The sequence below is a fragment of the Thiomicrorhabdus sp. 6S3-12 genome (assembly GCF_017571475.1).
GTDB lineage: Bacteria > Pseudomonadota > Gammaproteobacteria > Thiomicrospirales > Thiomicrospiraceae > Thiomicrorhabdus.
On the sequence record NZ_JAGETW010000001.1, the window covers coordinates 57,672 to 173,014 of the forward strand.

Below are 115,343 nucleotides of genomic sequence, written 5' to 3' on the forward strand. Positions count from 1 at the left end.
TGGATGAAGAAAATAAGGCGATGAAAGTTCGACTGAACGAGGTCGAAAGCCAGAATGCGATTATGCGCGAACAGATCGACCAATCCGAAGATGCTATTAAGCGCCAATGGTTCCTGACTGGTGGAGGCGTTCTCCTACTCGGTTTGCTTCTTGGACGCTTCTTCCGCATGCCTACCAAACGTAAACGCTGGGGGGAAATTTAAGGTTTAACACCTTATACTTTCCTTAGGAAATAAAAAATCCCGCCATGGCGGGATTTTTTTATTTACAGCACAACAAGAGCGCTGATCGTTTTATGGTGCAGGTGCAGGCTCTGGAGCGGGTTCCGGAGCCGGCTCGACAGGAGCTTCAAGAGTGACTGTCGTTGTTTGACCTGCGACAACAGCGGCATTAACTTGCGAGTTAAACTCGATTGTCTCAGCACTCTCAACCAAATCCTGATCGGCATTACAGGTAAAGGCGACTGTATAAGGTCCTTCAGACAAGTAGCCTACTTCAAACTCATAAGCTTGCGTATCAGGGTTATAGGCGACCAGAGCCGTTGTGACCGGATCATCTACACTGCCACTGATATCAACAGGAGTGACATCTGTACCGGCATAAACATAAGCCGAGTTATAAGTATCAGGATCTTCATCGGAACAGGTCCAGCTGGCACCACTGGTCAATAACTCTGGCGCTACCGTACCTGAAATATGTCCGATCGTATTATCCTGCTCGATACGCAAAACCGGTTTAAGTTTATAGTCACCATTTCCTTGGGCAACGATCGACTTGCGCACATCAAAATCGATGGTGAAAGCCGCATCGCCACTTTCCGGTACGACAAGGGTTCCTTTAACTTTCAAACCCGAAGTAGAACCACTCGGAACATCTAACTGATCCGTAGTGTCCTGACCATCATTAAGAACAATATAAGAGTTGGCTTCGTTGATATCCAAACGAATTTCCGAATAAGTCCCTGCCGGAAGATCTTCACCCGTCAGCAATGAGACTCTTTGAGAACCTTGCAGGTCCAGAAGGTTGATGCTCTGCTCTTGTGCAAAATCAAATTCAATCCACGAAGACTCGTCATCTAAATCCTGTCGAATAGCAACACCGGTAAAGGCGACTGTTACTTCTTTCGCATCATCTATAGGTGCATCCGTCAGGCTTAATGAAAGGGTACCCGTTCCAGAGCTTGAATCCCCGCCTCCGCAGCCCGTTAGCATCATAGCCGGCAGCAGACTGGCTAGCAGTAATTTTTTCGCCGTCTTAATATGAGATATATTTGTCATTGTTTTCCTCCTCGGCCTTTTTCAGGCACTGTACTTAAGGGCAAGTTAATTTTTCTAACTGGCTTTAAAAAAGAATAACAAATCCTTTGTTACCCGCGATAGAGTAAATATTAGTTATCATTTTTATTATACCCTTACCGGAAGTCAGTCTATTATCTCAACTCAATAACGGCAATACGCACCTTTTCTAAGAACAAAAAAAGCACCTGAAAAGGTGCTTTAATTATTGAAAGCGCATACAAACAAGGCGCGACGGTTATTTTGTAAAAATTTCTTTAATCAGCTCTTTGGCCGGAACATAGCCGGGAATCAGCCGGCCGTCGTCCACCAAGATATTCGGGGTTCCGTTCACCTGAAAGAACTGGGCCAGCTGCATATGTTGCTTGATCGGATTATCGCACTGCTTTTCAGCTACTTTCTGCCCCTTCATCACCTGATCCAACGCCTCCAGCGGTTTATCCGCACACCAGACGGAAACCGCATCCGTGTAGGATTGCGAGGCAGCCCCCGCTCGCGGATAAGCCAGATAACGAACGGTCACACCAGCCTTATTCAACTCAGGCACCTCCAAATGCAATTTCCGGCAGTAAGGACAGTGAATATCGGTAAACACAGTAATCGTCGCTTTGCGCTGAGCCTTTTCGTCACCCGGATAAATCCACATTGACGCTTCGGGAATTCCCGCCAAAGCCTTAATCCGCTGCTGCATGCTAACCTGTCGTGTCAGGTTTACCTTATTTTGCAGATCAATCAGATCTCCCTGCACCAGAAATTGGCCGTCCTCGCTCATATAAACAACATCTACACCCAAAATCACCTGATAAAGCCCCTTGATGCCGGTCGGCTGGATATCAAAATGATCCAACCCCGGAATCATCGTTTGCAGCTGTTTCTGAATAGCCGAGAAATCATGTGCCTGATCCGGCTGATCAGCCGGCGTTTGAGCATAAGCCGAAAGCATTACAGAGCCAAGAACAAGCCCACCCAAAAGTTTTTTCGCAAAATTCACTGTGTTGCATCCCTGAGGTTGATAAATTCACTTGGGCCGGTCAAACGAGAACGCCCGAAAAAGTGCACATCAATATACCACGCTCAAATCAATTTTTAAGTTAAAGAGTCGCGCAAAACCTTTAAAAACCGTTAAATTATTAAGGAGTTATCAGGGATAATATTGCCATGCTACGGATCGTTTTCACTTTAACCCTTTCTTTATTGCTGACCGCCTGTCAACAAGGCTCGAATGCACCGGCTTCCAATTCAAAACCGGAACTGCTCATCTACAGCGGAATCACCATGGTTCGACCGCTGCAACAGCTTGCGACCGAATTCGAAAACCAAAAAGGCGTTAAAATCACGATCATTCAAGGCGCTTCTGGCTTTATTCTCAAAACCCTGAAAAACCAGCAGATCGGAGACATTTACTTCCCCGGCTCGACCATCTTCCGCTCCAGACCCGAGAACCAAAAAATTTTCGACCGCTATGTACTGGTCGGCTATAACCGTCTGGCCTTAATCGTTCCCAAAGACAACCCAAAGCACTTAAACTCGGATTTAAACCAGTTAACCGACCCCGAGCTCTCGATTGTACTTTCTTCTCCCGGAAGCAGCTCTGTTGGCAAAGCGACTGAAACACTGTTGAACAAACAAAATCTGAAAGATCGCGTTTTCGAAAATGTCACCTATTTCACCACCGACTCGCATCGACTTTTCAAGTCGATCCAGAACGGAGATGCCGATCTGGCCGTCAACTGGTTTGCCACCACCAAATGGCCGGAAACAGAATCTTATATGGATGCCATTCTGATTGATCAGGCGCTCGCCCCAAAACGCTCACTGGAGTTAATCCTGCTTAAATACTCGAAAAACAAAGCGCTCGCACTGGAATTCATGGCCTATGCCAGTTCTGTTCATGGCCTGGAAACCTTTGCACGATACGGCTTCCTGAACGAAGAGGAACTTAAAACTCTGTCAGCCTCTCCGCAGCAGATCAAAGTATTGGAGCCGACTAAATGACGAAACCTATCACTGTGAAAAAACCTTCCATCGTCACTCGAACCGGCATCAACCTGTTTCTTCTGCTGGTCATTTTCATTCTCGGGCTCGGAGCCCAGGCCATCTTAAATTTCAGCATTACCAACTACACCCATGAGCTGGATAAAAAAATCCGTAATGCCGAAGTGGAGAACAATCTCGGGCTGGAAGTTATTCTGGAAATTTACAAGACCGAAGCCAGTTTCTTTCAGATAACCGCATTCCCGAATAAGCATATGCGAAAAATTATCGAACATGAAATTGAAGAGAGTCAGGAAGAGATTACTCACGTCCTGCAAGTATTGAATCAGGGCGGAACCTATAAACACAATCTCGACCTGAACTTGCCCAATACCGAAGAACAATTCGAGATCATGTTCTACAAGCCGATAACCAGCAATCAATTTACGTTTGCCGAGGCCGACGTCCTTCCGAAACTGGAACTCATTACTCATAAAATAAAAGAGCTTAATCAACTGCTCAAACAAATCGACCACTATCGGTTAACCCAAGATCCGCGTCTCGGAAAAAGCATTTCGACACTAAAACTTGAGGTTAAGCTGTTTGAACCGGTCTTCCATCGCCTCAAAGAAGACGCCAATCAGATTTTCTACACCCACCGTCAGAACTTTACCCAGATCCGCAAAGAAGTTGAAGATCAAAAGCGCTTCTATAAAAGTCTGCAAATATTCCTGACGCTGTTCTTATTGATTGTTGGTCTCTATGCTTTCTGGCGCTTGAGTTTAAACATCCACCGCACATCGCAAGAAATTGAAAAAACGCATGATTACACTCGCGACATCCTGAATTCGCAAGACAACATTATCATTGTCAACGACGGGGAAAAAATCATTGACGTCAGTGGCGGGTTCTTTAAATTCTTCTACGAATACCCCGATCTCAAAGCATTTTCCGCAGACTATAACTGCGTCTGTGATCTTTTTGTCAAAGAAGAAGGACTGGTCTATAAATTCGAAGATAAAAGCTGGATCGAATATGTCGTCGAAAACCCGGACAAGACGCATAAAGCCAAACTGCGTTATCACGGCACCGAGCATGTTTATAAAATCTACGGACAAAAATCCAAAAAATATCAGCGCTATATCATCTCGCTGCTGGACATTACCGAATTTGAAAAGATTAACCGCGATCTCCAGGAACAGAAAAACCGCGCGCTCGAAGCAACCCGTTCGAAAGGCGAATTTCTGGCCAATATGTCACACGAAATTCGTACTCCATTGAATGCGATACTCGGTTTCATTGACCTGCTCAAAGAAAAGCCCTTGGACCAGGAAGGGAAAAAATACCTCGAAACGGTTACCCAATCGAGTCACACCCTGCTCGGCATTATCAATGACATTCTCGATCTGACCAAAATTGAAAGCGGTAAACTGGATATCGATATCAGCGAGTTTTCACCGAAAGACGAACTGACCGGCGTTGCCGATCTGTTTAGAGCGCGTTGCAGCGAGAAAAACATCAATTTCGTCACCCACTTCTCGGAAAATCTTCCAAGCGGCATCAAATCCGACGCCCTGCGCATTAAGCAGGTTATCTCAAACCTGCTGTCCAATGCGGTCAAATTCACCGATTCCGGAAAAACCATCACCCTCGATATCAGCTATAACCCCGGATGGCTGCGAATTTCGGTCGAGGACGAAGGGATCGGCATGACCCGGGAAGCGCAGGAGAAAATCTTCGAGGCTTTCTCCCAGGCGGAAACCTCGACAACCCGCAAATACGGCGGCACCGGTCTTGGCCTGACCATCAGCTCTCGCCTGATTAAAATGCTGGGCGGCAGCCTGAAGGTGACATCACGTCTCGGCGAGGGCAGTAAATTCTATTTCAGCATTCCGGTTCAAGCGGTAGAACTCGCGCCTAAAACCCGAGCTCCTGCCGAAGGAAAAGAAATTGTCCGTTACCACGGCGATATTCTTCTGGTGGAAGACAATACAACCAATCAGATGCTGATGGTTGCGATTCTGAAAAAATTCGGCTTGAGCTGTCTGATTGCCAATGACGGTCTGGAAGCGCTGGAACAAGCCAAAAGCCGTCGTTTTGACCTGATACTGATGGATGAAAACATGCCAAACCTCAACGGAATCGAGGCCACCAGACAGATCCGCGAACACGAAAAACAAACCGGCGCGCACAGACAACACATTGTTGCCCTGACGGCAAACGCCATGACGGGAGACCGGGAACGCTTTATCGAAGCGGGTATGGACGAATACCTGACCAAACCGGTGAACATCGGCGAATTGACCAAGGTATTCGAGAAGTTTTTACCTAAAAAGTAATCGCCGCCATCACCCTCGAGGGTGATGGTGCTGATGCAGGCTTTGCAGACGCTGCTTAGCGACATGCGTATAAATCTGCGTGGTCGACAGATCACTATGTCCGAGCAAAAGCTGGACACTGCGCAGATCCGCGCCATGATTGATCAGGTGGGTGGCAAAAGCGTGCCTTAAGCCGTGCGGCGACAACTTATTGAAGATTCCGACCGATTCCGCCAGCTTGCGCACCCGATGCCAAAGCGTCTGACGCGTCATTGGACGACCGAGACGGGAAACAAACAGCGTCGACACTCTTTTCTTTCCGACCAGTTCGCCACGCGCGCCCTGCAAATAACGTTGCAACCATTCAGAGGCAACTTCACCAATTGGCACGATGCGCTCCTTGGCCCCCTTACCGGTTACCTGAACCACTCCGGCGGATAAATTGAGCTGCTCGAACGGCAGGCCAACCACTTCGGAAACCCGTAGTCCCGATGCATACATCAACTCCAGAATTGCCCGATCTCGGATTCCCAATGCCGTAGTCAGATCCGGTGCCTCAAGCAGCGCTTCTATCTGCACTTCACTCAACACCTTGGGAATCTTACGCTCGGCTTTCGGCGCCTTAAGCTGCTGAACAGGATTGTTTTCAATCGGGTACTGCTGATTGGCCCACTGATAGAAACGCTTGATACTGCTTAGCATACGCGCGTTCGAACTCGCTTTACGCTGTGCCATCAGCTGCAATACAAAGTCCTGCAGATTTTCAGAGCTCAGCGTTTCCCACGACTGGCGCCCTTCCAGCAACCAGTCGCGGAATTTCTGCAGGTCGGTCCGATAAGCCGCAACCGTATTGGCGCTCAAACCCTGATTAAATTGCAGATATTCCAAAAACTCTAGCAGCGGCATCGCGGCGGACATAAATCACTCCGAATTCAACTCTTGAGCCAAAGTATAGCGGAAAGCGTTTGTTAAAAAACAGTAGGCAATAAAAAAACCCCGCCAGTAGACCTGACGGGGTTTTTCTTAAAGAAAAGTTTTCAGCCCACGCGGGGCGGAAATTATACTTTTTCTTTGATACGAGCCGCTTTACCGGATAGGTTACGCAGATAGTAAAGTTTCGCACGACGAACGTCACCGCGACGCTTAACAGTAATGCTGTCAACTAGCGGGCTGAAAGTCTGGAAAGTACGCTCAACACCTACACCGTGAGAGATTTTACGAACGATGAAGTTAGAGTTGATACCACGGTTTTTCTTCGCGATAACAACACCTTCATACGCCTGTAGACGTTCGTTTTTACCTTCAACAACTTTAACTTGAACAACAACTGTATCACCTGGCGCGAAAGCCGGGATTTCTTTAGTCATTTGTTCTGCTTCAATCTTTTTAATGATATCGCTCATTTTAAGCTTCTCCATTAGTGGCTCTTTAATTTATAGCGAGCCTCAGGGGTTTTGCCCCTGTGAACTTTATCCAACAATACACGCGACAAGGCGTCAGAGGTTGAATCCTAATTGTAGACTCCGGTATCGGAGTGTAACCTACTCGCCGTCCTGATATCGGGCCAGTAGATCCGGGCGTCGCTGCTCAGTGCGCAGCAACTTTTGTTGGTGACGCCAAGCGTCGATTTTGGCGTGATTCCCTTGCAACAGAACCTCCGGCACCTGCATTCCATTAACCTCTTCCGGTCGTGTGTAATGCGGACAGTCCAGAAGACCGTCGGAAAAAGAGTCCTGCTCCGCCGACTGATCATGCCCCAAGGCACCCGGCAGCAAGCGAATCAAGGAGTCCATCAGCATCATAGCCGGCAGCTCCCCGCCACTGACGACAAAGTCGCCAATACAAATTTCTTCATCCACCTCGGTTTGCAGCAGGCGCTCGTCAATGCCTTCATATCGACCGCAAAGAAGCGTAATCGAATCCAGCTGAGCGAGCTGTGCCACCTTCTCTTGAGTCAGCGGCTGCCCCTGCGGGGAAAGATAGATGACATGAGGTTTTGCTGTCTGCGCCTGGCGAATCGCATCAACGCTGTCTTTAAGCGGTTGATACATCATCACCATGCCCGGCCCCCCGCCATAAGGACGATCATCGACCGTTTTATGGCGATCATGGGTAAACTCGCGGGGATTCCAGGTGTTCAGGCTATATAGCTGCTTTTGCAGAGCCCGACGACTGACGCCGGATTCCGTTAAAGCCCCGAACATCTCCGGAAAGAGGGTGATGACATCAAATCTCACTCGGTCTCTTCCGCCTGCCAATCCACCTTGATTCGTTTGCCCTGGACATCGATCTCGATAATGAACTCATCCATTACAAACGGAATCAGCTCCTCGGTCTCGCCCTTGACACGCAAAACATCATGCGCACCGGTTTCGATCAAATCGGCCACTTCGCCGAGGTTTTCACCCTGCAGGTTTACCACCTGACAGCCGATCAGATCGATCCAGTAAAATTCGTTCTCATCCTGTTTCAGTTGCGCGCGATCGATTGCGATCTCGCACCCCATATATTCACGCGCCAAATCGCGATCACCAATGAGATCAAGTTTGGCAACCAGCGCTTTACCGCCCTGCTGCCCTTTGAAGTCTTCAACTTTGACTTCCAACCATTCGCCTTTGTGTTTAATCCACCAAGGCGAATAGCTAAAAATATTTTCGCGGGGTTCGGTATCGGAGAAAATCTTCACCCATCCATGAACCCCGAAAACGCCGTTAATCTGGCCGACAGGCAAAAGATTTTCGGGTAATTCCGCCATAAAACTTACCTGCTAGCCAAAGAGTCGATTAAGCGTTTTTAAGGATGCTCTTAACGCGGTCGCTCATTTGCGCACCTTCAGCAACCCAGTGGTCAACACGCGCCTGATCAACACGTAGTTTTTCTTCTTGACCACGTGCGATAGGGTTGTAGAAACCTACCTGCTCAATGAAACGGCCGGTCGCGCTGAAACGCTGATCAGCAACAACTAGCTTGTAAAAAGGACGCTTTTTAGAACCACCACGGGCCAAACGAATAACTACCATAACATTTTCCTTTATGTTGTCAGGCGATGAGAGGAAACCCTCTCAACAATTTCTTCTAGTTTAGAACTATCTGTATTTCCGCTTTCGATAAGCCAAAAACAGGAAAGCCGCGATTATAAAGAAACCGCGGCCTATTATCAAGCCTTTATTCGAGCAAAAGGCATTTTATTTATACTGCAAAAACAACTGCTTAGATCAGGGTCAACGCATTCCCGGCGGCATCCCGCCCCCCATACCCGGAGGAAGCTTGCCGGCCAGACCGCGCATCATGTTTTTCATGCCGCCGCCTTTCATCTTCTTCATCATTTTCTGCATCTGCGTAAACTGCTTAAGCAATTTGTTGACGTCCTGCACGGAAGTACCGGAACCGGTGGCAATACGGCGCTTGCGCGAGCCTTTAATAACGGCCGGAAAACGTCGTTCCTGCGGCGTCATGGAATGGATAATGGCCGCCAGACGACGGAACTCTTTTTCCGCCATGTCATTATCGACCTGACCTTTCAGCTGACCCATGCCCGGCAACTTGCCAAGCATACCGCCGATACCGCCCATTTTGTTGATCTGTTGCAGCTGCTCCAGAAAGTCCTCCAGGTCGAACTGACCGGACTTCTGAATTTTCTGAGCAAATTTTTCCGCCTTCTTTTTATCGATTTTGCTTTCGGCTTCTTCGATCAGACTCAGAACATCGCCCATCCCGAGAATTCGACCGGCCATACGTTCCGGATGGAACGGTTCCAGCGCATCGGTCTTCTCACCTGCCCCCAGGAACTTAATCGGCTTCCCGGTAATTTCGCGGATCGACAGAGCCGCACCGCCGCGAGCATCACCGTCGGTCTTGGTCAAAATGACCCCGGTAAGCGGCAAAGCATCGTTAAACGCTTTGGCGGTATTAGCCGCATCCTGACCGGTCATGGCGTCGACCACAAACAGTGTTTCCGCCGGTGTAATCGAATCATGCAGACGCTTGATCTCGCCCATCATATCTTCGTCGATATGCAGACGGCCGGCGGTATCCAGAATCAGGACGTCGGCAAACTTCTTACGCGCCTCGGCATGCGCGTTACGCGCGATCTCGACAGGATCCTGATCGGCCGTAGACGGGAAAAAATCAACTCCGACCTGCTCGGCCAGAGTCTCAAGCTGTTTAATCGCGGCAGGACGGTAAACATCGGCCGAAACCACCATTACCTTTTTCTTTTCCCGCTCGGTCAACCACTTGGCCAGCTTCCCGACCGAGGTCGTTTTACCCGCCCCCTGAAGACCGGCCATCATAATGACCGCCGGCGGCTCCACATTAAAGTTAAGCGGGCTCGCCTCTTCCCCCATAACCGTGGTCAGCTCGTCTTTAACGATCTTGATAAACGCCTGCCCCGGATTCAGGCTGGTTGAAACCTCCTGACCGACGGCGCGCTCCTGCACCTTGGTGATAAACGATTTAACAACCGGCAGCGCGACATCGGCTTCAAGCAGTGCTCGACGCACATCACGCAAGGCGTCTTTAATATTCGATTCGGTTAGACGCCCCTGACCTTTCAGGGTTTTTAATGTTCGGTTTAAGCGATCGGATAAATTATCAAACATCTCTTTCTCCACTTTGCGCAAAGGCCTTAGTACTCACACCCGACAAGGCGATGCTTTACGCTCTAGCGCTCTTCTATTCAAAAATTAATTCCGCTATTATAAACAATTCATTCACTAATTTATGTACCGATCAGAACAAGCGGTGCAGATTTCGTTCACAAGACAACACGTTCGGACTCGTAATAGAGCCAGGCCGAGCAACTTTCAGCAAAGGACATCTATGATACTCAGTGGATTCAGCGCACTTATCGCTAGCATTCTTTATTTGTTTGTTAGTCTGTTGATCTGGCGAAAAATCCGGTTTGTTGAAAAAGTCGATCCCGGCTACCAGCGCAAGCACATTCTGCTTTCCGCCTCTTTAGCCGCTGTTCTGCATCTGTTCTCGCTAAGCCAGACCCTGTGGCAGGGTTATTTCGTCTTCAACTTTGCCAATGCGCTCTCCATGATCACTCTGCTGGCGACCTTGATTCTGCTGTACCTTAACCGCAAGATGGTCGTTGAAACCCTGGGGATTTTCGTCTTCCCTCTGGCCGCGCTGAGCACTTTGCTTCCGATCGGGTTTAACGAACACACACGTCTGCCGCTCGAACTCGGCAGCCATGTACTGATCTCAATCGCGGCATACAGTACGCTCGGCATCGCGACCGCTCAAGCGATTCTGTATTCCATTCAAGAGAAACGCTTCCGCAAGAAGCAACTTTCCAACCTGATGCGTGCACTGCCGCCGTTACAGGAAATGGAAAACCTGATGCTAAAACTGCTTCTCATCGGTTTTACCATGCTCAGTTTCGCGCTCTTAAGCGGCATCTTCTTTGTTGAAGACCTTTTTGCGCAGCATCTGATTCACAAAACCTTTTTCGCCATTCTCTCCTGGCTGGTATACGGTTGGTTCATTATCGGTCATTACCGCTATGGCTGGCGTGGTCAGAAAGCGGTTCGTTACGTAATCTGGGCCTATCTTCTGTTGATCGTAAGCTTTATCGGTACCGAACTGATTCTGCACGCCCTGTACGACTAAGCTCGTTCCTTACCACAGTTCTGTGCCGACATTCTGGAAAAGAGGAAACTCTTTTCCCAAAGTCTTTTTATAAGCCGAATAAAAAAGTATAATTGAGCTCCGATTCATAACCTGTTTGAAAGACTTTGAACTCACTTGATGTCTCAATCCTGTTTGGGATTCTTATACTGCTGATTATTCTCTCAGCTCTGTTTTCCAGTTCAGAAACCAGCATGATGGCTTTGAACCGCTATCGCTTGAAGCACAAGGTCAAATCCGGCCATAAAGGTGCCATTCTTGCACAGCGCCTGCTGGAAAAGCCGGACCGTCTTCTGGGCGTAATTCTGCTTGGAAACAATTTCGTCAATATTTTCGCCTCCTCGATCGCGACCATTATCGCCATGAAGCTGATCGGAGAAGCGGGCATCGCTCTGGCCGCCGGTCTGCTGACACTGGTAATCCTGGTCTTCGCCGAAGTCGCACCAAAAACCGTTGCCGCCCTTTATCCGGAAAAAATCGCCTATCCGGCAGCTTACGTCTTAACGCCGTTACTTAAACTTCTGTCGCCTCTGGTATGGTTGGTTAACTTTTTCGCCAACGGTTTTTTACGCAGCCTCGGCATCAAGGTAAAACATCATGACGACGATCACGCTCTGACCCATGAAGAGTTACAGACCTTAATCAACGAAGCGACCAGTCAGCTTCCGGCACATTACCGCTCCATGCTTAGTAGCGTTCTGCAGCTGGAGAGCGTTACGGTTGAAGATGTGATGATTCCTAAACAGGATGTGTATGCAATCGATGTCGATCAGCCGATCGAAGAGATTCTTAAGGATCTGCAAAAGTCGCCTTACACCCGAGTACCCATCTATCGCGGCTCTCTCGACGAAGACCTGATCGGTATTCTTAATCTGCGCCGAGCGCTGCCGGTACTGATGCGCGGAGATGTTACTTTAAAAGATCTGATCAAAATAAGTCGCCAGGCGTATTTCATCCCGGAAACCACTTCCTTGAGCGTGCAACTGGGTAAATTCAATCAGAAAAAACGCCGCATGGCGCTGATTGTCGATGAATACGGTGACCTGCAGGGACTATTGACCGTCGAAGACCTTCTGGAAGAGATCGTCGGCAAATTGTCTACAGACGCCAAAGCGAAACCGAACACCGATACCGTGGAAATGAACGAAGACGGCAGCATGGCAATCGATGCTTCCGAATTTATCCGCGACCTTAACAAGGATTATGAACTGGATCTTCCGACCGACGGGCCAAAAACCATTAACGGCCTGATTCAGGAAACCATGGAATCAATCCCGCCAGTCGGCACCTGTATCAAGGTGGACGACTATGTATTTGAGGTCACGAAAATTTCCCAAAACGCGATTGAGACGGTCAAACTCTCTTTCTATACCAATCAGAGAACAAGACACAGTACCCATGACTAGACATCCATTCAACGCCGCGGAAGAGTGGCAGAAGCTTAAAAACGGCATCCGCCAGCTGGCCAAACAAGAAATTTTGCCGCGCTTTGAAAAAGTCGGATTTGAAGAAAAACAGGACGGCTCTCTGCTGACCGAAGCCGATCTCGAGATGCAGAAAGCAACACAGAGTTTTCTGCTTAAGAACTGGCCGCAGTTCGCATTTCTTGGCGAAGAGATGTCGCAACAGGAACAGGAAGACGCGTTGAAAAGTGCGCAAGGGTGCTGGATTCTGGATCCGATCGACGGCACCAGCAATTTTGCCAGCGGCATTCCGGTCTACGCCGTCTCTCTGGCACTGATGATCGAAGGCCGACTGGTCGCCGGCCTGGTTTACGATCCGGATCGTGATGAAATGTTTGCCGCGCGCCACACCCAGGGAGCAGAACTGAACGATAAGCCGCTGCTAGCCAAAACCGCTAAAACCGAGCTGAAACAGACCAGCGGCATTATCGACTTTAAACGCCTGACCCCGGAACTGGCGTGTCGCATTATTCACGACAATCCATATTCATCGCAGCGCAGCTTCGGCTCGGTCGCTCTGGACTGGTGCTGGATCGCCGCCGGGCGCGGCCACATCTATCTGCACGGCGCGCAGAACATCTGGGATTACGCAGCCGGCTACCTGATCCTGCACGAAGCCGGAGGCCAAAGCTGTACTCTGGATGGCGAAGACGTATTACTGCCTAAGGTGCAAAAACGCGCTGCCGTCGCCGCAACCACTCCGGAACTTTTCCAGCAGTGGCATGACTACCTGCAGATATAAGCACTTCAGGAATACTTCTAAAAAACAAAACCCCGGCATTCAACCGGGGTTTTGTTCATTTCGCTAAAGATAAGGCGGCGAATTAGAAATTCCACACCAACTGCGCACTCAAGATATCGACAGCGGATTCATAATAACCGCGCAAGTCATATGACCCGAGCGAAGTCGTTACGTTGTAATCAACATCCGAACGATCGGCAAACAGGTGGCTGTAGCCGACATCCAGGTTCATACTTTTACTGAACTGATAACCCAGGCCGACAGAAACCCATTTACGATCCGAATCCGGCGTGCGTGGAGAGCGGCTGTATTTATCTGGCACCGGCGTATAGTCAATAGCCAGACCGCCTCTCAGACGCAGCTGTCGATTAATCTGATGAATCATCCCGACTGCATAGCGCATACTGTCTTCAAAATTCTGATTAGACTCCGAACTCGAACCGTCCTCTAGCTCGATTATCAGCTCGTCATAGCCGGACCAGCCGGTCCAGGTCGCACTCGCCAATAACTGGGTTTGAGCAGAAAAACGATAGTTGACAGCCAGACTTGCAGATGCCGGCAAAACCACATCCGAGGAGGCGTCCATATCATACAAAACACCCCCCAATGCAGCATTGATATCGGAATAATCAATCTTGCCTTCTACGTCATGCTGCATTTTAGAACGATAAGACAGGCCGATATCCAAATCACTATTCGCTTGATAGAGCAAACCAAGATTATAGCCAAACGCCCAGCTGTTACCGGTCACCTTGGCGTTTCCATCAGGTGCACCTTCAATCAGTACTGACTGTTCGACTTTCTGCTCCAAAATGACATCCACATACTGGGCATTCAGGCCGAAACCGAAGCTCAGTTTGTCGTTGAGCTTTCGTGCAATTGCCGGATTGAGATTCAGCGTCTTTAGATCCGTTTCCGTCGCATGATAGCGACCGACCCAATCTTCGTCATAAGAAATATGTTGACCGAAAGGGACATTAACCCCAAAACCAACGTCATACTCCCCCAAACGACTTTTCCAATAGACATTGGGAACAAAACCGACGGTAGCCCCATTATCACCTTCACCGCCAATCGGCGTTGCGCCGTTCTTGACGGATGCCTGCTCGGTAAAATCCGCCTTAGGCGAAATAATGTGCCCGCCGACAATGAATTGATCGCCTTCAAGTCGCGTCAGACCAGCCGGATTAAACCACATCACACTGGCATCTTCGACACTCGCTGCAGCCCCGGCGTAGGACAATCCCTGTCCGCTTGCGCTCTGCTCGATCAATGCAAATCCCGATGCCATCGCCGATACCGGGGCAAGCCCCATGGCGACCAACAACGCTCTGCTTGAAAAAACGTTCATATTCACTCCTCAGCTAGTTCACAGTGCCGTTCACGCCGACGGCGTGTCGTCGCGAAAGCATCTGCATTCAAATTATCGATGCCGCTTATTCCATTTGCTGCGGCTATTCTTCGCTTCTAAAACTCGATTCTTCTGTCCGCGTCGGGACAGACACAACTCTACAACGCATCCAAAGCCTGCTGCAAGGTTTTCACTCCGATAATCTCCATATCCGGAATTCCGCCCTTGGGCACATTACTGAACGGCACGATTGCCCGGGTAAAACCGTGCTTGGCCGCCTCAAACAGACGTTCCTGCCCGCTTGGAACCGGACGGATTTCTCCGGCCAGCCCGACTTCACCAAAAATAATCATCTCCTGCGGCAAGGCGCGATTGCGCATACTGGAAAGAATCGCGCACAGCAGAGCCAGATCGGCACTGGTTTCGAACACCTTAACCCCGCCGACGACATTCACATACACGTCCTGATCTCCGGCCTGCACACCGCCATGGCGATGCATCACCGCCAACAGCATGGCCAGCCGGTTCTGCTCCAGACCGACCGTCACCCGCTTCGGCGCCCCATAAGGCGACTCGTCAACCAGCGCCTGTATTTCCACCAGCAAAGGACGTGACCCTTCCCAGATAACCATCACCACCGAGCCCGGTGCCGACTCTTCCCCGCGGCTTAAGAAAATTGCCGACGGATTCTTAATCTGGCGCATCCCCTTCTCGGTCATGGCAAAGACCCCGAGTTCATTAACAGCCCCGAAACGGTTTTTTATCGCGCGCAAAGTACGGAAACGGCTGTCCGACTGACCCTCAAGAAACAACACAGTATCGACGATATGTTCCAAAACACGCGGCCCGGCGACTTCACCGGACTTGGTGACATGACCGACCAGAAAAATCGCAACATTATTCTGTTTGGCAAAACGGGTTAAGTAAGCAGCACTCTCCCTGACCTGGGAAACGCCACCGGCCGCACTGCCGATCTCCGCCAGTTGCATGGTCTGAATCGAATCGACAACCATTACCTTTGGCGATTCTTTCTGCGCCGCGACACTGATCTCTTCGACATCGGTCTGAGTCAACAGACGCAGATTATCGTCCGGTAACTCCATGCGTTTAGCACGCGAAGCGACCTGCTGCAAAGACTCTTCCCCGGTCACATAGAGCACCGACATGCGCGTACTCAGCGCACACATGACCTGCAATAGAATCGAGGATTTACCGACACCGGGATCGCCGCCGATTAAAACAACCGAACCGGGGACAATCCCTCCGCCGAGAACGCGATCCAGCTCGGACATGTCGCTGCTGATTCGCGGCACTTCGCTCAGGTCGACATCCTTGATTGACTGAACCGAACTGGCGGATGCCCCCGAATAGCTTGCACTCCCGCTTTTGGTCGTTTTTTTGCCGCTACCGAGCTTGATCTCTTTGAGAGTATTCCAAGCCTTACAGGCCTGACATTGACCGGCCCATTGGGCATATTCCGCACCGCACTCGGTGCATACATAAGCTGTCTTCGCTTTTGCCATTTTTCTCTATCGATTAATTTTCAAGAAGGGTCATTATAACGGTGTTGCACTGCAATCCCTTTAAATGTGCCATCACCGTCGGCGACAACATCCGGATACAGCTCGGCGAAACTTTCCGAGACGCCATGCCGCATCATTTTTCTTACATGAGCCCGACTTAAGAGCCGAGGTTCGGCGACGCCGCAGGAGTGTGCGATCGATTCCACTTCGCGCATAAGATTGCGGTGGTAATGGGCAACTCTTTGCGACTTTTTCTGCGGCACCAGTCCGCGCTGCAAACGAGGATTATGCGTGGTTATGCCCGTAGGACAACTATCCAGATGACACTGCATCGACTGAATACACCCCAAAGAGAACATAAAACCGCGCGCCGAATTAACAAAATCCGCGCCCACCGCAATCGCCCAGGCAACCATTGTCGGATTAATCAACTTGCCGGAAGCGATCACTTTAATCCGTGAACGCAAACCGTAGCGGTTCAAAGTGTCAATCAACAGCGGCAGTGATTCGTTAATCGACATACCGACGTCATCCATCAGAGCCACCGGCGCCGAACCGGTTCCTCCCTCGGCACCGTCCAAAGTAATAAAGTCCGGTGCAAACACCTCACCCTCGATCAGGATATCCCGGCATAAAGCGTCAATCCAATCCTGAGAACCCATCACAAATTTGAAGCCGACCGGCTTTCCGGTGACCTCGCGAATATGCTGAATCATTTGCAACAGATCCGCATTGCTGGCAATATCCGGATGACGATTGGGGCTGATCGAATCTTCGCCGATGCGGATGCCGCGGATGTCCGCAACTTCATCCGTCACCTTAGCCGCCGGAAGAATCCCCCCTTTTCCCGGCTTGGCCCCTTGGGAGAGTTTGATTTCAAACATTCTGACCTGCTCATAAGCGGCCACTTCCCTGAGCTTTTCATTACTCAGATTGCCGTTTTTGTCGCGGAAACCGTACTTCGCCGTGCCGATCTGCGCCACCAGATCACAACCGCTCTCCAAATGATAGGGCGAAACGCCACCCTCACCGGTATTGAGCCAGCAGCAGGCCAGTTTAGCCCCCTGACTCAAGGCTCTGACCGCCGGACGGGAAAGCGCGCCATAGCTCATTCCGGAGATATTGAACAGCGATTCCGCCCGGTATGGCATTTTGCAGCCTTCACCGATCACCATCGGCGGAGAGGTGACGGCATCTTTCTCCAACATCGGAAAAGCACAATTAACAAAAGCGATCTTACCCGGATGGGCAACATCACGGGTCGAACCGAAACTCTGTACCGTAGACAATCCTTTGGCGGCACGGTAGACCCAGGAACGCTGTGCACGATTGAAAGGTTTTTCATCCTGATCGGCCGCAAACATATACTGGCGGAAAAATTTCCCCAGAGACTCCAGTAAATAGCGAAAACGCCCGATTAGAGGATAATTGCGGCGGATGGCGTGCTCCGTCTGCAGACGATCCTGCAGATACATGGTCAGCAACCAAAGAACAATGACCCCGATAACCAGAATAAACAGCAACGACATCCAATGCAGTACCTGCTGCACTGCGTCCATAAGCGCACTCATAAAACTCTCCTCAAAATGGGAAATCTTGGGCTCCACGCTAGAATGCCATCTTTTCAGATATAAAAAAAGCCCGCAATAAATCGATTATTGCGGGCTTATGCGCTAAAGCGTGTTGTGCTTAGTGCTTGATATCGCGCCAGTACTCACGCTTCAACAGATAGGTAAGAAGCAGTAGAACCAGCAGGAAAGCGATCACTTTCCAACCAAGATCGAATCGATCAAGCTTGCCCGGCTCTCCGGCATACTCAAGGAAGTTGGTGATATCACGAGCGGCCTGCTCATAATCTTCCGGAGCATAATGACGCTGCATTCCTTCCAGAACATTCGGCATGGACGTTCCTTTCAGTGCACTATTATCCCAATTGCCGTTCTCATCCAGATGATACGCTCGCAGGAAAGTATAGATATAATCCGGCCCTTTTAAACGCGCCATCAAAGACAGATCCGGCGGTTCGGTTCCCAATACATCCATCGCGACACCCTCAAGCATACGCGTTTGAACATCATCAACGACCTTGGCCTGGTTATAAGCCATCTTCGCTACGACTTCATCATCGCTCCAACCGATATCGCGGGCAATACGGTTATAACGCATGTATTTGACCGAGTGACACGCCATACAGTAGTTGCTGAACAAAATCGCACCACGTTGCAATGAGTCCTGATCACGCAGATTATTATTGGCTTTTTCCAGTTCGATAGCCGGCCCCCCTGCCGCCTGTGCGACAGAAGAAACGCTCAAAATCAGAAAGCTGATTAGTAGAAATACGTTTTTCATCTATTTCACCCTCTCCGGTACTGGTTTAGTCTTTTCCCGGGCCGATGTGTACGGCAGAATCAGGAAGAACAGGAAGTAAGTCGTAGTAAAGATCTGCGCCAATACTGTCAGAGTCGGCGTTGCCGGCTGAGTCCCGAGATACCCCAGAATAATGAATGAGATGACAAACATCGCCAGCAGCAGCTTGAAAGACAAACCACGGTAACGAATCGATTTCACCTTACAACGGTCCAGCCAAGGCATGGCGAACAGGAACATAATCGCGGCACCCATCGCTACAACCCCCAGGAATTTATCCGGTACCGCACGCAGAACCGCATAGAAAGGCGTAAAGTACCATACAGGTGCGATATGCTCCGGCGTCTTCAGCGGGTTAGCCGGCTCGAAGTTAGGCGGCTCGATAAAGAAGCCACCGCCTTCCGGCCAGTAGAAGACCACAAAGGCAAATAGAATCGCAAAGAAGACCGCACCCATTGAATCTTTCACCGAGTAGTAAGGGTGGAAAGGAATTCCGTCGAGAGGAAGTCCCTGCTCGTTCTTGACCTTTTTGATTTCAATGCCGTCAGGGTTGTTCGAACCGACACGGTGCAGAGCAACAATGTGCATAAAGACCAGAATCAATAGAACCAGCGGCAAGGCAATAACATGTAGAGCGAAGAAACGGTTCAAGGTTGCATCGGAGATAATGAAGTCACCACGTACCCATAGCGCCAGATCCGGTCCGATCAAAGGGATAGCACCGAACAGCGAGATAATAACCTGAGCACCCCAGTAAGACATCTGTCCCCATGGCAGCAGATAACCCATAAAGGCTTCGGCCATCAATACCAGGAACAACATCATACCGATCAGCCACACCAGTTCACGCGGCTCTTTATAGGAGCCGTACAGCAGGCCACGCATCATGTGCAGGTAGATGACAATAAAGAAAGCCGATGCACCCGTTGAATGCATATAACGAATCAGCCAGCCCCACTCGACATCGCGCATGATGTACTCGACGGAGTTAAAGGCTTCAGCCGCACTCGGCTTGTAGCTCATTGTCAGCCAGATACCGGTAACGAACTGGTTGACCAGCACCAATAGCGCCAGCGAACCGAAGAAGTACCAGAAGTTGAAATTTTTCGGCGCATAGTACTCGCCAACATGCTCATTCCAGGTACTGACCAGCGGATAACGCTTATCCAGCCATCCCAGGACAGTTCCCTGCTTTGCTTCAAATTTAGTATTTTGGTTATCAGCCATTATGCCGTCCCTCCTTCGGTTGGACCTTCACCGATGCGCACAATGCTGTCGCTGACAAAGCGGTATGGCGGAATCTCCAGATTCGTTGGTGCCGGTACCGCTTTGAATACACGTCCTGCCAGATCGAATCGTGAACCGTGGCACGGACAGAAGAAACCACCCTGCCAATCGTCGCCGACATCCGGCGAACCGATTGCCGGACGATACAGTGGTGCGCACCCAAGGTGCGTACAGACACCGACCACAACCAAGAATTCATCTTTAACAGCACGGGTTGGATTTTTACAGTATTCCGGCTGATCCGATTCATTTGAAGCAGGATCACGCAACTCGCCATCCATATTCGGCAAATTGGCCAACATATCCGGAGTACGTCTGACAATCCAAACAGGTTTCCCACGCCAAGCGACGGTCAACATCTGACCCGGCTGCAATTTGCTGATATCAGCATTTACCGGAGCACCGGCGGCTTTGGCCTTTTCACTAGGTTGCCATGAGCTAACAAACGGAACCGCCAAGAAGGTGGCTCCCGCAGCCCCGACAACACCCGTTGCGCCTGTAAGGATTCTACGGCGCTGTAGGTTTACACTAGAATCATTATTGTTTTTTATCGACATAGCTGTCTTCCTAGTTAGGGAACTCGCAAAATAAACGCTTGCGAACTCCTTTTGTCTACAAGCAAATCGGCCCTATTCTACAGAAGGGCTTGCTAAACTTAAATCAGTATCTACTTATAGAGTTATTAATAAATTTTTTCTATAGCACAAAATAAATTTATCGAATAATTTTGCATTTGTCCAAAAATCAGGCACTCTACACCGGATTAGGGATATCAATAAAAGTCACATCCAGGCCAAATTTATCCTGCAAATGTTCGCCCAAAACCTGAATTCCCAGGCGCTCGGTTGCATGATGACCGGCGGCAAAATAATGAATTCCGCACTCTGCTGCCAGATGAGTCGTCTGCTCGGACACTTCGCCGCTGATAAACAGATCCGCTCCCATGGCGATCGCTTTATCAATATAGTTTTGCGCTCCGCCGCTGCACCAGGCAATCGTTTGCAGCTGCTCTGGGCCGCCTTTTAGCCATAAAGGTTCACGGCCCAGAGTCTGTTTAACGGTCTGATAAAAGGCTTCTACCGCGATCGGAGTCTCAAGCCGCGAACAGAAAACCAATCCGTCCTGATCCGTGACCGGCAAATCCCATAATTGACCCAGCTGCGCGTTATTGCCCAATTCAATATGCCCATCTAACGGCAAATGATAACCAAAGAGATTGATATCATGGGTGAGCAGCGACTTGATCCGTTTCTGTTTGAAACCGACGATCTGCTGCGGCTCGCTTTTCCAGAAATAGCCATGATGTACCATTATCGTATCCGCGCCACATTCAATCGCCCTGTCAATCAAAGCCTGACAGGCGGTCACACCGGTAACGATCTTTTTGACCTCTTTCTGCCCTTCAACCTGCAAACCGTTAGGCGCATAATCTTTATACAAACTCACTTCCAAGAGTTCGTCCAAATAAGACGCCAATTCATCTCTATGCATAGCTCTCTCCCTGTTTTCAGACATTAAAAAAGCCACATGGTGCAACACCAGTGGCTTTCTTTAGCAAGCAGACAATCTTAAAAGATTAATCTTTTACTCGGTAACGCGCCGAAGCAGCGTGCGCTTGCAGACCTTCACCGTCGGCCAACTCACCGGCGATCTTACCAAGGGTATTGGCACCGTCTTCAGAAACCATAATCAAACTTGAACGTTTCTGGAAGTCGTACACACCCAAAGGTGACGAGAAACGCGCAGTACGCGAAGTCGGCAGAACGTGGTTCGGACCGGCACAGTAGTCACCCAGCGCTTCAGCAGTATAACGACCCATAAAGATCGCACCCGCGTGACGGATCTTAGGCAACAACGCCTTCGGATCGTCAACCGACAACTCCAAGTGCTCAGGCGCGATGATATTAATCATCTCGATCGCCTGATCTTCGTTGTCGACAACGATAATCGCACCACGGTCATCCAACGCTTTCTGAATAATTTCTTTACGCGGCATGGTCGGCAACAGCTTGTTCATGCTGTCGTAAACCTGAGCAGCGAAGTCGGCATCCTGAGTCACCAGAATCGCCTGCGCATCTTCATCGTGCTCGGCTTGTGAGAACAGATCAACCGCGATCCAGTCAGGATTGGTTTTACCATCGCAGTACACAAGAATTTCCGAAGGCCCGGCGATCATATCGATACCGACGGTACCGAATACCAGACGCTTGGCCGTTGCAACGAAGATGTTCCCCGGACCAACGATTTTATCTACCGCAGGAACCGTCTCGGTTCCGTATGCCAGAGCCGCAACCGCTTGTGCGCCACCCAGCGTGAAGACGGCATCGACTTCGCAGATTGCCGCAGCCGCCAGCACCATTTCATTCACTTCACCGTCCGGAGTCGGTACAACCATAATCAGTTTTTCAACACCGGCCACTTTGGCCGGAATCGCATTCATGATTACCGAAGACGGATACGCCGCCTTCCCGCCCGGAACATACAAACCTACGGAATCAAGCGGAGTAACCTGCTGACCCAACATAGTGCCGTCGGCTTCTTCGTAAGTCCAGGAATCCTGAACCTGACGCTCATGATAGTCGCGAACACGCTTCGCGGAAATTTCCAACGCTTCACGCTGTGCTGCCGGGATGTTCTGCAACGCTTGCTGCAGACGATCCTTGGAGATTTCCAACTCGGCACCGCTTTGCAGTTCAAGACGGTCAAATTTAGCGGTATATTCCAACAACGCCGCATCACCTTCCTGACGTACGCGGGCACAAACTTCGTTAACGATATCATTGACCGATTGGTTCGATACCGTTTCCCACGCCAATAGTTGATCTAACTCTTCTCTAAATCCTGCCGCATTGGCAGATAAACGACGAATATTTAACATCTTACTTCTCGATCACTGATTTAAACTGTTGAACAATGTGGTTAATCTGGTTGAATTTGGTTTTGTAAGCGTGCTGATTTACGATCAGACGCGAACTGATATCGGCAATATGCTCCATCGGCACCAGACCGTTGGCACGCAATGTATTCCCGGTATCCACTAAATCCACAATACGGTCGGCAAGATCGATCAGAGGTGCGATCTCCATGGAACCGTAAAGTTTAATCAGATCAACCTGCTCACCTTTTTGCGCATAATAAGCCTGCGCAGATTTAATATATTTTGTCGCAATTTTAAGACGATGACCATGAGGCTTCTCAACTTCCGGACCGGCCACCATCAATTTACATTTGGCAATCTGCAAATCCAGCAGTTCGTAGATATTATCCGTAGGCGCTTCCATCAGAACATCTTTACCCGCGACGCCGATATCGGCGGCGCCGTGCGCAACATAAGTCGGCGCATCGGTCGCACGGACAATCAACAGACGGATATTGTCGTGATTGGTCGGGATAATCAGTTTACGGCTTTTGCTCGGATCTTCCAGCGGCTCAATCCCAGCCGCTTCCAGCAACGGCAAGGTATCCTTATAAATACGCCCTTTGGACAAGGCGATCGTCAATTGTTCACTCATAATTATCTAATCTGTAAATCGTTTTAAATTGGTTGCAAGACCGGCAATTCCGTCGAATCAACGACGGTAGATGTGTGCACCGATCTTATGAAATTTTTCTTCAATCAACTCGTAACCACGGTCGATATGATAAACGCGGTCAATCACGGTTTCGCCCTGTGCCATCAAACCGGCCAGCACCAGACAGGCGGAAGCGCGCAAATCGGTCGCCATCACATTCGCGCCTTTGAGCTTTTCGACACCGCTAATACGAGCAGTATTGCCATCAATATCGATTTTCGCGCCCATTCGAGCCAACTCGGAAACATGCATGAAACGGTTTTCAAAAATCGTCTCTTCAATCACCGAGTCGCCATCGGCAACCGCATTCATCACCATAAACTGCGCCTGCATATCGGTTGGAAACAACGGATAAGGTTCTGTGACGATGTTCACCGGCTTAAGGCGCTTGCCGCGCATATCCAATGTAATGGTATCAGCGGTTGTCGTGACGTCAGCCCCGGCCTCGATAAATTTATCCAGAACGGCACTCAAATGCTGCGGATTGACCTTACTCACCGTCAGCTTGCTTTGTGTTACCGCCGCTGCAGCCAGATAGGTTCCCGCCTCAATACGGTCAGGGATAACCGAATATTCAACACCTTTAAGGGATTTAACGCCTTCGATAACCAGTGTATCGGTTCCGATACCGGTAATTTTAGCGCCCATCTTAACAAGGAATTGCGCCAGATCGGTTACTTCCGGCTCACGCGCCGAATTACGCAAGGTCGTGGTTCCTTCCGCCAGCACGGCTGCCATAATCAGGTTTTCCGTTCCGGTTACGGTAACAATCGGCATCTCAATATCGGCACCGTGCAAACGGCCATTGCTTTTGGCAACGATATAGCCGTTTTCGACTTCGATTTCAGCGCCCATTTTACGCATACCGTCAATATGCACATTCACCGGGCGCGACCCGATTGCACAACCGCCCGGCAGGGAAACCTTCGCTTCGCCGAAACGCGCCAGAAGCGGGCCGAGAACCAGAATTGAAGCGCGCATGGTTTTAACCAACTCGTATGTCGCTTCTCTTTGAGACACGGAACTGGCATCAATTTCGATACAGCGGTTTTCGTCAAATAACAGGCCGACACCCATTGCGCCAAGCAGGTGCAGGGTTGTGGTCACATCCATCAAATGTGGAACATTTGCCAGCTTGACCGGTGTCTCGGCCAGCAAACAGCCCATTAAAATCGGTAAAGCGGCATTTTTAGAGCCGGAAATTTCCACTTTGCCAGAGAGTTCACCCTGACTGTTATCGATAATGAGTTTATCCATGTTTGTTTAATTCCGCCCTAAAAGAAGACGCCCTGTTATTTGTTTTAAAGGTTTGTTTTTAGGCGTAAATTTACGCCGGCGTTTGGGTTTTGATCGACAAAGCGTGCAGAGCACCGCTCTCGATATCCGCCTTAAAGATCTCGTTGACAATTCTATGACGTTGCAGCGGGCTCTTGCCCTCAAACGCATCGCTGGTAACCACGACAGCAAAATTGCAGTCTGCACCGCTGGTTTCAACCTGGCTTCCTGGCAGAACTTCTTGAATTTTCTGACGAATCGTTTCCGGTGACATAGTGACTCCTGAATAAAATTATTGGCGTATTTTAACGCCTTTGTTTAATAAAATCAGATTTATCACCGAAACCGCCAGCAGGAACAGCAGCGTAACCGAAAGGCTCAACCAGATCGAAACATCCGCCTTTTCAAAAAAGCCGTAGCGGAACCCATCGACCATATAGAAAAACGGATTGAAATGTGACAGCTGTTGCCAGAAATCCGGCAATGCCTTAATCGAATAGAAAACACCGCTTAAAAAGGTGAGCGGCATGATAATGAAGTTTTGAAATGCCGCCAGGTGATCGTACTTATCGGAAACGATCCCCGCCAGCATACCTAGTCCGCCCATCATCGCAGCGCTGAGTATCGCAAAGATCAAAATCCAGTGCGGCGCCTGCCAGCTCAAATCGAACCCGATCGCACCGACAACCAGAATCCCGGCTCCGACAGCCAAACCACGAACAATCGCCGCCGCGGTAAAGGCAATATAAAACTCCAGAGGCGAAATCGGACTCAACAGAACAAAGGTCAGATTTCCGTGCATCTTGGACTGTATCAAACTCGAAGAACTGTTGGAGAAGGCGTTCTGCAAAATCGCCATCATAACCAAACCGGGAATCAGAAACTGGCTGTAAGCCAAGCCGCTGAATACATCCAGCTGCGAATCGATGACCTGACCGAATACCAGCAAATACAACAGCGTCGCGACAACCGGTGCAAAAATCGTCTGCACGGCCACCGAATAGAAACGACGTACTTCTTTAACAAAAAGCGCCCAGCACCCTGCCCAGTTCAACATGCCGCTTCTCCTGTTTCAGCAGAATGATCCGCCGTTAAATCGATAAACACCTCTTCCAGAGTTGCGTCGCGGCTGATAATGTCTTCAACCGGCACGCCTGCCTGGCTCAAATGCCCCAAAACATCCGCCAAAGCGACATCTTTATCAACACGGAAAACCAGTGCATTGGCTTCCGTTTCCACAAGAATTTCCTGTAACGGCTGCGGCAGTTGCGGAGTTTGCTGTAAATAGGATTTAGGAACGACGACTTTCAGGTAACGATAGGCATGTTTCGACAACAGAGCCGAAGTCTGATCCAACGCTTTGATCTGCCCCTTCTGCATAATCGCGACGCGGTCGCAAAGCGTTTCCGCCTCTTCCAAATAGTGGGTGGTCAGAATGATGGTATGCCCTTTTTTGTGCAATTCGCGGGTAAAGTCCCACAAAGTACGACGCAGATCGACATCAACCCCGGCCGTCGGCTCATCCAGAACCAGTACCTGCGGTTTATGCACCAGAGCCATCGCAATCAGCGCACGACGCTTCATGCCGCCGGAAAGCTGGTGCGTCAGAGAATCCGCCTTATCGGCCAGCGCCAGACGCTCCAGCAGTTCATCGACCCAGGCCCGCTGCTCGCGCCCTTTAAGACCGAAGTAGCCGGATTGCAGCAGAAGCATTTCACGGATATTGAAAAATGGGTCGGCAATCAACTCCTGCGGCACCAGTCCCAAAGCGCGACGGGTCTGGCGATAATCGGCAACGACATCCTGCCCCATGACGCGAATCGTTCCCGACGAAGGAACGACCAAGCCGGACATGGCATTGATAAGCGTCGATTTACCGGCACCATTTGGCCCGAGAAGACCGAAAAACGCCCCCTCTTCGACATTGAAACTTACGCCCTTAAGAGCCTGTAAGTCCCCATACTGTTTTTTTACATTGCAAAATTCAACGGCAGACATAAATAAAAAATAATCGAGTTATATTGAAAGAAGAGACAATTAAGAGAGAACGACAACCAACTCTTCAAGGTCATAAAGATCAAGCAGTGTTTCCACCTGATCACCGGCATTAATCAGCTCAATCGGCTGTTCAGCCTTAACCGCCCAGTACGCGATCAACGCCAAAACCGAGCTGTCCACCTTGCGGCTGGAGGTAAAATCCACTTTACGTACCGGCAAAGTAAGGACGCGGTTTTTTTTCAACCACTTATCCAGATTGGAAACAGTCAGATCTTCCGGGAGGATCAAGGTCGCCTGATCCTGTTGCCAATTCATTTCTAAGGGCTTTGCCATAAAATTCGCCTAATTTACAGCCGGTTCGGACTGGATCGGCGCAGAGTCGTTCTTTTTCAACTCGTCAATTACCGCATCTACCCCTTTCTGGTCGATCATCGCACCGTAAACGTTACGGAAGCTGACCAGAGTACTGATATTGTTGAAAGTAAAATCGTACAACAGCCACTTCTGGCTTTCCTTATCCTGGAAAGCGCGATAAATGACTTCGACAACCTGACCGTCTTTCATGGTAATCGTCGAGGTAATTTCCGCACGACGCGGTTTCGGTTCCTTAACCTGATTGACCGAAGCGGAAACCACTTCCAGTTTCAGAAAGTTGCTGGAATAGCTGCGAATCAGATTCTTGGTAAAAGCCTCGATAAATTCCTGGCGTTGCTTATCGCTCGCAGAACGCCAGTGAATTCCCATAACAAAACGGGCCATTTTCTCCTGAGCAACATATGGCAATACATACTCTTCTGCGAACTTAACCACTTCTTCGGTACTGCTCTGCAGCTTCTCGCGGTTTTCATCAACTTTGACAATCAGCAACTCGGAAAGTTCCTGAACCATTTTCCCCGGATCGTCCTGAGTTACCGCCTGTGCTTTCAGGCTCATCATGCCCAGGATAAATACCAATCCTAATGACAACCAGAATCCGACAGTGCGAACATTTGCGTTCATATTAGTCTCCGCTTTCCGTAAACTTAACTAAAAATTGCCCAATCAGCTCTTCCAGAACCAACGCCGATTGGGTGTATTCAATCTCGGAGCCGTCTTCCAGATACTCCATATCACCGCCCGGCGTAATACCGATATACTGATCCCCCAGAAGCCCGGAAGTCAAAATTGAAGCAGAAGAATCAAGCGACAGTTCATTATACTGGCGATCAACATCCATCCACACACGCGCCTTAAAGGTCTTCTGATCAATGGTAATATTGGTCACGCGACCGATGACGACACCACTGAGTTTGACCGGCGCACGAACCTTAAGGCCGCCGATATTGTTGAACAGTGCGCTGATCTGATAGCTTGGCGTCTCTTTCAAAGCCGAAAAATTACTGACCTGCAAAGCGATCATCAGCAAGGCACCGAAGGTCATTACAACCAGAGCACCCACCCACATTTCAAATTTTGTCTTTTGTTTCATCCTGACTCCTGATCAGCTCAAACGCTGTCAAACAACTGTTGCGCTAATCAAACATGATTGCGGTTAAGATAAAGTCCAGCCCGAGCACCCCTAAGGAAGCATGCACGACTGTTCGGGTCGTCGCCAGACTGACGCCTTCCGAAGTCGGCACGGCATTGACCCCTTGAAAAAGAGACACGATCGCGATTAATACCGCGAAGGCGACCGATTTAATAATTCCGTTGATCACATCATCGTTCCAGTCGACCGAGGTGTTCATCTGCGACCAAAAGGCCCCATTATCGACACCAAGCCAACCGACCGCAACCAGATAACCGCCGATAATCCCCATAGCGGTGAATAGCAACGCCAGCATCGGCAGCGCCAGAATCGCCGCCATAAAACGCGGCGCATAGATATATTTGAGCGGATCGACGGCCATCATTTCCAACGCCGAAACCTGCTCGGTAGAACGCATAAGACCGATCTCCGCCGTCAGTGCAGAACCGGCTCTACCGGCAAAAAGCAATGCCGCTACGACCGGCCCTAGTTCGCGTAACAGCGACAAAGCGGTCATAGTTCCGACCGCCTCTTCGGAGTTGTAGTCAACCAGCACATTATACCCCTGCAGACTCAACACCATGCCGACGAAAAGCCCGGCGGTCAGAATGATCGGTAATGACAGTACGCCGGCGATATAGACCTGTTTAACCCACAGGTCAAAGCGCAGAAACGCTGCCGGCATTGCCGGCAGCATCGACAGGACAAACAGAGCGCCCCGCCCGATCAAAGCCAAGCCGGAAAGAAAGCTGGCTCCGATCGATCCCAGAAATTCACTGATTGAAAAACGACCCTGCATTTAAGTGCCCTAAATTAGTTAACTAAACCTGATAAACAGTAATTCAAAAATTTATTTTGCATCCCGCAAAGCGTTCAGGCTTTGCTGATAGGAATCTTTACTGAAATGGAATGGAACCGGTCCGTCGGCCAAACCATGCACAAACTGATTCACGAAAGGATTCGATTCCGACAAGATCGTCTCCTTATCGCCCTGCGCAATGATTTTTCCTTCCGAAATAACGCAAACGTAATCGGCGATCGAAAGCACTTCATCCACATCGTGCGATACGACAACCGAGGTTAATCCCAAGGCCCCGTTCAGCTTGCCGATCAGTTCGATCAGCACGCCCATGGTGATGGGATCCTGTCCGACAAACGGTTCGTCGTAAAAGATCATGTCCGGATCGAGCGTAATCGCTCTCGCCAGAGCTACGCGGCGAGACATACCGCCGGAAAGTTGTGCCGGCATCAGATGACGGGCGCCTCTAAGACCGACAGCCTGAAGCTTCATCTGCACCAAAGGCTCGATAATGTCATCCGGCAATTTGGTATGCTCGCGTAATGGAAAAGCAACATTTTCGAACACGTTTAAATCACCAAGAAGCGCTCCGCTCTGGAATAACATGCCCATTCGGCGGCGCAGTGAATACAATTTTGACCGCGACAGTTTATGCACATCCTGCCCGTCGACCAGAATCCGTCCTTTATCAGGCTGCAACTGACCCGCGATCAATTTCAGCAAGGTTGTCTTACCGGTTCCGCTCGGCCCCATAATCGCGGTCACCTTCCCTCGGGGAATCTGCAAACTGATGTCATCAAAAATGATCCGTTCGTCGCGCGAAAAACTGACACCTTCAATCTGAATTAAACTATCCGCCATGGCTCTCTACATTTATTTTTAGTTTTTCCAACTTGGGAAAGACGCAGTTTTAAGTACCGCGTTTAGTTTAACGTTTCCTAATAAGCACGCAAATAATTAAATTGTGAATATATTATTGCTGCCAAAGAACAGGGATCATGCCCGTTTAAATCAATACCCCAACAGTTCCGCCACTGTTTTAAGGTTCTGCACCGAGCTGATCGACATTTCAGGATTGGCTACGCAGACAGGCACCGCCGAATCCTGTTGCGGAATAGAGGAGACAAGATCTTTCAGCAGATCGGCCTGCTGCTTGCCGTCCTGCGGCAAATCATTAATCCACGCCATCGGCTGGCCGGAGACAACAATACCGTCATTGCGCCATGACCAACCCGGAAACGTCAAACGGGACGAAACAAGCGTTACAGGTAGCCCCCGTATTTCGCTTGGCGGCAACAGCGTTTCCGCTAAAACCGCACAACCGATCAAACGTTCGGCAAAGTCGCTCCCCTGCGTCAACTCAAGCAATTTTTCCAGATGCGCCAATTGCTCTTCGGCCACAATTAACAGCAGCAGTGTATTCTCGTTCAGGCAATCGACAAAATCGTCAAACGGTTCTTCGTCCAAGCCGTCTTCAAGCAACCAAGCCAGCCATACATGCTGCGGAACTGCCGCCAGACGGAAGTGATTCAGGTAAAAATCCAAACGCCACTCTTCCGGCAAATCATCCGGATAAAAAGTATCCTGCCATTGCGAATACTGCCACCCTAGAGTGGTCACTTCCAAATTATCCAGTTTAAGATTTTCCATAAGGTCCCGTCACCCGCGATCACTCATATAACTCGAGCTAAAATGGTTACTCAAAATAAAAAGCCCGCCTATTTTAGGAGCTAATGCACAGAATTGCCAAAATATCTAAACACAGAAACCGTACTGAGATTGTGACAAACTGTTGCAAAGCCTGCCAGAGTCTTTGCAAACGGAGACTGCACGGACATCATGGGCGAAAAAACAAGCGACACCCAAACCGCCAACACCATAGATTGAATAGCATGAGTTATAAATATGTTTTATATTGTTAAACAATTTCCGCTATAATCTCAGCCCGAAAAAAGATAACTTACTGAATTCATACGCCTATGACAACAACACTTATCCTCCCAAGCTTGCTGCTCATAATCGGCCTGGCGCTTCTGGTTTGGAGTTCCGATGTCTTTATTGACGGCGCAGCCAGTACCGCGACGCATATGAAGATATCCCCCCTGATTATCGGTGTCGTCGTTCTTGGCTTTGGTACCTCTATGCCGGAAATCATTGTGGCGATTCTGGCAGCCTTGGAAGGCAGCCCTAGCTTGGCAATCGGTAACGCCATAGGCTCTAACATCGCCAATATCGGCCTGGTTCTCGGGATTACCGCACTAATCACCCCCGTCATCGTAAAATCATCCATCCTCAAGCGTGAACTTCCGGTTCTTCTGGCGATTTCGATCGGCGTTTACCTATTGGTTCTGGACGGAACCTTAGGTATCTGGGACGGCGTAATTCTGCTGATTGTTCTGGTAACCGTCATGACCTGGATGATTAAAAGCAATAAAGCGCTTGATCCATCCGATCCTCTGGCGCAGGAAACCGCTCATGAGATGGAAGAAATCGCAGACCTCTCGCAGAAAAAAGCCCTGATTTATCTGATCGGCGGCCTGATCATTCTGATGATCAGTGCGCGCATGATGGTCTCCGGCGCCGTGGAAATCGCCCAGTTTTTCGAAGTACCCGAAGTGGTGATCGGTCTGACCATCATCGCTATCGGTACCAGCCTGCCTGAACTGGCCGCCGCCATTGCCGCCGCTCGAAAAAACGAAGCCGACCTGATTATCGGTAATATCGTCGGCTCCAACCTATTCAACATTCTCGCGGTTCTCGCGGTGCCGGCCCTCCTGGCACCCTCGATTCTGGAACCGGAAATTCTGAATATCGACATGCCGTTCATGCTTGTCTTAACGGTCGCCATGTTGTTGCTGGCTCTATCCAGAGACGGCAAAGCAAAAATCAACCGTCTACGCGGCTTTTTGCTAAGCCTTGCCTTCTTGAGTTATTTGTATATGCTTTATCTGCGTTCCACCGGTTCGCTGTAAAACCGACCAACATAAACCTGGGAAACTGAACGATTATGCAGATCGCCGCTGACATTGCCGCCAAAGCCCAAAAGATCAAATTTCTGATTTTGGACGTTGACGGCGTCATGACCGATAACCGCCTGTACTACACCGACGACGGGCAGGAAATAAAATCCTTTTATACTCGTGACGGACACGGCATGGTGCTTTTGAAAAAAAGCGGTGTGGATATCGGCATAATCACCGGACGCAAATCCAACTTGGTCGCCAAGCGGTGCCAGGACCTGAAAATCGAGCATCTTTATCAAGGCGTGCCGGACAAGTTGCCGAGCTTCCTTGAACTGGTTGAAAAGCTTGGTCTCGAACTGGAACAAATCGCCTACATCGGTGACGACATTCTCGACCTGCCGATTCTGATGCGCGTCGGTTTGAGCGTCACGCCGGCAGACGGCGAAGAGGAAGTTAAAACGCGCGTCGACTACACCTCCCGCTACATCGGCGGAAAAGGCGTTGTCCGCGAAGTGTGTGAAATCATTATGCGCTCCCAGGACAGCTGGCAGCAGCACATGGACTTCTATATGCGAGGCCTTACAGAATAAGCTCACCATAAACTTCCTGCATTTTATGTTTTATAATAGGCGCTTCAAAATGGTTAAACAAAAACACCTATGCGCCTGACTCCTTCAAAACTGCTGATTTCCACACTTACTCTGGCCGCTGTCGCGATCTGGACCAACGTATGGCTTGAATCCAACCAGAAAGAGCAGACCAGTGGCGTTGCCGCAACCTTGAAGGAAGCAACCTGGCAGTTCAGCGGGACGCAAATCTGGCGTCCGGGCATAGAAAACGAGAGCAACGCCCTCAACTTTACCGCCGGACAGATACGTTATCAGCAAAACCGGCAGCTTAGTCATATCGAACAGCTGCTTCTGGTCGACTTCAGACAAAACAATCTCAACCTGATCAGCAGTCAAATCGCCGTTCTTGACCCTCAATTCAATATCACTCTTTCGCAGAATGTTCGTTTCAGCCACTATCAACAACAGGACGACCTTCCCGTATGGCAGCAACAAATTCAGCTCACCGGGGAACAATTTACCTATAATAATCCGCAGCGCCGCCTGACAAGTTCTCAGTCCGTCACGATTACCCAGCCGAATGCCGTCACCGAAGCCGGAAGCCTTAGCGCCGACTTAACCAATGGCGAATGGTTGTTTTCCGACGGCGTCAGAGGAACTATACAGCCACAGACAATGGCGCAAGACGACAGAAAAAGCCAGGAATAATCATGTCAAATGCTTCTCATACTATTCGGCACACATTGAACAAGCTTCTCTTTGGTGGCGTTCTATGCCTCTTTACTCTAGCGCCCCTGCATGCCGAAGAACGTCCGTCTGAAAGTCAGGAGCCGATTAAAATCAGCGCCGATCGCTTGATGGTCAACGAAAAGCAAGGCGTCAGCCGTTACCAGGGGAATGTTCTGGTAAACCAAGGTTCCCTTCAACTTCAAGGCGAGCAGATCGAAATCGTTCATCCGGGCAATCAACTGAAGAAGATCGAAATTCTCGGTAAGCCGGCACGTTTTCAGCGCATGGACATCAGCACGCAAAGCCTGACTCGAGGTGAAGCCGATAAAATCATCTATCAGGCGGAAAAAGACATCCTGACCTTTATCGGCAATGCTCGGGTCGAAGAAAACGGCAAACACCAGATTAGCGGCTCCAAACTGGTTTACGATCTGCAGAAGCAGACCTTGCAAGCTCAGAGCGATAGTCAAAAACAGAACCGGGTCGAAGTCATTCTGGTTCCCGAGCAGAAAAAACAATAACCCATCAACCCAAAAGACTGAATCAAACCCATGGCTCATTTCTACGCGCGCAATCTGGCAAAAAGTTATAAAAAACGACAAGTCGTGACCCAGGTCGATCTGGACGTACACAGTGGTGAGGTCGTCGGCCTTCTCGGGCCGAATGGTGCCGGTAAGACCACAACCTTCTATATGATGACCGGGCTGATCAAAAACGATGGCGGGCAGATCTTTCTCGACAACCACGACTTAACGAATATGCCGATTCACGAACGTGCCCATTTGGGAATCGGTTATCTCCCGCAGGAAAGCTCCATCTTTCGCCAACTGAGCGTTGCCGACAACATTAAGGCGATACTGGAAATGCGCAAGGAACTCGATCGAGACCAAAGAGCGCAGCTTTTCGAGAACCTGGTTGACGACCTGCAAATCGGCCATATCCTTGAGCAACCCGGCCAGGCGCTTTCCGGCGGCGAACGCCGCCGTGTTGAAATTGCCCGCGCTCTGGCGATGGAGCCGAAATTCATTCTGCTCGACGAACCCTTTGCAGGGGTTGACCCGATCTCCGTCAAGGATATTCAGAATATTGTGATTCACCTTAAAGAACGCGACATCGGCGTCCTGATCACCGATCACAATGTCCGCGAAACCCTTGGTGTCTGCGACCACGCCTATATCCTGCACGCAGGAACGATTCTTGCCAAAGGGCCTCCGCAAGAAGTACTCGAACACCCGGAAGTCAGAAGAGTCTATCTCGGTGAAAACTTCGCATAAAGAAAGAAAATTTATCAAAAATTCAGCATTTCTTGAGCAGAGTCATATTAAATTTTTCTTGTAAAAATTTGCACCGATTCTGATCTTTCATTTAAGAAAACAACTGCTATACTGAAATTGAAGACAGGAAAAAGAGCCTAAAAAAATAAAAGAGAGTTTATAATCCCTTCTTTTTAAAATGACTCTCACTTGTCAAATCGCAATCAGATAACTAAAGGAGCGATTGTATGCAAATCAACATCACAGGCCACCACATCGACGTAACCGATGCCCTTCGTAGCTATGTTTCTGAAAAACTAGAAAAACTAGAGCGCCACTTTGATCACGTAACCAATGTTCACGTCATCCTGACTGTAAACAAGCAGGCTCAGATTGCTGAAGCGACGGTACATGTTTCAGGTGCAGATCTTTTCGCTCAAGAAGAAACAGAAAATATGTACGCATCAATTGACGGCTTGGTTGACAAACTTGATCGCCAAATCATCAAACACAAAGAAAAAATCGGCAGCCACAAGCAGAAGTCCGGCGGCGTTAAAAACATGGCAGCAGAAGCCTAAGAGTTTAACGCTGAAGCTGGTTACCCAAAAAACCGGCACAAAACGTCAAAACGCCTCGAAGTATCGGGGCGTTTTTTTATGTTTATGAAACTTTCTTGATACAGATATAAAAACCCCAGCCCGGCATTCTCACAGCCTGTTAGAATAACGCTTACAAGGCGCGCCAAACGGGTCTTTCCAAGCGAATTATCCCTGTCTGCGCATCCTGACGACCATACGGTGCAAAAAAGCCAAAAACCAACCTGGCTTAAAATTTGTTTGCCCAAAAAGCATAATCGACCAAATATCAAAGGCCGCCCGTGAGTAATAGCAATATCGACAAAAAGACCATTACCGATCAGCTTCTCAATGCCGTCAAGGACCAAAACCTTGAATTGATCTCCTCTTTGAGCAACCAGTTTGTTGCCGAAGAACTCGCTGAACTGTTGGAATCCACACCACCGAAAGAACGTTCTGTCCTTTGGAGTGCCATAGCGGCAGAAATTCAGGGGGAAATTCTTACCCACCTGAACGAAGAGGTGCGAGCCAACCTGCTCGGCGAACTGGAAACGCATGAAATTGTCGAAATCACCGAAGAGCTGGCTGTCGACGATATCGTGGATATCGCCCAGTCTCTGGAGCAAAAAGAGCAGATCGAGTTTGTCGAATCCCTTGGCGAAGAAAACCGCGAAGCAGTGCAGATGGTACTGGCCTTCGAGGAGAATACCGCCGGTGGTTTAATGAGTACGGATTTCATCTCGGTTCGTGCCGACGTAACCCTCGGAGTCGTACTACGTTACCTTCGTCAGCTTGGAGACCTGCCACCGTCAACAACCGCCCTGCTGGTTCGAGACCGCGATGACCACTATGTCGGCTCTTTACAGCTGCGTTACCTGCTGACTCATGATGAGGACAGCGAAGTACATGAATTCGTTGATCAATTGGTACCGGCAATCAACGTTTATACCTCGGCCAAAGAAGTCGCACACCTGTTCGAAAAACAGGATTTGATTTTCGCACCAGTGGTCGACGACCAGAACCGAATTCTCGGCCGTATTACCATCGATGACGTGGTCGATATCATCCGTGACGAAGCGGAACACGAACGTATGGCCAGCGCGGGTCTGGACGAGGACGAAGATATCTTCTCGCCGCCGAGCCGTTCGGCCAAACGCCGCACTTTCTGGCTTGGTATCAATCTGCTGACGGCGATTTTCGCCTCGATCGTGATCGGTCTGTTTGACGCTTCAATTGAAAAAGTCGTTGCGCTGGCGGTGCTGATGCCGATTATTGCCAGTATGGGGGGAATTGCCGGAACTCAGACGGCGACGATTGTCATTCGCGCTCTGGCGACCGGAAAGCTCGGGAAATCTAACAGCCGTTCATTGCTGATTAAAGAATCGACGGTCGGTCTGTATAACGGTTTAATCTGGGCGGTTCTGACTGGCGCGGCGGTGATGCTCTGGTTCCAGGACTGGCAACTAAGCGCTATTTTCGCTACCGCCATGATGGTCAACCTGCTGGCTGCGGCCTTTGCCGGCGCAATGATTCCGCTGATTTTGCAGCGCATGCGTATCGACCCGGCTCTGGCTTCCGGCCTCATGCTGACAACCGTTACCGATTCGCTGGGGTTCTTCGTATTCCTCGGTTTGGCGACGATCGTCCTGCTGTAAGCGGAAATTATTCGAAAACGCGATAATAACTTTTATCGGCCAGCGCCAACATCGGTTTATCACCGGACGAGTCGCCATAGGCATGGACAAAATCAAACTGATCAAGGGCATAACGCTGCTTGATGCGGCGTACCTTCTCTTGTCCATAACAGTTATTGCCGTCAAATTTACCGCTCAAGACACCATTGTCGGCAGCAAATTCTGTTGCGATCAGCTCGAAACCTTTTTGCTCGCACCAAGGCTCGAGCCAATTGCGCAGGGAAGCTGAAATAACAACGATTGTCGCGCCCTGCTGCTGATAGTTTTCAATCGCCTGTTGCGCTTTCGGGCGCAACAGCAGCTCAATCCGGCTTAAAGAATACTCCCTGGCAAGCGTATTAAAACGCGCCACATCCCAGCCTCGAAAAAAATGGCCGAGAAGCTTTTCTTTCGCCTTATCGTTCGGCATCAGCTTCATGACATACAAGCTTAACCAGGGTGACAGACACAGAAGCCCCCAATAATAGCGCCAGCGCCCGCAGGCGAACTGAATAAAATCCGGAAGGCTGTCTTTTTTGGTCAGAGTACCGTCAAAATCGAACAGCACCAAGCCCTTGCAGCCCTTGGAAAGGTCGGCAGCCGACGGAGAGATTTCTTGCGGCATGCTCAGATGCTCATCTTTTTAAAAATCACTTCTGGAATATGGCGAATAATCAGCATCACCAGCCACCAGATCGGTTTGACATAAATAACATTGCGCCCTTTCTGCTGAGCTTTTACAACCATTTTGGCAACCTGTTCCGGCTGCGCGGTCAGTTTCTCCGGCAGATCCATACCGGCAGTCATCTTGGTGGCGACAAATCCCGGTTTTACCGTCAATACCTGAACATCTGCTTCCGCAAGACGATTGCGCAGTCCGGACAGATAGGCACTAAACCCGGCTTTGGCAGAACCGTAGATATAGTTCGCCTTACGCCCGCGATCGCCGGCCACCGAACTGATTCCGACAATAAATCCGCTCTGCTTTTGTTCGAAATCGGCTGCAATCGGCTCCAGGACCGCCACCAGCGCATTAAAATTGCTCTGCAAAATCTTTTGTGCCAAAGCGGCATCCTGCTGCGCCTGAGTTTGATCGCCCAGAAATCCTAAAGCCGTCACCACTCCGACCGGCGCCGGAGCAAGACCTTGATAAAAATTCGACTGCTCTTCCAGCTTTAGGGCATCCCATTCCAACAGGCGCACCTCGACTTGATGACGAATCTGCAGATCGCTTTGCAGACTTTCCAGGTCGGCTACATTGCGTGCAGCCAGATACAGATTAAATCCCAAACCGGCATATTCGCGGGCAATTGACTGGGCCATATCGCTTTTGGCGCCCAGAATCAGAACAAACCCTTTATCACTCATAATCATCCTTAAATTTTATAACCCCAATCGTACAGACTGCCGGGAATTCAATGTCTTATCCAGTCCATGCTGTCTGCGAAAAGCCCGGAACTGTTCGATCTGCGGATAGCCTTGCTCGAAAACCGCTTTCGGCACGCGCGCATCCTTGGCCAGATAGAAACGTCCACCACACTTCACAACCACTTCATCGAGACGTTCCAAAAGCCCCCAAAGAGAAGGCTCAACCTTAAAGTCCAGCGCCAGGCTATAGCCTTCCATCGGAAAAGAGAGCCAGTTGGCATTATGCTTTCCATACAACTTCAGCACTGCCAGAAAAGAGCCTTTCCCGCTTGCGGCTATGATCTGCAAGATTTCCTGCAAGCCTTGATAACTGTGCTCTTTCGGCAGGATAAACTGATATTGAACAAAACCGTCTTTACCGTAAATACGGTTCCAATTGGATAACGCATCCAGCGGATAGAAAAACTGATCGATCGACACCATCTGCTGAGAGATTTTCTTGCGGACCTTGTGATAGTACAGCCAGTTAAACGCGGACAGGGTCAAGCGGTTAAGCGCAAATTTCGGAAAGTTAAAAGGGATTGCAGGCCCGCGCGGAGAACGATAGTCCAGATCGCCATCAGTGGCAAAATCTCCGACCATCAGCAGACTGCGCCCGAGGTTTTTGCCTTTGGCCAGACAATCGATCCAGGCAACCGAATACGGCGATGCCTGATAGTCTTCAAACGCCGCGAAAGTCTCTTGCAGACTGGCCGACTTAATGGTCGTTTGTTCGATATTCTGCGATTTGATCGGTTTTAACTGCAACCTTGCCTCAAGAATCACCCCAGTTAACCCCTGCCCGCCACAGGTTGAATGAAACCAGTCGCGGTTTTCATTCTCGGAGCAATCGATGATTTCGCCGTTCGGCAGCATCAGTTTCAGATCCAAAACGCTTTGACTAAAACTGCCGAAATGATGATGGTTTTTACCGTGCACATCGGAGGCAATGGCACCACCGACGGTAATCAGTTTCGTCCCCGGGGTTACCGCCAGAAACCAGCCGTGCGGAACCGCGACTTGCAATATTTCGGACAACAGAATACCGGACTGCGCCCGGAGTATGCCACTTTCCTTATCAAACTGTAAAAAGTGATTCAGTTTCCGGGTCACTATCTGCTTATCGGCAATTGCGCTGTCGCCGTAGCTGCGCCCGTTACCGTAGGCAATGACGTCACCCTCTTCATCCAGAAAGCCGGCAATTTCCTGGGCACTCTGTACCGAACACGCCTTACTTGTGCTGCGCGGAAAACGCCCCCAGCCAGCAAGATTCTTTTGCGGACAAGACATCATCAGTGCGAATCCTGAAACTGGATAGCAGCGGAATTAAAAACAAAACGCCGGTCGAGAAAATATTTAATCACATAACCGATCGCCAAGCCGACGACTGCGCCGACGTAGAGCGCGCCCGGCCATGCAAAGAGCCAGTCGAACAGCCACTCGGTACCCCAAAAAATAAAGGTTGTACCGACACCGGTCAGAGTGTATTTGGCGAATTTCTTACCGTGATCGCGAATATGTTCCGACTTGTCGTAAAAAATAAACCATTTATCAAGCAGATATTTCATGATCAGACCGGCAGCGGTCCCCCAGAACATAGCGACAAACAGGTAACCGACGCCCTGATACAAAGCAAGACTCGCGGCTTGAAACATCAGGTTCAACAAGGTCGCAATCACAGCAAACAGAATATAGCGTTGCGCCAGCTTCATAAGCGATCCTTAGTAGAGAATCCAGACAAAAGTTAAAATCCATCCCAGAAGGCTCAACTGAACAAAACGGTCATGCTGAACCACTTTAGTCGGCGAACCGCTGTCCTGATAAACAAACGCAATTTGCAGATAGCGCAGAACACCAAGAATAACGAAAAATGCCGTTAAATAAAGATATTCGCTGTGCAAGCGGGCGATGACTTCCGCGGAGGTGGTATAGAGGATATAGGCCATAATCACCACCGAAGCCATAATCGCCATGGCGATATCGAGCAGTTGCAGGTTATAACCGTCAATCACCTTGCGCATTTTCTGCCCGGTTTCCATAAAGGTCAGTACGTCATCACGCCGTTTTGCCAGCGCAAGAAACAACGCCAGCAGGAATGTCATCACAACAATCCACATTGAAAGCGCCATGCCCGAAGCCAAAGCCCCAATAAACAGGCGCAGAACAAAACCGATGGCAATCGTTGTCACATCCAGCAAAGCGATATGCTTGAGTTTAAAACTGTAGGCAATATTCAAGACAAGGTAGAGCAATAGAACCCATAGAGCCTCAAGCGACAGACTCCCCATAATCGCGATGGCAATAACAGCCAGCCCTATCATCAGAGCAAAACCCTGTTGCGGTTTTACAGCACCTGATGCCAGCGGGCGAGTACATTTTTTAGGGTGCTGGCGATCATCTGCAATATCGCGATAATCGTTAAGAATATAGATTGCGCTGGCACCCAGAGAGAAAGCGATAAAAGCCCAAAACACCTGAATCAGCAATTCCAGATTAGTAATCTGCAACCCAAAAAACAGCGGCAGAAACAGAAACAGGTTTTTAACATATTGATGCGGGCGCATCAGGGCTATTAACGCTTTAATCGGCATAGTTCAATCGCAACAGTGATAAAAAATTCCCGCCTTCTGAGCAGACAAGATAGATAATTTCAAGAAGGCTAATATTAACGGATTTAAAGGTTAAATGCGCCCCCACTGCTAACCTTTTCAAAAAATCGCCTGAATTATTGAGCGCAGAAAGGATTTCGCCACACTTTTCTGTTCAAATTTCATTAAAATGAAAAACATTCATACTCTCCAAGAGAGCCAAAAAACCTTTCTATATCAAGAAAAACCTGAGGAGTTTTCAATGAAAAAACAGATCTTTACCAGCCTCGCACTTGTCGCAGCAGTCGGCTTAAGTGGTTGTAGCCAAAACCCGAATAAAACTAAAGAAGAAAAAGAGACTGAAGCCAATGTTGCGACAGTACTAGGGGCAATCGGCGGCGCCGTTCTGGCACGACAAATGGGCGTAGATAGCCGTACCGGTACCGTCATTGGCGGCGTTATCGGTGGTGTCACCGCGCGTAAAATTTACCAGGACGTCAATAAAGACACGGCCAACGATCCAAACACAAATGTAGAAGCGGTTAATATTGATGGGCAGGAATACATCAAAGTCGATGTACGAGACGTTAACTTCCGCTCCGGATCTGCGCACCTTGACCCTGAAATGCTGGACCGTTTAGGGCCTGTATTGAATGCTCTGCGCAACTACCCTAATACCCGCGTTCATATCGAAGGGCATACGGACAGTGACGGCAGCCGAGCTTTCAATCAGCAGCTTTCAGAAAACCGTTCTAAAAACGTCGCTTTCTACCTGATGGATAACGGTATCAGCCGCGATCGCATTATCACTTACGGTTACGGTGAAGATCGTCCGATTGCCAGCAACGATACACCACAAGGCAAGCGTATGAACCGTCGTGTCACCTTCCTGATCAGCGAGTACTAAACTTAGAAACCTAGAAACCTTTTTAGCCCTTTCATTCCAAAGTTATTTGGAGTGAAAGGCAAATCCCTCGGATTCCAAGCCTAATCTAATATCTCGCACCCGTTTAGCAACGCACGAAACAATCTGAAAGCAACTGTATCTCTAATCGACTGATTCGATATTAAACAGCTCCGCAGCGTTCTGATAGGCGATCTTATGCGCCACTTCCGGCGGCAGATCCCCCAGCCAATCGCGTATATTGCTCACAACCTTATCGAAATTTTCCCAACGTTGTACACTGTATGTGTCCACCGCCGCCATAAAGCGGTCCTGATGGGTAATAAACAGGTCTCGCCACTCTTTGTTCAGCTTGCCGTTACTCAATAGCATGCCGTCTCGAACGGACGTATCGATATAAAGCCCTTGCGGGTACTTCTGTAACATCGCATTCAAAAAATCCACTTCTGGCCGCGTTCCCAGATGCGCCCATAACACAGTCGCCTGCGGATAAAGTTCGAATACCTTATCAACGACTTCGGCATCACCATGCACCTGAAGCGGTAACCGGTGTTGTTTCGCCAGCAGTACGACCTGCTGGAAAACGGGGCTATTAACCTTATCCTTAAACAGGTGCAACTCGCCGACACCTCGGTAAAATCCGCTCTTTAAAGCTTTCTCGGTTGCCGGAACAACAGCTGGATCGTCCATCCATTTAGCCTTGTCATGGAATCCGTGATAGAAACTGTAGAAAGGTATGATTCGCTGCGGCATGGCACGATAAAGAATTTCCGTGCCGTCGGTCGGCGCGCTGGAAACCTGCGCAAACGCAACCTGATTACGGTCAAAAATCGCTTCAATTTGCTGTGGAGAAAAGTTCTGCACATCTTCCGCCGCATAGTGCAAATGAGCGTCAAACAGCTTGCCTTGGTAGACACTGCTGTCACTTTGCATGTTTGAATGGTTTGTCGCAGCAGAAGATTCACTTGCCAACAAAACTTCGGGCTCATGCGCCTGAACGGAAGAAATTGATAGAGAGCCCGCAATAGAAATAAACAGGCCGCAATGCAGCCCTTTGACAATACGTTTAAAAAACGAGATGGAAAACGCTTGGTTGACCATAGTGCTCTTATTCAGACTCTTTTTTACCGCTTGCCATAGCATTACGGATTAATGCCCAAAAGATGCCTAAAAGGACACCTATAATCATGGAGGCGACCATAATTAAAGAGCGTTTGGGCTTGGACTTTTCCTCTGGAACAACTGCCGGGTCGATGGTTCTAAAAACAACATCCTCCGAAGTATTTGCCAGCATCATGGTTTTGATATTGGCTTCCATCATCTGGTAGATCGACTGCCTGACCTCTGCCAGAGAAGTCTTTTTAAGCTGCTGTTCAAGATAGGCATTCGAACGCTGCGCTTCGGCAAGCGACTGCGTTTTCATCAGCAGATTAATATCCTGCACCATTTTGGTCGCCCACTGCGCTGCTAATACCGGGTCGGTAAACTCAACAAACAAGGTGACAAAGCCCGAATTTTTATCTGTTGATATAGAAAGCATGCTGCTGAATACCTTATAGGATTGCCATAAACTCGGCTCCCCTGGCACTAACTGTTCTCTTTGAGAACCACTCTGAACGCCATTAGAGGCAGGCACAATCAATTCCTTGATAGATGCCAAAACTCCGGGAGACGGTTCAATCCAAGTTTCTTTATCATCATCCCAATTCTTAGGAAAAAGATAAGGTTTTAAATTATTTTCTTGAATAAAACGCTCACCAAATTTACGAGATTTCAAAATCGCGATCGCCGTATCGGTATCAGAGGCACCTCCGCCACCGAGATTGATTCCAGCCAGCGATGCCAAGCCGCCAAATTGTGCTGCCAGTCCCGCACTCTTCCCCTCTGCATGGATCGGTGCCAAAACGACATGAGCTTTATAATAGTTTTTAGCATTTAATACATAAATAAGAGCAATCGAAGTAACAATCATTGTAATCAGAGCAATACTCCACTTGCGTGACCAGACAGCATGCCACAGTTCACGCAAATCAATTTCATCATCCGCGTAAGCCTGCGGATAATTAGGGGGATAGCCCGGTGGACAGTTTTGCAGGTTCTTTTCCGGCGTATTCATATGGTTTTTCTGGCTCATCAGAAAACTCCTACTGCATTGAAGCTGGCCAGTGCCAAACCGACCTGACCGGCTATCGTTGCGACCTCTTTCCACAACTCAAGCGGCTGCAGTTTCTCGACATCCATTGGTATTACTATGACGTCACCCTGATCGATTTCAGCCCTCGCCGAAGCGTAGAAGAAACCGCTTTGTTGCAGAGGCACGACTCGTCCGGAAGCCTTAACGATATAGGCGCGATCCATATCCGCCAGACTATTTGGTCCGCCGGCCATCTGAATATAATCCGAAGCATCCATATTGCTGTCAAAATTGAAGGTCTGCGTCGCAAAGACTTCTCCGATAACCGATACCGTTCTAGGTTCTTCCGGCACATGCACCTTATCCAGATCCTGCAACAGCACAGAAGAGAAAGCGGCATAGTAATTCTCATCACGATTCACCAAACTCAAACGCCCAGTTGCCTTGGCTTGATTCGCTTGTTGTAAGATTTTGGATAACTGCTCAGTTGCCTCCGATGAAGTCATGGACGTCTTCTTGGAAGCACTCTGTGCCAAAATGGATTCCAACTGATAACGCATTTTTTCAAGTTCCTGATTCTGTTTATCCAGCAGTGCCTGTCTCTGCAAGATAGTTCCGCGAATAAAGGCTTGATTGGTAAACCCGCCGGCGCGCTGAATCAGATCGGCCAAAGTTTCCTGCTCCTTGAGAACATAGGTTCCGGGAAATTTGACTTCACCCGACAGAGTAACAACCCGTCTTTCCGTCCAGTCCGGTTTACGCTTAACTACCAGACTATCCATTGACTGCAATTTCAGCGACGCAAGCGACTGTTCGTCCAGAGAGACGATTTGGTTCTCGACCCTTAACTGCTGATCCTGCTGGCTGATATTGCGACTGACGACCTCTCCTTTCAAGGTATAGGCGGACTCGGCAAACCCACCCGCCAGTTCAATCAGCTCCTGAGCGCTCATCCCTTCGGTCAGAGGATACTCACCGGGAAATCTAACAAAACCTTCCACCGAAACAATTTGTGCCGGCAATTCAGATGTTGACTGCTCTCGCAAGCGTTTTACCAGAGCTTGTACCCTTTGATGTGAATCCTTAACCGGGCTAAGCTTGGAAGGAGTTCCTTCTTCGTCCGCCTGAATTTGCGACAGTTCACGCTTCTCGCTCTCAATCTCTTCGATACCGTTGACATCCAAAACAATCAACTCATCCATTGCCTGAGCTTTAAGCGACATCTCGGAGTTCAAGCCGATCAACAATGCAGAGACCTGACGGTTATAGGCATTTTCTCGTTTCAGAAGCGCTTTTTCCATTGATGTCAAAGACGCTCCACCGGCAACAGAAAGCAGTTCCTGAATGCTCATCCCCTGTACATAAGGATACTCTCCCGGATAGTTGACGCTTCCGGAAACAGAAACAACCTGCGCCAGTTGATTTTGATTTGCCTGACGTTTTAAGTCCGCCACCCAAGGCTGCAATACTTCGACCCGATTATCATCGAAATTCAACACAAGTAACTCGTCACGCGCCTGCAGGGAAATATTCTCGGCATTTTGCGGGGTCTGCAACGCCTCTTTTAAGTTCACCATCAGGATCTGAATATTGCGTTCAATACCGACTTCTCGTTTGATAAAAACATGCTCCAGATCGGTTCTGGCTAAAAACTCGTCGGCCGATTGGCCACGAAACAGGTCGGCAATTCGTAAGCCGTCGCGCCATTGATACTCTCCAGGACGGCTAACGCTACCGTTCACCAGAACAATATCCTTATATTCATCAACGGAAGCCAATACGCGGATCGAATCACCGTTCTGAATGCGCTGCTGCAAAACCTTTTTCGCACGGAGATTGACGTCTTTCACCTCACGGAAACCATCCTCACGGATACGCTCCAGCTTGGAGTGCGCTGGACTGGCATTCTGGGTAAATCCACCCGCCAATTGGATAATTTCACCCAGCGTACGCTCTTTTTTTAGCTCATACACAGCCGGACGTTTAACTTCGCCGGCAACGGTAACGGTCTTCTTAAGGGTCGGCACAAACAAAACGTCACCATCCAGAAGACTGACATCCTTGGACATATCGCCCTTTAACAGAAAATCATACAGATCCAGAGTGGAGATCACCTTGCCATTACGCTTAAGCTGGATATTACGCAAAGAACCGATGGTTTTGATCCCGCCACTGGAAAGCAACGCGTTGGACATAGTAGACAGGCCGCTGACAACATAAGCCCCCGGTTTATAGACATCACCGAGAACAAAGACACGAATCGAACGTAAAGCCCCAGCCGTCACACTGACTTCCACTCCGATCACTGCACGGGTAATTTCCGATTCAATCATTTTTGACGCTTCGTTGAAACGCATACCGGCAATCTGAAGCGGTCCGGCATTCGGCAACTGAATATTACCCTCGCGATCGATCTGCAAGACGTAAGAATCATTCTCCGCACCGTAAATCTGTACATTTAAGGTATCGCCCGGCCCCATGACGTAATCCGCCGGAACCGGTGCATTGGCCAGAGGTGCAAAGGTTGAAGGGGTACCGGCAAACAGGTCGTAACCGAAAGGCTTGATCTCTTCTTCAATTGCCGTTGTTACTTGGCGCTCCTGCAAATCGGCGGCATCAATGGATTTTTTTGCCTCCTTGGCCTGCATTGAACGGCTAAGGTCTTCATCAACGTCACGGCTTTCAATTACCGGCTCTGCGGTGGTTTCTAAGGTTGACTCTACAGGCATCTGCGCGGAACTATTCTGGATCAGGTCAGGAGCATACTGTTTGATCAACTCCTCCTGCTGCGATTTAGGCAGAGACTTAAGCATTTCCAGTTGCGCGGCACTCGGCTGCACGGCAAATCCGGCACTTCCCCACAAGCCGGTACAAAGTGCGCTACCGATAATCAACGCCTTGGAAAACATGCGCATTTTGTAAATCTTTCCTAATCCAATATTCATTAAAATCAGACCTAAACTTTAACTTTTAAAATTCAATACAGAGACGACCCTTGCCGTCAACCAGTATTCCTTGCAACGCCTTTAGTAATCTCTAATACAGATAACTGAGGCTCAACCCCAAACCGGCATTATTATCCATCAACTCCGACGGATGGTTAAACTTTTGATAAAACAGCGTCGGTTCAATTTTAAAGTGCTTATTCCAATAAAATTCGCCGGTCAGCGTCATACCCAAAAACTCGATATCCTCTCCCTGTACACTTTCGGGAAACAAAGACACGACTGTTCCGCTGTGATCACTTGCTTGCCATTCTGCATATTTAACGGAAGACTTCACCGCCCATCCGGATTGGGCAGACCATATACCGCCAAGAGTTAGGCTGCGCCCGCCATATCCGATATTACTGGCAAAACTCTGATCATTATGACGAAAACCGGCTGAAGAATCACTTATATCCACGCCCTGTTCAAAGATCCCTTCGGTTGCATCCAAGGCTTCAAGATACCAGTGCAATTGGCCTCGTAATGAAGGGAAATCCGCATAAGAACCGATGCCTAAAAGCGTGTTCCATCCCTGGTCAGCCACAGAATCGACCTCTTTAGCCGCTTGCCCGTAAAGTGAAAATGACTTATCTAGCAAAGAAAATCCATAACGAAAATCCACTCCCATCAGGCTTTGCTTGACCGGTTCATCGGCGACCACATTGACCTCGTCAAATGTCAGGCCGGAAACACCTATCTGCAATCCCTCAAATGGTCGGGCTTCGATTCGTGCAGAATAAAAGTTGATCGACTTATCATCCGGATTTGGCGTTGACGAGTCCTGCAAAGAACCGATAAAAGCCTGATAATTCAGCGAACCCAGTGCATTTAAAAGGGGAAGAGAAGAAGGCTCGGAGCTTACGCGCTGAAAATGAACACCGAATACCGGACGCGACTGTGTCGACCATAACAGACTACTGTCCTGACCCGGCCCCCACCAACGGTTTTGCGAGCCGACTGTCACCACAGTATCCGCGAAAGTTGTCGCAATATAACTCCCATCCAGGCGATTATCACCCTCGGCACGAGACAGATTCACTTGAAAAGCAACTGATTTATAAACCTGACGAGTCACTGCACTGGCCGAAGAACCTTGGCCATAAACGTTACGGCTTTCAAAGCCTGAAAACAGAAGCGGTTCGGAAACAGTGGAGATGCGCAACAGCTTTTCCGGTTTCAGATCCAACTGTTTGGAACGCACTCTCGACACGCGACTTTTCAGACGGTAATAAGCCGCTTTTTCAACTTTGTTCAATGAATCCAAGTTCGGTACAGAAGTTAAAGCGCGATCCAAATCCGGTGCATATATCGGCCAGCTTCCCGAGGTTACCGGCAAAATACCACGATCACTGAGAAGTTCGATATCCAGTTTCAGACGGATATCCGACGGCTCAAACCAGACGCTGGCGCGAGCGGAAAAAGATAAAAGAGCCAGAAAGAAAAAAAACCACAGCGGTTTTCCAACAAATGTAAATCTAGGCATTCTTAACATTTACCACACCCAATTTCGGTTTTGAATCCAGATCCATTTTGTTGGATGAAACCTGCTCAGAAGAAATCTTAAAGTAATCAACAATCCCGGATGTATGATTAAATCCGGAAACAACCTGACCAACCAATTGCGATAGTTTCTCATAATCTGAATTGCTGATCGCAGCCTTCATCTGAACAAAAGCCGTTTCAAGTTCTTCAAGCAGAACAAAATATTCATGCGCTTTCATAATCTTCGGATGGCTCGTGCCATCAACATTTTCACCAATCAATAATTCCTCGTATAGTTTCTCCCCAGGACGCAAGCCGGTAAACTGAATTTCAATGTCGCCATTGCCCTCTTCATCCATGACTTCCAAACCTGACAGACGAATCATTCGTTGTGCCAAATCGACTATTTTTACCGATTTTCCCATATCCAAGACAAAAACATCGCCACCGGTTCCCATAGAACCCGCCTGAATGACCAGCGATGCCGCTTCCGGAATAGTCATAAAAAAACGGGTAATCTCAGGGTGAGTTACCGTTAGCGGGCCACCGGCTTTAATTTGCTGACGGAATAAGGGAATAACCGAACCGGATGAACCAAGCACATTTCCAAAACGCACCATCACAAAGCGCGTACCAGAAAATTTCTGCTGCAAAGCCTGTAAAGCCAACTCCGCCATGCGCTTGCTAGCCCCCATAAAGTTCGTCGGACGCACCGCTTTATCCGTCGAGATCAAGACAAAGTTTTTGACGCCATTCTCCGCCGATTTCATGGCAATCGTCATAGTGCCGAAGCTGTTGTTCTGAATCCCTTCTGCAATATTATGCTCAACCAAAGGGACATGTTTATAGGCTGCCGCGTGGTAAACCGTATCAACCGCATACTGCTTCAAAACCCTATCGAGCTTAACGCCATTCTGAACAGAGCCTAATATTGAAATAATCTCAATCCCCGATCCTTGTAGCTCCTTATCGATTTGATAAAGAGCAAACTCGCTCAGTTCATACAAAATTAATGATTTAGGCTTCAGTTTGACTACCTGGCGACAGAGCTCGGAACCAATAGAGCCACCCGCACCAGATACCATGACCACCTGATCTTTGATACAGTGCTCCAGTAACTCCGCTTTAGGAGGCACAATATCTCGACCAAGCAAATCTTCAATACCGACCTCACGCACATCGGAAACCTGAACCTGACCGTCAACAATCTGATCCATCGGAGGCAGAATCGACACTTTGACGCGTTTCTTTTCCAGCCAACTCAAAATGGATTTTTTCTTTGCCGGAGACAGCGAGGGAATAGCTAAAAACAGATCCGTGACAGACTGCTGCTCGATAAGCTCATCCAGGTCTTCCGGCTTAAAAACCCTGACGGCATGAATATCATAATTCTGTAATTGAGGACAGTCATCAATGAAGCCAACAACCCTGACGAACGGCATCTTAACCGTTGCATTAAATAACTGCTGACCGGCACTACCCGCGCCATAAATGACGACTCGCTTCTTATCAGAATATAGTTTCCGACTCACACCATCATTTAGCAAAGAGCGCGCAATCAGTCTGCTGCCGGATATAGCCAGTAAAGCCAGGAGCCAGGCAATAATCATAGCCGAACGAGGAAACTCAAGATTGAGCATAAACAGAACGGCAGTCCATAAAACAAAAGCGACTGAAACCGCCAAAAAGACCGTATAAGCGAAACGCACACCTATATAGCGCACAACAGCCCGGTAAAGACCTAAACGAATAAATACAGGAATTGCCACCAGCGGCAGGATAGGGATACCGATCCATTGAACGGGAGTCGGCCAATACAACTCGCCGAATCGAAGCGTCAAAGCTAGATAAGCAATGACCATGAGTGTAAAAGTATCAATCACCAAAGAAAGCAACCGCTTCTGCCAGCGCGGTAAATTTAACAACGGTAAAAAAAGTTTCGTCACTCTAACCATTTACTGCCTGCTCAAGAATAATTTGAATGACTTCACAAGTTTTATCGATTTCTTCTTGTGTCAATGTTGGATGAACAAGGAACATTAATGATGTTTCACCCAGTTCTTTAGCGACAGGTAACGGCTTTTCCGGACGTAACCCGGTATTATCAAACGCTTTTTCCAAATAAACCTCGGAACAAGATCCCGAAAAGCATGGAACCCCACACTCAGAAATCGCATTCATAATCCGGTCACGATCCCAGCCTTCAGCAAGATCCGCAGGCTCGACAAACACATAGCACTTGTAGGCCGCATGCTTAATATAAGACGGTACCTCCGGCACACGCAAACCATCCAAACGCCTAGCTACTTGCCAGATTTGACTAGCATAGTCTAAGCGTCTTTGATGCCATTCAGGCATTCTTTGTAGCTGAATACGACCAATTGCGGCCTGCATTTCCGTCATACGCCAGTTGGTACCAAAAGACTCATGCAGCCAACGGAATCCAGGAGGGTGTTCAGTATTATAAACGGCATCCCAGGATTTTCCATGATCCTTATAAGCCCACATTTTTTTCCATAAGAGTTCATCACTGGTGGTAACCATTCCCCCTTCACCACCTGTGGTCATAATCTTATCCTGACAAAAACTCCAAGCACCAATATGTCCGATTGACCCCGCGGGCCTACCCTTATATTTTGCGCCATGAGCCTGAGCACAATCTTCAATTACATACAGATCATGCGCATCAGCCAACGTCATAATTTCATCCATTTCGCATGGCCAACCCGCCAAATGCACGCAGACAATCGCTCTAGTCTTATCAGATAATACGGCAGATATGGTGTCAGCTGTAATATTCTGTGAATTACGATCAACATCAGCAAAAACAGGTTTCGCCCCTGCATTAACAATGGAAGACACCGAGGCTAAAAAAGTTCGTGAAGTAACAATTACTTCATCGCCGGCCCCAACCCCTAATGCTTTTAGTGCAGCATCTAAGGCCAAGGTTCCATTGGCCAAAGCGACGGCATATTTTGTTTCGCACCAAGATGCAAACTCTTTCTCGAATTCACGCCCTTCCTGTCCGGTCCAATAATTAACTTGGTTAGATAAAAGAACCTTAGATACAGCATTAACTTCACTTTCTGTATACGATGGCCAAGGAGAAAACTGAGTATTTAACATATAATTAACTGCCTAAAGGTTTTGCCGGTATTCCGACAATAGTTTTATCATCTGAAACATTAGAAACAACGGCTGCATTGGCTCCAACAGTCACATTCTCACCTATCGTAACGCATTGTTTGACACTGGCTCCAATACCCACCCAAGAGCAAGTTCCAACATGAACTGACCCAGCTAAATTAGCTCCCGGACTGATATGAACACCATCAGCCAGTACGCAGTCGTGATCTACTGTTGACGAGGTGTTTAGAATATTAGCTCTGCCTACACGGGTAAAAGGATTAACAACGGCATTAGCCATAACCACAGTGCCATCTTGTAATGTCGCCATTCGACTGACAACCGAATTAGGATGAATTAGGACCGGAAAGTGAGCTCCAAATGAGAACAGTTGTAACTGTTTCTGCAAACGAATTCGATTATTACCAATAGCAATAAAACATCCTTGAAAACTCGATAACGTATTTATTAACTGTTCCGTTCCCCCTACAACCGGCCAATGCTCGAGGTCGCTAACGCCGGGATAGGCATCATCGAAAAAAAAGACTTTCCAACCATTTAGCTCGGCAATTTCGGCAATGACCTTGCCATGACCGCTGGCACCTAATACAGCGAGCCTCTTCATTCTTTTGAGCCCGTAAATTTAGGCATAGTCGCTTCACCTTCCGCAGAAATCCCTTCGCGAACAACCACCTTTTTGAGGGTTAAATAGATAATCTTAATATCCAACCAAAGTGAGCGATTATCTACATACCAGACATCGAGCTTAAACTTATCATCCCAGTCAATTGCATTACGCCCATTAACCTGGGCCCAACCTGAAATACCTGGTCGGACTTCATGACGCCTATACTGCTCTTGTGAATACAACGGAACATATTCCACTAACAATGGACGTGGTCCGACCAAACTCATCTCTCCTTTGACGACGTTCCAAAGTTCAGGTAATTCATCCAAACTCGTCGAACGCAAAAAACGACCAAATTTCGTCAACCGAATTTCATCTGATAATAATTCACCATCTGCGTCGCGATCATCAGTCATAGTTCGGAACTTAATCATTTTGAACGGCTTAGCATCCTTACCTGGACGAATCTGAGTAAAAAGGATTGGTGTACCAAGCTTAAAACGCACTAAAATTGCCACCACGATAAAAACTGGAAGCAATAATGGAAAGCTGATAAAGATTAAAAATAAATCAAATATACGTTTCATAAAACCATTTTTTACAAAACAAAAAAACACAGAAATTTAACATTTGAAATCAGTTCAACTCCATTATTTCCAGCATTCGTAAATTTATCTTATGCACGTCAAAATTTTCTTCTGCCATTTTGCGAGAAACTCTTCCCATTGATTCAAGTTGTTCGGGATGCTCTATAGACCAAATCATTTTTTCGACAAGTGCATCGCTGTTCTGAACGGGAACTAACCAACCATTTTCCCCTTCAACAATAGGTTCACGACAACCTACATTATCAGTTGTAATAATAGGACGCCCTGTAGCCATTGCTTCCAAGATAGTTCGAGGCAAGCCTTCACGATAGTAAGAAGGCAAAACAAACACATGAGATTCAGAAAAAAAAGGCCGTACATCAGTAGTTTCACCTAAATATTCTATACAACCGTCAGCAACCCATTCATCAATTTGGCTTTGATCAATTCCTCCCGGAGAAGGATCAAACCCTCCTAACAGATGAAAACGAACCCGAGGAAATCTTTTTTTAACCTTGCACGCAGCATCAACATACTGATAGACCCCTTTTTCTTTTAATAAGCGCGCAACCATTAAAAAGGTAATATCTGATTTAGGTAAGGGCTGGAATTGAAAGCTGTCTAAAGGTATACCTGAACCGGCTACCACAAAAGCCTTGGCTTTTTCAATTAAGCCATGAGAGACAAAGTAGCTCAGGTCATCTGAATTTTGAAAAATAACCCTACCTGCACGCTTCAACGCAAACTTGTATAAACGAGAAACAATCGTTCTCAGTACTTTACGCTTAAACCCATCACCTTCGAAAGCATAGCCTAATCCAGTCACTAACGCGGTAAAATCAGACTTTGGCAAGGATCGCAAAGCGATACCGCCCCAAATCACTGGCTTAATGGTGTAGCTCAAAACAAAATCAGGCTTCTCTTGCTCAAATATCGAACGATAAAAAAGCATTGTTTTTAAGTCCGTAAAAGGATTCATTGAAGTACGTTCAACAGGAACATCTATATAACGAACGCCCAAAGATTCGATGGCAGAAACTTCTTCAGCACTCGCACCTCCAGCCATAGCTATCACTTTATAACCACTGGAAAGAATTTTCTTAATCAACTCTCCTCGAAAGTTAATTAAAGAACGTGGTAAAGCACCTATAATACAAACAGTTTTTGACATATATATTTACTTATTTTTCAAATAAGTAGAAACCTTTTTCTGTATAAAAAGAGTATTAGCAGGGATATCTTTGCTAACGATTGAACCAGCTGCAACTATTGTTCTGTCGCCAATAGTAACGCCTTTTAAAATGACTGAATTAGCTCCAATCCATACATTGTCCCCAATCACTACAGGAGCTTGCACATAATCACGTTTTTTTACAACTCCATCGACGATCGAATGATCGTGATCATAAATAAGCACATTCGGACCAATAAAACTATCTTCCCCTATTTCAACAGAGAGCTGCGAATTAAGAAAAACGCCGCGATTAAATGTTACACCATTCTTAATACAAACCTGTCCACCATAAATATTGATTGTACAACCAGAGCGACTGACGAAACTCCCTTCACAAGTGAGCTTTCCTTTTTTAGCGATCATAAGAATTCCGTTGAAAAACACTTTGAACGGAACAATATGGAATGCAAATGGGTAAATGCACTTGTAAACCATCGTCAGAAGAAAGGCATAAATTCTGCCAAGAACTTTAATAAGCATTTTTTTCTGCCTTTAAATTATAAAAAGCCCAAACAACCAAAATAAAAACCCAAAAAAGAGTAGTACGAAGTCCCATATGGGTTATCGAATAAAGAAGAGGCGCAGACATCACAAACCAAACTTCAAGAGGGGAGCGGATAATACTCTGTAATATTAAAATAAGAAACAAACCTAATCCAATAACGCCATAAGCAAATAACATATTACCAAAACTAGAATGTATCTCATTTTCGTTATAAGGATAAAAACGTTCTAAATGCGCTTCACCAGCACCTAAAACTGTATACTCAGGGAAAGCAAAAATACGATCATAATTACGTTCTTCGGAAATCCCGGAAAACTTATCTCTCTGCTCTGCATGTTCGAAACGATATTGAACGATTGAAGAAATTTCTGATATATAAGGAAGATTGGTTGTCATCAATAATAATGTTACAACGCCAATTCCTAAAAAACTTTTGAACATTAATATAAAATTTCTACTAGCAATTAAATGAGCAAGAAGAAGTGCAAAAAAACCGGCTATAGCCGCCATAGAAGCCGCTGCAAAAATACCTATCGCCCCTCCTACAAAAGCTACAAAACTAATCGGTTTAAAAGAGATATAGCCTCTATTCAATACCTGATTAATGGAAAGGGCACATAAAGAATAAAATGCTAACTGATTAGGATTATTGAAAAAACCGGTAGTTCTAACAGAGACTCCAATTGAAAGAATTACACCAATACCGGAAATAATCAAAGCAATTTGAATGTATTTCTTAATCTCATCAAAGCTAATAATATCAGCGACAATTGCATAAAGAAGAGCACTAGCAATTATATAATTGTAAATCCAAAATAAAGCATCCCTTAAAAAATGCTCTGAGAAAAGCCATATAGACCAAAACAAAACCACAAGAGATACCCAAAGAACCATTAAAGACCAGGAAATAGGCATAAGTTTTCCAGGAAAAATATTATATCTACCTAATGCATGCAAATAAGTTAAAAGAGCAAAACCTAATAGAACAAAGTCTGCCGGCTGTGGCAATCCACTATTAAAGAGATACACTGAACTTGACGCAACACCCACAAAAAATAAAAGTCTTATAATAGTCCTCAAAATATAACCTCTTGTCCGCCTTTAAATCCCGGGCAAATCACTGCTTCAAAAAACCTTCCATGAAACACTTCCATTCATTGACAAGAAGATCTGAGTCAAAGCGTTTTGAGACTGCAATATTATCGCGAGAACTATTAACAAATTCATTTTGATCGTTTGCTAATATCATTATTTTTTGAGCAAGGCTCTTATAGTCACCTGCATTAATCAAATATTGTTGTGGCAGCAATTCGGGAATTCCAGCTATCCCCGACCCTATAGAAGGACACCCTCTAGACATCGCTTCAACGAGAGCTCTAGGTAGACCTTCTTGTCTAGAAGGCTGTAGATAAACATCTATATTATCTAACCATTGAAAAACTTTTTCAGCGGGCATCGAACCATCAAGAAACACTTTGTCCAGTAAGTTAGAACTAGAAATTAATGCTTTTAACTTTGCAGAGTCACCAGAACCGATTATTCTTAGCTCATAATCAATATTAGGATCTGTGCTGAGAATTGTTTTCAAGGCATCAAAAGCCACATCAAAGCCCTTATAAAAGCTTGTATAACCAGCAATCATTCCTAAAACACACTTATGCTTGTTGTGAAGCCCATTCCTGATACTTGCTGCGTTCTTAGGTAACTCGACATCCGAAGAACCCAAAGTAATACCTTTTTTATTTGGGTATCTTGTTTGCAGAAATTTTTTTGTAACATAAATAACAGCATCTGAATTTGCAACAACCATCCGAGTAGAAAGATACATTTTCACTGCCATAAACTTCGGTAAAACGCCTCCATAATTCCACAAAGAATCAAATGGACAACCTACCATCTCAATCAAAATTTTTTTATTATGTTTTTTTGCCAACTTAAATGCGGATTTCTGGTATATACAGGGAACTCGTATACAAACCACATCAGAACTTGCGATTAACCCATTCAGTTTCTGTGCCACATTATTTTTTAGAGGATGCTTTACAGGATCATCAACTAGCTGGAAGCTCAAACTACTACGTTCATTTTTGTATAAGACATCTGACATATCAGCACCAGATTGTCGACCAACGATATTTACATTTTCAAAAAAAGAAAGATAACGCTTAAACTTATTTTCATTCAAATGAGTCTTTGAAAAAACCTTACCGTTTTCGTGATAAAATTTGTGATCGGTTACATACAAAACATTCATTTAAACTTCCAAATTACATAACTTTTTAATAGAAAAAAGAAAACTTTCTTTTTAAAACCAGATACTTGATCAAATCTAAGATTTTTGACAGCCTCTCTAAACAAATAAGACGATTCATCATTCAAGCGTAAAAAAATATCTTTATAAAGAAAATATCCAAGCATAGTCCTGAAAATAAACTGGTTTATGATCTCATCATTTACCTTTAAATCAGTAACAGACACAGTAACATCACTAACTACCAAAGAAATTTGCCTTAGCTTATCTCTATCTAAAAATCTTCCCGTAATACCATCCGAATCTTTATCATAAATATACAAACTTTTATTCAAAAAATAAAAACATTTAACACAAGCCAAGTATGAAGAGAGAAATAAGAGATCTTCTCCTATTGAAATACCTTCATCAAACTTTATTGAGCCAATCAAATCTCTTTTAAAAACTTTGTCACAAGGAGAATTAGTGAGTTTTCCATCAAGCAATAACCTGTAAACGAGCTCTTTACCTTTATAGCCCCCATCAGAAAGCGGTGATACGCCAAGTGAGACTATAGAGCCTGATTTCAAATAAGAGTAATTAAAAACAATCAAATCAACATCTTCAGACTTAATAATTCTTGAAAGATCATCAAAATAGTTTTCAACAACAAAATCATCACTGTCTACAAATGTTACCCACTTTCCATTCGCTATACTCAGCCCCTTATTTCTCGCTGAAGAAACACCTTTATTACACTGATCAACAACTTTTAATTTATCGAATGATGTTGCTATTGACCGGGCTATTTCTCCAGTGTGATCCATGGACCCGTCATTTACCAAAATTATCTCGTATACAAAGTCAGTTGACTGATTTAATATACTCATCAGGCATCTTCCAATGGTTTCAGATGCATTATAAGCAGGTATAATTATTGACAGATTAACCATATATGATAAATTCACTAATTTTCAAAGGACTCAAACTTAACTTTCAACTATCTACATCACAAGACAGCCTTAAATAAATCTAACCCCATACATCCCTGAGAAACCGTACAAAAGTGTAATCACCATACTTCCTATTTAAAAGAATATTTCCTGCAAAGAAAAACCTGAATAGAATAAACTTTTTTCTCAAAGAAATTCTTTTCTGCAACAGATCCAATTCTTTTTCTTTTTCAAAGAGATAGCTTTCAAAACGCTTTTCAATATTTTCTGGAAGATTGGATTTTACTGTTAAAAGTGCCTTTAAAAAATCTTTTTTTGATTTTAAAACTGATTCATCAGAAAGATTATTATTTCTAGCCAGAATCCTTTTAAAGGCTTTTAAAAAAAATGTAACTCTTGTATTTGATACCGTACTGTTACTTATGCAGTCTGAAACATTCCCCCCATACCGTCTATAGAGTTGCAACGGTTTTTTTTCTATATAACGCAAACCTATTCCATAAGAAATTTCTACCAACCAATTATCATGAGATTTGAGCCCCATCGGTATTGGCAGAACAAAATCCAAATATTCCCTTGTCAACAAGCAACAACATCCCAGAACAAAGTATTTATCATCGACCCCTGATTTTTTCAATTGTTCATAACTTGTAAATCCAAACTGATTCAAATCTTTATCAGTTAGAAGAGCGTCGTTCATATAAACAAAATAACCTGGCTTTGATTCTGCCAAGTTAACCATATACTCTATTTTATTTGGAAACCACACATCATCTTGGTCGCACAGGAATACAAAATCTCCTACCGTATTAACAAGAGCGTTATTAAAATTCTGTGCATAACCAACATTATTCCTATTCTTTATAACTTTAATAACATTTGGATACATCGATTGATACTCATTCAATATACCAATAGTGCTGTCACTAGAGTTATCATCAGAAATTACAATCTCATCCGGTAAAACAGTTTGCTCTAGCAAGCTTTGGATCTGTTTCGAGAGAAACTCAGCACCGTTATATGTAGCTAGTGCGACAGATATTTTTTTTTGATTAGGAGTCATTTTATTCATTCAGGCCTAAATTCTTTATTACTTGAGCTGGTGTACCAACTGCAACACAATTTTCCGGAATGCTTTTTGTTACTACAGAATTAGCACCAATAATGGAATTTTTTCCAATTGTGACATTAGCAAAAATAGAAACACCATCACCAATCCAAACATTATCCTCTATGATAACGGCTCCTTTGCTGACCAACGCTCTATCTTTTGGAGGCTTTTCAAGATCTGCTTCATTAATAGAACCATGTGAATGGTCAGTAATAAACACGTTACTTGCGATAAGAACATTATTTCCAATGAGTATTTTATTGACACAACCTATATGACAATTAAAATTAATGCTAACGTTATCACCAATCTGCATTACGGGAGTAAAAACTTGATTTCTATATTCTCTCAATATTTCAATTCTCAAGTTTGATTCCGAATAAAATCCTACACCCAATTTTAAAAACTCTAATCCCGCAGTATAACAAGGTGACTTCACATAAACACTACTTGCTGACTCTCCTACCTTTAACGAAAAACAGTGGCTCGTAATCTTATTTTTAAAGCCACTTACGACTTTAAAAAAAAAGCAGGCAATCTTATTTTCAAACAAAAGTTTAAAAAACAATAAAAAAAACCTCTTAACCAACAACCTTAAACCTCATAAGTTATACAAGAATCGAAATAATATTTTTCCTCAAGAGGCTTAAACTCCTCAGTTGCCAAAAAGCTCGCAAGTTCATTGCAACTTGAAAATTGATGAAAACCCACATCTAAAAATTCATCATTTCCCGTGATAAATTGTCCTACGTCCAGCCCATACCAGGCGCATTCAAACAACACAGTTGTATTAAATCCAATGCAATATCTAGGGACATAATGATTTATTAAATCTTTTATAGCCATTTTAGACTCTAAGAAAAATAAATTAGATTTTCCATATTCCTCTCTGAGAGAATCGACCTCAGTAAACGGGTGTGATTTTATTAAAAAATCATATGAATTAAATCGCTCTGACATTAATATTTTCAGCAAAGAATTATATTCTTTGCTATAAAGGTCACGAGGCATAGAAACCAAAACCACATTTCCACTACCTTTATTTATAATATTTTCAGTCTCACAATATCTTGGATTCCCTATAATCTCAACCTTTACATCTACTGGCTTTTTATTTTCAATCTGATTTTCGGTAAAGCGTCCCCACGCAAAAAAAACGTCACACGCCAAATTTTCATAGTTGATAACATCAAATGGTATTGAGTTTTTGTATTCAAAATACATCCCATGCTGCAATGAATATACTTTTCTATTTAATATTTTAAAAAGCCATGAAATAGAATTCTCATAACCATAGCCGGAGTTATAACTTAGAAGCTTTTTATAACTTTTAACAAATTCTTCATTTTCTAAAAAAAAAGAAATCTGGTGATAGATCCATGCCACCGCAAACAGTCTATCCTGAGAAGCAAGTTTTAATTTAGCCGTTAACAAATATGACTTCAAAACCAGCACAATTGAAAACCGTAATTTCTTTATTACTTTCGAAGAACCCAAAAAAGCCTCATCTGCACCTAAATTCAACTGTTTTAAGTACAGTTCACCAAGCTCAACATGATCTTTTCGATCTACAGAATAGACATATAAAACATCACTTCTCTTACCATCTGCTTTTAACGAGGGTATCAGAAAAAACATTCTTATAAGATACTTAACTTTTCTCCACACATTAAACGAAGGCTTAACGTTATACACATAATCGGCTATAAAAAATCCAACAAGATCTCCGAGAGGCTTTCCTTTATACTCATTAAAGTTTAATTTTTTTTTCAGCAATCTATATTTGCAATATGCACTCATAGCAACAATTCTTTTAAACTTTTAATTTTTGTCAAACCATTAAGATTACAATAATTTTCATAGCCTTCAAACTCACTCCAACCAGAAACAAATAAAAAATCTAAATTAGCCTCTCTTGCTGCAATGTGGTCATATTTACTATCACCTATAAATAGTGCGGGCATGACAATATTCGCGCTATTCATCTCTCTAGAAAGAATCTCATCCTTGGTATCAGGACTCCCAAAAATCCCCCCATTAAAATAACAGCCCAACCCTCTTGCAGCAAAAACTTCCCGCAATTCCGATTGATCACCTCCTGAGACGATAAACCATTTGGCATCCTTAGTCCTTTCACGTAACTCAGAAAGACCTTCAGCAACTTGACACGTCATTAACGCTTTTTTAACTTCTAAGGCAAAATGATCCAACAAAGCTTTCAACTCAATCTCATCCATTGGTTTCTTTAAAATTTCCGTAATCAAATATGTAAATTTCCTATAACGAGAAACCCCACCATTTTGAACATGGTAGTCAACTAAAGCGTTTGCAGCTTCGTGACCGTATACTTTTGCCACATTGTAAAATGCTTCAGTTTTGATTTTATTTGAATTCAAAACGACTCCATCACAATCAAAAATAAGATTCTGGTATTTTTCGATAGAATTCATTTCAAATCCATTGTACTCGCAATTTTTACGGCTAATTCAAAGTCATCAGGCCAATCAATATCTATTTTTTTTACGGAAGTTGTTTCAAATAAACATGGGTTCTGACCAATTCGATCATTAAATTGAAGATAATTATCTCTACTAGAAATATAGAAAGCATGATTAATTTCGAACAAAGGCTCTAAATCTTGAGTATTAGGCCAAGGATTAATAGACCTATCAACATTAATAACTCTTTTTTCCTGGTCACTCCAAATAAACTGCTGAAGCTTATTCACACTCATTAATGAGTCATGATTTCCATTCAATACTTTTTCAGAATAAAGCTTAATTGCGCTCAAATAGTCTTCTGCATCGACAAATGGAGCCGTCGCATGCAACCAAAAAACATGATCACTGGCTATCACTGTCGGCACATAATTAATTAGATCAACAACCTTAGTTGTACTCAAGCATAGATACTCAGGACGCTCAATTAATTTGACTTTGCTATTCAAAAACTCTTGAGCTTGTTGAATAACATCTGAATCATTTGTAGAAATGATTATTTCATCAATGTAATCTGTCAACTCAATGAGTTGACACATTTTTAATTGAAAAATACTTTTTCCATTTTGTAAAAATGGACGGGTATTTTTATTTTTCACCCTCTGACTACCACTACGAAGAGGTAAAAAAACTGATATTTTTTTATTCATTAAATCATTCCATAAACTGACTGCTGAGTAAGCTGTTCATAACTGGTTGGAGTCAAACTTATTAACTTTTTGCTCTCTGTATGCCATTGATACTGTCGAAATGTTTGTGCTATCTCGTTATTTCGGGAATCACCGGCTGGATAACCATCAAAACCTGCTAAAAAAACCCTTTCAGCCCTGCCACTGGTAACAACAGCCAAAACATAAGCAATAACTAAAGAGCTTGGCAACTCAGCATCATAAGCATGGAATTCAAATCCCTTTTCATTTAAAGCAATTCCAAAATCAAGAAGCTTTTTATTTTGAAATGCTTGCTTGACATCTATTGGCAACATTGAAGCAGGGGTAATCAAAGGCTGTGGCAACTTCAAGTGTTCCTGACAATCCGCAAGTAGGCGAACAGGATGGCAAGCAGCTCGCGCATCAATCAGGTCTTCACAAATGTTTTTCTGTGTATTTAACGCAATAACATAAGGCTTATATCTTTTAATAAACTCTTCAATTGCTTGTTGATACTTACCAACGCCGGGACCAGTTCCAATAATCAACACATCACGATCCTGCATGATATCCGCAGGCTTCCACTTACCTCGCGGCTCACCATAATAGAAGTGCCTTGCAGACTCAAGGGTATTCAGACTAAATTTTTTACCCCCTTCTATTTTAAGGTGCTCAATGACAGCAAGTATGTCTTCATCACTGTAACGAGAATCTTGTAGCATTTCTTGGATATACGTTGGATGAATACCAAATCTCCCCGCCATATAATAATAAGGATTGGTCCCCCAACCATAATTGGCCTGCATAGGTTTAAAATATTTCCTGATCAACTCAAATAATTTTGTCGGATTTCCTTTATCTTTTCGATAAGGCTCGAGAGCCATTGACAAATATTCAGTTTGGGCATTCCCCGAACCTCGCCCCATTCCGGTCACAGTGCTGTCAACCCAAGTAACCCCTGCTTCCACTGCTCTTATACTGTTAGAGATAGCTTGCCCCATATTGTCATGAGTATGGATGCCTAAATCACCTGCCCAACCTTTTTTAAACGCATTTGTGATTTCAGATATTTGATTCGGGTTAAGGCTCCCCATTGAATCGGCAAAGTACAGTGCATCAATTGGAAATTCATTAGCCTTATTTGCCAACTGAGTAATCTCTTCAAGCGTTTGCTCTGCGACTTGCATAAGATTAAACCCAACTAAATATCCTTGATTTTTTAACCAAGAAGCTGCAGGCAAACATGTTTCAAACTCATGCACATGACAAGCTATTCGAACCAGAGAAACTGGAGATTTGTCTTTGGATGAAAACAGCTTCGCTAAGGAACTCTCTTGAGCTGAAACCAATTCAGAACCGTTAACCATCACACCGACTTTATTAACCAAGCCAGATGGAATAGCGAGGCTGTTTAAAAACGCATCTGTACTATAGGCACATCCACCCTTAAAACCATTGTTGTTTAAGCTACGAAAACCGATTTCAACAAAATCAACGTTCAGAGCATCCATCGCCAGCAAATAATCTTGCACAAGCTTTGTGTCAAAATCCCAGCTGTTGTAATAGCCACCATCACGCAAAGTACAATCGAGCAACTTAATAGAATCACGCATGACTTGCCATTTTCTTGAAGAGTTCATTGGAGTTTAAAAGCTGTTCATACGAACCTTGTGCAGACACTTTTCCCTGCTCAATCATATAGATCTGGTCACACTTTTGAACCGTTTTTAACCGATGAGCGATCATAATAATAGTTTTACGACCACCAAAATCGTGGATAGCGTCCATAATCATTTTCTCAGTAATACCATCCAATGCACTAGTTGCTTCATCAAAGACTAAAACATCGGCTTCATGATAGAGCGCTCTCGCAATGCCTATACGCTGACGCTGCCCACCTGATAACTGAACCCCTCGTTCACCTACCTTGGTATGAACTCCATTTTCAAGTGTTTGCACAAGTTCATCTAAATGTGCCAGCTTTAACGCTTCACCAACTTGCTTTAAATCAATCTCTTTTTCGGGTATTCCAAAAGCGACATTCTCGGCAATCGAGCCTTCACTTAAAAAAATACTCTGGGGAACAAAGCCAATAATATTTTGCCAAGCTCGTCGGTTTTCTTTAGTAATTGGCACATCATCAACTAATAACAACCCTTTTTGCGGATCAATTAACCCTAGTAATATATCGATTACAGTGGATTTTCCTGAACCGGATGGCCCTACTACTCCCACTATACTGTTGGCAGCTATATCTAATGTCAGCGCATCTACAGCAGGTCGATGCTTTCCAGGATAGGTAAAGGTTACTTTTTCTAAAGAAATTCGTTGATTAACTGATAAGCGCTCCTGTGGCGTACTATTGCAAATCAATTTATTTGTAGATTCATATTGCTTTTGACTTGCTTGCAAATCTTCTCGAATCGACTCGAAAGACGAAATATTCCCTTTAACGAGAGAGAGGCTTGAATATATTTGCTGAAGAGCGGGTAACAATTTAAAACCTGCTAGCGCATAAACAGAAAGTATAGGAAGAACTACTGAAATATCTTGTGAATTGAACGTTAATAAAGATAGAACTAATCCGATAATACTACCAAAAGCAATTAATTCAATCAGGTATCGGGGAACTTGTGAAATTGCCAAATTACTCCCCCTAGCCAACGCGAATGTTTGCCCACTTTTTTCAAAGCGGTTGATAAAATCGCTATTACGCCCTAGTAAAAGAACATCCTTTATACCACCAAAACCTTCATTCATAAGCCTATAACGATGCGTCATTACACTAGAAATTAAGGAGCCATTTTTTTGTAGCTTTTTTCTTACAATTTTAAACAACAGGACATAAGCTATAGCAAAGATAACCAACCCTGTCAGAGCAACAATAGGATTGTAAAGAATGATGGCTGCCGAAATCATTATGGAGAGGATGATTTTGGCATTCATTTGCACCAGAGGCTGAATCACCCCTTCTGTGACCCTGACTGCTTCTGTCGCTACTTGCTTTGTAAGTTGAGCACTACTTCCACTGGCGTGAAACAGCCAGTCTTGGTGTAAATAGTGAGCATAAAGCCTATCCGCAATCTCCGTACCCACTTTTGTCCCAAACAACGACAACCGCCAAATAGTAAACATGGACACAAAGGCAGCTAAAATCAATGTACTTAAAACCAATACACCTATAAAGAACAAGAACTCAGAATATTCGGTAAAACCAGTCAAAAAATACAGTTGATTCAAAAAATGATTTGATTCAATCACTGCAGGATCAGAAACTATAGCCATGAAAGGCGCGATCGACGCAATGCCTACAAGCTCAAATATAGCCATTAAGACTACAAGAATTTGCAAAACATAAAACCTTCGTCTTTGACCCGGTGTTAAAAGGCTAAAAAGTTCTTTAATCAGCTTTATCATAATTATCGTTTTGTTCTATTTGATTTAAACAAGAGCGGAGCGAATCCCTCCAATAAGGGATATCTAACGCAAAAGCTTGTTTGATTTTAGCTTTATTCATTACGCTGTAGTGCGGCCGTGTTGCAGGTACTGGATAATCCTTAGTTTCAATTGGCATAACGCTACATTGAGTACCTGAAAGTTCAAAAATCGCTTTAGCAAAATCATACCAAGAACAAACACCTTCATTACTAAAGTGGTAAACATCTACTAAACGCTGATTGCAGCTATCGTCTTCTAATTGAATAGATTGCCTTGCCTCTACAACAATGACGTGTGCAACCCTCAAGATCATTCTCGCCAAATCCTCGGCATAAGTGGGGCTACCTACCTGATCAAATATCACATCCAGACTGTCTCGAGCTTGGCCTAACCGCAACATGGTTTTGACAAAGTTATTGCCGAATTCCGAATAAAGCCAGCTAGTACGAATAATACACCCATGAGGATTTACCGCCTGCACAGCCCTCTCGCCTTTCAATTTAGAATGACCATAAACCCCTAGTGGATCGACAGGGTTATTTTCGATATAAGGTTTAAAGTTTTGACCATTAAATACATAATCCGTACTAACATGAATTAAAAAAGCACATTGTGCCTTAGCTAACTCGGCCAACTTTTTTACCGCTAGATGGTTAACCTGATCTGCTAACGCTGGGTCGGACTCAGCTTGATCAACTGATGTATAGGCGATACAGTTAATAATGACATCAAAATGCTTATCTCTAAAAAACGTCGTCATTGATTCAGCGCTAGAAAAATCCAATTCCTCACGACCAGTAAAGATAAACTCGAACTGTGGATAAGCTGAAGCGATTTTGTGAATGGATTGACCCAATTGGCCGCTCTTACCGGCTACTAGCACCGACTTAAGCATAGTAGTTGACCCCATATTTAAAGCCGCTATCCAACATTTCTAAAACTGGTTGCTTCTTATCCTTATCGGAAAGCTTTAAATATTCTACTGGCAGTTTCCAATCTATATTCAAACTTGGGTCATCAAATGCCAGTCCACGATCATGATCCGGCGAGTAATAATTATCTACCTTATATGCAAAAATTGCTGTATCACTCAATACAACAAAACCATGCGCAAAACCTCTAGGCACAAACAACTGATGCTTATTTTCAGCACTGAGTTCATACGCTACATATTGACCAAAGGTCGGACTGCCTTGTCGGATATCTACAGCCACATCCATTACTCTGCCGTCAATCACTCGAACTAACTTGCTTTGCGCGTAAGGAGGTAACTGGAAATGCAACCCCCTTACAACCCCTTTAGAAGATTTGGATTCATTGTCCTGGCAAAAATCAACCTTATAACCGATCGCTTCTTCAAATTCATCCTGGCGAAAGGTTTCCAAGAAATAGCCTCGATCATCCCCAAAGACTCTAGGTTTAATCAAAAACACTTCAGGAATGTACTGTCTAAGAAACTCCATTAACCAATAACCCCCTCTTCAGCACGTTTTAACAAATACTGTCCGTATTGGTTTTTCTTGAGTGGTTCGGCCAATTTAACCAGTTGCTCTTGGCTAATGTAACCCATTTCAAAAGCGATCTCTTCCAGGCAAGCAACTTTCAAACCCTGACGTTTTTCGATGGTTTCAATAAAAGTTGAAGCCTCAAGTAAACTTTCATGGGTACCGGTATCCAACCAAGCATAACCCCGTCCCATGGTTTCCAGTTTTAAGCGCTCCTCTTCAAGATACATTTGATTAATAGTCGTAATTTCCAACTCACCCCGATCAGAAGGCTTGACTTCCTCCGCTTTACTAACGACATCATTTGGATAAAAATATAGACCTGTAACAGCATAGTTGGATTTTGGAATTTTTGGTTTTTCCTCAAGAGAAACCACATTACCTTGATCATCAAACCCTGCCACCCCATAGCGCTCAGGATCATGGACGTGATAACCGAAAACAGTCGCCTTACCTTCATCTTTCGCATTCGCCACTGCGGATTTCAGTAAACCGGTCAAGTTATGCCCATAATAAATGTTATCCCCCAAAATTAAGCAAACATCATCATTACCGACAAATTCTTTACCCAGAATAAAAGCTTGAGCCAAACCATCGGGTGAGGGCTGAATAACATATTCAAATACCAACCCCAGCTCCGAGCCGTCCCCCAACAAACGTTGAAAACTGGATTGATCTTCCGGCGTGGTAATAATCAAAATCTCACGTATCCCTGCAAGCATCAATACTGAGAGCGGGTAATAGATCATAGGCTTGTCATACAGTGGAACCAGTTGCTTTGAAACTCCACGTGTCAAAGGGTACAAACGCGTGCCCGATCCGCCTGCTAAAATAATGCCTTTCATAACTTTCTCTTACTTTTGGGTTCCTAATCGCTCGCGCTGATAACTACCGTCCTGTACACGCCGACACCAAGCCACATTATCCAAATACCACTGTACAGTTTTACGAATACCCGATTCAAAGGTCTCCTGAGGCTTCCAGCCCAATTCACGTTCGATCTTTCCGGCATCAATGGCATAGCGCATGTCATGGCCAGGACGATCCTGTACATATTTGATCAATGCTACATAGCTGTCGGCATTACCCGGCTCACAGGAGTAGGTATCGATATTTGGATTATTTTCCGATGGAGACAATTCCTCCAACACGGAACAAATGGTTTTCACGACTTCAATATTTTGTTTTTCGTTATGCCCACCGATATTGTAGGTTTCACCAATTCTACCTTGAGTCGCAACCACAACCAGAGCTCTAGCATGATCTTCGACAAATAACCAGTCTCGGATTTGATTACCTTTACCATACACCGGTAACGGCTTACCTTCCAAGGCGTTCAAGATAACCAAAGGAATCAATTTTTCCGGAAAGTGATAAGGCCCGTAGTTATTCGAACAATTGGTCACCAATGTCGGTAAGCCATAAGTTCTCTGCCATGCACGAACCAAGTGGTCGGAACCGGCCTTGGAGGCAGAATAAGGCGAACTTGGCGCATAAGCAGTCGACTCTGTGAACAACGGAAGATTATCACCTCTTCCCGCTTCGTCCGGATGCGGAAGATCGCCATAAACTTCATCTGTCGAGATATGATGAAAACGGAAAGCCGCTTTTTTGTCACCTTCTAAACTGCTCCAATAAGCCCTCGCCTGCTCCAAAAGCGTATAGGTTCCGACAATATTGGTTTGGATAAATTCGCCCGGCCCATCGATCGAGCGATCGACATGCGATTCCGCCGCCAGATGCATAACGACATCCGGCCGATGTTCATTGAAAACGCGTTTCAATTCCACCGCATCACAGATATCCACCTGTTCAAACGCATAACGCGGGTGATCTCTTAACGATGTCAGAGACTCTAGATTCCCGGCATAGGTCAACTTATCGACATTCACGACTGAATGCGCTGTATCGTTAATCAGATGGCGCACCACTGCCGAACCGATAAAGCCGGCGCCGCCTGTAACTAGAATATTGAAAGATGAACTGTTTTTTTTCATTTTTTAGTTTTTGAGCTTTTATTTAAAGGAGTCCTACCTTGCTATCACATGACCTTCAACGACAACAATGCATTGGAAATATTGAGCATTATGATTTCATATATCACATTCATTTTATTTTTACAGACCGTTCATTAAGGCGTTATTAACCTCCAGCTCTTTTTAATTTAATTTCGCTAATTTTTTTTCCCATTCCCAAGCGTGACGAACGATAACCTCTAAGCTATCAAACACAGGGCTCCAGCCCAATTGATCTTTCGCCCTAGTCGAATCTGCAATCAATACCGCAGGATCTCCTATTCTCCGTGCACCGTATTCCACATTAAAACTACAGCCATCTTCAGCCACAACTTTATTCACCATATCGATTACTTGCCGTACAGAAAACCCCGATCCATTACCCAAATTGAACATCAAGGCTCCCTGCCCTTTTCCTGACAGGACATAATCCAAAGCTAGAGAGTGCGCTGAACATAAGTCACTAATATGGATATAGTCTCGAATACAAGTTCCATCCTTAGTTGGATAATCTTGACCGAATACAGTAATAGACTCCCTGCGGCCTGATGCAGCTTGCAAAACAAGTGGAATAAGATGAGTTTCTGGGTCATGACACTCACCAATTTCACCTTCAGGATCAGCGCCACAAGCATTGAAATAACGCAAACACACTGAGTTTAGCCCGTAAGCTTTAGCGTAGTCCTGCAAAATACGTTCTACCATTAACTTACTTGAGCCATAGGGGTTTATAGGGTTTTGCGGATGCTTTTCATCAATTGGTACATATTCAGGTTCACCAAATGTTGCAGCCGTTGACGAAAAGATAAAACTTTTTACCTTGTGGCGTACCATAACATCCAATAAATTAATTGTATTACCAACATTATTACGATAATACTTCGCAGGATTTGTTATTGACTCACCCACAAGGCTGTTGGCAGCAAAATGCATCACTCCATCAAAATGATTTTCAACAAAGAGCATTTCTAATAATTTCATGTCATCCAAGTCACCCTCGACAAGCCGACCATATTTAACAGACCGAAGAAAGCCTGTTGTCAGGTTATCGAAAACTGTTACTTCATGCCCGCTCTTTACAAGCATCTTAGCCATATGAGAACCAATATAACCAGCACCACCAACGACTAAAACCCTCACTGATAATACCTTTTATACCATTCAACAAATTTACCAATCCCGTCCTCAATCGAAGTACTTGGTTTGAAGCCGGTGTCTGCGATCAGATCATCCACATCGGCGTAGGTAATCGGTACATCCCCGGCTTGCATAGGCAAAAGATTTTCTTTAGCCTTTTTCCCGCAGGCATCTTCGATGGCTGTAATAAAACGGCGAAGCGTAACCGGCTGGTGGTTACCGATGTTATAGACCTTATAGGGCGCTTTGGCATTGGTAATTTCGGAAACTTGCGGTTCAGGAATGCGATCCATGACGCGGATCACGCCTTCAACAATATCGTCGATATAGGTAAAGTCGCGCTGCATTTCACCGTTGTTATAAACGTCTATTGCTTTGCCCTCGAGAATCGCTTTGGTGAATTTGAAATACGCCATATCCGGACGTCCGAAAGGCCCGTAAACAGTGAAGAAACGCAAACCGGTAGTAGGGATTCCATACAGGTGGCTATAGGTGTGAGCCATCAGCTCATTGGACTTCTTGGTCGCCGCATACAGACTGATTGGAAAATCAACACGATCATCGGTACTAAAAGGCTGTTTGGTATTCATGCCATATACTGAACTGGAACTGGCATAGACCATATGCTTTACCTTGGAGTGACGACAACCCTCAAGAATATTCACAAAACCGACCAGGTTGGAATCTACATAGGCGTGCGGATTATCAATCGAATAGCGCACACCAGCCTGAGCTCCCAGATTCACGACCACGTCAAACTGCTGTTCGGCAAACAAAGTTTCAATCCCGCTGCGATCCGCCAAGTCCAACTCAATAAAGCGGTAATTGGCCGCATGTGAATGTTTCGCTAATTCAGCCAGCCGATCATGCTTTAGTTGCGGATCATAGTAGTCGTTAAGGTTGTCGATACCGACAACCTGGTCACCACGGCTCAGTAACTGCTGAGTCAGGAAAAAACCGATAAAGCCGGCTCCGCCGGTCACTAATACCTTCGCCATTTTTAATCCTTCCCAAACAGGTCGCGGGTATAAACCTTGTCCGAAACATCCTGAATTTCATCAACCAGACGATTGGCAACAATCACATCGCTCATAGCCTTGAATTCAGCCATATCGGTAATCACCTTCGAATGGAAAAACTCACTTTCGCCCTGCTCGGTTAGCACCGGCTCATAGATAACCACTTCAATCCCTTTAGCCTTAATGCGTTTCATAATGCCCTGGATCGCAGACGCGCGGAAGTTATCCGAACCCTGTTTCATAATCAGGCGGTAAACACCGACAACTTCCGGATTACGCTTAATAATCTGATCGGCAATAAAGTCTTTACGCGTGGTATTGGCATCGACAATTGCAGCAATCAGGTTCTGCGGGACATCCTGATAGTTGGCCAGCAGCTGCTTAGTATCTTTAGGCAGACAATAGCCACCATAACCGAAAGACGGGTTGTTATAGTGATCGCCGATACGCGGATCAAGCCCCACCCCTTCAATGACCTGCTTAGTGCTTAAGCCATGCGTTTCACAATAGGTATCCAATTCGTTAAAGTAAGAGACGCGCATCGCCAGATAAGTATTTGAGAAAAGCTTAACCGCTTCGGCCTCAGTCGCATCGGTAAAGAGAACCGGGATTTCACTCGCCGGTTTAGCCGCCCCTTCCACGAGAAGATCAGCAAAAGCCTGCGCGCGCTCGGATTTTTCACCAACAATAATACGCGACGGGTAGAGGTTATCGTACAGCGCCTTTCCTTCTCTAAGGAATTCAGGTGAAAACAGAATATTATCGCAATTAAACTTGGCTTTAACGGAGTCGGTATAACCAACCGGAATAGTCGATTTAATCACCATTACCGCACTTGGATTAATCGCCAGCACATCGGCAATCACAGCTTCGACTGATTTGGTGTTAAACGTATTGGTTTCGGTATCATAATCGGTCGGAGTGGCAATAACGACAAATTCCGCCTCTTTATAGGCCAGTTCTTTATCCAAAGTTGCCGTAAAATTCAGCGGTTTATTGGCAAGAAAATCAGAAATCTCATCATCGACAATCGGTGACTGTTTTTTATTTAACAGATCGATTTTTTCCGGCACGATGTCCAAAGCCATTACTTCATGATGCTGAGCCAGCAACACCGCCAAAGACAAACCGACATACCCGGTTCCCGCAACTGCAATTTTCATAAACACTCTTTAACTGAATTAATCCAAATCTAAATACAATCTTGCCATTTTAAAATCATTAAATGACAAAGGCGTGACGATCCGAAACAGAAATTACTGACAACCGTTTCTTCACTCACCTGAAAAAAGTTTCAAAATTAGAGACGAATATTAGCCAAGGCGCGACAGCAATGCAAATAACAACGCAGGAATTATCGAAAAAATAGGTTATTTAGAGGAGATTATGCAAATAATTACTTGAAGAAAAGTAATTGGTACGACCGAGTGGATTCGAACCACCGACCCCCACCATGTCAAGGTGGTGCTCTAACCAGCTGAGCTACGGTCGTATATATAGAATTGTATGGTACCAGAGGTCGGACTCGAACCGACACGGTGTTGCCACCAAGGGATTTTGAATCCCTCATGTCTACCAATTTCATCACTCTGGCACGAATTGTGGCGCGTATTTTAATCAGCCCTCACCATACTGTCAAGCGATTAAGTGAACTTTTCACTATTTTAGTTAAGTGGCCGTTCACAGGAAGAATAGGCTAAACAAAGCGCTGCAGCCCACTCGCTCCGTTAAGCGCTTGAAAACAAAGGGGCAATCGGCGAAAATAGCGCCCCTTTCCGAACAGCCGGCACCGAGAAATTATCCCGTGAAACGACAAGACTTTTATTTCGATCTTCCCGAAGCGTTGATTGCCCAGCAACCCGCCAAAGAGCGACGTGACAGCCGATTACTGGTTTTACAGGGTGACGGCACAGTAAAAGACGCCCGCTTTCCGGACATTCTCGATTTCATTCAAGCTGACGATCTGCTGGTCTTTAATAACACTCGCGTCATTCCGGCTCGCCTGTTCGGTCACAAGGCAACCGGAGGCAAAATCGAACTGCTGATCGAGCGTATTATCGACGACACAACCATATTGACGCATATCCGCTCAAGCCGCTCACCGAAACCCGGCACGGTATTGAATATTGAAAATGCCTTTGATGTGGAAGTCATTGGTCGCGAAGAGGCCCTGTTTGTCATCAAGGTCGTTAATAACAGCCAAACCGCTCTGGAACTGATCGAAGCCCACGGCCATATGCCGCTACCGCCATATATCGAGCGCCAGCAGGAAGGACAGGAAGATTCCGCCGAAGACAAGGAACGCTATCAGACGGTTTATTCGGAAAAACCCGGCGCCGTCGCCGCTCCCACGGCCGGCCTGCACTTCGACAACGACATCATGCAGGCGATCAAAAACAAAGGTGCCGACATCGGATTCGTTACACTGCATGTCGGTGCCGGCACCTTTAAACCGGTTCAGGTCGACGATATCTCCGAACATGTCATGCACTCGGAATACCTGGAAGTGGACGCCCCTTTAATCGAACAAATTGAACAGTGCAAGGCTAGAGGCGGTCGAGTCATCGCCGTCGGCACCACTTCGGTTCGCAGTCTGGAAAGTGCCGCCAAATTCAGTGCGGAAAAACTGCAACCCTACCATGGGGAAACCGATATCTTTATCACCCCTGGCTATCAATTTCAGGTAGTGGACGTTCTGCTGACCAACTTCCACCTGCCGGAATCGACTCTGATTATGCTGGTCTCGGCGCTGGCAGGATACGAGCAGACTATGAGCGCTTACCGCCACGCAGTCGCACAGCAATACCGTTTTTTCAGTTATGGGGATGCCATGCTGGTATTTCCGCAGGAATAATAGAAGAAGAACAAATAATGGAATTTGAACTAGATAATACCGATGGTCGCGCCCGTCGCGGACGTTTGAAATTTAAGCGCGGAATCGTGGAAACGCCGGCCTTTATGCCTGTTGGAACCTACGGTTCGGTTAAAGGTATGACTCCGGAAGAGGTTGCCGAAACCGGTGCACAAATCATCCTCGGTAACACCTTCCATCTGGCGTTGCGTCCGGGTACCGACATTATTGAATTGCACGGCGACCTGCATGACTTCACGCACTGGGAAGGTCCTATTCTGACCGACTCCGGCGGCTTTCAGGTATTCAGCCTCGGGCAGATGCGTAAAATCAAAGAAGAAGGCGTTACCTTCCAAAGCCCGGTAAATGGCGAAAAAATCTTTATGGGTCCGGAAGAGTCAATGGAAGTTCAACGCAAGCTCGGCTCCGACATCGTAATGATCTTCGACGAATGCACCCCTTACCCGGCCAGCCATCAGGTAGCACGTGAATCGATGGAGATGTCTCTGCGCTGGGCCAAACGCTCCAAGGACGCGCACGGAGATAATCCGTCCGCACTCTTCGGGATTGTACAGGGCGGTATGTATGAAGATCTGCGCAAAGTCTCGATTGACGGCCTAAAGGAGATCGGCTTCGACGGTTATGCGATCGGAGGCCTGTCGGTCGGCGAACCGAAAGAAGAGATGATGGCGACGCTGGACTATACCGAGCCGCATATGCCAACAGACAAGCCGCGCTACCTGATGGGCGTCGGCAAACCGGAAGACATTGTCGAGGCGGTACGCCGCGGGATCGACATGTTCGACTGTGTCATGCCGACCCGTAATGCGCGTAACGGCTTCCTCTTCACCCGTGAAGGCGTAGTCAGGATCCGCAATGCCAAACATAAAACCAGCCTTGAGCCGCTGGATAAAGAATGCAACTGTTACACCTGTCGCAACTACAGCCGTGCCTACCTGCATCATCTGGACAAGTGCCGTGAAATTCAGGGCGCACGTTTGAACACCATCCACAACCTGACCTACTATCAGGATCTGATGAAAGGTCTGCGCGCAGCGATTGCCGAGAACAGGCTGGACGATTTCGTACAAGAATTCTACGACGGTATCGGCCAGCCGGTTCCTCCGCTTCAGCCGTTGGAAGCCGGCGAATAAAGGCTCGTCCCATGGAAGTTCAGGCCCTTAGCGGCCTGCACTCTCCGAATTAGCGATCAGCAAAGCGCAGAGCGTTCATGACCCTCGATAAAAACAGTGCAACACTCATCCCGGTCAAGGCAGCCAACATCCACAACCAGCCATGCAGACTGCCGGATACGATGGCACTGAAAAACCCGCCGACATTACATCCGTAAGCGGTTACCGCACCGTACCCCATCAAGGCGCCCATTGCGGAATCCTTGACTCCTCTTCCTAACTTGGCAAAAGGTTCGGCAAACGGCCGTTTAACCTCTTCAATCAGCAGCTCATCGTCTTTCACCTGATCTTTATACAGCCCGCCCTGCAGTGCAAACGCCAGACTGACACCGATCAACATCCCGACACTGGTCAGAACAATCCCGTCATCCAGCAAACTTTTGGAGAGCGCAGTTTCGTTCTGCGCACTGAACGCCCAGAACTCCCATTCAACCGGCAAAGAAAGCGTTTGAATACCTAGAATACCAAGCTTCGGAAAAATCCAACTGACCGCCCAAGGCGCTTGACTGCTTAATAAAATCAGAAAATTCAGTACCGCCAGCAACAGCACCGCCAGCATAAGCGGTGACCTGCGGAAAAACAGTGGATCAGCAACACCAAACCTTTTCTGCTCGCGGTACAGCAACAGTTTATAGAGAGCAAAAATAACAGCTAGGTGCAATGCCAACCCCAAATACCAAGGCAGATCTACGGCTGCAGAAAAAGAGCCCCAAACCGGCATATCAAGCCAAAAATCCGCCTGTGACGCTGCGAGCGTTCCGCCGACAACCATCCATAAAAACACCAGATAGAAACGCCCGTTCAAGGATCCCATATGGCGCAAAGTACCGGAGGAACAGCTGCCAACCAGCGCCATCCCGAGACCGAACAGAAAAGCTCCGATCAGCACATTCATTCCCAGAGGACGGATTGCACCGGAAACCTCGACGCCCTGTGCCGGCAGCAAAGCCAGAGCCGGAAAGAAAAGCACGCCGCCAAACCCCAGAAGCAACAGATGTGAACGCATACCGAGAGTCCTGCTTTCCACCAAAGTCTGACGCCAAAAATTGGCGAATCCGAAGCTGAAAAACTGAAAAACTACACCCAGCAAAATCCCCAGCGCCAGCATTTGCGGTTGGACAGCATTCAACATCAGCCAAACCAGCGCTAATAGCATCGCACTGACAAAAACGGTCTGCCTGGTAACTTTAATTCGCACGCTAGTCTCACCCCACAAAAACTGCTTCTCTTCTTGCAGAATAACCCTGCAAAACACAAGATTATTTTACCTGATTAGTTTTTTAAATAACTTCCGATAAGCCAAATTTGTGATTGAAATTTTAGATGACGGGATAACCGGATTCATGGCTTCTTTTGGACAAACTTCCGCCGCACGATAAAGACTCTCCATCTCGAAGTTGCTTCACTCTCTATCAGGCAAATCTTCAATCCCTTATCCGCCCGGCATTAGTATAAAGAAAATTCCATCAATCGGGCTTACCCAGACGAATTGAGCAAAAAGTTCAGATTTTGAGGATTTTTTAATAAAGCTGTGCCAAAATACAGCGGTTTATCTTTTAAAAGACATTAGGAGTGATCTATGAGCTTTTTTATCAGTGATGCGATGGCGGAAGGAACTGCAGCAGCACAAGGCGGCGGCTGGGAAGGCCTGATTCCATTAATTCTACTATTCGTGGTCTTCTACTTCTTGTTGATCCGTCCACAGCAGAAGAAAGTAAAAGAACATAAAAACCTGGTTGAATCGCTGAAAAAAGGCGACGAAGTGGTCACCTACGGCGGTCTGCTTGGTAAAATCCGCGACATCAACGACAGCTTCTGCGATCTGGAAATCGCAGATAACGTGACTGTTAAGGTTGAACGCCAAAACATCGCACGCCTTCTTCCGAAGGGCACTATGCGCGAAGGTAGCGAATAAACCAGCGCAAATAGAACAAGGGGCATTGGCCCCTTTTGTTGTTTCTAGGGCAGTTATTTTTGCGGGCTGCCAGCAACTATCTGGAAAATAATTTTATGTTTCAAACGCAACAGAAAATCATCAGCAACCAATATCCGGCATGGAAATATCTGCTGCTGGTGGTGGTTACCGTTATCGGTATTCTCTACGCCATGCCGAACATTTTCGGCGACAACCCGGCGGTACAGGTATCTCCGGCCAAATCCGTGGAATTTAACGAACAGACTCGAACGCAGGTCGCCGGCATTCTCGAAAATGCCAATCTGGCGGTGAAATCGTCCGAATTTGAAAACGGCAAATTCCTGATCCGTTTCAAAAACACCGAAGACCAGCTCAAAGCCAAATCACTCCTTAAAGAGGCGCTTGGCCGTTCCGCCGTGGTCGCACTTAACCTGGCTCCGGCAACACCGGCATGGTTAAGCGGTATGGGCGGACAGCCGATGTATCTCGGGCTTGATCTGCGAGGCGGTGTCCACTTCCTGATGGATGTGGATATGGAAGCGGCGGTTGAGAAAGCCTATCAGCGCAGTGTGGACGAAATTAAAGGCCGCCTGCGTGAAGAGCGCGTACGCTACCTGCCGTTCGAAGCCGAAAAAACCCAGATTGAAATCGCGTTTGCTTCAACGGAATATTTCCAGAGCGGCGCCGAGCTGTTGCAAAACGAATTTGCCGACCGCTTTATCGTCACGACCGACGAAACGACCGCAAAACCGCGTGTCACTCTGCGTTTGACGGACAAGGCCATTGCCGAAACGCAAAAATACGCCCTGCAGCAGAACATCACCACCCTGCGTAACCGTATCAACGAGCTGGGTGTCGCCGAACCGGTTATCCAACAGCAAGGTGATCGCCGCATCGTCGTGCAGCTTCCTGGGGTTCAGGACACAGCACGTGCCAAGGAAATTCTTGGCGCCACTGCAACCCTTGAATTCCGCTTAGTGGATGAAAAAGGTGATCCGTTGCGCGCGGAAAAAACCGGATTTGCGCCGAACAACGCATCTCTGGAACATTTCCGCGATGGCCGTCCGATTCTGTTACAGCGTCAGATTATCGTTTCCGGTGAAAACGTCATCAACGCGCAGTCAAGTATCGACCCGCAGCAAGGCTCACCAATGGTCAGCGTGACGCTGGACGGTGCCGGCGGTCGTAAGATGCTGGCGACCACCAAGCAGAATGTCGGTAATCGCATGGCGGTACTGTATATCGAGAACCGTGTCGAGACCGAAGAGATTGACGGCAAAAAAGTCAAAAAACGCATTACCACCAAAGACGTGATTAATGCCGCCGTCATCCGCGGACAGTTTGCCGACCGTTTCCAGATTACCGGTCTGGACTCGCCTCAGGAAGCACAGGACCTGGCACTCCTACTGCGTGCCGGTGCACTAGCAGCGCCGATGGAGATCGTCGAAGAGCGTACCGTAGGGCCAAGTCTTGGACAGGATAATATCAACCAGGGCTTCATGTCAGTCGTCGTCGGCTTCATACTGGTCCTGATTCTGATGGTCTGGCGCTATAAATTCTTCGGAATGATCGCCAACGTGGCTCTGACGCTGAACCTGATTGTTATCGTTGCAGTACTGTCTATGCTGCAGGCAACCCTGACATTGCCGGGGATTGCCGGTATCGTGCTGACCGTCGGTATGGCCGTGGATGCCAACGTACTGATCTTCGAACGCATCCGCGAGGAGCTCAAGAACGGTTCGATCCAGAACGCCATCTACTCCGGTTACGAAAAAGCCTTTGTTACCATCGCCGACGCCAATATCACCACCCTGCTGGCGGCGATCGTTCTGTTCAGTTTCGGAACCGGACCGATCAAAGGCTTCGCGATTACGCTGTCGATCGGGATCATCACTTCGATGTTCACCGCGATTCTAGGCACACGCGCCATTATCAACTGGTACTACGGCAACAAGCGTGTTGAGAAACTGTCTATTTAGGGATTCGATATGAGTACAGCGACTGAAACAAAAATGATTAACTTTATGGGGCAGCGCTTTCTGGCAATGCTGCTCTCCGCGGTGATGATTATCGCCTCCCTTGGCGGCCTGTGGATGAAAGGCCTGAACTTCGGTATCGACTTTACCGGCGGAACCCTGATCGAGGTTTCTTATCAGAAACCGGTCGATCTGACGGTATTGCGTAACGATTTGGCAAACGCCGGCTTTGACGAAGCGGTTGCGCAACACTTCGGCGCCGCGGAAGACGTACTGATCCGTATCGCGCCGCGCGAAGGCATGAACTCGGCGCAACTGAGCAATCAGGTCATGGATGCTCTGCGTGCAGCAAGTGCGGATCCGATCGAATTGCGCCGTGTCGAGTTTGTCGGCCCTCAGGTCGGTGACGAACTGACTGAAGACGGTGCTCTGGCGGTTCTTTATGCGCTTTTCGGGGTTCTGATTTACGTAGCCTTACGATTCGAATGGCGCTTCTCTCTGGGCTCGGTCGCCGCATTGGTACATGATGTTGTCATTACCCTCGGTGTTTTTGCCTGGACGCAGATGCAGTTCGATCTGACCGTCGTAGCGGCCATTCTTGCAGTTATCGGTTACTCACTCAACGATACCATCGTTGTGTTTGACCGTGTCCGCGAAAACTTCCGCACCATGCGCGAGGCGGATCCGGTGGAGGTGACCAATATCGCCGTCAACCAGATGCTTTCACGAACCATTATGACCTCCCTGACCACTTTGGTGGTTCTGCTGGCACTATTCTTCCTAGGTGGTGAAGTGATTCACGGTTTTGCTGCGGCTCTGATTGTCGGTGTTGTAGTCGGTACCTACTCGTCAACCTACGTCGCCTCCGCGATCGCCTTGATACTCGGCGTATCCAAAGAAGACCTGATGAAGGCTCCGAAAGAAGATCGCAATACGGAATCCGAAGAAGCCGAATTGCAGCGCTTATTCCTGGAACAGGAAGCCAAACGCGAAGCGAAACTGGCCTCTAAAGGGATTAAAGAAGACGAGTAAAAAAATCTATGGCTCTCGTGAGCAAAACAGAGTAAATTAAAGCGGCTATATAGCCGCTTTTTTTATTGGGAAATCAGAAAACAGTCACTCTATCTCTATGGACTCAACAAGTTTACAGAAACTGCAGGACGCCAAAACGCTGGCGCAGAAATTTGCCGCTCAGGTCGAGGCAGACCCTCAATTAAAATCGAGCACTGCCGACGACACCGCCAAAAGCGGAAAACAGCTTAAAGCCAAATCCAACTTCACCCGTAAAAGTTTCCAACCTAAAATCAGCACTTACGAAAAAGCCTTCTGGCGCGAACGACTCTGGCTTAACCCGCTTCTGGCCCTAAGCGCTCTATTGTGGTTTCCATTTATCCTGCAACTTTTTACCGACAACCTCTGGTTTAACCTGATCCCGCTTCTACTGTTCACCGGCCTCGAATACTGGATTACCCGTTCTGTCTGCACACCTTTGCACACTGTTCAGCCGCCTTTGTGGCAACGCTTCATGCTTCTCTACGCCTTGCGTCGGGGAGCCGTCGTCGGTGCTTTAGTTCTTGCGTTTGGTGCCTTGCAGAAAACCGGACTTCCGCTGATTATGCTTTATACCACCGCGATCTTCCTCTACTGGGTGATGCAAAGTTTTCTCTACTGGCAACGCAGAAAATTCCAGCGTCTGCAAATCGCGCAACTAAGCTAGGAGAACACATGAGCACAATTCAACCGCAAAATCTCAGCGAAGCGCTGGAACTCTATAACGACCTTTACGCGCTTACTTCGCAAAGCCAAAGCTTCCCTTATGCCGAAGAGTGTCTGTTAAGCGCCCTGTATCGGCAAGCGACAATCGGCGACTGCATCGGCTCACGGCCGAGCCGCAAAGAGTGTTTTGAACGCCACAAATTCGACGTCTGGCACGAGCTAAAAGGCATGCCGCAGGAAGATGCCGAAACGCTCTTTATCCAAGAACTGATGAGAGTCAATCAAGAGCTGACTCAAGCCATCGAAACGACCGCCGCTTAAGCCGCCTGCAAGCGGATTGACAAAATAATCGTTATTACCTGCGGAGTTTTTGAGTTCGCGCGCGCGCGCTTGTATAATACCGCTCTTTGATTTTGCCCGATTTTGAGCATCTTATTATTCGTAAGCGGTTGATATTCCATGTCTTTACAACTTGAAACCTCCAAACGTCGCACCTTTGCGATTATTTCTCACCCGGATGCCGGTAAAACCACCGTGACCGAAAAGCTGCTGCTATACGGCGGAGCCATTCAGATGGCCGGGGCGGTTAAAAGCCGCAAAACCGATCGCGGGGCGACATCCGACTGGATGAAAATGGAGCAGGAGCGTGGGATCTCGGTTGCCTCCTCGGTGATGCAGTTCCCTTATAAAGGCGCGGTAATGAACCTGCTGGACACTCCGGGGCACGAGGATTTCTCGGAAGATACCTATCGCGTATTGACCGCTGTTGACTCGGCGCTGATGGTTATCGACGTCGCCAAAGGGGTTGAGGACCGTACCATCAAGCTAATGGAAGTCTGTCGTCTGCGCACCACGCCGATTCTGACCTTTATCAACAAACTCGACCGCGAAGGGAAAGAGCCGATCGACCTGCTGGACGAAGTCGAAGAAGTTCTGAATATCGCCTGCGCGCCTATGACCTGGCCGATCGGCATGGGCAAACGTTTTAAAGGAATCTACCACCTGTACAACGATACCGTGCGTATTTTCGCACAGGCCGACGGACAAACCGCTTCGGAAGGTGAACTGATCGAAGGGTTGGATAACCCTCGCCTTGACGAACTGCTGGGCGCTCAGGCTGAAGAGTTGCGCGAAGAGGTTGAACTGGTACGCGGTGCCAGCCACGAATTTGATCTTGAACTGTTCCTGGCCGGTGAACTGACGCCGGTCTTCTTCGGTTCGGCGGTTAATAACTTCGGCTTGCAGGAACTGCTGGACGGCTTCGAACAGTATGCCCCTGCGCCGAAAGGCCGCGAAACCGAAGACCGTTATGTGGAAGCGAATGAAAGTAAACTGACCGGTTTCGTGTTTAAGATTCAGGCGAATATGGATCCGAAACATCGTGACCGTGTTGCCTTTATGCGTATCGTTTCCGGAAAGTACGAGAAAGGCATGAGCCTTAAGCATGTTCGTATCGGCAAGGACGTCAAGATTGCTAAAGCGATCACTTTCCTGGCGAATAAACGCGACCATGCCGAAGAGGCCTATCCGGGCGATATTATCGGGCTGCATAACCACGGAACTATTAAAATCGGCGACACCTTCACCCAGGGCGAAGAGCTGAAATTCACCGGGATTCCGAACTTCGCACCGGAACTTTTCCGCCGCGCGCAACTGAAAGATCCGATGAAAATGAAAGCGCTGCAGAAAGGTTTACAACAGCTTTCCGAAGAAGGGGCAACTCAACTGTTCCGTCCGGTCAGCAATAACGATCTGATTCTTGGTGCCGTCGGTGTCCTGCAGTTCGAGGTGGTCGCACAGCGTTTGAAAGACGAGTACAACGTCAACTGTATTTTTGAACCGGTTAACGTCAACACCGCACGTTGGGTTATCGGCGACAAGGCGGAGATCGAGAAGTTCACCAAAAAGGTCACGGAAAACGTTGCCTATGACGCTGCCGATCAGCTGGTTTATATTGCGCCGACTCGCGTCAACCTATCGTTGATCGAAGAGCGCTGGCCGGATCTGAAATTTGTCGCAACCCGCGAACATTAACGCAAACCGCCCGCTTCGGATCCTAGCCGAAAAATAAAAAAGCCGGAAATCACTTCCGGCTTTTTTATTTAGAGCACCGCAAAACATCAGCGCCCCATTTTGCCACCCATTCCGCGATCCATTCGATAGTTATCACGAATCATATCGCCGCGGCGAGAGTCATCATCTCTAAACCGGTCCTGATAAGCCTTGCGTTCTTCTCTCTGCTGCTCATCACGGTATTTATAGGCTTCTCTTTCCTGTTCTTCGCGATATTTTCGGTTTTCACGCTCGCTCTCTTCGCGATATTTACGCTGCTCCTTTACCGCCTCGTTATACTGCTTGCGCTCTTCAACCCGATATTGCTGCTCCTGCTGTAAGCGGCTTCGCTCCTGTTGCATCTGTTCTTTCTGAACCTGCAAATCTTGCTTGTCTTGCGGTGCGGCTTGAACCGCAACAGAACCCAACAGCGATGCCATCGCCAGGGAAATTAAACCAATCTTAAATTTTTCTGATCTCATTATTTTCTCCTTTGTGTTCCTTATCGAGCGGAACGGCTCCAAGTATAGTTCTGCTACATGAATTTAACCTGAAAAATCCTTATCGACTGTGCAGTTTCTTCGTTAATCCTATTTTAAGCAAATACTGGAATGAAAAAATGGAGACAATAAAAAACCCCGGCCTGAATTTTCAGACCGGGGTTTCGGAATATGGCTCCCCAAGCTGGACTCGAACCAGCGACATACGGATTAACAGTCCGGTGTTCTACCAACTGAACTATTGGGGAAAAGTGTTTCAAAATCGCCTAAACGATTTGATGAGGCGTATTATATTGAGCAGAATCTGCATTGCAAGTTTTTTTAAAAAAAATTATGCACTTGCTGCAGATTCCGATGCTGCGTCACCTTTACTGTCAGACTAACTGCAGACCCGGTTTTTGCCGCTGTTTTTCGCCTGATACAACAATTCATCCACTCGTTGATAAATGGCATCGAAACTGTCGCCTTCACGTATTTCAGTCGCCCCCAGACTGATCGTCACATGCAGTCCTGGCAGCACATCCACGTTTTCGTAGACGGCCAGGCGGATTTTTTCCGCCAGAACCTCGCCTTCCGGCAGCACCGTTTGCGGTGCCAATACGACAAACTCTTCACCACCGACTCGGAAGAGCAGATCGGTCTTTCTGACCACCGCAGTGATAACCTCGCTCATTTTGACGAGCACGTCATCCCCTACTTTGTGCCCATACTTATCGTTAATGGCTTTAAAATCGTCTATATCAAAAATAATCATACAGAATGGCTGCTGGTAGCGGTTGAACAGATCCAGCTGCTCTTTCATCCGCTCATTGAAGTATTTTCGATTGTGTAACTGGGTCAGTTCATCGGTATTGGTCAATCTGAGCAGCTGCTGCTCGTAGAAGCGCATTTCGGTATGATCGACCGACACCACGATGACCTGATTGGAATCCGGAATCAACGACAGAGATGAACTCAGAATCTTTTCTTTGCCGTCTTTTCCGATACAGACCCTTTCAAAGTCTTCATAGAAACCTTTGTAGAACACTTCTTGCATGATTTTTTTATTCTCTTCCAGATAGTCCGGATGGGTAAGATCATTACAGGAGATCTTTAACAGCTCCTCTTTCGAATATCCCAGAAGATCGCAATATTTCTGGTTCGCTTTCAGATAGCGCATATCCTGATCAACAACGGCAATCCCTTCTCGGGCCGTGTCGAAAATAGCCTGCAATTCATGCGTTCTATCCATAAGAAGGCGCTGCTGCTGATTTTTCTCGGTCACATCTCTCACCGAGGCATAGATCAGATCCTGTTCTCCGACACGGATCAGGGTAGCCGAGACTTCCGCTTCATAGGTAGTACCGTCTTTACGGGTATGAATTCTCTCCAGGTTTAGCGGCTTTTCATAAGAAAGCAGGGAAACGATATCACCGAAGTTGTCTTGTGATATATCCGTATCCCAATCCCAGACATTGAGTTGCAGCGCCTCTTGCGAAGAGTAACCGAGAAACTCCTGAACGCGTTTATTGATTTCGACCACTTTGCCATCGGTATCCATAATAAAAATCGCATCCGATGCATTGTTCATCAGCTCAATCAGTTTCTTACGCTCGCTTTCATAACGCGCCTGAATAAGATGTTTCTCGGTAATGTCATAGATACTGCCAAGCGAGCGCACATAATCGCCGTTGGCATCGTAGATGTGATGCGCCCGTTCTTCCACATATTTTATCTCGCCGTCGTCGGTAACGATCTGATGGGTCACGAAATACGGTTTCTTTTCCGCCATAGACTCACCAAAAGCGGCTTGCAATCTGGCTCGATCACTCTCGGGAATATAGGACAAAAAATCTTCAAAAGAGATTTTACGGGCGTAATCGCGAACCTTGAAAATATCGAACACCCCTTCGCTCCATTTAAGGTATTGAGCGCCCTGCTCAAACTCCCAAAAACCGATTTTGGCGACCTTGGATGCCTCATTCAAACTGCTGTTTAACTTATCGATCGTATCGAGCCGAAGCAGAGTCTTGCCGAACAGTTTGACCACTACGTAGGTCATCAGCATGGAAAAGAACAGGATCATCAAAAAGACCGCCATTTCTCTTTCGGCAAGCTGATCATGCTGACTCTGCGCAAAAGACGCTTTTAATTTGAAAAGAATTCCCAGCTCGGTATTAATCGGCGTCGTCAATTTCTTGAAGAAAAAGTCTCCGCCATCATAGGACTCGCTTTTCAATATTTGCTGATACAACATCGGATACTCATCAGCAAGCTGATAAGGCTTCTCTTGATAGCTTCCCCAGCTTTTGGATGGATCGTAATGGAGCAGAATTTCGCCTTTTTCGTTAAGCAGAATTGAGTCATACAGCGGCGCATTCATCAAACTGTTAAGCGTGTTCTCCATAAAAAAATTAATCACCAGAATGCCGCCAAACTCTCCGTCAACAGCGACCGGGAGAATCGCTCTCAAGGTTGGCATAAACGGCTTAACGACGGCACCGTTTTCGGTCAGCAGGTCAATATCTGAAAACCAGACCTCATTCAGAGGCTTGTTTTTGGATTGCTGAAAAAAGTAACGCGAACTTTTGTCTTGAAGATTTTCGCTCGCAACAACCTCAACCGGCGATTCATAGCTGCTTCGATGCACGCGGACGACTTCCCTTCCGTCGCGATCGATAAAGCGGATCTGCATAATGTCATGACAGTTGCGGGTAAAATTGCCGAACAGCGCTTTCACCGAATCCTGTTGCAACGGATTCTGCAAAAAATTCTGAAATGCGGGAAAGCCGGAAATCGACTGAAGCTTATGCTTGGACTGGTGTAAAAAACCCAACAGAAAGCGCTCTCGCTCGACACTTTTGTTCTTGGCATTGTTCAAGGCCGCTTTTTCAATGTAATCACTGAAATACACTCTGTCCAGAGCGTTATAGGCGAGAGAAATAGAAAGTCCGAACCCGAGCAGAATCAGAATCAGGATTTTAATTTGGCGAGACTTTAAGATTTTCACCGTATTCCCGGAAATATATAGAATAAGAATTATTCTACAGTTCGTAGGGATAAATAAATAGTGCACTGACACATGACATTAAACCGATTTCCCGCTAAATTAAGCTATATCAAGCCCACCTTCCCCTCTCAAGGAACCATGCAGGAAAAAGCAGCCGACATCACTCTCGACGTTATTGACTCGATCGACCGAATCGATGCCGATCAATGGAACCGTTTGCATCAGAGCAGTTACCCTTTTATCCAGCACCAATATCTGGCCGCGCTGGAACGTCACGGCTGCGTCAGCGAACGCTTCGGCTGGATTCCGAAACATCTGTTTTTCCGCTCAGACGGAAACCTGATTGCGGCCATGCCGCTGTACGAAAAACACAATAACTACGGGGAATTCGTCTTTGATCAGCCTTGGGAGCAGGCGTGGAACAGCATCGGCCTGAATTATTATCCGAAGCTGGTCAGCGCGATTCCTTATACGCCTGCCAGAGGACCACGCCTGCTGATACACCCGGATTTTCGAGATAATCCGCAGTTAACCGTGCAGGTTGTCGAAGCGCTGAAAAACCTGAGTCAGCAACAGGATTACAGCGGCTTTCATCTGCTGTTCGCCGACGAACAGGCCAAACTGGCCGCACAGCCGGAAATGCTCAGTCGTCACGATGTGCAATTCCAATGGTTTAATCAACAATACCGGGACTTCGACGATTTTCTTGCGGCCTTAAAATCCAAGAAACGCAAAAATATCCGTCGCGAGCGCAAGAGCGTCCAGCAACAGGGGATAAGTTTTCGCTGCTTGAACGGCAGTCAGGCGACTGACAAAGACTGGCAGGACTTCGATTACTTCTACCAGAAAACCTTTCTCGAAAAGTGGTCCACGCCAACTCTAAACTACGATTTTTTTCGTGAAATCTCACAAACCATGGCGGACAAGATTCTGCTGGTTCTGGCGGATAAGGACGGTGAAACCGTCGCCGGCGCACTGATGTTCAAATCCGACCTGGTTCTGTACGGTCGCCACTGGGGATGTTGCGAACAGATCAAAGACCTGCATTTCGAAGCCTGTTTCTACCAGGGAATCGAGTTTGCCATCGCCCACGGACTGCAGCGTTTTGAGCCGGGAGCCGGCGGCGAACATAAAATTGCCCGTGGCTTTGTGCCGGTCCGCCTGCAATCCAGTCACTGGCTGACGGTCAATCCTTTTGTCGAACCGCTTAACCGCTTCATTCACGAAGAACGGGAAGTGATCGCGCACTATATCGACGACCTGTGGCAAAGTTCGCCCTTTCAGGAGACGGAAAATCTTCAACGGCTGGCACAGGAAAGTGAAAAGCTCGGCGTTTAAAGCGAAAAGACCACTTCCAGCGGATTATGGTCGGAGATCGCTTTCACATCAAAGGCGCGCGCCGACTCGACTGTCAATCCACGATAGAAGACATAGTCCAGTATCTGGCGGTTAAGGGTTTTAATCGGCGTGACATCCGGATAAACCACCTGCGACAAGCCAAGCTGACGCGCGGCGTTTTCCAGAATGGCGACCCGGGTTTTATTCCAGGTATTGAAATCGCCGCTAACGATCATCGGGCCGCGCTTTTCGCTTATCAGATTCCAGAGCAGCGTCAGTTCCCGCTGAAAAAGCCGGTTGGGCACGAAATTAATCGCGTGGATATTAATATGCGTCAAAACCTGCCCGTCGCTTAGGCGATGCTCAGTAACCAGAGAGGTTTTATGCGTAGTCCAGCCCAGTTCGCGACTGCGGGTCAGCAGTTGGTGTTGCGCGCTCATCGCGAAGCCGCAGGCGGTCAATACGCCGAAATGTCTGCGCCGGGTTTCAATATTCGGCGCCATAATAAACGGCATGTTAAAGAAGCGGTTCTGCATCGGGAAAGTTGCCGCCTCCTGTAGGGAGAGCAGATGCGGCGTTTCGATATCCAACAATTGCTCGATCGGCCGATGGGTATAGTGGGAAAAATCGGTTTTTTGCAGATTCCAGGTCAGCAAACGAAACGGATTCGGCAGGACAGAGTCGGCTTCAGGCTTCGTCCCTGCATGAGAAATAAGCGTCAGTTTCGGTTTAAACATAGCAAAGTCGGCCAACAGAAATCGAATCTTGCCTCCGATTATAAAATAGGCGCAAAGATCCGCGTGAAGTTTTCAAACAGTCTGCGTCCCCGAGTGCTCGGAACCTGATAAGGCTGGCTCTGCGCAACCACCTCTTCAACCCATCGCCCGGCCTGCTCGATCAGCTGCGGATCATACACCCAACTGGTCAGCTCATGATTGATAAAAAGCGACCGGTAATCGAGATTGGCCGTACCGAACAGCATCGCTTCTCGGTCGATAAAGACCAGTTTGGCGTGCAGCATTTTGCCGATATAGAAATGAATTTCGCCCCCCGCTTCATGCAACTCCCGCAGATAGGAACTACGCCCCATATCAAAGATCAGGTGATCCGATTTTTCCGGTGAAACCAGTATGACCTTGACGCCGCGTTTCATCGCAATCATCAGAGCCGTCATAATCGATCCCTCGGGTATGAAATACGGAGAGACGATGACAATTTCCTGCCGTGCCGCGTAAATTGCCTGCATCAGCGATTCAAAAAGCGGCTCTTTGTGAATATCCGGACCGGAAGGAATGGTCTGCACCAATTTTTCCGGCGTCGAGATCTCAGCAATTTCGATTTGCGGCAGACTCTCCTGTGTCGTATAGCGCCAATCTTCGTTAAACACGATATGGTAATGCGACAGAACCGGCCCCTGCATTTGAAACAACAAGTCCTTCCATCGACCGTTTTTCGGATCATCACTGACAGAACCGAGATAATCGTTCGACAGATTCATGCCGCCGGTAAATCCAATGTCATGGTCGAAAAGATAGATCTTGCGGTGATTGCGCAAATTAACCTGACTGTTAAAAAAGTTTTTAAAAACCGGCTGGAAAAACGCTACCTGACCGCCGGCGGCAAGGAGTGACCGCAATGCTTTCGGGCGACGGTAAAGCGCAAAAGAGCCGATTGCATCAAGCAACAGTCGAACCTCGACGCCCTGACGGGCTTTTTCGGTTAAGGCTTGCAGAATACGCGCACCGGTTGCATCCAATTCAAAAATATAGGTTTCAATATGAATTCGGGATTGAGCCTTTTGCAGCGCCTGCATAAACGCGTCAAAAGCCAGACTGGAATCATCAAACAGCGCGATTTTATTGCTGGTCGTGGTACAGGCGATCTGGTCGGCAACCAGCAGCTGATCGACCTGCCGCGCCAGACGGTTTTCCGTGGGAATCACCAGACTGTCACTGGGCTTGATCGGAATCACGATATTTGGTTTATTGCGTTTATAGAGCAGTTTCCGCGAACCGAAAATCAGATATAAAAGAATACCGAGGTAAGGCAGCAGCAACAGCGTCAGCAGCCAGACGGTGAGATTCTGCGGCGAACGCTTCTGATACAGCATATGCACCACCGCCGACAGCACCAGAAAGATATAGGCGAAATAGAAAATGGCTAGAAGCGGATTAAAACCGATATCCATAGTTTTGCACACCAAACACAAACGGTCTCGATAGCATAGTCGCTTAGACACGGGATTGAAAGCGAAGCCGACGAGCGTTTGCCGCTCTGAACACCTCACCGAAACAAAAAACCCCGGCCTGAATACTCAGACCGGGGTTTCGAAATATGGCTCCCCAAGCTGGACTCGAACCAGCGACATACGGATTAACAGTCCGGTGTTCTACCAACTGAACTATTGGGGAATTGCATTGTTAACAGGTCATTTCTGACTGTTGGAGCGTATTATATTGACTCGCTTTGTCAATGCAAGTGTTTTTCATAAAATTTTTTTTCGCCTCGCCAGGCGTCTGTTCGTTTCATTACGCATTCCCCGGCAGCCTGATTTTTCGCGTCACGATTCACTCCCGGACGAGCCCATACATATAAATCAGCAAAAACTAATATTGACAGCACAATAGAATAAAAATTATATTATGCAACCGTTATATACAAAGTGAAATAACGATTATCTCTCGTATTTAGAGAATAAAAAGCCCGATTACTGCATTCGGGCTTTTTTACAGCAATCGTTATATACAAAGATAAACATTGAATCTGGCGAGCACAATTATGACTAGACCCCCATTTACCAAAAGCGCCTTACAGCATGCGCTTCTTATCGCGAGCTCTTTTGCCTTGGCCGGCGCGGCTCACGCACAGGACAACGTTTTCAAACTGGGTGAAATCACCGTCCTGCAACCCGACGAATCCACAACTTATTCTTCCGTCGACAGCGAAGTCGCTCAGGAAAAAGGCGACAGCAATGTCGGAGAAGCGATTCAGGACGTTCCCGGTGCCACCTTGCAGGTTGGCGGCCGCCGTGCCGAAACCCGCGCCAATATCCGCGGCTTTGATTCACGGCAGATCACTCTGAATCTGGACGGCATCCCGATCTATGTCCCTTACGACGGCAATATCGACCTGAGTCGCTTTCTGCTTGGCGATCTGAGTCAGATCGAAGTCACCAAAAGCCTGGGGTCGATTCTTGAAGGCCCGAACAATATGGGCGGCTCGATCAATCTGGTGACCCGACGACCGAACGCGGATTTCGAAGGCGATATCAATGCCTCGATCGAAGGCGGGCGCGAAGGCGTCTTCAAACAGACCCAAAATGCACGGATCGGCGTCATCATTAACGAAAACTTTTATTTTCAAGGCGGAGTCAGCGCCGTGCAGGCAGACAATTTTCCGCTGTCCGACGATTTTCAGCCGCAGGATAACGCAGGCACCATCTATCAGCCGGAAGGCGAACGCTTAAGATCCGGAAACGAAAACCTCAGCGCCAATTTAAAGCTTGGTTATACGCCGAACAGTCATGACGAATACACTTTGAGTTACTATCAGACCGAAGGTTCCAAGGAATCCAGTCCTTATGCCGGCACTCAGGATACCGTCCGCTACTGGGACTGGCCGAAATGGGATAAACAGAGCCTGTATTATGTCGGTTACACTCAGTTCGGCGTCAGCGACAATCCGGGCTATCTGAAAACCCGTCTTTTTTACGACAAGTTCGACAATGCCCTCAACTCCTATGATGACGATCAGTACAACAGCGTCACCAAGAAATACGCTTTCCGCTCGCAGTACAACGATTACAGTGTCGGCGGCTCGTTGGAAGCGGCTGTACCGGTCGATAACCACCTTCTCAAAACCGCACTTTTGCTGAAAAAGGACGAACATAAAGAGCGCGACCTGGATTCAGACATACAAGATCTGGATAACAGCTGGCGGACCTTCCAGTCGGAAACCGCCAGTCTCGGCTTTGAGGATCGAATCCGCATTACACCTCAAACCCAATTCACACTGGGATACCGGCTTGACCACTACAAGCTGACGAAGGCCGACGACAACGACGATGCCACGCAACCGCAAGGCGCTCAACAACAGAGCAACTGGCAGATGAAACTCGACCACAATTTGGGCACACAGCGAATTCAGGCCGGAATCTCGCTGAAATCGCGTTTTCCGAATATGAAAGATCAGGTCTCCTATCGTCTCGGACAGGCCATTCCAAATCTGAATCTGCAGGCGGAAAAAGCACTGCATTATGAGCTGGCACTGCTGGGAGAGCTGAATACCTTGCGCTACCGCGCCAACGCCTTCTATGCGTCGATTCAGGATGCCATCGAAACCGTGACCGTGACCGTGACCAGCGACCAGTGCGGCGGCACTACCTGCGATCAGAACCAGAATGTCGGTACCGCTTCCTCCAAAGGGTTTGAATTGCTGGCGAGCCTTCCGCTCGGCACGACGCTTGACCTTAGTCTCAGCTATAGCCGCCTGATTCGCAACTATGCGGATGACGCCATTTTTGCGACCTATGCCCCGGAACACAGCGCTAATTTGGGTCTGGACTGGTTCGTCAGCACCGACTGGCATCTGGGTCTGGACGGGCATTATCAGTCCGACAGCGAAACCCGCTTTGACGGCAGTCGACCGACGGATGGCTTCAGCCTGTGGGATATCCGCGCCCACTACCGGATCAATAAAGCATGGCATGCCGACTTTGCGCTCAAAAACGTGCTCGACACCGATTACGAAATTGCCGAAGGCGATCCGATGCCGGGCCGTACCCTTTGGGCGAATATCCAATATCAGTTCTAATGCGGGAGTGATTTAAATGTCTGCATACTCTTTTTTTCTAAGACAAGTCAAACCGCATAACATGCCTCACCGTAAGGATCTGCATCCTAGTTTTTTACGGTTTTTCAAAAGCGGAGTGATAACGACTTTAGTATGTCTTGGGCTTTTGCAGAATACACAAGCCCTGAGCGCTCAAACCGCTCAGCCGACACCTAAAAACTGTACGGTCGATGCCGAAGCTGCGCGAGTCTACGGCGCCAACCCGATCGTGACCTATCTTCTGGTCGCCATGGCGCCGGAAAAACTGATCGGCTGGAATTTTCCGCCGGCACCGCAGGCAAAAAACGTGTTTGCGGATGAACTGATGGACAAACCGATTATCGGCGGCTGGTTCGGACAGGGACGGACACCGAACATGGAAGTTTTGCTGGCCAGCAAACCGGATCTGATCGTCATGTCCGGCGCCATGGTGCATGCCAACCGTCAGGCCATGTTGCAGAAACTCGGCATTCCTGTCTGCAATCTGCATCTGGACACTCTTGAAGATTACCCGCAAGACCTGAGAAACCTCGGTAAATGGCTCGGCAAAACCGAACGCGGCGAAATGCTGGCACAAAAATTCGCACAGCTGCTGCAACGTCAGAAACGCCTGAAAGCACTTTTGCAACAGCGCAACGTCACACCGAAAACCGTTTATTACGCCGAAGACCCGAATGGTCTGGCGACCGAATGCCGTGGTTCGATTCATGCCGAGACCCTGCCTTGGGCAGGTGCCTTGAATCCGCATCAGTGCCCGGCAGATCAGGGTAAATACTCGCGTTTCGGCAAAGTCGAAATCAATATCGAACAACTGCTGAAATACGATCCGGATGCGATCGTCACCCAGGAAAAAGCTTTCTACGACAAAGTTTATCTGATGCCCGCTTGGCAAGGTCTGCAAGCGGTGCGCAACAAGCTGATCTTTCTGGCGCCGCAAACTCCTTTCCGCTGGCTGGATCGCCCGCCTTCCTTTATGCGCATTCTGGCCGCACAGTGGCTGATGCAGAAACTCTATCCGCAGGTGCGCGAAATTGCCGAACTGGATACTGTCGCCGAGACGCAGGAAATTTTCCAACTCTTTTTTCAAACCGCTTTAAGCCGCGAACAGGCGCAATCGATTTTACAGGGGAATACATTATGAAAGCGAATCTGAAACTTCGCCCACAACTGGGTGTCATGCTGCATATTACTCCGGAACTGAATCAGACTCCGCAAGCGACCTACAGCGCTTTTACCGACCTGGTACGCAAACTGGACGCCATCGGTTTCGACAATGCCTGGGTGACGGAACATCACTTTAACGACATGAGCCTGACTCCGGCACCACTGAACCTGATCGGTCACTTTCTGGGTAAAACCGAAAACATCAAAATCGGCTGCGCCGCACTTTTGCTCGGATTCCACAATCCGATCGAAGTTGCCGAACAGCTGGCGGTACTGCAGTCTCTCTATCCGCACAGGATTTTATGCGGGTTTGCCAAGGGAGGTCCTTTCGAATCGCAAAACGCCGCCTTTAAAGCGGACAAGGAAATAAGCCGCGAACGGATGAATGAAGCTTTGCCGGCGATAATGCAATTATGGAACAGCGGCACACCGCAGAGCCATCAAGGCCGGCATTACCAGTGGGAAAATATTACTCTGCAGCCACGTTGCGATATGCACTCACAGCAGTTATTTGTCGCCACCGGCGACGAACAGACGGTACAGATGGCGGCACAAAACGGATTGGGACTGATGAGCGCGCAGTTCTGGGACAGCGACAAGATCGACCAGCAGATCAAACTGTATACACGCTTCGCGCAACATGCTCCTAATATGATGGTGGCACGCGGTCTGTTTATCGATGACAACCCTTCGGTCGCCAGACAGATGGCGCTGGAACATATCGAACTTTTCCGCGAAGAGAAATCCAAACACTGGGGCAAGCACCCCGGACCTATGGCAAAACTCGACCCAGAAGCGCTTTTGAGTCGCATGTTGTGCGGTTCGCCCGAGCAGGTTCGACAGCAGCTGCAACGACTGCTTAGAATGGGTGTTAAACATCTTGCGCTCAACCCCCTGACCCACAGCCATCAGGTCCGTTTTCAACAGCTGCATTGGTTCAAGGATGAAATCTGGCAACCCTTAATGGCGCAAAGCGATGCGGCCTGATCTGTATCACCCGAAAGCCTGCTGCGGCATTTTTTCCGGCGCGCAGATATTACTGCTACTGAGCCTGATTCTGCTCGCAACCGCTGGGCTCTCTTTAAGCTTGGGGCGTTACGACTTTGCACCTTTAGGCAGTCTGGCCGAATTGCTTAAATACTGGGGGCTGATCGACGGTGCAGCCGACCCGATGATAACCAGTATCCTGCTTGATGTCCGTCTACCACGCATTGCGGCGGCGATTATGATCGGTTCGGCTCTGGCAATCAGCGGCGCGGCCTTTCAGGCGCTGTTTATGAATCCGCTGGTCTCCCCCGGAATACTCGGCGTACTCTCCGGCGCGGCCTTTGGCGCATCGCTGGGTATTTTGCTCTCCGAACAGATCTGGGTCATGCAGCTGCTGACGTTCGTCTTCGGTTTACTGGCGGTGTTCATCGCCTTAATGCTGGCCAAAGGCGAACTGAAGCAGAACATGATTATTCTGGTACTCGGCGGCATGATTACCGGTGCGCTTTTCAGCGCCTTTCTTTCGATTATCAAATATGTCGCGGACCCCTACAGCAAACTGCCGGCAATCACTTACTGGCTTATGGGATCACTGGCGAATGTAAATGGTGAATTACTTCTCTGGCTGCTGCCGTTTGTTGTGCTCGGACTGCTGATTCTCAGTCTGCACGGTCATGTCCTGAATGTACTCAGTCTCGGGGACGATGAAGCGCGCAGTCTCGGAGTGAATGTCGAGCGTAAACGCCTTCTGGTGATCGTTATTGCAACGTTCTTAAGCGCTCTGACAGTGACGCTTGGCGGCATGATCGGCTGGGTCGGTTTAGTCATTCCACATATCGTTCGCCTGCTGCTCGGAGCTGACAATCGACTGCTTCTGCCGGCCTCGGCTCTGCTCGGTGCCATCTATCTTCTGGTGGTCGACAATCTGGCCAGAATGGCGCTGAGCATCGAAATCCCGATCGGGATTTTGACGGCGCTGATCGGACTGCCGGTCTTTGCCTGGGCACTGAAAAACGCCAAAAAAGGCTGGCAAAACTAGCTTTGGAGGAGAAGTAATGAAATTCTTTAACCGGCAACTTAATGTTCATCGCTCGGAATGGCCGCACAGTTCGGCGCCAGCAATACAGAATCAAGCGAGCAGCCCGCTCAGTCCCCTGCTGGTGGCTGACGGGTTAGCGGCTCAACAGGGTTGCAAAAGCATATTTTCGGAAATTGCTTTGCACTTAAATGCCGGTGAGGTCGTGGCGCTGTTGGGGCCGAACGGCTGCGGCAAAACTACGCTGCTGCGCACTTTGCTTGGATTTCATCCGAAAAGCGCCGGCCGGGTTGAGATTAACGGTCGGGACAGCTCGCAGCTGAAAGCCGAACAGATTGCGCAATCGATCAGCTATGTTCCACAATACCATCGCACGGCGTTCGGCTACCCGGTCATCGACATGGTACTTATGGCCACTCGCGGTGCAAAGGCCTCATGGATCAAATCCTCGGCCGAGCAATACGACACGGCAATAGAGGCTCTGAAATGGCTGAATATCGAGCATCTGGCGCACCGTCCCTATACCGAACTCTCCGGCGGACAACGACAGATGGTACTGATCGCACGCGCTTTTGCCCAGAACACGCCGCTGATTATGATGGACGAACCGACCAACGGACTCGACTACGGCAACCAGATTAAGCTGCTGGAGAAAATCACTCAGTTGAAAATAGCCGGGCGTACGGTGTTGTTTACCACGCATCATCCGGAACACGCCATCGGCAGTGCCTGTCGCGCCATTACGATGTATAACGGCCGCATACTGAAAAACGGCGCTCCCAAGGAGATTTTACAACGCCATGACATTCAACATCTGTACCAACTCTCGCCGAATCAGCTTCCGGCGAACACCTTTTAACCCGACATAAAAAAAGCGGCTCAAACCCGAGCCGCTTTTCCTTTTGATCTCTCTAATCCTATCGATCTTAGCTTAATTCTTTCGCTTAATTTCTCAGTTGAACCCCCGGACCGGTTGCGCCATCCATGCCCAGCGTTTCCAGTTCATTGATCTCCTGGAAATCCTGAATCCCTTCGGCGATCAACTGCAGGCCGATCGAATGCCCTAAGGTACAGGCACCACGTACGAAACTCTTCGTCTCCTGATCCTGCTTGGAAATATTGTGGATCAGCGCCGAATCGATCTTAATGTAATCCAGACCAACTTCCTGCAGTCGGGAGATATTGGCGAAGCCGGAACCGGCTTTATCCAGACCGACTTTACAGCCCAGCGGTTTAACCAACTCGCAGAACTCGACAAAGTGCCCGATATCTTCCATTACCGCACGCTCAGGCAGCTCCAGCCACAAACGGTCGGCAACGCCGCTCGCCTTGATCGATTCGATCAACTGATCGCGAGCGTCCAGGTTTTTCAAAGTTTCAATCGCCAGATTCACTGCAACCGAGTGTCTAATGGCACCGCTTTTCATCTGTTCAAGCAGATATGCGGTCAATGCCATATCCAGCTGCGGCAACATATCGAAACGACGCGCCCAAGGCAGGAATTCACCGGCGGTAATCGTATTTTCTTCCACTTTCAGACGCATCATCGCTTCGTGATGCAGAGGTCGGTTTTTAATATCCACCACCGGGAACAGTTGAGCCACCACACTGGAAGCGTCCAACGCTTTCTCCAACAGCTCGCGCCATTGCTGCGAATTTTTCAGGCCGTCCTGCACAGCCCCCTTGTCTTCCATGACCAGCAGTGTCTGTTGCTCGTTCTCCGCTTTGACCAGCAAAGCGTCCATTTTCTGGAAGATATTCTGTCGGCTGTCGTTCGCCTTGAACGAGGACGCCGCCATCGGCAGCTGCAGCTCGACCTGGTCTTTATAGGTATTGGCATAGGTTGCCATAAAGACTTCCAGCGCTTTTGCCAAAGCGTCCATTTCCTGGATATTGCTGAGCATGATCGCAAAATCGGTACCGCTCAGACGCCCGAAAGTACTTTCGTCAAACTCTTTATCGTGCTGACGGATGGTCTGAATAATTTTTTCCGCAACCCCTTTCAACAGGGCATCGGTTTTCTCATGCCCCAGACTCTGGTTGATTTTGACCAGATTGGCAACGCGCAGGAAGATCATCGCATTGCGGGCGTTTTTGTCTTCATTCGCCAAAACGCTTTCCAGTTTGCTGACAAAGAACTCGCGGTTGGCGAAGCCGGTCAGCGCATCATGCTGATTTTTGTAGCGCATCTCTTCCAGACGACGACTTTCGTTTTCCAGCATGGTGCGAACGCGTGCCGACAAGGTATTCATCGCACGCACCAGACGATTGAATTCCAGCGTTTTCGGTTCTTCGGAAGTGATAAAGCGGCGCCCGCCGATCGCCTCCGCCTGTTTGACGACATCTTCCAGAGGGCTGGTCAGAATACGCAACACCCAGGTGCCGATGGCTCCGAGTATCAGCGCGGCGACAAAAAACCACATCAGAAACTGCAACATGGTTTTCCATAATGATTCATAAGCGAAACGGTCGTCACTTTCGACGATCAAAGTACCGTACTGCTGCCAGCCGTCCTGAACCTGCGCGATGCCTTTTCCGACCTTCAGAGGAATCAGCGCCTTGAACCACTGCGGAACCTGAGCGCTGATCTCTACTTCGTGGGTTTTGCTCAGACGCTCGTCGCCATTCGGATCCAGCAGTTCAATGCGCTTATAGTTCCCGGTATCAAATTGCGCCGCAATCAGCAGCTCAACCATCACTTCGTCTTTTTCCATCTGTGACAGCATTAATGCTAGGGAGTTGGCGTTATCACTGTTTTTCAAGTTCAGCTGCTCGATGTAATAGCTTTTGGCGCTATAGGTACTGATGAAAAAACTGGTAAAGAACACCAGAATCATCAGGCCAATAATCGCTATCCATAACTGCTTGACCAAAGACATAACCTACTCCTCTTCTTGAATGCGTGCGGTTATATGCATCCCATTAAAATTTAAATTCCTATCCCGACTAACGCAGGCTGATGCCTTCGCGCTCAATCTTGCTCATGACCTGCTGCCAACGCGACAATCGCGCCATAGGGTTGGACTTGGTCGCTTTCGACAAGCCCGCCCACAAACCGCGGCTGTTGAAACTGAACACCGGCTTAAGATCCTGACGGGTGTTGGCCAGTTTCACCTCACCAATCAAATTATCCAGAATCAGCGGCATCGAGTTCGGCGTCGGATAGTAGCCCAATACCAGATGAGCCTGAGTCCGTCCACCGTAGAAAGCTTTAACGTAAATCAACCGCAGGTGCGAATCATCCACGCCTGCCAGACGCAGGGTGACATATTTGGCAATCGCATAATCTTCGCAGTCGCCCGCGCCTTTTCCGAAAGTTTCGGCAATGGATGCCCAGTGATCCTTGACCTGATTATTGCTGATATCGGACTGATAATAGACCACCTTATTGACGAAGTTATTCACTTCGATCAGCTTCTGCTGATCCGGCAGCGTTTTAGTTCTTTCCAACATTTTCTGCCAGGTTACGGCCAGACGTGCACGCTGCTCACCGTGCTGCGAATAGATAGTCTGATAAAAGCGGTCGAAATCCAGAGAGAGATTTCCGAGGGTGGGCCGACCGAAACTTCCTAGAAGAAGCAGGCCAAAGATCAGAGATAACGGCCAGAAAAGAAGCCTGCGACGCATCAAGCCAACCTCCAATGCCGCACCTGAAACCAAAATCCTTTCCTGTCCGCAGAAACCCGGAAGAGGCTCGTTTCAAAGCTTTTACAACCGAAAGAAGTCGCACAAAGAGCGGCATTATCGCCAAGATACTGAAACGCCATTACTCTCCCTGCTCCCTCAAAAAGATTCATTTAGCGATAACCTTATCAGAATCGGGTGCTTTGGCAAGCTGATATCGCCACTCCACACCGGGAAATCGGCTAATTCGTGACGGCAGTCAAGAGATGGCGCTTCAGGAGGCGTTGCTAAAGGAGGTCAACTCATAACGGGTACGGTCAATCATCGCGGAACAATAGGCTTCGCCATAGGTGCCGCTGCTAAAGCGGAACTGCCCTGCGCTGTAATCCAGATGGTAGCAATGATTGGCTTCCAGTTCGACCCTCATCACTTGCGAATGCTTGCGTCCGGAGTGATCGCGGTAGCTCACTTTAAACTGGTAGGTTTTCGGCACCAACAAAAGCTTGTCCCGGAAAATATACTGATCGTTCAAATACACTTTCGGGTACAACTTATTGAAAGAATCCGCCAGATTCACCACCAAAGCATAGTGCTTTGACGGCCGATCCGGTTCCGGTTGCGTCTGCGGAGTGCTACAACCATGCAGCACAGCGGCCGAAACAATGAAAATCAGCCCTGCAGACCACAATCGGGCTGAACGTCGAACAAGAGAAAAAGCAGTTTGAAACACAATAGTTATCCATATAACTTAATCAAAAAAAGTTGACTCATTATAGATGAGCAAAACGCGGATAAAAACGGAGAAACATCAGGGTTAAAAGCAAAAAGAATGAATTATTTAAGCGATTTGCGCACCTTTTTGAGAATGGCGTTCTGTTTCGACTGAAGATGCTTTCTCAGCTGTTTGAGAAATTCCGGTTTCAGATCCGCGGCGTATTTGCGGATCAGATTCCCCGCCTGAGAAAAATCGTGGAATTTTCCAAGCTGTTCCTGCAGAAATTTCAGCTCGGCCAGCAATTTGTTTTTGTTACGGTAATGGTGTGCGACCTGATAGCGCAGACGCTTCACTTTCAAGCGAATCTTATGAACCTGCGTCTCTTCCAGATCGACCAGCAAAAGGCGCTTCCTGATCTGGCGAAACTGTTTTTCAATCTGTTCAAGATCTTCGACACCGGCCGAGACGGCCAGTGAATCCTTCTCGCGGGTAAAATTGGCCCGCAAATTCCTCAGCTCCGGCAAAATATCCAGCTGCAAAAAATTTTTAAAATCGTCGTCCAGCTGATTGCGAACCTCCAGCAGTTCACTTTTCAACTGATCTCCTGCAGCCCGTATTTCTTTGGGAAACCCCGGCACAACCTGCAACATCAAAACATCCAGATCACGAATCTTATTGCTTGCCTGAATCACTCTTTTGAAAAACGCTCGGTGATAATCGTCTTTCGGCAATAGAGACACCAGTTTGCGTGCCGACACCCGAAGCTCGTGCAGAGCTTTCTCCTGCTCCTGAAGTGCGTTATCCAACTCAAGATAAACAACAAGTTGATCGTAAAGTTTTTGCGCCACCGGGTTCATCTTGTGCCAGCTCTCCAAATTAACATCGCTACGTCTTGCAGGAAATCTTGCCACAGACCTTTTTAAGAAATTTGACACTCTTGTGACAAAGCGTCCCGCCTGTAACCATCGCTGTCATATTTCGCACATAAAACCAAAATATAACAATCACTTAGCCTTGGCAATCGGAATATCCTCCCAACGCGTCGTATAACGCGGCGACAGTAAATTACGTGCCATCTGCCAACCTTGCGGGCGACTCGATCCGCTTGAAGCCAAAAACAGACTGCCGCGCCCGTGCTTGCGGTTTAGCTGATCCATTACCGTCATCAACTTATCCTGACGAGGATTGGCGGAAAACTTCGGTTGCGCGGCGAAAAGATCCAGTTGCAGCTGGGTCTTGGGTTGCAGCTCGGACAAAACCACCCCGGCTTTGTGAAAGCGGAATCCCGGTCGCCAGATTTGTCTCAAGGCGCGTCTGACGATTTTGGCAAACAGCACACTATTATCCGACGGATAGATCAGACTGGTCGCATGACTCGGTGCATAATAGGTTTCCGGCGCATAAGGATCGGTGCGAATAAAAACCGTCACGATCTGGCAGACACTGTTCTGCCGCCGCAGCTTCTCCGCCGCCCTCGAACTGTAAACAATCAACGCTTCGGCAAGGCGTTCGAAATCACTCACTTTCTGTGAAAACGAACGCGACACGACAATCTGTTTTTTGCCTCGCACCTGTTCCAGCTGCAAGCAGGAAATACCGTTTAATTCCGCCGCAGTCCGTTCCAGCACCACACCATACCTGACTCGCAGGCGTGCTCTGTCGGCCTGTCGCAAATCTTCCACCGTAATAATACCATCCCGGCGCAAAGCCTGATTCAGACGCCTGCCGACGCCCCAGACCTGCCCGACGTCAACCTGTTTCAAAAGCCGTGACAGGGCCTCGGTCGGCAGTGCGGTCAAATCACACACTCCCTGATACTGCGGCAACTTTTTTGCCAGATGATTAGCCAGTTTGGCCAACGTTTTCGTTGACCCGAACCCGACCGCCACCGGTAAGCCCAGATCCTGTCTGACCGCAACGCGGATCTGCTCGCCATAAGCGGCCAACCCCTGAGGATAAAGCGACGGGTGTACCGCGGTAAATTCCAGAAAGGACTCATCAATCGAATACACTTCCTGTCGCGGCGCAAAGCGTCCTAAAAGCTGGTGCATTCGATTGGACATATCCGCATAGAGCTCGTAATTCGAACTGAATACCTTGGCCCGATGCTTATCCAGCAGCCATTTCACTTTGAAATAAGGCTGAAACATCATATTATCCGGCCGGGCCGCATAATAACCGCCGTCACCGAGGCTTTTTACTTTGGCAAGCAACTCACTATTAAGGTTTTTGGCTTCGGCATTGGCGGCAACGATACAGCCGTCGTTATTGGACAGAACCACCACAGGCCGCCCTTGCAGAGCGGGCTCAAAAGCCATCTGACAAGACGCATAAAAAGCATTTCCGTCGATCAGCGCAAAGATTCGCCCCATACAACCTCTTTTGATTTGTGTTACAATATCCAAAAATTGCATTCTACGGCAAAGAGAACAACATAAACAAGCAGATTTTATTAAGCTATTTCAAGCGGTTAAATATCAAAGGCGACAAGCTTCCATTTACCTCGGTCGAAACCGATACAATATGGAGCAGTTTTGCGGAAAGTCGAACGGTAAACGTTACTCTTACTCAAATGGAAATCGATTTATGACAATAGGACATGGCGGAAAACGAAGCGGTGCGGGACGCAAAAAAGGCAGCGGCGCTTTTGGCGAAGCGACTAAGGTTGTACGCATTCCGGAGTCTCAGGTCGATACTGTCAAACAGTGGCTCGACAACTACAAACAAAACCTCAGCGATGCCAGTCTGCAGCAGTTGGAAGCTCTCAGCGGTATGGTAGACGAAGCGGAGCAGTTGCTGCCGCTGTACAGTCATAAGGTGATCGCAGGCTTTCCCTCCCCCGCCGACGACTTTGTCGAAGCGCGCCTGGATTTAAACGAAAAGCTGGCGCCGAACCGTCACAGTTCGTTCCTGTTGAAAGTTCAGGGCGATTCGATGCGCGATGCCGGAATCTTTGACGGCGATATTCTGGTTGTCGACCGGAGTCAGTCTCCGCAGAGCGGAAAAATTGTCATCGCCGCCCTGGACGGCGAATTAACGGTCAAACGTCTGGCAATTCGTCAAGACGGCACCTTTCTACTGCCGGAAAACCCCGATTACCCGGAAATCAAAGTCAACGAAGAGAGTGATATGGTGATCTGGGGTGTTGTGACTTCCTGCATCCACCAGTTTTAAACTTTCCGCCACCTGAAAAACACGGTTATTAATAAAACTTACCCTACGACATTTACTTATTTTTTGTAAGCGAATAGTATAAAACCACTGATACCTTTTGCGTAGCAGTCATTATTTAATCCGGATTTTTCTCGGCGGTAAGTTTTATGGATAGAAAAGAAGCGACTACTGACAATCGGCCAATGATTCTCTGTGTCGATGACGAGCCCCTTAATCTGAAACTTCTTGTTGACCTCTTAAGTCATCGCTTCGCAACCCGCATCGCCACCAACGGCCAAAAAGCGCTGGAGGTCATCGCCCAACACAAACCCGACCTGATTCTGCTGGACGTAATGATGCCGGTGATGGACGGCTTTGAAACCTGCACCAGACTGCGCAGAGATCCGCAAACCGAAGACATTCCGATTCTTTTCATTACCGCCAAGAACCAGCCAGCCGATGAAGAACACGGACTCAAAATCGGCGGCAACGATTTCATTTCCAAACCCATCAACCCCGGCGTGCTGCAAGCCAGAATCGACACGCAACTCAAACTCAGATACGCTCAAGAAAAAATTCGTCAGCGCGCGGAAACTCTGGAAGAAGAAGTCACGCAACGTCTTAACGAAATCAATCGCCTGCAGGACAGCAGTATCTTTGTCATGACCTCAATGGCGGAGTTTCGCGATGAGGCGACCGGCAATCACATCCGCCGAACACAATATTATGTGCAGGCTCTGGCCAGAGAGCTGGCTAAAAATCCCGAATTTACCGCACGTCTGAGCGACGAGCAGATCGAACTTATGACCAAATCCGCCCCTCTGCACGACATCGGTAAAATCGCTATTCCGGATAATATTCTGCTCAAACCGGGAAAACTGACCTCCGAAGAATTTACCGTCATGAAAACCCATGCCGAAAAAGGCTTCCGCATTCTGCAACGTGCCGCCGAGTCCATGGGCAACGGCGGTCAATTTCTGGAGGTGGCTCAAGAGATCGCCTACTACCATCACGAAAAGTGGGACGGTTCCGGTTACCCGCATGGTCTGGCCGGAGAAGACATCCCCCTGTCAGCACGGATTATGGCGATTTCCGATGTGTATGATGCGCTAACCAGCGAGCGGCCCTATAAAAAAGCCTTTTCTCAGGATGAAGCGCTGGAGATGATGCTGGCCGAATCCGGTACACATTTTCAACCGGTCTTACTGGAGGCTCTGATGCAGATCAAAACGCAATTGCTCGAAATTGCCAACCGCCACCCTGACAAAAAACAACAATAAACTTTAGTATTCTATACGAATAAAATGCAAAACTACGCGTTCCGTTTTTTTTTAAACGAGTTCATAGAAATTCAATAATTATTGGTTAGAATGAAAATATGCCTTATTCGAAATACAAAAACTGAAAACAAGAGCGAATAGATGAAAAAAGTTGTGATCCCCGTTGCCGGACTCGGCACCCGATTCTTACCTGCTACCAAAGCCATTCCCAAAGAGATGATTACGCTGGTTGACCAGCCCCTGATTCAATATGTTGTCTGCGAAGCGATCTGCGCCGGATTTACCGATATCATTCTCGTCACCCACTCTTCGAAAAACGCTATCGAAAACCACTTCGATCATAATTTTGAATTAATGACGACGCTTGAAAACAAAGGGAAACACTCGCTGATCAACGTCGTTGACAATATTCTGCCAAGCGACGCCAATATCATCTCCATCCGCCAGCCTGCTCCGCTTGGACTTGGGCACGCAATTCTGTGCGCGGAACCGATTATCGGCGATGACGATTTCGCGGTCATTCTGCCGGATGTAATTTTGAATTCGAAATCCTGCGATTTGGCCAAGATGGTGCAGGCCTTCCAGACCAGCCGCAAGAGCCAGATTATGGTTGAGCCGGTGGCTCACGAAGATGTGCATAAATACGGCGTGGTCGACTGCCAGGGGATTGAGATGGATCCGGGCCAGTCGGCCAATATGGTCGGCATGGTCGAAAAACCGAAAAACGAGGAAGCACCATCCAATCTGGCAATTACCGGACGCTATGTTCTCGACAACCGGATTCTCGGTATCCTGCACACAACTCCGAAAGGTGCCGGCGGCGAAGTACAACTGACTGACGCGATCGCGACCCTGATGAAAGAGCGCGGTGCTCAGGCATATCAAAGCGCCAGCAAAAGTTATGATTGCGGCGATAAATTAGGCTACTTGAAAGCAACTGTCGAATTTGCCATGCAACATCCGGAACTCGGTAAAGAGTTCAAGGAATGGCTGGAAACGGAGATTAAATGAAGCAGCTTAAAGCTTACCAACCCCTAAGCGCTCAGGCCGAACAACTCAAACAGACCCACCTCAACAGTCTGTTTGCCGATAACGCGCAACGCTTTGCCCAGTTCCATGTTCAGATGCCGGGCATCATGCTGGATTTTTCCAAGCAGAAGATCACTAAAGAGGTGCTTGACGGACTGGTTTCAATGGCGGAAGAAGCCGATTTGAAACAGTGGATCGAACGCCTCATCAGCGGCGACGAACTGAACCACACCGAAGGCCGCAAAGCCTGGCATACCGCACTGCGCAATGTCAGCAACCCGGTTCAGGAAGTTGCCGAGCAGTGGGATAAGATGGCGTTTATCGTTGAGGAACTCCACCTCCAACAGATGCGCGGTTATTCGGGCAAGGCGATTACCGATGTCGTCAATATCGGTGTCGGCGGCAGCGACCTCGGACCACTGATGATTACCCACGCTCTGGAAATGCAAAAGCTTCCGCAAAGCCCGGCCATCCACTTCGTTTCGACTTTGGATGGCCGTCAGTTGCAATCTCTGCTGGCCAAGCTGAATCCTGAAACCACCCTGTTTATTGTCGCGTCTAAATCTTTCACCACCATTGATACCCTGTCCTTAGCGGAAACGGCAAAGTCATGGATGAAAGCCAACTGTCAAAGTAACTGCCAGTCGCAAAACGCGATTATGCGTCATTTTATCGGTGTTTCAGCCAACCCTGCCAAGATGAGCGAATGGGGAATCCTGCCGCAAATGCAACTGGCCTTCTGGGACTGGGTCGGCGGACGTTTTTCAATGTGGTCCAGTATCGGCCTGACTATCGCGATTCAGCACGGCATGGAAGGTTTTAAAGCAATGCTTGAAGGCGCCCACGCGGTGGATGAGCATTTCCGCAACGCCCCTTTCAAAGAAAACATCCCTGCCTTACTTGGCCTGATCGGCGTGTGGAACACCAACTTCCTTAACCTTGCCGGACAGGCGATTCTACCTTACGACTCGCGTTTGAAGCATTTCGCCGGCTACCTTGAACAGCTGGTAATGGAAAGTAACGGTAAACACACGCAACGCGACGGCACCTTTGTCGATTACCGTACCTGTCCGATCCTGTGGGGTGAAGTCGGGCCGAACGCTCAGCACGCCTTCTATCAGCTGCTGCATCAAGGCACAGAGCGTGTTATGTCCGACTTTATTCTGTTCAAGGAAGGACAGGGAAGCGACGAACGCTCTACTTTCCACCAGAACCTGAATATCGCCAACTGTCTTGCGCAAAGCCGCGCCATGATGGTCGGACAACAAAGTGACGACCCGCACAAACACTACCCTGGAGACCAGGTTTCCAATACCTTGCTGCTCACACGCGTCGATGCCTACCATCTGGGAATGCTGGTCGCGATCTACGAACATAAAGTCTTTACCGAATCGGTCATCTGGAATATCAATCCTTTCGATCAATGGGGGGTTGAACTCGGTAAGAAAATTGCCCTGAGTATCCTCGAATCGATAGATCAACGAGATGCATCCGAACTGGATCAGTCAACACAGGGTATTCTGCAGCAAATCTGGGAACATAAAACATGATTATTAACGTATTTGGCTCAACCATCAGCGCACTGGTTACCGCCGCCTGTCTCGCCGAGACCGGAAATAACGTCACCCTGATCGGTCAAATCCCAAACGAACTGGCCGAACCGGGTCTGAAGAAACTGCTCAAACAACAAATGGAGCTTGAGACCTTGCAGGTCTCAGAAAGCCATCAGGTAAATGCCGATTTTCATATCTTCGCCTATGGCGATGGTGATTGCTCGCAGGCTCTGAAAATAACAGCAAAACTGGCCAAAGAGAAACACGACAATAGCTGTCTGATCATCCGCTCCAATTTCAGTATTCATATCGTTCGCGACATTATCGAAGCGGCGCAAATGCCGATTATCATCAATCCGGACTTTGCTCCGGAAGGTGCGGCAATCGAAGGCTTTCAACGTCCGGATCGGACCATTATCGGTGCGACCAACGGCGATGCAGTCGCAAAATTCCGCCGTTTACTGGCGCCTTTCAACCGTTTCCGCGACACCTTTATCCAAATGACGCCGGAATCGGCAATTTTGACCAAGTACGCGACCAACGTGCTTATCGCGACACGAATCAGCCTGATGAACGAGCTGGCGCTGGTAGCCGAACAGATGAACGCCGATATTGAAGAAGTTCGCCAGGGACTGGGCTCCGATCACCGTATCGGTTTCTCCTATCTGTATTCCGGCGTCGGCTTCGGTGGCGCCTATCTCGAAAGAGACTTGGAGCGCGTGCAGACGCTGATCGACGAATCCGGCTCGAAAGAGAACCTGCTGAAATCGGTCTACAACATCAACCAGCAGCAGAAAGAACTCCTGTTCCGTAAGCTCTGGACACACTACCAGTGCGACCTGGATAAGAAGAAAATCGCCATTTGGGGGGTCAGCTATAAGCCCAACACCAATTCGATCGACGGTGCGCCGAGTCTGGTCATGATTGAAGCCCTTCTGCATCAAGGGTGCGAATTGCATATATTCGATCCCAAACTGGATGATATTTTCCAGAACTGGATGCAGGCGAATCTAAACAGTGAACAGCGTGCACGCATTCATACCCATGCCACTATGTATGACTGTCTCGACCAGGCCGATGCGCTATGCGTTCTGACCGAATGGAAAAACTTCTGGAGTCCGAACTTTACGACCCTCAGGGAAAAAATGGCCGCGCCGGTCATTCTTGACGGTCGTAACCTGTACGATAAAATCTGGCTACAGGAAAACGGCTTCACCTATTTCGGGGTCGGACGTTAGCTCTCCCTCTCAATATTTACTGCAAAGCCCAAAATTATTTTGGGCTTTTTTTCTTTACTCACGGAAAACCTCATGCAAAACCTCAGCTGCTTTAAAGCCTACGATATTCGCGGAGAAGTTCCCGTGGATTTGAATAGCGATCTGGCGTACCAGATCGGGCGCGCCTATGCCAGCGAATTCACCCCGAAAAACGTGGTGGTCGGCCACGACATCCGCCTGGAAAGTCCCGAATTGAGCGCAGCCCTGTGCCGCGGATTGACAGAGAGCGGCGTTGAAGTCTGGCATCTGGGCCTGTGCGGAACCGAAGAAGTTTATTTCGCGACCAGTCACTATCAGGCCGATGGCGGTATCATGATTACCGCCAGCCATAACCCGAAAGGCAATAACGGCATGAAACTGGTTACAACCGGCTCAAAACCGATCAGCAAAGACACCGGTCTGTTGGAGCTGAAGAGACGGGTGCAGGAAAAGGACTTCATTCCCAGAGTCGAACCCGCTGCGCAGATCCTGCCTAAACACGATAAGAACGCCTATATCCGACAGCTGCTGAGTTATATCGATCTTGAGAACATTAAACCTTTCAAAATCGTCGTCAATGCCGGCAACGGTGCAGCCGGGCCGACGTTCGATCTGCTCGCCGAACACCTGCCCTGCGAATTCATCCGCATCAACCACGAAGCGGACGGTAATTTTCCGAACGGCGTCCCCAACCCAATGATCCCGGAAAACCGCAAAGTCACGGCAGATGCAGTGATCGAACACCACGCGGACTTTGCCGTTGCCTGGGATGGCGATTTTGACCGCTGCTTTCTGTTCGATGAAAACGGCGGCTTTATCGAGGGCTATTACCTGATCGGCCTGCTCGCGGAAACCCTGCTCAAAAATCACCCCGGCGCCAAAATCGTCTACGACCCACGTCTGACCTGGAACACGATAGAACAGGTCACCCAGGCCGGAGGGGTTCCGGTGCAGTCGAAAACCGGACACGCTTTTATCAAAGAGCATATGCGCAAAATCGACGCACTGTATGGTGGAGAGATGTCGGCACACCACTATTTCAAAGACTTTTTCTTCTGTGACAGCGGCATGATTCCGTGGCTGCTGATTATGCAGCTGATGAGTCGAAGTGGGAAATCACTGAACCAACTGATCCGTGAACGTGCGGCGGCCTATCCGTGCAGTGGGGAATTGAACTACAAAGTTGAGCACAGCGATAAAATCATCGCCGCGGTCAAAAACCACTATGCCGATCAGAATCCCGAAATTGATCTGACTGACGGCGTTGGCCTGGCGTTCGCCCAATGGCGGCTGAATATCCGCACCTCCAATACCGAACCGTTATTGCGCTTGAATGTAGAAAGCCGTGGCGACCCGCAACTGGTGGCGCAAAAAGTCAAAGAAGTCGAGGCGATAATAGATCAATTTGCATAATGCCGGAATAGCCGAATGGCCAAGCCGATAGCCTCCGCCTGTTGATACGGATACAGCGATCCCTTCATTGGATTTAAGAGGCTACGGCAGCCGACGCATCCAAAGCAATGCGATGGCCAATAGAATAAGCGCTGGCAAAAAAGCGCCCAGCGCGATCGGAAGCTGGTAGACCAGAGCCAGATTACCGATCAGCATATTGACCAGCTGAAAGCCCAGACCGACGACGATTCCGACAAACACCCTCTGCCCTGTACTGATCTGACGCTGAGACCCGAAAATTAACGGAAAAACGATCGCCAGCATCGCGAAAGCGACCAACGGCATTGCCAGCTTACGCCAGAAATCCAGCAGATAAGGCCCTGCATCCAGCTCATTCTGCTGCAGGAATTGAATATAGGCATAGAGATCGACAAGACTCAAATAACGGCTATCCATATCCAGCTTGGCGAGATCATCCGGTGCAAAGGGCAACCCCAGAGGAGTCTGATCAAGTTTCTGGAATTTCAAACGTAACTGGCGCAGACGCTCCGGCTGTAATTGAGCATTATCCTCCAGAAGCACTCGACTCAGATCGTCAGGCAGATCGGTGAACAACAACCCCATGGCCTGGCCCTGCTGCATTTTCCAGCCGCGACGCTCGTCATACACGACTTTCGGACTTGACTGCACTTTCTGTAAACGCCCTTCTTTAAGGTGATACAGAGTAACCTGACGCAACTCTTCGGCGGACACAACCCGCCCGATATGAATATAGCGCTCGCCATCTTTGACCCAGAAACCCTGCGAATTTCCTAAGGAAAGACTCTTATTCAACGCCTCTATACGCATTTTCTGCGCATAGGACTCACTCTGTGGCGCGACATATTCGCCGATCAATGCAATCACTAACCACAGCAGAAACGCGCTTTTGGCGACCGCAAACAAAATACGTCGGATTGACCAGCCAGTCACTCGCAAAACCGTCAGTTCGCCGTGATTGGCTAAAGATCCCAAACCCATTAAAGTCCCGATCAACAGCGCGACCGGAAACAACTCGGAAAAGTAGCCCGGAATTTTCAACGCGACGAACAATGTCGCCTTCGCGAAAGTAAAACTTTCGTTCACCTTACCAAACTGGTACAACGCCTCAAAAAAGCTCAGCAAAGCGACCAGCACCATCAGAACCAAAAGGCTGAAAGAGATAACCGTTTTACCTAGGTAACGTTCCGTAAGATTCATCGCTCCCCCTTATGAACGGATCGCTGATCCGCTGGAGCGGCGGATTTTGAAAATGCAGGAGCCATACGATGTTTCAGCCAACCGAAAACGCCCAATGAGAAAAACAAAAACAGCAGAGGAATCGGCCAAAGCCCGATCGTTGCCGGCCAGTAACCGTCTTCAATTGCATTTCGCCCGGCGATCAACAACTGGTTGAAAAGGATGAAGAATACGATGGCGATAAAGACCTTCGAAAAACGACCCTGGCGCGGGCCGGTTCTGGAAAGTTGAAGGCCGAGCATCCCCAGAACCAAAATCCCCAAAGGAGCGGCTATGCGCCACTGCAGAATGGCCTGTTCTTTGGGGTTTTCGGAATCAAGCAACGTCCATGTAGACAACTCTTCTTTTTCAGGATCACGTCGACTTCCGGTCAGTTCGGGTAGAACGCCTTCAAAAGATTCGAAATACTGCACTTCAAAGGTTTGTTCTGCACGATCCTCAGTCGGTTCGACGCCCAGTGCCAGATTCAGGTTCTGATAACGCCAGCCCTGTTGCAGTCTCAGGATAACCTGATCGTTATGGGTAATGAACTGACCCTTGGGCGCCATTAGAATCAAGTCGTTCTGCTTATCGAGAAATTTGACCCAGACATCTTCCAGAGCACCATCGGCGGCTATCGCCTTGGCATAAAAAACACCTCTGTTTCCGGGTAGCGAATTAAATTTTCCAGGTACCAATGCCGCAACCGGAGAGACAACTTCCTGCTTATCCAGCAACACCCTTTCCTGTGATAAAGCATAGGGTGAAAAATAATGCGTAATCGAAACGCCAAGCAGCGTCAGCGGCAGCAGAAACCACAGCAGCAAACGGCGAAAATAACTCGGCGCAACGCCGCAGGAATTCAGAACCACCATTTCCTGATCCTGATACAGACGGCCGAATGTCAGCATGACCCCGATCATGGTCGCGAGAGGCAGTATCAACTCCAGGACCGTCGGCAGTTTCAACAACAGAACCTGACCGACAACCGCCACCGGCAGTTTGCCTTCCATTGCAATGGCCAGAAGCTTAGTCGCTTCGGCACCAAAAGTGATCAGCAACAGGACAATCAGTACAGCCGAAAAAGACCATAAAAGCTCCTTAAGGAGCATCTTATCGATAATGCGCAAAGTGCCGTTCCATTAAGATGATGAGTTAAGTGATTATTAAGATTATCGCAAACTGCCACTATTATAGCCGCATACTGGCGAAACGATTGGCTGAACCTGCAGAAATCGATTTCAAAGCTGATATTCCGCGTCATTTATGATTCAATAACCCAAAATATCCACAGCCCTTCTCCTGACAAGCTCCGGGCTTGCCATAACTTAAAGGATGAAAGAATCAAGACTATGCAAAAAATTCAATTTTCCGCAACCGCCAGCTCAACTCTAAATCATTTTGACAGCCTGATCGTCGCGGTAGATGCCGACGGCAATCTAATCAGCAACGATTTGACAGATAAGATCCAGATTCAGAACCTGATCAGCCAACTGCACCAGAGCGGTGACTTCACTGGTAAAACCGGCAGCTGCCTGATGTTGAGTATGCCAAAGGATGTGGACGTGCAAAGACTTTTCCTGGTTGGATTGGGAGACACTGACAAGCTGAGCGACAAAGCTTATCTTGGCGCGCTACAGAACGCTGCCAAACAGGTATTAGCCAGCGGCTGCGACCAACTTCTTAACGGCTTGGCCGAAGTCGCCCCCAAAGGACGCAACAGCGATTGGTCGGCACGCCAGAACGCTCTGATCTTTCAGAAAAGCTTCTACCAGTACACTCACCCGAGCCGCGGAACTTTCAGTAATGAAACGCCGAAACTGAATGCCATGAGCTTTACCGTTAACGCGGCTCAGGAATCCCTTTCTCTGGCGCAGGCAACTGCACTCGGTATGGAATTAACCCAGGATTTGGCGAATATGCCGCCAAACTATTGCACACCTTCCTATCTGGCGCAAACGGCACAAGAACTGGCCAATACCTATGGCTTTAAAGCGCATATTCTGGAAAGAGAGCAGATGCAGGAAATGGGCATGGGCTCGTTTATGGCTGTCGCACAGGGAAGCGCAACTCCGCCGAAGATGATCTGCATTGAATACAATGGCGGCGGCGATGAAGCACCGATCGCACTGGTCGGTAAAGGGGTCACCTTCGACACCGGCGGTATTTCGCTTAAACCGGGGGAATCCATGGACGAAATGAAGTACGACATGGGCGGTGCCGCAACCGTTCTGGGTGTCTTTAAAGCACTTGGCGAGTTGAAGCCGAAAATCAATGTCGTCGCGGTCATTCCTTCCACCGAAAACATGCCGGGCGGAAAAGCGGCGAAACCGGGCGATGTCGTCACTTCACTTTCCGGACAGACTATCGAAATACTCAATACCGATGCCGAAGGTCGTCTGATTCTGTGCGATGCACTGACTTATGCCCAGCAGACATACAAACCGTCTAAAGTGATTGATATGGCGACTTTGACCGGTGCCTGCATTATCGCTCTGGGCAACCACGTTTCCGGTATTCTCGGTAACGACCAGAGTCTGGTCGATCAGATCCGTGCCGCCGGTGAAGAAACTTACGACCGTCTATGGCAGCTGCCGCTTGGCGAAGAGTGGGACGAACAGCTTAAATCGAATTTTGCCGATATGGCGAATATCGGCGGACGCGCAGGCGGCACCATTACCGCCGCACAGTTCCTGGCTCGTTTCACCAAAGAAGTCCCTTGGGCGCATCTGGACATCGCTGGGACCGCCTGGGTCAGCGGCAAGGACAAAGGCGCCAGCGGCCGTCCGGTTCCGGCCATGATCGAGTTCCTGAACCAGCAGGCAAAAAGCTGATCAACGATGAGCGAAGATCATCAGAAGACCCCACAGGAAAACGTCGAAAACGAGGCGGCTCGGGATGTGCTGTTTTATATCTTGAACAGCACAGACCAGCAGAGCCGAGACCGGTTTCTGTGCCAACTGCTTAATAAGATTTATCGGCAGGGACGTCAATGTGATGTGCGTTTTGCTTCCGAGCAGGATGCGCGTCGCTTTGAACTGACGTTATGGAACTGGAAAGCGACCAGCTTTATTCCGCATTCGGTGATGCATGAAATGGCGGCACCGATTCAGCTTTTCGGCGAACGCCTGTCCAAAAAAAGTAAGGACGTTCTGATCAATCTTCACCCGGATTTTTGCGAGGATTACTCGGATTACCAACGAACTATCGAAATCGTTGACCAATCCGAATTCCTGGTTCAGAAAGGCAGGGTGCGCTGGAAAGACTACCAGCAGAGACAGTTGACACCGACCGTACACAAGATTGGCTTCGACTAACGGCGCTTTACATATACAAAACATGATTTAGCACATCTCAAAAAGCAATAGTTCACTCTTAAACTAGGCTTTAAAACCCCCATTAACTATAATTGATTGCATCTTTTACCAATCGCCCCGGGGTATGTTTATGGATATTACCAGCCTGTTGACTTTCAGCGTCGAGCAAGGCGCTTCCGACCTTCACCTCTCATCGGGTCAACCGCCGATTCTGCGAATCAATGGCGACATCACCCGTATCGATGCGCCCGACTTCGAAGCCGAGCAACTGCAGATCCTGATCTATGACATTATGACCGATGCGCAAAGACGGCATTTCGAAGCGGAACTGGAAGCCGATTTCTCGTTCGCAATCCCCAAACTGGCGCGTTTTCGTGTCAACGTTTTTATGCAGAACCGCGGTATCGGCGCCGCATTCCGTACTATCCCGAGCGACATCCTGACCCTGGAAGAACTCAAAGCGCCGCCGATTTTCAAAGACATTTCCAGTTTCCCGCGAGGCATCGTACTGGTAACCGGACCGACCGGTTCCGGTAAATCGACCACTCTGGCGGCGATGATCGATTTCGTTAATAAAAACTTTGCCTCGCATATCCTGACGATCGAAGACCCGATCGAATTCGTACACCAGCCCATTATGAGTTTGATCAACCAGCGTGAGGTTCACCGAGATACCAAGAGCTTCAGCAATTCACTGCGTTCCGCGCTGCGTGAAGACCCGGATGTCATTCTGGTCGGGGAAATGCGTGATCTGGAAACCATTCGTCTTGCCTTGACGGCAGCGGAAACCGGACACTTGGTATTCGGGACCCTGCACACCAGTTCGGCAGCGAAAACCATTGACCGTATTATCGATGTGTTTCCGGCTGCAGAAAAAGAAATGGTGCGCTCAATGCTGTCGGAATCCCTGCGAGCGGTTATCTCGCAAACCCTGCTTAAGAACACTTCCGGTGGCCGTGTCGCTGCTCACGAAATCATGCTCGCAACCAGCGCCATCCGAAACCTGATCCGTGAAGCGAAAATTCCGCAGATGTACTCGGTTATCCAGACCTCGAACCAACTGGGCATGCAGACACTGGATCAGGATTTGAAACGCCTGATGGAAAGCGGCATCGTCACCCGTGAAACGGCCCGCTCCAAAGCGGTCAACAAACAAAACTTCAGCTAATCCCCGTCGTCAGACGAGGAGCGCCAGAGACAAGGAATTTTTAC

General features: G+C 47.8%; 108 protein-coding genes and 4 tRNA genes (1 of these 112 only partly in view). 37 read left to right on the plus strand and 75 right to left on the minus strand.

Going from position 1 to position 115,343, the window contains the following annotated elements:
- Window positions 1-203 carry the end of a TIGR04211 family SH3 domain-containing protein gene (locus tag J3999_RS00270; protein ID WP_208125870.1) on the plus strand. 532 nt of this gene lie to the left of the window's left edge, so only the last 203 of its 735 coding nucleotides appear in the window; its start codon lies beyond the left edge, outside the window; the stop codon is at window positions 201-203.
- Between the two features lie 90 nt (window positions 204-293).
- Here the strand turns inward: J3999_RS00270 and J3999_RS00275 are convergent, their stop codons facing one another.
- Window positions 294-1,277, minus strand: a complete 984-nt coding sequence (locus tag J3999_RS00275) for a DUF4382 domain-containing protein (RefSeq protein ID WP_208125871.1) — start codon at window positions 1,275-1,277, stop codon at window positions 294-296.
- 256 nt (window positions 1,278-1,533) lie between these two features.
- Window positions 1,534-2,286 (minus strand): DsbC family protein, encoded by a 753-nt coding sequence (locus J3999_RS00280; protein WP_208125872.1) that lies wholly within the window; start codon window positions 2,284-2,286, stop codon window positions 1,534-1,536.
- Between the two features lie 167 nt (window positions 2,287-2,453).
- On the opposite strand from J3999_RS00280, the gene J3999_RS00285 reads away from it, so the two are divergent.
- Together J3999_RS00285 and J3999_RS00290 are read left to right on the plus strand one after the other, a co-directional pair.
- On the plus strand, window positions 2,454-3,290 hold the full coding sequence (locus J3999_RS00285; protein ID WP_208125873.1) for a substrate-binding domain-containing protein: 837 nt from the start codon (window positions 2,454-2,456) through the stop codon (window positions 3,288-3,290).
- Window positions 3,287-5,608: an ATP-binding protein gene (locus J3999_RS00290; protein WP_208125874.1), complete on the plus strand. Its 2,322-nt coding sequence runs from the start codon at window positions 3,287-3,289 to the stop codon at window positions 5,606-5,608. The genes J3999_RS00285 and J3999_RS00290 overlap by 4 nt, the downstream gene beginning before the upstream one ends.
- A gap of 9 nt (window positions 5,609-5,617) precedes the next feature.
- Here the strand turns inward: J3999_RS00290 and xerD are convergent, their stop codons facing one another.
- The 6 genes from xerD to ffh form a co-directional block, all read right to left on the minus strand.
- Window positions 5,618-6,505 (minus strand): site-specific tyrosine recombinase XerD, encoded by an 888-nt coding sequence (xerD, locus tag J3999_RS00295; protein ID WP_208125875.1) that lies wholly within the window; start codon window positions 6,503-6,505, stop codon window positions 5,618-5,620.
- Window positions 6,506-6,645: 140 nt separating this feature from the next.
- Window positions 6,646-6,990, minus strand: a complete 345-nt coding sequence (gene rplS, locus J3999_RS00300; RefSeq protein WP_173287060.1) for a 50S ribosomal protein L19 — start codon at window positions 6,988-6,990, stop codon at window positions 6,646-6,648.
- Between the two features lie 138 nt (window positions 6,991-7,128).
- Entirely contained in the window at window positions 7,129-7,824 is a 696-nt protein-coding gene (gene trmD, locus J3999_RS00305) for a tRNA (guanosine(37)-N1)-methyltransferase TrmD (RefSeq protein WP_208125876.1), read from the minus strand.
- Window positions 7,821-8,342, minus strand: coding sequence for a ribosome maturation factor RimM (gene rimM, locus J3999_RS00310; RefSeq protein ID WP_208125877.1), 522 nt, complete (start codon window positions 8,340-8,342; stop codon window positions 7,821-7,823). Before rimM ends, trmD begins: the two co-directional genes overlap by 4 nt.
- Before the next feature lie 28 nt (window positions 8,343-8,370).
- Window positions 8,371-8,607, minus strand: a complete 237-nt coding sequence (gene rpsP, locus J3999_RS00315; protein WP_173285799.1) for a 30S ribosomal protein S16 — start codon at window positions 8,605-8,607, stop codon at window positions 8,371-8,373.
- A 201-nt stretch (window positions 8,608-8,808) separates the two neighbouring features.
- A complete protein-coding gene (gene ffh, locus J3999_RS00320; RefSeq protein WP_208125879.1) occupies window positions 8,809-10,188 on the minus strand; it encodes a signal recognition particle protein in 1,380 nt (459 codons plus the stop codon).
- Between the two features lie 220 nt (window positions 10,189-10,408).
- Here ffh and J3999_RS00325 point away from each other — a divergent pair, with 220 nt between their 5' ends.
- From J3999_RS00325 to J3999_RS00335, 3 genes are all read left to right on the plus strand, one after another.
- Window positions 10,409-11,206: an inner membrane protein YpjD gene (locus J3999_RS00325; RefSeq protein WP_208125881.1), complete on the plus strand. Its 798-nt coding sequence runs from the start codon at window positions 10,409-10,411 to the stop codon at window positions 11,204-11,206.
- Window positions 11,207-11,331: 125 nt separating this feature from the next.
- Complete coding sequence (locus J3999_RS00330) at window positions 11,332-12,630, plus strand: HlyC/CorC family transporter (protein ID WP_208125883.1); 1,299 nt, start codon at window positions 11,332-11,334, stop codon at window positions 12,628-12,630.
- Entirely contained in the window at window positions 12,623-13,429 is an 807-nt protein-coding gene (locus J3999_RS00335) for an inositol monophosphatase (RefSeq protein WP_208125884.1), read from the plus strand. Before J3999_RS00330 ends, J3999_RS00335 begins: the two co-directional genes overlap by 8 nt.
- A gap of 82 nt (window positions 13,430-13,511) precedes the next feature.
- On the opposite strand, the gene J3999_RS00340 is transcribed toward J3999_RS00335, so the two are convergent.
- From J3999_RS00340 to J3999_RS00430, 19 genes are all read right to left on the minus strand, one after another.
- A complete protein-coding gene (locus tag J3999_RS00340) occupies window positions 13,512-14,780 on the minus strand; it encodes an OmpP1/FadL family transporter (protein WP_208125885.1) in 1,269 nt (422 codons plus the stop codon).
- Window positions 14,781-14,938: 158 nt separating this feature from the next.
- A complete protein-coding gene (gene radA / locus J3999_RS00345) occupies window positions 14,939-16,303 on the minus strand; it encodes a DNA repair protein RadA (RefSeq protein WP_208125886.1) in 1,365 nt (454 codons plus the stop codon).
- A 20-nt stretch (window positions 16,304-16,323) separates the two neighbouring features.
- Window positions 16,324-17,874, minus strand: a complete 1,551-nt coding sequence (locus J3999_RS00350; RefSeq protein WP_208125887.1) for an FMN-binding glutamate synthase family protein — start codon at window positions 17,872-17,874, stop codon at window positions 16,324-16,326.
- 118 nt (window positions 17,875-17,992) lie between these two features.
- Window positions 17,993-18,652 carry a cytochrome c1 gene (locus tag J3999_RS00355; RefSeq protein ID WP_208125888.1) on the minus strand — a complete coding sequence of 220 codons (660 nt, stop codon included), beginning with the start codon at window positions 18,650-18,652 and terminating at the stop codon, window positions 17,993-17,995.
- Entirely contained in the window at window positions 18,653-19,897 is a 1,245-nt protein-coding gene (locus J3999_RS00360; protein WP_208125889.1) for a cytochrome bc complex cytochrome b subunit, read from the minus strand.
- A complete protein-coding gene (gene petA, locus J3999_RS00365; protein ID WP_173285815.1) occupies window positions 19,897-20,514 on the minus strand; it encodes a ubiquinol-cytochrome c reductase iron-sulfur subunit in 618 nt (205 codons plus the stop codon). Before petA ends, J3999_RS00360 begins: the two co-directional genes overlap by 1 nt.
- Window positions 20,515-20,710: 196 nt before the next feature.
- On the minus strand, window positions 20,711-21,448 hold the full coding sequence (locus J3999_RS00370; RefSeq protein ID WP_208125892.1) for a Nif3-like dinuclear metal center hexameric protein: 738 nt from the start codon (window positions 21,446-21,448) through the stop codon (window positions 20,711-20,713).
- Window positions 21,449-21,533: 85 nt separating this feature from the next.
- Window positions 21,534-22,835: a histidinol dehydrogenase gene (gene hisD / locus J3999_RS00375; RefSeq protein WP_208125894.1), complete on the minus strand. Its 1,302-nt coding sequence runs from the start codon at window positions 22,833-22,835 to the stop codon at window positions 21,534-21,536.
- Window position 22,836: 1 nt separating this feature from the next.
- The gene (gene hisG / locus J3999_RS00380) at window positions 22,837-23,469 is read right to left on the minus strand and encodes an ATP phosphoribosyltransferase (RefSeq protein WP_208125896.1); all 633 of its coding nucleotides are present in this window, start codon (window positions 23,467-23,469) and stop codon (window positions 22,837-22,839) included.
- Between the two features lie 57 nt (window positions 23,470-23,526).
- The gene (gene murA, locus J3999_RS00385) at window positions 23,527-24,786 is read right to left on the minus strand and encodes a UDP-N-acetylglucosamine 1-carboxyvinyltransferase (protein ID WP_208125897.1); all 1,260 of its coding nucleotides are present in this window, start codon (window positions 24,784-24,786) and stop codon (window positions 23,527-23,529) included.
- 70 nt (window positions 24,787-24,856) lie between these two features.
- On the minus strand, window positions 24,857-25,078 hold the full coding sequence (locus J3999_RS00390; RefSeq protein ID WP_208125898.1) for a BolA family protein: 222 nt from the start codon (window positions 25,076-25,078) through the stop codon (window positions 24,857-24,859).
- Window positions 25,079-25,096: 18 nt separating this feature from the next.
- Window positions 25,097-25,861, minus strand: coding sequence for an ABC transporter permease (locus tag J3999_RS00395; protein ID WP_208125899.1), 765 nt, complete (start codon window positions 25,859-25,861; stop codon window positions 25,097-25,099).
- Window positions 25,855-26,802 (minus strand): ABC transporter ATP-binding protein, encoded by a 948-nt coding sequence (locus J3999_RS00400; protein WP_208125900.1) that lies wholly within the window; start codon window positions 26,800-26,802, stop codon window positions 25,855-25,857. The genes J3999_RS00395 and J3999_RS00400 overlap by 7 nt, the downstream gene beginning before the upstream one ends.
- A 39-nt stretch (window positions 26,803-26,841) precedes the next feature.
- Entirely contained in the window at window positions 26,842-27,135 is a 294-nt protein-coding gene (locus J3999_RS00405; protein WP_208125901.1) for an STAS domain-containing protein, read from the minus strand.
- A 9-nt stretch (window positions 27,136-27,144) separates the two neighbouring features.
- Window positions 27,145-27,801 (minus strand): phospholipid-binding protein MlaC, encoded by a 657-nt coding sequence (locus J3999_RS00410; protein WP_208125902.1) that lies wholly within the window; start codon window positions 27,799-27,801, stop codon window positions 27,145-27,147.
- A 1-nt stretch (window position 27,802) separates the two neighbouring features.
- A complete protein-coding gene (gene mlaD, locus J3999_RS00415; RefSeq protein WP_173285828.1) occupies window positions 27,803-28,270 on the minus strand; it encodes an outer membrane lipid asymmetry maintenance protein MlaD in 468 nt (155 codons plus the stop codon).
- Between the two features lie 43 nt (window positions 28,271-28,313).
- On the minus strand, window positions 28,314-29,108 hold the full coding sequence (gene mlaE, locus J3999_RS00420) for a lipid asymmetry maintenance ABC transporter permease subunit MlaE (protein WP_208125903.1): 795 nt from the start codon (window positions 29,106-29,108) through the stop codon (window positions 28,314-28,316).
- Between the two features lie 51 nt (window positions 29,109-29,159).
- A complete protein-coding gene (locus J3999_RS00425; protein ID WP_208125905.1) occupies window positions 29,160-29,969 on the minus strand; it encodes an ABC transporter ATP-binding protein in 810 nt (269 codons plus the stop codon).
- A 150-nt stretch (window positions 29,970-30,119) separates the two neighbouring features.
- Complete coding sequence (locus J3999_RS00430; RefSeq protein ID WP_208125907.1) at window positions 30,120-30,758, minus strand: hypothetical protein; 639 nt, start codon at window positions 30,756-30,758, stop codon at window positions 30,120-30,122.
- A gap of 329 nt (window positions 30,759-31,087) precedes the next feature.
- Here J3999_RS00430 and J3999_RS00435 point away from each other — a divergent pair, with 329 nt between their 5' ends.
- The 7 genes from J3999_RS00435 (at window position 31,088) to mgtE (ending at window position 36,852) form a co-directional block, all read left to right on the plus strand.
- Window positions 31,088-32,080, plus strand: a complete 993-nt coding sequence (locus J3999_RS00435) for a calcium/sodium antiporter (protein ID WP_208125909.1) — start codon at window positions 31,088-31,090, stop codon at window positions 32,078-32,080.
- Window positions 32,081-32,115: 35 nt separating this feature from the next.
- Window positions 32,116-32,661 (plus strand): HAD family hydrolase, encoded by a 546-nt coding sequence (locus J3999_RS00440; RefSeq protein ID WP_208125911.1) that lies wholly within the window; start codon window positions 32,116-32,118, stop codon window positions 32,659-32,661.
- Between the two features lie 69 nt (window positions 32,662-32,730).
- Window positions 32,731-33,348 (plus strand): LPS export ABC transporter periplasmic protein LptC, encoded by a 618-nt coding sequence (gene lptC, locus J3999_RS00445; RefSeq protein WP_208125912.1) that lies wholly within the window; start codon window positions 32,731-32,733, stop codon window positions 33,346-33,348.
- Between the two features lie 2 nt (window positions 33,349-33,350).
- On the plus strand, window positions 33,351-33,890 hold the full coding sequence (gene lptA / locus J3999_RS00450) for a lipopolysaccharide transport periplasmic protein LptA (RefSeq protein ID WP_208125913.1): 540 nt from the start codon (window positions 33,351-33,353) through the stop codon (window positions 33,888-33,890).
- 30 nt (window positions 33,891-33,920) lie between these two features.
- A complete protein-coding gene (gene lptB, locus J3999_RS00455; protein ID WP_208125914.1) occupies window positions 33,921-34,643 on the plus strand; it encodes an LPS export ABC transporter ATP-binding protein in 723 nt (240 codons plus the stop codon).
- Window positions 34,644-34,870: 227 nt separating this feature from the next.
- Window positions 34,871-35,200 (plus strand): ribosome hibernation-promoting factor, HPF/YfiA family, encoded by a 330-nt coding sequence (gene hpf, locus J3999_RS00460; RefSeq protein ID WP_173285847.1) that lies wholly within the window; start codon window positions 34,871-34,873, stop codon window positions 35,198-35,200.
- 299 nt (window positions 35,201-35,499) lie between these two features.
- The gene (mgtE, locus tag J3999_RS00465; protein WP_208125915.1) at window positions 35,500-36,852 is read left to right on the plus strand and encodes a magnesium transporter; all 1,353 of its coding nucleotides are present in this window, start codon (window positions 35,500-35,502) and stop codon (window positions 36,850-36,852) included.
- Between the two features lie 7 nt (window positions 36,853-36,859).
- On the opposite strand, the gene J3999_RS00470 is transcribed toward mgtE, so the two are convergent.
- Genes J3999_RS00470 through J3999_RS00490 form a run of 5 tightly spaced genes read right to left on the minus strand, consistent with a single transcriptional unit; the run spans window position 36,860 to window position 40,868 of the window.
- Window positions 36,860-37,495 (minus strand): HAD family hydrolase, encoded by a 636-nt coding sequence (locus J3999_RS00470; RefSeq protein WP_208125916.1) that lies wholly within the window; start codon window positions 37,493-37,495, stop codon window positions 36,860-36,862.
- Between the two features lie 2 nt (window positions 37,496-37,497).
- Window positions 37,498-38,238 (minus strand): SDR family oxidoreductase, encoded by a 741-nt coding sequence (locus J3999_RS00475; protein WP_208125917.1) that lies wholly within the window; start codon window positions 38,236-38,238, stop codon window positions 37,498-37,500.
- A 15-nt stretch (window positions 38,239-38,253) separates the two neighbouring features.
- Window positions 38,254-39,570, minus strand: coding sequence for an FAD-binding oxidoreductase (locus J3999_RS00480; RefSeq protein ID WP_208125919.1), 1,317 nt, complete (start codon window positions 39,568-39,570; stop codon window positions 38,254-38,256).
- Window positions 39,570-39,989: a GtrA family protein gene (locus tag J3999_RS00485; RefSeq protein WP_208125921.1), complete on the minus strand. Its 420-nt coding sequence runs from the start codon at window positions 39,987-39,989 to the stop codon at window positions 39,570-39,572. The genes J3999_RS00480 and J3999_RS00485 overlap by 1 nt, the downstream gene beginning before the upstream one ends.
- A gap of 9 nt (window positions 39,990-39,998) precedes the next feature.
- Window positions 39,999-40,868 carry a UbiA prenyltransferase family protein gene (locus J3999_RS00490; RefSeq protein ID WP_208125923.1) on the minus strand — a complete coding sequence of 290 codons (870 nt, stop codon included), beginning with the start codon at window positions 40,866-40,868 and terminating at the stop codon, window positions 39,999-40,001.
- A gap of 259 nt (window positions 40,869-41,127) precedes the next feature.
- On the opposite strand from J3999_RS00490, the gene J3999_RS00495 reads away from it, so the two are divergent.
- Window positions 41,128-41,772 carry an OmpA family protein gene (locus J3999_RS00495; RefSeq protein ID WP_208125925.1) on the plus strand — a complete coding sequence of 215 codons (645 nt, stop codon included), beginning with the start codon at window positions 41,128-41,130 and terminating at the stop codon, window positions 41,770-41,772.
- 141 nt (window positions 41,773-41,913) lie between these two features.
- Here the strand turns inward: J3999_RS00495 and J3999_RS00500 are convergent, their stop codons facing one another.
- The 29 genes from J3999_RS00500 to J3999_RS00640 form a co-directional block, all read right to left on the minus strand.
- Window positions 41,914-42,870 (minus strand): amidohydrolase family protein, encoded by a 957-nt coding sequence (locus J3999_RS00500; RefSeq protein ID WP_208125927.1) that lies wholly within the window; start codon window positions 42,868-42,870, stop codon window positions 41,914-41,916.
- Between the two features lie 7 nt (window positions 42,871-42,877).
- On the minus strand, window positions 42,878-43,903 hold the full coding sequence (locus tag J3999_RS00505) for a Wzz/FepE/Etk N-terminal domain-containing protein (RefSeq protein WP_208125929.1): 1,026 nt from the start codon (window positions 43,901-43,903) through the stop codon (window positions 42,878-42,880).
- Complete coding sequence (locus J3999_RS00510) at window positions 43,903-46,818, minus strand: SLBB domain-containing protein (RefSeq protein ID WP_208125930.1); 2,916 nt, start codon at window positions 46,816-46,818, stop codon at window positions 43,903-43,905. Before J3999_RS00510 ends, J3999_RS00505 begins: the two co-directional genes overlap by 1 nt.
- A 121-nt stretch (window positions 46,819-46,939) precedes the next feature.
- On the minus strand, window positions 46,940-48,373 hold the full coding sequence (locus tag J3999_RS00515) for a capsule assembly Wzi family protein (RefSeq protein ID WP_208125931.1): 1,434 nt from the start codon (window positions 48,371-48,373) through the stop codon (window positions 46,940-46,942).
- Complete coding sequence (locus tag J3999_RS00520) at window positions 48,366-50,327, minus strand: nucleoside-diphosphate sugar epimerase/dehydratase (RefSeq protein WP_208125932.1); 1,962 nt, start codon at window positions 50,325-50,327, stop codon at window positions 48,366-48,368. Before J3999_RS00520 ends, J3999_RS00515 begins: the two co-directional genes overlap by 8 nt.
- Window positions 50,320-51,498: a DegT/DnrJ/EryC1/StrS aminotransferase family protein gene (locus J3999_RS00525; protein WP_208125933.1), complete on the minus strand. Its 1,179-nt coding sequence runs from the start codon at window positions 51,496-51,498 to the stop codon at window positions 50,320-50,322. The genes J3999_RS00520 and J3999_RS00525 overlap by 8 nt, the downstream gene beginning before the upstream one ends.
- A gap of 4 nt (window positions 51,499-51,502) precedes the next feature.
- Complete coding sequence (locus J3999_RS00530; RefSeq protein WP_208125934.1) at window positions 51,503-52,123, minus strand: acetyltransferase; 621 nt, start codon at window positions 52,121-52,123, stop codon at window positions 51,503-51,505.
- Window positions 52,120-52,713, minus strand: a complete 594-nt coding sequence (locus J3999_RS00535; RefSeq protein ID WP_208125935.1) for a sugar transferase — start codon at window positions 52,711-52,713, stop codon at window positions 52,120-52,122. Before J3999_RS00535 ends, J3999_RS00530 begins: the two co-directional genes overlap by 4 nt.
- A 49-nt stretch (window positions 52,714-52,762) precedes the next feature.
- Complete coding sequence (locus tag J3999_RS00540) at window positions 52,763-53,884, minus strand: glycosyltransferase family 4 protein (RefSeq protein WP_208125937.1); 1,122 nt, start codon at window positions 53,882-53,884, stop codon at window positions 52,763-52,765.
- A 6-nt stretch (window positions 53,885-53,890) separates the two neighbouring features.
- Complete coding sequence (locus J3999_RS00545; protein WP_208125939.1) at window positions 53,891-54,427, minus strand: DapH/DapD/GlmU-related protein; 537 nt, start codon at window positions 54,425-54,427, stop codon at window positions 53,891-53,893.
- Window positions 54,417-55,502, minus strand: coding sequence for a hypothetical protein (locus tag J3999_RS00550; protein ID WP_208125940.1), 1,086 nt, complete (start codon window positions 55,500-55,502; stop codon window positions 54,417-54,419). The genes J3999_RS00545 and J3999_RS00550 overlap by 11 nt, the downstream gene beginning before the upstream one ends.
- Window positions 55,503-55,569: 67 nt before the next feature.
- Window positions 55,570-56,706 (minus strand): glycosyltransferase family 4 protein, encoded by a 1,137-nt coding sequence (locus tag J3999_RS00555; RefSeq protein ID WP_208125941.1) that lies wholly within the window; start codon window positions 56,704-56,706, stop codon window positions 55,570-55,572.
- Window positions 56,703-57,635 carry a glycosyltransferase family 2 protein gene (locus tag J3999_RS00560; protein WP_208125942.1) on the minus strand — a complete coding sequence of 311 codons (933 nt, stop codon included), beginning with the start codon at window positions 57,633-57,635 and terminating at the stop codon, window positions 56,703-56,705. The genes J3999_RS00555 and J3999_RS00560 overlap by 4 nt, the downstream gene beginning before the upstream one ends.
- A 79-nt stretch (window positions 57,636-57,714) precedes the next feature.
- Window positions 57,715-58,707, minus strand: coding sequence for a glycosyltransferase (locus tag J3999_RS00565; RefSeq protein ID WP_208125943.1), 993 nt, complete (start codon window positions 58,705-58,707; stop codon window positions 57,715-57,717).
- The gene (locus J3999_RS11990) at window positions 58,700-59,314 is read right to left on the minus strand and encodes a DapH/DapD/GlmU-related protein (RefSeq protein ID WP_305791378.1); all 615 of its coding nucleotides are present in this window, start codon (window positions 59,312-59,314) and stop codon (window positions 58,700-58,702) included. Before J3999_RS11990 ends, J3999_RS00565 begins: the two co-directional genes overlap by 8 nt.
- Window positions 59,315-59,340: 26 nt before the next feature.
- Window positions 59,341-60,546, minus strand: coding sequence for a hypothetical protein (locus tag J3999_RS00575; RefSeq protein ID WP_208125944.1), 1,206 nt, complete (start codon window positions 60,544-60,546; stop codon window positions 59,341-59,343).
- The gene (locus tag J3999_RS00580) at window positions 60,543-61,196 is read right to left on the minus strand and encodes an HAD family hydrolase (RefSeq protein ID WP_208125945.1); all 654 of its coding nucleotides are present in this window, start codon (window positions 61,194-61,196) and stop codon (window positions 60,543-60,545) included. The genes J3999_RS00575 and J3999_RS00580 overlap by 4 nt, the downstream gene beginning before the upstream one ends.
- Window positions 61,193-61,894: a cytidylyltransferase domain-containing protein gene (locus tag J3999_RS00585; protein ID WP_208125946.1), complete on the minus strand. Its 702-nt coding sequence runs from the start codon at window positions 61,892-61,894 to the stop codon at window positions 61,193-61,195. Before J3999_RS00585 ends, J3999_RS00580 begins: the two co-directional genes overlap by 4 nt.
- A complete protein-coding gene (locus J3999_RS00590; RefSeq protein WP_243755216.1) occupies window positions 61,894-63,507 on the minus strand; it encodes an aldolase catalytic domain-containing protein in 1,614 nt (537 codons plus the stop codon). The genes J3999_RS00585 and J3999_RS00590 overlap by 1 nt, the downstream gene beginning before the upstream one ends.
- Window positions 63,500-65,311 (minus strand): ABC transporter ATP-binding protein, encoded by a 1,812-nt coding sequence (locus J3999_RS00595; RefSeq protein ID WP_208125949.1) that lies wholly within the window; start codon window positions 65,309-65,311, stop codon window positions 63,500-63,502. The genes J3999_RS00590 and J3999_RS00595 overlap by 8 nt, the downstream gene beginning before the upstream one ends.
- Window positions 65,295-66,242, minus strand: a complete 948-nt coding sequence (gene rfbD, locus J3999_RS00600; protein WP_371811825.1) for a dTDP-4-dehydrorhamnose reductase — start codon at window positions 66,240-66,242, stop codon at window positions 65,295-65,297. Before rfbD ends, J3999_RS00595 begins: the two co-directional genes overlap by 17 nt.
- Entirely contained in the window at window positions 66,220-66,795 is a 576-nt protein-coding gene (gene rfbC / locus J3999_RS00605) for a dTDP-4-dehydrorhamnose 3,5-epimerase (RefSeq protein ID WP_208125954.1), read from the minus strand. The genes rfbD and rfbC overlap by 23 nt, the downstream gene beginning before the upstream one ends.
- Window positions 66,795-67,682: a glucose-1-phosphate thymidylyltransferase RfbA gene (gene rfbA / locus J3999_RS00610; protein ID WP_208125956.1), complete on the minus strand. Its 888-nt coding sequence runs from the start codon at window positions 67,680-67,682 to the stop codon at window positions 66,795-66,797. Before rfbA ends, rfbC begins: the two co-directional genes overlap by 1 nt.
- A 9-nt stretch (window positions 67,683-67,691) precedes the next feature.
- On the minus strand, window positions 67,692-68,834 hold the full coding sequence (gene rfbB, locus J3999_RS00615) for a dTDP-glucose 4,6-dehydratase (protein ID WP_208125958.1): 1,143 nt from the start codon (window positions 68,832-68,834) through the stop codon (window positions 67,692-67,694).
- Between the two features lie 162 nt (window positions 68,835-68,996).
- Window positions 68,997-69,992 carry a UDP-glucose 4-epimerase GalE gene (gene galE, locus J3999_RS00620; protein WP_208125960.1) on the minus strand — a complete coding sequence of 332 codons (996 nt, stop codon included), beginning with the start codon at window positions 69,990-69,992 and terminating at the stop codon, window positions 68,997-68,999.
- Window positions 69,989-70,987: an NAD-dependent epimerase gene (locus J3999_RS00625; RefSeq protein WP_208125961.1), complete on the minus strand. Its 999-nt coding sequence runs from the start codon at window positions 70,985-70,987 to the stop codon at window positions 69,989-69,991. The genes galE and J3999_RS00625 overlap by 4 nt, the downstream gene beginning before the upstream one ends.
- Before the next feature lie 2 nt (window positions 70,988-70,989).
- On the minus strand, window positions 70,990-72,171 hold the full coding sequence (locus tag J3999_RS00630) for a nucleotide sugar dehydrogenase (protein ID WP_208125962.1): 1,182 nt from the start codon (window positions 72,169-72,171) through the stop codon (window positions 70,990-70,992).
- A 252-nt stretch (window positions 72,172-72,423) separates the two neighbouring features.
- Window positions 72,424-72,500 (minus strand) — tRNA-Val (locus J3999_RS00635).
- A 15-nt stretch (window positions 72,501-72,515) separates the two neighbouring features.
- A tRNA-Leu gene (locus tag J3999_RS00640) sits at window positions 72,516-72,602 on the minus strand.
- A 210-nt stretch (window positions 72,603-72,812) separates the two neighbouring features.
- Between J3999_RS00640 and queA the strand changes: the two genes are divergently transcribed.
- Together queA and tgt are read left to right on the plus strand one after the other, a co-directional pair.
- Complete coding sequence (queA, locus tag J3999_RS00645; protein ID WP_208125963.1) at window positions 72,813-73,862, plus strand: tRNA preQ1(34) S-adenosylmethionine ribosyltransferase-isomerase QueA; 1,050 nt, start codon at window positions 72,813-72,815, stop codon at window positions 73,860-73,862.
- Between the two features lie 17 nt (window positions 73,863-73,879).
- Window positions 73,880-75,013, plus strand: a complete 1,134-nt coding sequence (gene tgt, locus J3999_RS00650; RefSeq protein ID WP_208125964.1) for a tRNA guanosine(34) transglycosylase Tgt — start codon at window positions 73,880-73,882, stop codon at window positions 75,011-75,013.
- A 49-nt stretch (window positions 75,014-75,062) separates the two neighbouring features.
- On the opposite strand, the gene J3999_RS00655 is transcribed toward tgt, so the two are convergent.
- Window positions 75,063-76,250 (minus strand): YeeE/YedE thiosulfate transporter family protein, encoded by a 1,188-nt coding sequence (locus tag J3999_RS00655; protein ID WP_208125965.1) that lies wholly within the window; start codon window positions 76,248-76,250, stop codon window positions 75,063-75,065.
- A gap of 381 nt (window positions 76,251-76,631) precedes the next feature.
- Between J3999_RS00655 and yajC the strand changes: the two genes are divergently transcribed.
- The 6 genes from yajC to J3999_RS00685 all read left to right on the plus strand — a co-directional run bounded on the left by yajC (window position 76,632) and on the right by J3999_RS00685 (window position 82,693).
- Complete coding sequence (yajC, locus tag J3999_RS00660; RefSeq protein ID WP_208125966.1) at window positions 76,632-76,967, plus strand: preprotein translocase subunit YajC; 336 nt, start codon at window positions 76,632-76,634, stop codon at window positions 76,965-76,967.
- A gap of 95 nt (window positions 76,968-77,062) precedes the next feature.
- Window positions 77,063-78,946, plus strand: a complete 1,884-nt coding sequence (secD, locus tag J3999_RS00665; protein ID WP_208125969.1) for a protein translocase subunit SecD — start codon at window positions 77,063-77,065, stop codon at window positions 78,944-78,946.
- Between the two features lie 9 nt (window positions 78,947-78,955).
- The gene (secF, locus tag J3999_RS00670; RefSeq protein ID WP_208125971.1) at window positions 78,956-79,975 is read left to right on the plus strand and encodes a protein translocase subunit SecF; all 1,020 of its coding nucleotides are present in this window, start codon (window positions 78,956-78,958) and stop codon (window positions 79,973-79,975) included.
- Window positions 79,976-80,072: 97 nt separating this feature from the next.
- On the plus strand, window positions 80,073-80,660 hold the full coding sequence (locus tag J3999_RS00675) for a hypothetical protein (protein WP_208125973.1): 588 nt from the start codon (window positions 80,073-80,075) through the stop codon (window positions 80,658-80,660).
- Window positions 80,661-80,668: 8 nt separating this feature from the next.
- A complete protein-coding gene (locus J3999_RS00680) occupies window positions 80,669-80,980 on the plus strand; it encodes an acyl-CoA-binding protein (RefSeq protein ID WP_208125975.1) in 312 nt (103 codons plus the stop codon).
- Window positions 80,981-81,118: 138 nt separating this feature from the next.
- A complete protein-coding gene (locus J3999_RS00685; RefSeq protein ID WP_208125978.1) occupies window positions 81,119-82,693 on the plus strand; it encodes a peptide chain release factor 3 in 1,575 nt (524 codons plus the stop codon).
- Window positions 82,694-82,779: 86 nt separating this feature from the next.
- On the opposite strand, the gene J3999_RS00690 is transcribed toward J3999_RS00685, so the two are convergent.
- From J3999_RS00690 to J3999_RS11995, 3 genes are all read right to left on the minus strand, one after another.
- Window positions 82,780-83,193, minus strand: coding sequence for a hypothetical protein (locus J3999_RS00690; protein WP_208125980.1), 414 nt, complete (start codon window positions 83,191-83,193; stop codon window positions 82,780-82,782).
- Window positions 83,194-83,383: 190 nt separating this feature from the next.
- Window positions 83,384-83,459: transfer RNA gene (locus J3999_RS00695), tRNA-Asn, on the minus strand.
- A gap of 131 nt (window positions 83,460-83,590) precedes the next feature.
- Window positions 83,591-86,200, minus strand: coding sequence for a PAS domain S-box protein (locus tag J3999_RS11995; protein ID WP_208125982.1), 2,610 nt, complete (start codon window positions 86,198-86,200; stop codon window positions 83,591-83,593).
- 138 nt (window positions 86,201-86,338) lie between these two features.
- On the opposite strand from J3999_RS11995, the gene J3999_RS00705 reads away from it, so the two are divergent.
- Entirely contained in the window at window positions 86,339-87,538 is a 1,200-nt protein-coding gene (locus J3999_RS00705; protein ID WP_208125984.1) for a GNAT family N-acetyltransferase, read from the plus strand.
- Here J3999_RS00705 and J3999_RS00710 read toward each other — a convergent pair.
- The 3 genes from J3999_RS00710 to J3999_RS00720 form a co-directional block, all read right to left on the minus strand.
- On the minus strand, window positions 87,535-88,275 hold the full coding sequence (locus J3999_RS00710; protein WP_208125986.1) for an endonuclease/exonuclease/phosphatase family protein: 741 nt from the start codon (window positions 88,273-88,275) through the stop codon (window positions 87,535-87,537). The genes J3999_RS00705 and J3999_RS00710 overlap by 4 nt on opposite strands.
- Before the next feature lie 38 nt (window positions 88,276-88,313).
- On the minus strand, window positions 88,314-89,726 hold the full coding sequence (gene cls / locus J3999_RS00715; protein ID WP_208125988.1) for a cardiolipin synthase: 1,413 nt from the start codon (window positions 89,724-89,726) through the stop codon (window positions 88,314-88,316).
- A 147-nt stretch (window positions 89,727-89,873) separates the two neighbouring features.
- Window positions 89,874-89,949, minus strand: a tRNA-Asn gene (locus J3999_RS00720).
- A gap of 367 nt (window positions 89,950-90,316) precedes the next feature.
- Between J3999_RS00720 and J3999_RS00725 the strand changes: the two genes are divergently transcribed.
- The 5 genes from J3999_RS00725 to J3999_RS00745 all read left to right on the plus strand — a co-directional run bounded on the left by J3999_RS00725 (window position 90,317) and on the right by J3999_RS00745 (window position 96,414).
- The gene (locus tag J3999_RS00725) at window positions 90,317-92,350 is read left to right on the plus strand and encodes a TonB-dependent siderophore receptor (protein ID WP_208125990.1); all 2,034 of its coding nucleotides are present in this window, start codon (window positions 90,317-90,319) and stop codon (window positions 92,348-92,350) included.
- A gap of 145 nt (window positions 92,351-92,495) precedes the next feature.
- Window positions 92,496-93,509, plus strand: coding sequence for an ABC transporter substrate-binding protein (locus tag J3999_RS00730; RefSeq protein ID WP_208125992.1), 1,014 nt, complete (start codon window positions 92,496-92,498; stop codon window positions 93,507-93,509).
- The gene (locus tag J3999_RS00735; RefSeq protein ID WP_208125994.1) at window positions 93,506-94,519 is read left to right on the plus strand and encodes an LLM class flavin-dependent oxidoreductase; all 1,014 of its coding nucleotides are present in this window, start codon (window positions 93,506-93,508) and stop codon (window positions 94,517-94,519) included. The genes J3999_RS00730 and J3999_RS00735 overlap by 4 nt, the downstream gene beginning before the upstream one ends.
- Entirely contained in the window at window positions 94,509-95,558 is a 1,050-nt protein-coding gene (locus J3999_RS00740) for an iron ABC transporter permease (RefSeq protein ID WP_208125996.1), read from the plus strand. The genes J3999_RS00735 and J3999_RS00740 overlap by 11 nt, the downstream gene beginning before the upstream one ends.
- A gap of 16 nt (window positions 95,559-95,574) precedes the next feature.
- On the plus strand, window positions 95,575-96,414 hold the full coding sequence (locus J3999_RS00745; RefSeq protein WP_208125998.1) for an ABC transporter ATP-binding protein: 840 nt from the start codon (window positions 95,575-95,577) through the stop codon (window positions 96,412-96,414).
- Window positions 96,415-96,499: 85 nt separating this feature from the next.
- Here the strand turns inward: J3999_RS00745 and J3999_RS00750 are convergent, their stop codons facing one another.
- The 5 genes from J3999_RS00750 to J3999_RS00770 form a co-directional block, all read right to left on the minus strand.
- The gene (locus tag J3999_RS00750; protein WP_208125999.1) at window positions 96,500-98,434 is read right to left on the minus strand and encodes an EAL domain-containing protein; all 1,935 of its coding nucleotides are present in this window, start codon (window positions 98,432-98,434) and stop codon (window positions 96,500-96,502) included.
- Window positions 98,435-98,501: 67 nt separating this feature from the next.
- Entirely contained in the window at window positions 98,502-99,182 is a 681-nt protein-coding gene (locus J3999_RS00755) for a transglutaminase-like cysteine peptidase (RefSeq protein ID WP_208126000.1), read from the minus strand.
- Between the two features lie 271 nt (window positions 99,183-99,453).
- On the minus strand, window positions 99,454-99,909 hold the full coding sequence (locus J3999_RS00760) for a hypothetical protein (RefSeq protein WP_208126001.1): 456 nt from the start codon (window positions 99,907-99,909) through the stop codon (window positions 99,454-99,456).
- Window positions 99,910-100,013: 104 nt separating this feature from the next.
- Window positions 100,014-100,742: a CHAD domain-containing protein gene (locus tag J3999_RS00765; protein WP_208126002.1), complete on the minus strand. Its 729-nt coding sequence runs from the start codon at window positions 100,740-100,742 to the stop codon at window positions 100,014-100,016.
- A 156-nt stretch (window positions 100,743-100,898) separates the two neighbouring features.
- Window positions 100,899-102,266, minus strand: coding sequence for a Y-family DNA polymerase (locus J3999_RS00770; RefSeq protein WP_208126003.1), 1,368 nt, complete (start codon window positions 102,264-102,266; stop codon window positions 100,899-100,901).
- A gap of 214 nt (window positions 102,267-102,480) precedes the next feature.
- Between J3999_RS00770 and umuD the strand changes: the two genes are divergently transcribed.
- From umuD to J3999_RS00800, 6 genes are all read left to right on the plus strand, one after another.
- The gene (gene umuD / locus J3999_RS00775; RefSeq protein ID WP_208126004.1) at window positions 102,481-103,068 is read left to right on the plus strand and encodes a translesion error-prone DNA polymerase V autoproteolytic subunit; all 588 of its coding nucleotides are present in this window, start codon (window positions 102,481-102,483) and stop codon (window positions 103,066-103,068) included.
- A 146-nt stretch (window positions 103,069-103,214) separates the two neighbouring features.
- Entirely contained in the window at window positions 103,215-104,327 is a 1,113-nt protein-coding gene (locus tag J3999_RS00780; RefSeq protein WP_208126006.1) for an HD-GYP domain-containing protein, read from the plus strand.
- Window positions 104,328-104,468: 141 nt separating this feature from the next.
- Entirely contained in the window at window positions 104,469-105,338 is an 870-nt protein-coding gene (galU, locus tag J3999_RS00785; RefSeq protein WP_208126008.1) for a UTP--glucose-1-phosphate uridylyltransferase GalU, read from the plus strand.
- On the plus strand, window positions 105,335-106,906 hold the full coding sequence (gene pgi / locus J3999_RS00790) for a glucose-6-phosphate isomerase (protein WP_208126010.1): 1,572 nt from the start codon (window positions 105,335-105,337) through the stop codon (window positions 106,904-106,906). The genes galU and pgi overlap by 4 nt, the downstream gene beginning before the upstream one ends.
- The gene (locus J3999_RS00795) at window positions 106,903-108,147 is read left to right on the plus strand and encodes a nucleotide sugar dehydrogenase (protein WP_208126012.1); all 1,245 of its coding nucleotides are present in this window, start codon (window positions 106,903-106,905) and stop codon (window positions 108,145-108,147) included. Before pgi ends, J3999_RS00795 begins: the two co-directional genes overlap by 4 nt.
- Before the next feature lie 72 nt (window positions 108,148-108,219).
- A complete protein-coding gene (locus J3999_RS00800) occupies window positions 108,220-109,578 on the plus strand; it encodes a phosphomannomutase (RefSeq protein WP_208126014.1) in 1,359 nt (452 codons plus the stop codon).
- A gap of 81 nt (window positions 109,579-109,659) precedes the next feature.
- On the opposite strand, the gene lptG is transcribed toward J3999_RS00800, so the two are convergent.
- Both lptG and lptF read right to left on the minus strand, forming a co-directional pair.
- Window positions 109,660-110,796 carry an LPS export ABC transporter permease LptG gene (lptG, locus tag J3999_RS00805; protein ID WP_208126016.1) on the minus strand — a complete coding sequence of 379 codons (1,137 nt, stop codon included), beginning with the start codon at window positions 110,794-110,796 and terminating at the stop codon, window positions 109,660-109,662.
- Window positions 110,793-111,944, minus strand: coding sequence for an LPS export ABC transporter permease LptF (gene lptF, locus J3999_RS00810; RefSeq protein ID WP_208126017.1), 1,152 nt, complete (start codon window positions 111,942-111,944; stop codon window positions 110,793-110,795). Before lptF ends, lptG begins: the two co-directional genes overlap by 4 nt.
- A 222-nt stretch (window positions 111,945-112,166) precedes the next feature.
- On the opposite strand from lptF, the gene J3999_RS00815 reads away from it, so the two are divergent.
- From J3999_RS00815 to J3999_RS00825, 3 genes are all read left to right on the plus strand, one after another.
- A complete protein-coding gene (locus tag J3999_RS00815; protein ID WP_208126018.1) occupies window positions 112,167-113,648 on the plus strand; it encodes a leucyl aminopeptidase in 1,482 nt (493 codons plus the stop codon).
- Window positions 113,649-113,654: 6 nt separating this feature from the next.
- Window positions 113,655-114,131, plus strand: coding sequence for a DNA polymerase III subunit chi (locus J3999_RS00820; RefSeq protein WP_208126019.1), 477 nt, complete (start codon window positions 113,655-113,657; stop codon window positions 114,129-114,131).
- 130 nt (window positions 114,132-114,261) lie between these two features.
- Window positions 114,262-115,299: a type IV pilus twitching motility protein PilT gene (locus J3999_RS00825; RefSeq protein ID WP_173285980.1), complete on the plus strand. Its 1,038-nt coding sequence runs from the start codon at window positions 114,262-114,264 to the stop codon at window positions 115,297-115,299.
- Window positions 115,300-115,343 lie beyond the last annotated feature (44 nt).

Excerpts from the sequence above, each read along its gene's own strand:
- J3999_RS00815 (WP_208126018.1), top strand. The coding sequence starts at position 112,167 with ATGCAAAAAATTCAATTTTCCGCAACCGCCAGCTCAACTCTAAATCAT.
- cls (WP_208125988.1), bottom strand. The coding sequence starts at position 89,726 with ATGGATATCGGTTTTAATCCGCTTCTAGCCATTTTCTATTTCGCCTAT.
- J3999_RS00800 (WP_208126014.1), top strand. The coding sequence starts at position 108,220 with ATGCAAAACCTCAGCTGCTTTAAAGCCTACGATATTCGCGGAGAAGTT.
- J3999_RS00540 (WP_208125937.1), bottom strand. The coding sequence starts at position 53,884 with ATGTCAAAAACTGTTTGTATTATAGGTGCTTTACCACGTTCTTTAATT.
- J3999_RS00395 (WP_208125899.1), bottom strand. The coding sequence starts at position 25,861 with ATGTTGAACTGGGCAGGGTGCTGGGCGCTTTTTGTTAAAGAAGTACGT.
- lptB (WP_208125914.1), top strand. The coding sequence starts at position 33,921 with ATGGCTCATTTCTACGCGCGCAATCTGGCAAAAAGTTATAAAAAACGA.
- J3999_RS00580 (WP_208125945.1), bottom strand. The coding sequence starts at position 61,196 with ATGAATTCTATCGAAAAATACCAGAATCTTATTTTTGATTGTGATGGA.
- J3999_RS00745 (WP_208125998.1), top strand. The coding sequence starts at position 95,575 with ATGAAATTCTTTAACCGGCAACTTAATGTTCATCGCTCGGAATGGCCG.
- J3999_RS00750 (WP_208125999.1), bottom strand. The coding sequence starts at position 98,434 with ATGTCTTTGGTCAAGCAGTTATGGATAGCGATTATTGGCCTGATGATT.
- J3999_RS00530 (WP_208125934.1), bottom strand. The coding sequence starts at position 52,123 with ATGAAGAGGCTCGCTGTATTAGGTGCCAGCGGTCATGGCAAGGTCATT.
- J3999_RS00545 (WP_208125939.1), bottom strand. The coding sequence starts at position 54,427 with ATGCTTATTAAAGTTCTTGGCAGAATTTATGCCTTTCTTCTGACGATG.
- J3999_RS00680 (WP_208125975.1), top strand. The coding sequence starts at position 80,669 with ATGAGCACAATTCAACCGCAAAATCTCAGCGAAGCGCTGGAACTCTAT.
- J3999_RS00625 (WP_208125961.1), bottom strand. The coding sequence starts at position 70,987 with ATGGCGAAGGTATTAGTGACCGGCGGAGCCGGCTTTATCGGTTTTTTC.
- J3999_RS00825 (WP_173285980.1), top strand. The coding sequence starts at position 114,262 with ATGGATATTACCAGCCTGTTGACTTTCAGCGTCGAGCAAGGCGCTTCC.
- J3999_RS00425 (WP_208125905.1), bottom strand. The coding sequence starts at position 29,969 with ATGGCGGATAGTTTAATTCAGATTGAAGGTGTCAGTTTTTCGCGCGAC.
- J3999_RS00755 (WP_208126000.1), bottom strand. The coding sequence starts at position 99,182 with ATGCGTCGCAGGCTTCTTTTCTGGCCGTTATCTCTGATCTTTGGCCTG.
- secD (WP_208125969.1), top strand. The coding sequence starts at position 77,063 with ATGTTTCAAACGCAACAGAAAATCATCAGCAACCAATATCCGGCATGG.
- J3999_RS00410 (WP_208125902.1), bottom strand. The coding sequence starts at position 27,801 with ATGAACGCAAATGTTCGCACTGTCGGATTCTGGTTGTCATTAGGATTG.
- J3999_RS00325 (WP_208125881.1), top strand. The coding sequence starts at position 10,409 with ATGATACTCAGTGGATTCAGCGCACTTATCGCTAGCATTCTTTATTTG.
- J3999_RS00350 (WP_208125887.1), bottom strand. The coding sequence starts at position 17,874 with ATGAGTGCGCTTATGGACGCAGTGCAGCAGGTACTGCATTGGATGTCG.
- rfbC (WP_208125954.1), bottom strand. The coding sequence starts at position 66,795 with ATGGAGTTTCTTAGACAGTACATTCCTGAAGTGTTTTTGATTAAACCT.
- J3999_RS00590 (WP_243755216.1), bottom strand. The coding sequence starts at position 63,507 with ATGCGTGATTCTATTAAGTTGCTCGATTGTACTTTGCGTGATGGTGGC.
- rplS (WP_173287060.1), bottom strand. The coding sequence starts at position 6,990 with ATGAGCGATATCATTAAAAAGATTGAAGCAGAACAAATGACTAAAGAA.
- J3999_RS00740 (WP_208125996.1), top strand. The coding sequence starts at position 94,509 with ATGCGGCCTGATCTGTATCACCCGAAAGCCTGCTGCGGCATTTTTTCC.
- rfbA (WP_208125956.1), bottom strand. The coding sequence starts at position 67,682 with ATGAAAGGCATTATTTTAGCAGGCGGATCGGGCACGCGTTTGTACCCT.
- J3999_RS00560 (WP_208125942.1), bottom strand. The coding sequence starts at position 57,635 with ATGGTTAATCTGTCAATAATTATACCTGCTTATAATGCATCTGAAACC.
- J3999_RS00495 (WP_208125925.1), top strand. The coding sequence starts at position 41,128 with ATGAAAAAACAGATCTTTACCAGCCTCGCACTTGTCGCAGCAGTCGGC.
- hisG (WP_208125896.1), bottom strand. The coding sequence starts at position 23,469 with ATGAGTGAACAATTGACGATCGCCTTGTCCAAAGGGCGTATTTATAAG.
- J3999_RS00405 (WP_208125901.1), bottom strand. The coding sequence starts at position 27,135 with ATGGCAAAGCCCTTAGAAATGAATTGGCAACAGGATCAGGCGACCTTG.
- J3999_RS00595 (WP_208125949.1), bottom strand. The coding sequence starts at position 65,311 with ATGATAAAGCTGATTAAAGAACTTTTTAGCCTTTTAACACCGGGTCAA.
- mlaD (WP_173285828.1), bottom strand. The coding sequence starts at position 28,270 with ATGAAACAAAAGACAAAATTTGAAATGTGGGTGGGTGCTCTGGTTGTA.
- rimM (WP_208125877.1), bottom strand. The coding sequence starts at position 8,342 with ATGGCGGAATTACCCGAAAATCTTTTGCCTGTCGGCCAGATTAACGGC.
- rfbB (WP_208125958.1), bottom strand. The coding sequence starts at position 68,834 with ATGAAAAAAAACAGTTCATCTTTCAATATTCTAGTTACAGGCGGCGCC.
- J3999_RS00360 (WP_208125889.1), bottom strand. The coding sequence starts at position 19,897 with ATGGCTGATAACCAAAATACTAAATTTGAAGCAAAGCAGGGAACTGTC.
- J3999_RS00525 (WP_208125933.1), bottom strand. The coding sequence starts at position 51,498 with ATGTTAAATACTCAGTTTTCTCCTTGGCCATCGTATACAGAAAGTGAA.
- murA (WP_208125897.1), bottom strand. The coding sequence starts at position 24,786 with ATGGATAAACTCATTATCGATAACAGTCAGGGTGAACTCTCTGGCAAA.
- J3999_RS00475 (WP_208125917.1), bottom strand. The coding sequence starts at position 38,238 with ATGAGTGATAAAGGGTTTGTTCTGATTCTGGGCGCCAAAAGCGATATG.
- J3999_RS00575 (WP_208125944.1), bottom strand. The coding sequence starts at position 60,546 with ATGAGTGCATATTGCAAATATAGATTGCTGAAAAAAAAATTAAACTTT.
- J3999_RS00520 (WP_208125932.1), bottom strand. The coding sequence starts at position 50,327 with ATGGTTAGAGTGACGAAACTTTTTTTACCGTTGTTAAATTTACCGCGC.
- J3999_RS00275 (WP_208125871.1), bottom strand. The coding sequence starts at position 1,277 with ATGACAAATATATCTCATATTAAGACGGCGAAAAAATTACTGCTAGCC.
- J3999_RS00500 (WP_208125927.1), bottom strand. The coding sequence starts at position 42,870 with ATGGTCAACCAAGCGTTTTCCATCTCGTTTTTTAAACGTATTGTCAAA.
- J3999_RS00725 (WP_208125990.1), top strand. The coding sequence starts at position 90,317 with ATGACTAGACCCCCATTTACCAAAAGCGCCTTACAGCATGCGCTTCTT.
- J3999_RS00505 (WP_208125929.1), bottom strand. The coding sequence starts at position 43,903 with ATGAGCCAGAAAAACCATATGAATACGCCGGAAAAGAACCTGCAAAAC.
- J3999_RS00535 (WP_208125935.1), bottom strand. The coding sequence starts at position 52,713 with ATGAAACGTATATTTGATTTATTTTTAATCTTTATCAGCTTTCCATTA.
- J3999_RS00400 (WP_208125900.1), bottom strand. The coding sequence starts at position 26,802 with ATGTCTGCCGTTGAATTTTGCAATGTAAAAAAACAGTATGGGGACTTA.
- J3999_RS00820 (WP_208126019.1), top strand. The coding sequence starts at position 113,655 with ATGAGCGAAGATCATCAGAAGACCCCACAGGAAAACGTCGAAAACGAG.
- J3999_RS00770 (WP_208126003.1), bottom strand. The coding sequence starts at position 102,266 with ATGGGGCGAATCTTTGCGCTGATCGACGGAAATGCTTTTTATGCGTCT.
- J3999_RS00340 (WP_208125885.1), bottom strand. The coding sequence starts at position 14,780 with ATGAACGTTTTTTCAAGCAGAGCGTTGTTGGTCGCCATGGGGCTTGCC.
- J3999_RS00780 (WP_208126006.1), top strand. The coding sequence starts at position 103,215 with ATGGATAGAAAAGAAGCGACTACTGACAATCGGCCAATGATTCTCTGT.
- mlaE (WP_208125903.1), bottom strand. The coding sequence starts at position 29,108 with ATGCAGGGTCGTTTTTCAATCAGTGAATTTCTGGGATCGATCGGAGCC.
- J3999_RS00370 (WP_208125892.1), bottom strand. The coding sequence starts at position 21,448 with ATGCATAGAGATGAATTGGCGTCTTATTTGGACGAACTCTTGGAAGTG.
- galU (WP_208126008.1), top strand. The coding sequence starts at position 104,469 with ATGAAAAAAGTTGTGATCCCCGTTGCCGGACTCGGCACCCGATTCTTA.
- lptA (WP_208125913.1), top strand. The coding sequence starts at position 33,351 with ATGTCAAATGCTTCTCATACTATTCGGCACACATTGAACAAGCTTCTC.
- J3999_RS00480 (WP_208125919.1), bottom strand. The coding sequence starts at position 39,570 with ATGATGTCTTGTCCGCAAAAGAATCTTGCTGGCTGGGGGCGTTTTCCG.
- hpf (WP_173285847.1), top strand. The coding sequence starts at position 34,871 with ATGCAAATCAACATCACAGGCCACCACATCGACGTAACCGATGCCCTT.
- J3999_RS00735 (WP_208125994.1), top strand. The coding sequence starts at position 93,506 with ATGAAAGCGAATCTGAAACTTCGCCCACAACTGGGTGTCATGCTGCAT.
- pgi (WP_208126010.1), top strand. The coding sequence starts at position 105,335 with ATGAAGCAGCTTAAAGCTTACCAACCCCTAAGCGCTCAGGCCGAACAA.
- xerD (WP_208125875.1), bottom strand. The coding sequence starts at position 6,505 with ATGTCCGCCGCGATGCCGCTGCTAGAGTTTTTGGAATATCTGCAATTT.
- secF (WP_208125971.1), top strand. The coding sequence starts at position 78,956 with ATGAGTACAGCGACTGAAACAAAAATGATTAACTTTATGGGGCAGCGC.
- ffh (WP_208125879.1), bottom strand. The coding sequence starts at position 10,188 with ATGTTTGATAATTTATCCGATCGCTTAAACCGAACATTAAAAACCCTG.
- J3999_RS00355 (WP_208125888.1), bottom strand. The coding sequence starts at position 18,652 with ATGAAAAACGTATTTCTACTAATCAGCTTTCTGATTTTGAGCGTTTCT.
- lptC (WP_208125912.1), top strand. The coding sequence starts at position 32,731 with ATGCGCCTGACTCCTTCAAAACTGCTGATTTCCACACTTACTCTGGCC.
- tgt (WP_208125964.1), top strand. The coding sequence starts at position 73,880 with ATGGAATTTGAACTAGATAATACCGATGGTCGCGCCCGTCGCGGACGT.
- J3999_RS00555 (WP_208125941.1), bottom strand. The coding sequence starts at position 56,706 with ATGAATGTTTTGTATGTAACCGATCACAAATTTTATCACGAAAACGGT.
- J3999_RS00510 (WP_208125930.1), bottom strand. The coding sequence starts at position 46,818 with ATGCGCATGTTTTCCAAGGCGTTGATTATCGGTAGCGCACTTTGTACC.
- yajC (WP_208125966.1), top strand. The coding sequence starts at position 76,632 with ATGAGCTTTTTTATCAGTGATGCGATGGCGGAAGGAACTGCAGCAGCA.
- J3999_RS00485 (WP_208125921.1), bottom strand. The coding sequence starts at position 39,989 with ATGAAGCTGGCGCAACGCTATATTCTGTTTGCTGTGATTGCGACCTTG.
- umuD (WP_208126004.1), top strand. The coding sequence starts at position 102,481 with ATGACAATAGGACATGGCGGAAAACGAAGCGGTGCGGGACGCAAAAAA.
- J3999_RS00470 (WP_208125916.1), bottom strand. The coding sequence starts at position 37,495 with ATGCCGCAAGAAATCTCTCCGTCGGCTGCCGACCTTTCCAAGGGCTGC.
- J3999_RS00685 (WP_208125978.1), top strand. The coding sequence starts at position 81,119 with ATGTCTTTACAACTTGAAACCTCCAAACGTCGCACCTTTGCGATTATT.
- J3999_RS00440 (WP_208125911.1), top strand. The coding sequence starts at position 32,116 with ATGCAGATCGCCGCTGACATTGCCGCCAAAGCCCAAAAGATCAAATTT.
- J3999_RS00435 (WP_208125909.1), top strand. The coding sequence starts at position 31,088 with ATGACAACAACACTTATCCTCCCAAGCTTGCTGCTCATAATCGGCCTG.
- lptG (WP_208126016.1), bottom strand. The coding sequence starts at position 110,796 with ATGAATCTTACGGAACGTTACCTAGGTAAAACGGTTATCTCTTTCAGC.
- J3999_RS00430 (WP_208125907.1), bottom strand. The coding sequence starts at position 30,758 with ATGGAAAATCTTAAACTGGATAATTTGGAAGTGACCACTCTAGGGTGG.
- J3999_RS00795 (WP_208126012.1), top strand. The coding sequence starts at position 106,903 with ATGATTATTAACGTATTTGGCTCAACCATCAGCGCACTGGTTACCGCC.
- J3999_RS00335 (WP_208125884.1), top strand. The coding sequence starts at position 12,623 with ATGACTAGACATCCATTCAACGCCGCGGAAGAGTGGCAGAAGCTTAAA.
- J3999_RS00285 (WP_208125873.1), top strand. The coding sequence starts at position 2,454 with ATGCTACGGATCGTTTTCACTTTAACCCTTTCTTTATTGCTGACCGCC.
- radA (WP_208125886.1), bottom strand. The coding sequence starts at position 16,303 with ATGGCAAAAGCGAAGACAGCTTATGTATGCACCGAGTGCGGTGCGGAA.
- J3999_RS00630 (WP_208125962.1), bottom strand. The coding sequence starts at position 72,171 with ATGAAAATTGCAGTTGCGGGAACCGGGTATGTCGGTTTGTCTTTGGCG.
- J3999_RS00675 (WP_208125973.1), top strand. The coding sequence starts at position 80,073 with ATGGACTCAACAAGTTTACAGAAACTGCAGGACGCCAAAACGCTGGCG.
- J3999_RS00490 (WP_208125923.1), bottom strand. The coding sequence starts at position 40,868 with ATGCCGATTAAAGCGTTAATAGCCCTGATGCGCCCGCATCAATATGTT.
- J3999_RS00710 (WP_208125986.1), bottom strand. The coding sequence starts at position 88,275 with ATGTTTAAACCGAAACTGACGCTTATTTCTCATGCAGGGACGAAGCCT.
- rfbD (WP_371811825.1), bottom strand. The coding sequence starts at position 66,242 with ATGGGGTCAACTACTATGCTTAAGTCGGTGCTAGTAGCCGGTAAGAGC.
- hisD (WP_208125894.1), bottom strand. The coding sequence starts at position 22,835 with ATGTTAAATATTCGTCGTTTATCTGCCAATGCGGCAGGATTTAGAGAA.
- J3999_RS00515 (WP_208125931.1), bottom strand. The coding sequence starts at position 48,373 with ATGCCTAGATTTACATTTGTTGGAAAACCGCTGTGGTTTTTTTTCTTT.
- J3999_RS00565 (WP_208125943.1), bottom strand. The coding sequence starts at position 58,707 with ATGAATAAAATGACTCCTAATCAAAAAAAAATATCTGTCGCACTAGCT.
- J3999_RS00585 (WP_208125946.1), bottom strand. The coding sequence starts at position 61,894 with ATGAATAAAAAAATATCAGTTTTTTTACCTCTTCGTAGTGGTAGTCAG.
- J3999_RS00290 (WP_208125874.1), top strand. The coding sequence starts at position 3,287 with ATGACGAAACCTATCACTGTGAAAAAACCTTCCATCGTCACTCGAACC.
- J3999_RS00390 (WP_208125898.1), bottom strand. The coding sequence starts at position 25,078 with ATGTCACCGGAAACGATTCGTCAGAAAATTCAAGAAGTTCTGCCAGGA.
- rpsP (WP_173285799.1), bottom strand. The coding sequence starts at position 8,607 with ATGGTAGTTATTCGTTTGGCCCGTGGTGGTTCTAAAAAGCGTCCTTTT.
- J3999_RS00690 (WP_208125980.1), bottom strand. The coding sequence starts at position 83,193 with ATGAGATCAGAAAAATTTAAGATTGGTTTAATTTCCCTGGCGATGGCA.
- J3999_RS00705 (WP_208125984.1), top strand. The coding sequence starts at position 86,339 with ATGCAGGAAAAAGCAGCCGACATCACTCTCGACGTTATTGACTCGATC.
- petA (WP_173285815.1), bottom strand. The coding sequence starts at position 20,514 with ATGTCGATAAAAAACAATAATGATTCTAGTGTAAACCTACAGCGCCGT.